The sequence below is a fragment of the Parasphingorhabdus cellanae genome (genome assembly GCF_017498565.1).
GTDB classification, from domain to species: Bacteria; Pseudomonadota; Alphaproteobacteria; order Sphingomonadales; family Sphingomonadaceae; genus Parasphingorhabdus; species Parasphingorhabdus cellanae.
The window spans coordinates 692,059-805,902 of sequence record NZ_CP071794.1 but is presented as its reverse complement, the minus strand read 5'-3'; the positions used below and the strand labels follow the sequence as shown (position 1 = coordinate 805,902).

Here is a 113,844-nt window from a genome sequence, read left to right as displayed (position 1 = left end):
TCACTGAATTAATTGGCCAAGGCGTCAATCCCGTTACCGGTGACTATAGCCGCGGCGCAGGTGGTTTCCTGATCACTGATGGCGAAATCGGACCGCCGGTTTCGGAAATCACCATTGCGGGTAACCTGAAAGATATGTTCTTGAGCCTGATCCCGGCTGATGATCTGGAATATCGCTATGCGGTCAATGCACCGACATTGCGCACCGATAGCATGACAGTGGCCGGCGGTTAAGAAAGCTGGTTAAATCTAAATCGTTAGTGGTGCGCTTGTCGAACCGCGCTTATTAGACAGGAAAGCCCCCGTTCCCATCCGATCGGAACAGGCTGCGGGCTAATGGAGTAAATTGGGGTTGGTTGATTTTAATGACATCGTCGCGATAGCCAGAGAAGCTGGTGATCTGGCCATGCGGCAATGGCAGGCCGGTAAAAACGCAGAAAATACTTGGGAAAAATCGCCCGGACAGATTGTTAGCGAAGCCGACATCGCGGTGGACCGTTTTCTCCGCGAGCGGTTGGAGGTGCAACTGCCAGAAGCGGGTTGGCTGTCAGAGGAAACCGCGGAAGATAAATCTTTGTCCGGCCGCGACATGGCGTGGGTGGTTGATCCGATCGACGGCACCAAGGATTTTGTGAAGGGCAAACCTGGCTGGTGCATATCAGTTGCGCTGGTAAAGAACGGAGCACCGATTTTTGGTGTGCTCAATGCGCCTGCAATGAACGAGATTTGGACCGCAAAAGCCGGTAGTCATACCGAGGTGAACGGCAAAGCGCTAAAAGCCAGTCAATGCACAAACTATAATGGGGCGCGCTTACCGGTCGAGGAGCTCCCCGATCATATAGATCTTACCCCTGTGACCAAACCCAACAGTATCGCGCTGCGGCTGGCAATGGTGGCTGATGATCGTGCAGATCTGGTTGTTTCGACGCGCTGGGGCAGTGAATGGGATATTGCCGCAGCCCACGTGATTGCCGAAGAGGCGGGGGCGATGGTCACGGATGCCCATGGGAAAAAACTCCGCTATAACGGCACGCACGGACAAGCCTTTGGCGTACTTTGTACGTCAGAGGGCATTCATGACGCAGCAGTCGCGCGTGTCGCCAAATTTCTTTCGGAAAATAAAGGGCAGAACTAAGCCAGCTTTGGCGCACGGGTCCAGAGCTGTTCGCGATCCGTCCATTTCGATTTCAAGACCGCCTGACCGAAAGCCTTTGCGACCCATGCGATTTTCGCTGCCTTGCGTGTCATAATCCGCTTATCAAGTGAACCGCCCTCGCTCTTCCTCACTGCGCGGGCAATATCACCATAGATACCGGCTGCTGCCAACACTGCCCAGCGCGAGCGAAAAGGTAATCGCGCTGCACCGACGCGGGCGGAGGCTTCATACCGCTCGGCCAAATCGCATAGCCGAGCGATAAGTTGGACTAGCGCCTCGCGCCGGGCCGGGTTCAGAATATCAGCAGGATCAATCCGCATCTCTGTAAGCCAGTCTTTTGGCAGATAACAGCGCCCGGCTTCTGCATCTTCTGCCACATCACGCGCAATATTCGACAACTGAAAAGCCAGTCCCAGGTCACAGGCTCGGTCGAGTGTTTCGTCGTCGCGTGGGGAGATGCCCATGACCACTGCCATCATACAGCCAACGGCGCCGGCGACATGATAGCAATATTGGTAGAGATCATTCTCGCTTTGTGGCCGCCATTCTTTCGCATCCAGTGCGAAGCCATCAATAACATCATTGGCTAACGCAATAGGCAAGCGGGATTCCTGGGCAACGACACCCATGGCATCGAAGGCAGGCTTACCGGTTTGTTCACCGCCCATTGCGCGGCGAGTCAGCATACGCATCAAGGCAATTGTTTTTTCCGAAGCCGGGGTGGCTGACATTCCATGGCCATGATCCTGACCATCGGCAAGATCATCACACTCGCGGCACCAAGCATAAAGCATCCATGCCCGCTCGCGGGTCTGTTTGGCGAAAAGCTTGGATGCGAGCGCGAATGATTTGGACCCGCGATCGATACTGGCTTTGGCATGGAGGACAAGGTTGGCGCGGTTCATCAGGCGTCTTGCAGCATGTCCTCAAGCATCAGCTCTGCGGTGGCTTTGGCGCTGCCAACAACGCCCGGAATACCGGCCCCCGGATGAGTGCCTGCGCCTACAAAATAGAGATTGTTGATCACATCGTCCCGGTTGTGCACGCGGAACCAAGCGCTTTGTGTCAGCAGCGGCTCTAGGCTGAATGCGCTGCCGAGATGAGCATTCAAATCGGCACCAAAATCCTGAGGTGTATAATGGAAGCTGGTTACGATCCGATCATGGATGTCGGGGATCAGGCGCTGGCCGATTTCATCAAGAATGCGTTTCTCGTAGATCGGCCCCATTTCTTCCCAGTCGATAGGCAGCTTGCCCTGATGAGGAACGGGGGCCAGGACATAAAATGTGCTGTGGCCTTCAGGCGCCATTTTTGGATCAGTAATCGTTGGATGGTGGAGATAAAGCGAGAAATCGCTCGGCAAGACCCCATTGTCGTAAATATCCTCTAACAGCCCCTTGTAGCGAGGACCAAAAAGGATCATGTGATGCGGAATGCCGGGCCAAGTTCCCTTGAGTCCGAAATGCACGACAAATAGCGACGGGGAATATTTCTTTTTGTTGAGCGAGGCTGTGACCTTGTCGCTGCGATGCTTGTGACCCAGCAGATCGCGGTAGCTGTGCATGACATCTGCGTTGGACGCGACCGCATCAAAAGTTTCGTTCCATCCAGATTTACAGGTGATGCCAGAGGCGCGGTCGCCCATGGTATCAATGCTTGTGACCGGATCAGACAAACGGATCGTACCGCCAATCCGCTCAAAATGTTTCACCATGGCAGCGATCAGCATATTTGTACCGCCCTTGGCAAACCAGACACCGCCCAGCCGTTCCAGTTTATGAATCAAGCCATAGATAGCGCTCGTTGCCATCGGATTGCCGCCAACCAACAGGGACTGGAACGACAGAAATTCGCGCAGCTTTTCGTTTTTGACGAAGCTGGATACTTTGGCATAGACCGACCGGTAAGCTTCAAACTTCATCAGCGCGGGCGCGGCTTTGATCATCGATTTGAAATCGAGAAACGCCTTGGTGCCTAGCTTGACATAGCCCTCTTCATAGAGCCCGCCGCTATATTCGAGGAAGCGTTTATAGCCCTCGACATCATCCGGTTCGATCGCAGCGATATTTGCGTAAAGCTCCTCGGGATCATTGACATAATCGAAATTGGTGCCATCGGGCCAGTTGAGCCGGTAAAAGGGTGACACGGGCATCAACTCGATATCCTTAGCCATATCATGACCAGTCAGGTCCCATAGCTGACTAAGGCAGTCGGGATCAGTGATAACGGTTGGTCCGCCATCAAAAATAAAACCATCCTTGTCCCAATAATAGGCGCGGCCACCCGGTTTATCCCGGCTTTCAAGGATCGTTGTTTGAATACCCGCTGACTGCAGTCGAATGGCGAGGGCGAGCCCGCCAAATCCAGAGCCGATTACGGCGGCTGTCTTGAACAATTTGGGCTGGCTTTTGGACATATCATTCATCGTATATGATGCTCATCTGTATTTCAGTAAAAGAGGGATCGCGCGCGAAATGGGAATGGGCGGCTTACCGGTTAGCAAATTAAGCTGATCCCCTTTCGTCGTCCTGCCAGCATAAAAGCGGGCAAGCAATTTTTCGTCTTTCGTATAGGTGTGCTGCAGCGTGCGATAGCGTTTATCCGGGTCCGCCCCTTTGAACATGAAGGCGCATAGCATACGATAGAATTTGCCGTCTTTCCAGTGCTTTGTCGCCAGGTTCTTGAGAAGTTTGTCTAATACCGGTTGATCAATCTCCGGCGTCTGAGCAATCAGCATAGCGGTGCGTACCGCCATCGGCAAAGAATAGCTGGTGATCGGTTGTATCAGGGCGGCTCTTGTTCCAGCACGGGCATCCGGACCTTTGTTGGATCGCCAGAATTTCGCAAAATTTCCACCGTAAAGTACTGGAAGCGTCCCGCGCTCTTCGCGTAATATTTGATCCACTATCCAGCCTTGTTCGGCGGCATATTGCGCGATCCGCTCATGCAAGACATCTATGGCCAAATCCTTGGTGTCGGAATAATAAGTATCCTCGATAAATATTTCAGTCGCGCTGAACGGCAAGCAATAGACAAAGCGATAGCCATCAATCTGTTCTACCGTTGCATCCATAATAATCGGATGCTGTAGGCCATGCGGCTCTTTCAGCCTGAGCATTTGTCCACAAAATTTTTGCCAGCCATATTCCAGGGCTGAAAAGTCGCCGCCGCCGCGTACGTCGAGCACAGCCTTGGCGGCGATCTCATCGCCATTTTCAAGACGCACTAAACCATCATTGATGGATTTGGCTTTAAGCCCTGATTTCAGAGCTTCAGCTGGCAATTTCTTGCGCAGTTCGCGATCGAGATTCTCCGACTCTATCGAATAATAGCCGTTACCAATGGTCCGGTGGTATTGCGGAAACTGGACATCATAATTCTCCCACTGTCGCGAAATGAGCGGGTCCAGCAACCAGCGATCCTCTGGTTCGATATCGCTTTCGAAAAATGACCAGATGTGATTGCCGCCAAAATGCTCGTCCGCCTCGATCAGCGCAATATTGAGTTCCGGGCGCATTTCATGCAGCGCCAGCGCAACTAAACCACCGGCAAGACCGCCACCCGCGATGGCGAGATCATATTGATTTTGCGAAGAGGCTTTCTTTGGCATGCGCCGGGGTTAGCCTATGGGGAAGGCGGGGGAAGCCTGTCCCAAAGCATGTAAGAAAATAATTGTCACCACATTATAGAGCCAGGTCTTTGGGGAGAAGATTTAATAGGCTTCACCTTCGATCAGATATGACCTATTCTACGGCCAATGGAATTATTGCTTGCCATCGTCCTCTCCGCCATCGCCATGACCATCATTGTCGGAGTCCGCTATCTGATAACCAGTGGTTTTTTTGCCTGGCTGACGCAGCGCGCCCGGCCCGGTCAATATGACAGGTTGAAACCACAGATATCGAGAGAAATTCGTTGGTCACTCTATTCGGCCGCTATTTATGGCATTCCAGCCGGGATCATCGCCTGGGGCTGGCAAAATGCCGGTTGGACAAAAATTTACACTGATTTCAGCATGTACCCGCTTTGGTACGTGCCGCTGTCGTTATTGCTTTATCTGTTCCTTCATGACACTTGGTTTTACTGGACCCACAGGCTGCTCCACAGGCGCGGCTGGTTTGAGATTGCACATGCGGTTCATCATGAAAGCCGGCCGCCAACTGCTTGGGCAGCAATGAGTTTTCACCCTTTGGAAGCGATAAGTGGGGCAGTCGTTATTCCTGCTCTGGTCATCGTAATTCCGATTCATGTCGGCGTATTGGGTCTTGTCCTGCTTATCATGACAATTATGGGAGTGACCAATCATATGGGGTGGGAGTTATTTCCGCGTTGGTTGGTTAACGGTCCGTTAGGGAAAGGGCTGATAACCGCTACCCATCATGAAAAACATCACAGTGCGTATAGGGGCAATTATGGATTATATTTTCGGTTCTGGGACCAAGTCTGCGGTACTGACCTTGGGCTTGGCAGTTTCGGGGATCGTGTTGGCAGCACTGCCAATGAGCGGAGCAGGGGCTAATCAAGCGATAATCGCACCAGTTGTAACGGCTTCGGTTGATATTTCGGTCTCTAACCTGCGGTCGAAAAAAGGCGATGTTCTCGTATGTTTGAGCAATAATCCCAAATATTTTCCCGATTGCACCAAAGACAAGACAGCACGTAAAATCAAAGTGGCGGCATCCAGTGCTGGCAATGTGCAAATTGCCAATGTGAAACCCGGCACCTATGCGGTCGCCCTTATCCACGATGAAAATGCCAATGGTAAGATGGACATGCGCCTGTTTCTGCCGCGCGAAGGCTTTGGTTTCTCTCGTAATCCGAAAATTGGCATGGGACCACCCAAATTCAAATCGGCTCAGTTTACAGTTGAGAGTAGCAATCTGAACTATGCTGTGAAAATGAAATATATTTTGTGAATGATTTCGAAAATCACTTGGAACTTTTTAGCGTTCGTACCATTATAGTCAGATGATCAATCATTCCCCCGCAAAATTTAACGCTGCTGCCTACATCACTGGATTGGGTGCTGCGCTTATTCTTTCAACCGCAGCGCACGCACAAGAGCAGGGACCTCCCGCTGGCGAGAGCGTTTTTGATGGTGACTATGTCACTATCGGCGGGGGCGTTGGGGTTGGGCCCAGCTATGACGGATCGGACGATTATGTCATATCACCTCTGCCCGTGATCATCGGCAGTTTCGCTGGCCTCGATTTTCAGCCCCGCGGACCAGGCGTTGCGGTGGATGTCATTCCTGATACCGATGGCGCGAAAATTGATTTCGTGCTCGGGCCGGTCGTCCGCGCGCGTTTTGATCGCAACAATTCGATTGAAGATGATGTTGTACGTAGTCTTGGCAAGCTTGATGTCGCTGTTGAACTGGGCGGTGTCGCCGGTATCCAGGTTAACCGGGTTTTGCACCCGTTTGACTCGCTTACCGCTCAAGTCGATTTACGCTGGGATGTTGCTGGCGCGCATAGCGGTATGGTTGTATTTCCCAGCTTGACCTATTTTACGCCGCTTAGTCGGGGCGTGGCAGTGAGCTTCGCCCTCAATGCTGAATATGTTGATGACGATTATGCGGATTATTATTTCAGTATCGACCAAGCTGGATCCACTGCCAGTGGGCTTCCGACCTTTGGCGCAGAAGGTGGTTGGAAAAATGTTGGTGCCACAATATTCACTGGCATTGATCTGGACGGCGATGTGACCAATGGCGGTTTTGGCCTTTTCGTACTGGGCGGTTATTCGCGGTTGCTTGAAGATGCCAAACGTTCACCGGTCACCTCAATTCGGGGCGATGCGGATCAGTTTTTCGGAGCGGTTGGCGTAGGTTATACGTTCTAATCGTAACGCCCTGATATATTCTGCGCTTTGGCTGATATCAATCGCGCAGCCATAATTCACACGAACAAACAGGCTTTACAGCATCGTATCCGGTTGCTGTTGGCGATGTCATACGCGCTTTTTCAGGGGCCAGATCCATCTTATTGGCTGCGCCAAAAGCCACTTGCGACAAAACGCGCGCATTAAGGGTTGTTAACCACATAAATTTAAAATGGCTTAACATTCTCGGCCCATTTTCAGCGTCGGGCATAGGAACAGGGCAACGCCGCAAGGCAGAATTGAGGTTCCGTATGAAAGACGTATTACTACCAAAAGCAACACGAGTCATTGGTCCGCTTGGGGAAGCGCTAGCCGAACATGATTTGCCGCCAGCAGACACAACCCGTTGGGTTGTTCGGCGCAAAGCAGAGGTTGTCGCCGCCGTAAATGGCGGACTGCTAACGACTGATGAAGCGTGTGAGCGCTATAATTTGTCGCTGGAAGAGCTGATCTCTTGGCAGCAGGCGATTCATCGTTCCGGCATGAATGGTTTAAGCATCACCCATATGCAAGAATATCGCGATCAGAAAATAACTGCGTAGCAGCTATGGGGCCTTGTGACTTAATGTGACAGCGCCCAATCGCCCCCACTACCCATTTGAACAAATTTTCGCCCAGCGCAGCTGGAGCTGAAATCCATCCTATTGAGGTCCTGTCATGTCCACAGCCAAAGTCATTATTGTTGAAGAAGAAAACGCGCTCTCCCGATCCTTGCAGGACGATCTGGAGGCGCATGATATTGCGGTCGCCTGTGTGTTTTCGAAACTGGATGAGGAAGCCAGTCTGGTCTTTGGACCGGATGCGCTGGTCGTCGATCCTAAAAGCATGCGGGAAAACGGCCATGGCCTGCTCGATCGTTTTGCGGGATTGCGCCCATCGATGCCGGTTATATTGACACCGAATCCCAAGGATAGCGGCGATGATGCACTCGCCTTTGATGCGGCCAGCGTCGTGCAGCGCCTGCAAAAGCCATATGCTGTGCCGACATTGTGCAATTTAATCGGACGCATGGCGGATGTTAGTGGTCACACCGTCAACGACTTGGATTATGTCTGCGCGCTGGTTGAAACCGACCGGTTGTTGCCGAACCTGTCGGTTGAGTTTCAATCCAAACAGTCTTTGGATAACGATAAAATTGTCGGTTATGAGGCGCTGACCCGGGTGAAGACACGCCGCGCGCTCAATCCGGCGATCATCTTTTCCGATCTGGTCGACGTGGCTGTGGAGGTTGAGGCGACATTGGTTGTGGTCGATGAATCGATCAAGCTTGCTACAGCTTTGGCCAAGCGCGGTAAGCCGGTGCCGGTATCTTTTAACTGCAGCGCCATCATGATGACATACCGCCGCTTTGTCGACGCGCTGATCAGCCGTTTGAAGCATGCGGATATTAAGCCAGGCCAGCTCATGTTGGAAATTACTGAAGAGGCCCGCGTGGTTGATGTTGATCGGTTAGCTGCGGTCTGTCACGCCCTTCGGGGCCATGGCCTTTCGATATCGATCGATGATTATGGCACCGGTCTCGCCAATCTGGAGCGTATTGCCAAAATCCCGTTTGATGAGCTGAAGATCGACAAGACGATTTTCAATGCCTGCTATGACGGCGATATCCCGATCTCCCTGCTGGCGTCGATGCTGGAATTCTGCCGTGGTCGTAAAGCGCGGTCGGTGATTGAAGGGATTGAAACCAAACATCATTTGGCGCAGGCGCGCTTGCTTGGCGCGGATTTCGGGCAGGGGTTTTACTGGGGCTGTGCGGTCCCGCCAAAATATTTCGTCCCCGGCTGGTAGGAAATTCGCGCTTCGTCACGCAGCTTCTATCGCTACCATAGATAATCTTCGCTGGACCTTCTGCGATAGCCGCACTAACCTGCGACTCATCCCCGGGGAGCCTGTTCGCAAAAGCAGGTTGAGAGCGGAATAAGCCGCGACCCGTTGAACCTGATCCCGTTAACCCGGGCGGAGGGAGGGAGCGGTGTTAGACAAAAATCCCGCCTCTTCACTCCGGCAACTGGAGTAAAGACTATGGCCGACATTCCTGCAAAGACCGAAATTGGCGTAACCACTGGCCCGATAAGTGGCTCGAAAAAAGTGCATGTGGCGGCGCATAGCGGCTCTGGCATTCGCGTGGCGATGCGCGAAATTCATCTCGAAGGTGGCGAACCGCCGGTGCGTGTTTATGACACATCCGGCCCTTATACCGACCCGAATGCGTTAATCGACATCAACGCGGGCCTCCCACAACTGCGCCGCGAATGGATCGAAGCGCGCGGCGATGTCGAAAGTTATGACGGCCGTGAGATCAAGCCCGAAGATAATGGCCAGCTCGGCCCTGACCGCAGCGGCGGTGTCCCGCAATTCCCACATGTCGTGAAACGGCCACTACGTGCCAAGGCAGGGATGAATGTCAGTCAGATGCACTATGCCCGGAAAGGCATCATCACTCCGGAAATGGAGTATGTCGCTGAACGCGAAAATCTCGGGCGGGAGCGGCTGAAAGAATATAAGCGCGACGGCGAAAGCTTTGGCGCGTCCATCCCCGACTATGTCACGCCGGAATTTGTGCGGGACGAAGTGGCGCGTGGTCGGGCGATTATTCCCAACAATATTAACCACCCAGAAACCGAACCAATGGCGATTGGCCGCAACTTCCTCGTGAAGATCAACGCGAATATTGGCAATAGTGCCGTGGCATCCGACGTTGCGACGGAAGTTGACAAGATGGTCTGGTCGATCCGCTGGGGCGGGGATACCGTGATGGACCTCTCCACCGGCCGCAATATCCACGATACGCGCGAGTGGATCATCCGCAACTCCCCCGTGCCCATCGGGACCGTACCCATTTACCAGGCGCTCGAAAAAGTTGGCGGGGTTGCAGAAGACCTGACCTGGGAAATTTTCCGCGATACGCTGATCGAGCAGGCCGAGCAGGGCGTCGATTATTTCACCATCCATGCCGGCGTGCGGCTGCCCTATGTCCCGATGGCGGCCAAACGCGTCACCGGCATTGTCTCGCGCGGCGGATCGATCATGGCCAAATGGTGCCTCGCCCATCACAAGGAAAGCTTCCTCTACGAACATTTTGACGACATTACCGAAATCATGAAAGCCTATGACATCGCCTATAGCCTTGGCGATGGCCTGCGCCCCGGCTCGATTGCCGATGCCAATGACGAAGCCCAGTTTTCCGAGCTTTATACGCTGGGCGAGCTGACCCACCGCGCGTGGAAATCGGACGTACAGGTGATGATCGAAGGCCCCGGCCATGTGCCGATGCACAAGATCAAGGAGAATATGGAAAAGCAGCTCGAAGTCTGCGGCGAGGCACCCTTCTACACATTGGGCCCGCTAACCACCGACATCGCGCCCGGCTATGACCATATCACCAGCGGTATTGGTGCGGCGCAAATCGGCTGGTACGGCACGGCGATGCTTTGCTATGTCACGCCCAAGGAGCATCTCGGTCTGCCGGATCGCGACGATGTGAAAGTTGGCGTTGTCACCTATAAACTTGCCGCCCATGCCGCCGATCTTGCCAAGGGCCACCCGGCCGCACAGGTCCGCGATGATGCGCTATCCAAGGCACGCTTCGAGTTCCGCTGGCGCGACCAGTTTAACCTGTCGCTCGATCCCGACACCGCGATGCAATATCACGACCAGACGCTGCCAGCAGAAGGCGCCAAGACCGCGCATTTCTGCTCCATGTGCGGGCCGAAATTCTGCAGCATGAAAATCAGCCAGGAAGTGCGCGACTTTGCCAGCAAGCAAAACCAGAGCGCCGAAGGCTTTATCGCCTCGGAAAAGCTGGGCGCCGATACCGCCGCAGCAAGCAAGGCCGCAGCGGAAGAAGGCATGCGCGAAATGGCTGAGAAATATAAGGAAAAGGGCGATCGACTCTATTTGCCCGAAGATGAGGTGGAAGAACCGGTGGAGTGATGCGATGCTAAGGCGATTCACAGCTATATTCCTGTTGATCGCCGCAGCTGTGCCCGGCGTCCTTTTCTGGCAGCGTCGAAGCTTGCCCTATAATGAGCAGGGTCGCTATTTCGACGCTGCTCAGGGGGTGGTCTACGAGGCGCAAGCGGTCACGATGTACGGCGGAATTGCGGTCGTTCTGATCATTATAGGCGTGATCATTCTAGCATTTGGTCGGCGGCGTGACGGATGAGGTAGCCGAAGTGAAAGTTGTGCCGGTGGGTAAGAACGAGACATACATCATCACTCGTCATGCTGAACTTGATCCAGCATCCAGAGCGGAATACACCGACCAACATTCTGGATCCCGGATCAAGTCCGGGATGACGGAATATGCTATCACTGGATAAACGCAACAAACCAGCGGAGTAAACCTGTCCCATGGCCCTGTCTGCCGCCGCCTTGCTCACCCGTCTTCAGGTCTATGATGGCCGGGCGGTCAGCATGCTGGGGGAGATTGAAGCCGAATATGGGGGCGAGGCCGCTTATCTCGACGCAGTGATCGCGCTCGCCGCGCATGATCAGGCGGATGTGTCGAGCGGTGCAACCTGGCTGATCAAGGCGGCGCTCGAACGCGGGGAGGTGCTTTCGGCGGCGCAGAGCGAAGCCTTGTGGGATGAAATTCCGGCGATCCGATACTGGCAGGCGCAGCTGCATATCTGTCAGAGCGCGGCCTATCTCAGCTTCTCCGCCGACGGCGCAGCAACCATGGATCGCTGGCTCACGCCGCTGCTTCATCATGACCGGCCGTTCCTGCGCGCCTGGTCGGTGGACGCGCTATGCCGGATCGCTGTCCAGCACCCGGAATATGGCACGGCCGCCCGCGATGCCGCGCGCGCCGCGGCCAAAGACAGCACCGCCTCGGTCCGCGCACGGGTGCGCCAGCTGGGCGATGTGTTGGCGGATATCTGAACCCGGCAAATGCGCATCCCATACAGGATATTGTTGCAGGCCGTGGCGAAGCGATTGCTGTTTCGATTTCAAAGGCTTCTTCTGATTTTTGCATTGATTAAATTGGGAACGCTCTTAACGTTATAGCGATCGTGGGGATCGCTGCCCTATCGAACAACAGCAAAACTCGGGGGAGTGGGCAATGATAAAATCTGTACGCGCAAGTCTGTTTGTCAGTCTTGGGCTTTTGATACATCCAGTGACAGCTAAGGCAGAAGACGAACGGACCTGCATACCGCAAAGCGAATTCGACACGGCATTTCGCGATGCGGTTAGAGGGCCGGGACCTGCCGTCTCAACCGCGCGCTTTGGTCTGCGGTCACTTTGCTCAGGAAAATCTTTTGCCACACGGCTGCAGGAACTTCGCGACCAGGCATTCCCGGAAGAAAAAGCAGACCGGGATCGCAAGCATGAAGCGTTGATGGAAGAGGCGCGAGTTGAGCACGCCAAGGCCGAGAACAGGCGGCGTATTGAGCAGGCGCGGGCGGACGAGCTGGACCGCTTATATTATCTCGCCGAAGTCGCAGAGCAGGAGCGCCGGATAGAGATTGCGCGGGCCGAGAAAGCGGGTGCCAAGCTACGTGCCGCCAGGTTGGAGCGGCTATATGCCAGCAGCGTGCCGGGGGAGGATTTGACCACCGCTGTCGTTGTCAAAGGCAACGCGGCGGACAATCGCGCCGTGGAGCAGGCGATGAATCAGGTAGATGCCATCATCAGAGCGGATGCCAGTTCGTGGGGATGGAATAGCTACCTGCCTGGCAGTGTCTATGACACGCAACTGCTCAGCCGCAACTCGGCTTACGGCAATTATGTCATTTTTTCCCGATTCAAATATCGCGATAACAAGCATGGCTGGGTCAAAATTGAATATGCGGCGCGAAAGTTCAAATGCCTGACCTTCCATGATGATGACTACGAGTGCCGCCAAATCAAAGACTCGAAATCTTCCCGATTAATGGCGAACGTGAGCAGCGAGCTTTTTTGGGCAATTGTGGGCAGAGGATTCAAGCGGCTACGCTGATTTTGACACGTGCCTAAATCCAGCCTAGCGTTGCAAGGGTTCCTTGTGGTGAGCTGCGACACAGCGCCGCAACCGGATAACAGGGAACCAAGTATCATGACCATTGAGAACCCCGCCTCAATCACCCCGCAAAGCGTAGAGCAATGGCGCAAAGACGGACAATTTGTCGACTGGCAGGGCCACCAGATATTCGTCCGCACCGGTGGCGACCCATCCGCGCCGCCGCTTCTCCTGCTCCACGGCTTTCCGACCTCCAGTCTCGACTGGCTGCCGATGTGGGCGGAGCTCACCGCGCGCTATCGGGTGGTGGCGTTTGATTTTCTGGGCTTTGGCTTTTCCGACAAGCCGACGCGGCATCCTTATGATCTGCAGGAACAGAGTGATCTCGCGGCCTATCTGGCCGAGACTTTATTGGGTCAGGGTTTTCATCTGCTCGTCCATGATTATGGCGTCAGCCCGGGGCAGGAATTGCTCGCGCGGCAGGGCGAGGGCAAGATGGCGCACGAATTGCTGAGCTGCGCCTTTCTCAACGGCGGCCTGCTCCCCGCGCAGCATCGCGCGCGGCCTATTCAAAAGCTGCTCACCGGACCCTTTGGTTGGCTGTTCGTGCGCCTGATGAACCGGGAGCGTTTCGGCAAAAGCTTTAGCGAGGTTTTCGGCAAGGATACGCAGCCCGGCGCAGCGGAACTCGACGCCTATTGGGCCGTCATCCGCACAAATGGCGGCCACCGGCTGCAGCATAAGCTGCTCCACTATATCGCCGACCGCCGCACCCACGGCCCCCGCTGGGAAGCCCAGCTGACCCACCCGCCATGCCCGATCGCGCTGATAAACGGCACCCAGGACCCGGTCTCCGGCGGCCATCTGGTCGACGCGGTCGCGGCACTGAACCCGGAGGTGCCTGCATGGCGGCTGGACCATCTGGGCCATTATCCGCAGACCGAAGGGGCTGCGGATGTGATGGCGGCTTATGCGGAGTTTCGGGGTGGGTTGTGATTGGAAGCTTTATAAAAGGCCGGGACGATTTGTCTGCCAGTTCATGAGTTTGTTAGCAGCGACAGTCTCACGAGGTAGCGCTATGATTTTGACTTGAGCGGTAGATACTATCAACGAATATAACGCACTATTGCTGTTGACTGGTTTGAACCTCGGAACTAAACAAACTATACTAATAAAGGGGCGTATTTCGTGAAAGTAAAACTTGTTCCAGCATTGCTGTTATCAACGGCATTGGCTAGTTGTGGAGGAGGCAGTTCTTCGAGTTCGCCTCCGGTTACTCTGCCATCGACACCAAGCCCCACCCCGACGCCAACACCTACACCTGCCCCAACCCCGGCACCGACCCCAACACCGACGACAACGTTGGTTACTGACAATAATACCCGTTTTTCGGCATTAACCGGTGATCGTCGCTATTTCGCAGCTTGTCATGGATATTTTCTGTCTAACTCGGCGCCAGCTGCACTAGCAGAATTTGCCGACAATGGCCTCATCGCTTTTCTGGAATCCAGCGAAACTTATCGCGTCAGGGACCGAACATTGCTATCGGAAACCTTCGCATTGTCTGATCAGATTTCCCAAACGGCGCTTGTCATACAATATGAAAAACCGGCGGCTTTTGACAATCGGACCGACAGCTTTTCATTGATTCAGACTCGACCGGTGAGCACGCTGTTGAACAGTGATGCTCCGGTCGAATATCTTCGAGTTTCAGAAACATTATTAAATGGTGTCAATGCAGATCAGTCAACAAAAACAAGCTGTGTTTTGGGTGCTCCGACACCTATTGCGGACGCGCTCAATCAGTCCAGTCTGACCTATAACCCCTTTGATATTACTGGGGTTGCGCTAGTAAAGGAAAACGGCGTTTTTCAGGAGTATGAACTTGACGCGAGAAGCGTCCAGCTCAAGGTTTCTCCCTTCAATGGTAGCGCAACGATAGAAATCGATTTTATTGGAACGCGGGAGGGAAATACCATTGACCTTGGTGGATTTACCGGGCAATCAACAATGGGTTTGGAGCTTCTTACGCTGTCAGGCACAATCTTACCGAACGGTGGTAGTTTCGGGGGGGTAACAGCACTAAACGGTGCTTTGTTTGGCCCATTCGGCGGCGAATATGGTTTGGCTTTCAGCTATTTTCGGCCAGAACCCAATGCGGTATCGGTAAATGATGTTGATCTTGTCATTCAGGGCACCGTGAGCGGTTGGCTCGAACCTTAGCGGCTAGCACTGAGTTTTTTTGGCCAGCGAGCAGTCTTCGTGTCGCGTTACTCTGGTAACTGTAGCCGGTCGCGCGAACCTGATGTGCGCCATCAAAATTAGCAAAATCAACCTTGATCCGTAACCCTCACCAAATTCCAGTCATAGCCAAGCTCTCTCACCCGCGCCTCAATCCGGGCACGCACTTGCGGCTCGGGCTGCGCCTGACGGGTGAGCATCCACAGGTAGCGCCCGCTGGGTTCGCCGACAATCGCCCAGCTATAATCTTCCGCCCGGTCCAGCACCCAGTAATCGCCGTAAAAGGGGCCGAAAAAAGAGACTTTCAGCTTCGCATTCCGGCTGCCCTCGACGATTTTCGCCTTGCCGTTGGCGGTGGTGGTCTTGCCTTCTTTGGTGCAGCTGTTGATGACCTTGATCTTGCCGTCATCGCGCAGGGAATAGTCGGCGGTCACGCCGTCGCAGCCTTTTTGAAACGGCGCTTCATAGCGCGCCATTTCAAACCATTTGCCGAGATAGCGATCCAGTTCCACCGCCTTGGCGGGCTCTGGCACCGCGCTATTGCCGACGGGTCCGGGCTTGCCACCGCAGGCGCTGATCAGGGCAAAGGATATCAGGCTAAGCGAGAGCTTTAGTTTGGCGGATAGTTTCATGATGGTCTCCATAGCGATGCAGCATAGCTAGGCGCGCGTGAGCCGACTATGAATAGGGGGTTTGGTGCCTATAGGGATCGCGCCGATGCTCTGGCCGATGCTCAAGCTGCGCGGGCGGGTTTTATGACTTTGCCGTTCCGATCATCCGCACAGACAACCCGGTTCCGGCCTTGTTCCTTGGCGTCATACATCGCACTGTCCGCGCTCTTGAACATAGCGGAAAAGGCGCTCGCAGGGCCATATGCTACACCAAGCGAGCCAGTGACCCGCAGCCGCGCGGGCCAGTCCGGATGCGTCAGTTTCGCCACCGCGCTGCGCAGGGTTTCTGCGATTTCGGCGGCATCTGCTTGATGGTCGGGCGCATTGCAGTCGGGCAGGGCGATAATAAATTCCTCACCGCCCCAGCGCGCGGCCAGGGCATCGGGCGCCGTTTTGTCCAGTGTTTCGCGGATACAGGCGCTCACAGCGGCGATCACCTCGTCGCCCTGGCCGTGGCCATAGCTGTCGTTGACCTGTTTGAAATGGTCGATATCGAGCAGGATCAGGGGGGTCGGGATATTTCCGAGTTCCGCAATGCGTTCGTGCAGGGCGGAGCGGTTCAACAGGCCGGTCATTCTGTCATGCTGTGATAGCCACGACGTGCGTCGCAGCTCTTCCGCCAGCCGCTGGCTCAGCCGTTCGACCTCAATCCCGTCATGGCAGCTTTTATGCGCCTGAAGATTGACCGCCTTGGCAATGATGAACAGGGCGATACACATGAAGGCCAGTGCGAGTTCGGCAAAACTGCTGAAATCCTTGCCAAACAGCCATATCCCCGCGACGACCGCCGCCGTAAATCCGCCAAGCAGCGGGAAAGCAATGCCGGCAATCGGCGCGGCGAGCAGGACGGATACGACCATGGTCACCAATATCGTGACCCAGGTGGTCAGCACCGCATCCGATCCGCCAATCAGCGTCCCGACGTCGAGCATCATCGCGGCCCATATGATGCCGCTGGATGCCTCGGCGACCATCCACAGGCTTTTGCGGATCGCAGCGCTTTTGCCCGCCTCAACGGCACGGCGCAGCCATTGCGATGTGCCGGCAATGGCCAGCTGTGCCACTATTTGCAGGCCCAGAAACATCCATAGGGCGCGGTTATCGGTCAGGCTCGCTATCCATCCGATCACGGCGACCGGTATGATAACGCTAAGCTGTCCGGCAATCCGCCGCTCCAGCCCGTCGAGCATCAGTTTGCGCGCGACTTCGTCTTTGCCGATATCGGGAATGTCCGGTGAAACGGTATAGCTGTCCTGATAGGCGGCGTTCGCCATTCCATTCCCCGTATTAGAGTGAGGAACTTTCTTATGCGGTTTTGGATAACAGATTGTTAATGGGCGGAAAAAATGGCCGCTGCGATGGTACGAAAGAGCGAAAACCAAGGCACTTTCCCAATAGGTCCCATCTTTGCTAGGGTTTTAAAATGATCCAGGCTGATACACCGCTCATTATCGAAGTTTCGCTCAACGGCTCGGTCAAGCCGGAGCAGAACCCAAATGTCCCCTATGAAGATGATGATATCGTCGCGCAGGCGGTCGAATGTATGGAAGCGGGGGCGGCGCTGGTGCATAACCACACGCGCGATCCGGTGTTCGGGAAGACGGGGGCGATGGATGCGGAGGATTATGCGCGGCCGTGGCGCAAGCTGCTCGCGCTTCGCCCCGATGCGATATTGACGCCGACCATGCCTGCCGATCCGGGCGGGCCACAATCAGATAATGTGCCTGTGGAGGTGCGCTTTGCCCATATCGAAGCGATGGCGCAGGAAGGCTTGATCGCGCAGGGCCTGTGCGACCCGGGCAGTTTCAGCGTGTCCGTGCCGACGGAAGATGGCGTGTTTGCTCCGACGCAGCTGGTCTATCGCAATGACGCGCATGACAGCCACTATTATGTCGAGGCCTGCCGCCGGTTGAAGCTGGGCATGAGCATCTCGATCTTTGAACCCGGCTTTGTAAAGTTCATCATGGCGCTGCACCGGGCCGGAAAATTGCCGCCGGGCGGGATCATGAAATTCTATTTCGGGGCGGACAGCATGTCGTTCGGGTTGCCGCCCACGGCCAAGGCGCTGGACGCCTATCTGGAGATGATTGAGGGCAGCGATCTGCCGTGGTCCGTGTCCGCTTTTGGCGATGATTGTGTCGGCTGCGGTCTGGCGGAAGAAGCGATTAAACGCGGCGGCCATGTGCAGGTCGGGATAGAGCCCTATGGCGGCCCGCGCACGCCGACCAATGTCGAACTGGTCGAGGAAGTCGTAGCATTGGCCGGGCGTCTGGGGCGCCCGATTGCGACGCCGGAGCAGGCGGCGGCGATGTTGAACCTGCCGACCTATCCCGTGCCCTTTGCCGCATAGACCGCTTTGATCAAGCGATGCGGTTGACGAAGCGGTAGCGCGGTGGAACAACTGCAGTCATGAACAAACGGATTAAAATTCCAACCTTTGGAGCCGCGCTGCTGGCCTTAAGCGCCTGCGCCTCCAGTGTATCGCCAGCCGGCGAGCCAGCATGGAGCACCATGGCACCACCGGAGCAGCGTGAGCATATTGTCATCACCGGCTTTGAATGCGGCGACAATTGCTATCTCAACTATCGACCAAAAGACAGGCCGACAGGCGAGCGGAAAACGGCGCTGTGCAGCACCGGGATCTGTGCGGACTGGTATACCGAACAGGAAATGCCCGCAGCCTATATCGGGCGCGGCGCGACGGTGACGCTTGGCATCGGGCAACAGGTTGACGGCGGCGGCAATGTTATGAGCGATGATTTTCCGGAAATTAAGGGGATTGTGCTTGACCCCGAAGCCCCATGAGCGACCCGCTCCATATCGGCATACTCGCCCATAGCGCGGAAGGCGCGACCCTGTCTTACCGCACGGTCTGGCATGAAGGCGTGCGCAAGATGGGCGCGCATGACCATCCGCGGATCACGATGAGCGGCGGAGCAATGGCGCCAACACTGGAGTTATGGGAACGCGACGATCTGGCGGCACTGCGGCAGATTTTCCGGGAAGATGCCGAGCGGTTGGCAGCCGCAGGCGCGGATTTCTTTATCCTGCCCGACAATACCGCGCATATTGCGCTGGAGCAGCCCGGTCCGGATTTTCCGATCCCTTGCCTGCACATTGCCGAGGTCGTTGCCGCGCAGGCAGAGGCGGACGGGCGGCGGCATATAGCTGTGCTCGGCACCAACTGGACGATGGAAGGCCCGGTGTACAAGGATGCATTGGCCCGCCGGTCACTGGAGCGTTCCATCCCCGCAGCCGATGATCGAGAGATCATTCATACAGCGATTTTCGACGAACTGTGCCTTGGCGATTTCCGCGATGAGACGCGCGCGGAATTTATCCGGATCATCGGCAATCTGCAAAGCAAAGGCTGTGACGCCGTGGCGCTGGTCTGCACGGAAATCCCGTTGCTGATCACCGACGAGACATCACCGCTGCCGATATTGGACAGCACCCGCCTACAAGCAAAAGCCGCCGTTGCCGTGGCGCTAGGTGAGCGGGTAATGCCAATCTGGTCGGGCGGCGTGGTTTGAGATTAAGCGCCAGATGACGGCCGCAGATCACAACGTAGAACGGGAGCCGCGATGTGCAGCTCCCGCTTGTCATTAGATGATAAGGCGCGTCAGGCCTTGAAGCTGGCGAGCGCGTCGCGTTCCACTTTCATCAAAGCGCGCTTGTCTTTGGCAAAGGCATTTAGCGCCTCGGCCACGGGTTTCGCGAAGAGTTTCTCCGGCACTGGCAGCGCTTTCAATCCCTTCATGTCGCCGTTGATCGTGGCTTTGAGCTGCTCGGCTGGCTTCATTGTTGCCTCGACCATCTTGCCGAGGACGAGCGCTTCAAACTCTTCTTCGTCAACATCAATCCGGCCAAATTCGCGGCGCATGTCAAACAGCTTCTTGCGCGGAATTAACTCCAGCTCCCACACGAGATCCCAGATCCGTTCGGTGACCCAGCATGGTCCGTAATAGAGCTTGAGGTGTCGGCGCAGCACATGGCCGAGCTCCAGCGTCGGCGTCTTGGCGTAATATTCCTGAAATCCGGGATATTCGATATGGCTCGCCACCACCGATAGATACAGGCAACGGGTCGAGAATCCTGGCGGATTGAGCCAGGTCGCGAGGTTGATGAAATATCGGCTGATCTTTTTCCAGTCATCATTATCGGCGGCCTTGATCTGGTCGATATTGACATTCATCCAGTGGTGCCAGGTCGCATCCGTCGCTACCCGTCCGACATCGGCGGGGTGCCCGTCATAGACAGAGATCATCGGATTATTGGTCCGGCCGGGTTGCTCACCCTTGCTGAAATTCCAGTCATCGCTGTCCAGATTGCTGCCAAAGGCAATTACCTGCGGTTCTGGTTTCGATCCGCCGCCAACAGCATTGGGATATTCCAGATCACCATTAAACTGTTTGGTCGCGCTGAGGTCAGGGGAATTGACGCACAGGCCTTCATGCGCGTGGTCCGGCATCACATCAATCGGCCCGAGCGTGGGATGGCATAGCACTGGATGCGGCCGCTTGCGCCGAAACGGGAAAGGCCAATAGGCCGAGCGCCATGTGGTCCAGCGGATCGGTTGCACGGTCAGGTCGCCCTGATGCGCGCCGTTGCTCAATGATCCTGGTCCGCCGGCCTGAAAATTCGCCACCGGTTCGGGTGGGCGCAATGTGTCAATCCGGTCCGGGCTGCCGACAGGCGGTACGCCATCGGCATTGGTCCAGCGCCGCATCGTGCCCAGACGGGGGATTTTCCGGCACATGGATGCGCCCAGAACATGATGGTCTCCGGTGCCGAACAGGCCGCCTTTCTTCTCCGACATCCATTGGTCGAGCCGTTCGAGCTCCTGATCATTGGTCGGATTGTTGCTCGCCTGATCAATGATCGCATCATTGGTGCTTGCGGTATTGGGATTGATACCAAAGCACCAGATTTGCTCATATTTATCAATCACATCGGTTCCGCCATCCGTCATGTCAAATTCAAACCCGGTATATTTGAAACCGTTCGGTCCGGGATTGGCAATGACTTGCGGAGTGGACCCATTACGGGTCGCAAGGTCGATGCGAAATCGCATACAACCAACCTCTGCACTGCGGATCAGGTCGATCACCGCACCGACGCCGAAACCGCCATTGGGCGAGATCGAAATGCCGCCATCAACGACGATCAGGATATCGACATAAGTCTTCAATCGCCACGCCTTGAGCCATTCTTTCAACTGCGGCTGAAAAGCCTCGTGGATCATTACATCTTTTAAAAATTCTGCTGGTTTTAACATCGTCAAACTCCGTCGTTCAGGGTTTGACGCAGCACTATTGCTGCGCCGAAGCGCGACCCGTATTTGAGTTTTTTGTGCGACTCGTCGTTGCGACCCAACAGACTCTCGATCAAACTGATCGATGTACATGTAATAGATTGAACGCTATTTGAGAAAATAGGCAAAATTCGACATATTCTGGATTATCACGCATAAAAATCGAATAAGATTCTGATTTTATATGTAAAAAATTACATTGAGGCGTTTGGCGCCCATCAAGTTTGCGAAGTGCGGATATTAAAAAAACCCGCCCAAAGCATAGCGCAGGCGGGTTTGATATATAATGGTTGGAAGTGGCGCTAGATCAGCGTGCCTTTTGAACAGCAGGCAATAACAGACCAATATAATAGCGCACTTGGTCCCAGCTAAAATCATCGCTGGCAGATTTGGCATGGGCCGGAGCCGCAGCCGCAGCAAGGGTCAGGGCAATCATCGGGATCATCAGCTTTTTCATCTATCGTCTCCATCGTTGTTGATGGAGCGGTTATGACGGCATGATAATTTGGACCGGGTGATGGGCGTCACTTGTCGCAGAAAAAATGGTTAACCATCTAATAAAAAAAGAAAGTTTATACCGCTGCTATATTGTCGGTCCGGCGTTCTAGTCCGCTGCCCGTAGCTCACTTCCCAGTTTCAGAACCTCATCGCCATCCTCTTGCTTGATCAGATAAGCGGGGTTGTCTTCGCTGCCGTTGCGGGTCACTTCACTGCCTTTCAGGGTGCGGGTGACGTCGCGTTCGAAGCGGTCGGTGATTTGGCCCTTGGCGGTACCATTGCCCCAGTCCCACTCGACATATTGGTTGGTTTGAAAGCTGTTGCTGTTCGCCATGACGTGCTCCTGTTTGGTTACGTATTACATACGGGTACATGAGGGGAAGGTTCCGTTGACTTGGGTGCCCCCGGGCTATCTTAAAAACACGACTATCGTAAACACGCACTATCATAAACTCGCATTTCCCTTGGCCAAGCCGCATGCCAGTTTGCTGGTCAAAGGAGCCCGCGCCAATGCAAACCGACAGCAAAACTGTCCAGACCGAAAAATATAGCGTTCCCTTTGTCGAGCGCACCGGGATGCGGCCAGCCGAAAAGCGGGCGGGTTATGTGAATATGCTGATGCCGCTTGCCGGGAATGAAAATCATGTCGGCGTGATGTATATGGGCGCTTTTACAGTGCTGGCTGAGGCGGCCGCCGCGACCCCGGCGATTGATTTTCTCGACAAGCAACGCTTTTTTCCGATCATCAAGGATTTATATGTCGATTTCCGCAAACCGGCGTCCAGCGATGTGACGGCGGAATATAGTTTGAGCGCGGATGATATTGCTGCCTTGCAGGCTGATCTGGAGCGCAAGGGCTCTGCTGGATATCTGGCCGAGATGCAGATTAAAGATGTTAGCGGCGAGACGGTGGCCGAAGCGAAGGTGACGGTGAAGCTCTTGAGCCATGGGTTCAAGAAATAGGGATGGCCGGTTTTGCTGCCCAATCTGCTTTCCTACAGGCATGCGCTTCTGTTATGTTCGCCGCATGACTAGCGGAATATATCATCCCCGCCGCATAAGATGGGCAGATTTTTTGACGTCTTGGCGAAACGCTTCATCGCCGTCAGCACTCTGTTCAACCGAATTTCACCACCATTTTGCGTATAATGTGTAGAATTTCTGGTCCTGAAAAATTCGTGATGGAAAACCCATGATCAAACTGACTTTCTGTCTTGCCCGTCGTCCCGAAATGCCTCGTGAGGCCTTTCAGGATTACTGGCGCACACACCATGCGCCCAAGGTCATGGCGGCCAAAGAAGCGCTGGGGATTAAACGCTATGTTCAGTGCCACAGCTATGCGATGCCGATGGCCGAAGCGGCGGCAGAGGCGCGGGGCATAGCAATTGGCGATAATGTCCATGATTTTGATGGCGTTGCAGAGCTTTGGTGGGAAAGTCGGGAAACTTTTGAAGCGGCTTTGGCCACCGAAGAGGGGCAGCGTCATGGCAAAATCCTTGCCGAAGACGAAGCGACCTTTATCGATTTTTCCCGCAGCCGTTTTTTCATGGTGGAGGAAAATGTGGTGATTGGTGACTAAAAGTTGGCAATGCTAGGGACAGCAAAAAGGGAGAGAGAAGATGCGCGCTTTGGGATTGATTTTGGCAGGGGCGATCCTGGCCGTACCGGCATTGGCACAAGACGCCAAAAAGCAGGGGGAGAAGAACTGGTATCCCAGCAAATATGGTGCAGAAGATACCAAGGGTGCGATGAACAACCTGTCGCCCGCTGGCACAATCGAGGCGGCGAAGCTGGTCAAAACCGGCAAGACTTATGCTTTGGGCGTTGTGACGGGGCCGACGACCCCCGCTTATCCGCCGCGATCCTATAGCGCGACGATTCTGCAATCCAATGACGGGCAGGGCGGCGCAATGGGCGCGAATAAAGTCACCGCGCATGATGATATTATTCACAGCTGGGTTGGCATCGGTACCCAGATTGACGGCTTTGCGCATCTTGGCATCGACCATCATTATTATAATGGCGTGAAGGGAAACGAGCTCTATTCCCCCGCGGGCGTAACGCAATACGGAACGGAAACGATCCTGCCGACTGCGACGCGCGGTGTGCTACTCGATATGACGAAATATTATGGCAAGGCGGTGCTTGATCCGGGTACCGCGTTTAACCGTGCAGAGATTGACGCAGCGGCCAAGGCGGCGGGCGTGACGATCAGGAAGGGCGATGTGGTGTTATTCCACACCGGCTGGATGACAAAGAGCGCCAGCGATCCGCAAGGCTACATTGCGCAGCAGCCAGGACTGGGTGTCGAGGGCGCGGAATATCTTGCTTCGCTGGACGTGGTGATGATCGGAGCGGATACCGCAGCGCTAGAGGCGATCCCGTTTGAAGATCCCACCAAGCCGTTTATCGTGCACCAGACTTTATTGACCAAACATGGCGTGCATGTGCTTGAGAGTATCAACACGGCAGAGCTGGCCAAAGATGGAGCGACCGAGTTTATGTTCGTGCTGGGCCAGCCGCGATTTAAAGGCGCGGTGCAGATGGTAATCAATCCGGTGGCGATCCGATAGCCGGCCGGTAGCGGGCCGGTCGCAACCCTATCCGGATTGAGGGGCGTATAGCGCCTCCACCTGAGCGCCGGTCAGATTTTCGGTTTGTTCGGCCAGGCTGTAATAGTCCGGCTTATCGTCAATATAGACTTGTGTCGTGAAGTTCAGACCCTCTTCATTGTCGAATATCGCACTGGCAATCATATATTGGCCGGGTTCTTTCAGGCGGTAGAACAGGTTGGTGCCGCAGGCTTTGCAAAAAGCCCGCTCCGCCCATTCGGAGGAGTTATAAATGGCGATATGGTCTTCGCCCGTTATGGTGACATCGGTGCCGCAATCCAGCTCAAAGGCCGGGCCACCGCCCCAGCGCCGGCACATGCCGCAATGGCAGGCACCGACCTCGCTGCTGGCCTGATGCGCGGTGATCTGGACGGCACCGCACAGGCAATGGCCTTTGTGTTCGCTTGTTTCGGGCGTCTTGGCGGTATTGGTCATCTTCGCTCTCCTGCTGCAAATTCCTTGCGGGATTATATGGGAGATAAGGAGCTGATCAATTGACCGGGATCAACAAGTGACGAGGCTTGGTGCGGTATCAGGACAGGGCAGGTATGATCCAGACCAGCGACATCGCAATCAGCGCGGCGAGCAGGGAAATTCCCAATACCCATCGCACCCCGTGGGGGCTGGTTTTGTTGCTGGCTTCCTTCTCCGTGACTGAGACTTCATCTCCGTGGCGTTCCATTGGGCCTTCCTTCCAAAATTTCGCTTCTGGACGAAGCATAACATAGTTTTGATAAATTGTTCAGGGCCGGGCCAGAGGCTGTGGTTTCTTGCGGTGAAACGGCCAGTTGATGACATTGCCAGCGATAAGGGCCCACCAGATGAAGACAGGCTGAAACAGCAGGCGCGGGCCATGATAGGCCCAGCTGGCGGTCTCTCCGCCAACCGCGATATTGTTGATCGCATGGTTGATATTCGCCGGAAACACGCACAGCGCATAGAGTGCCAGCCCGATCCCTGCGGCATAGCGGATGTGCGGGACCAGTGTCGGCGGGATGAGCAGGCCGATGGCTCCGGCAATTTCTGCCACGCCGGTCAGGAAAACGACTTGCTCAGGGAAGGGTACCCAGTCGGGTGTAATTGCCAGGAACCCTCCGGGGCTTCGAATGTGCGCGATCCCAGCGAGCAGGTAGAAGACTGCTAATAACAGCCGGAAAATTCTACGCAAAATCGAGTCTTTTTGGTGGTTGTTCATCGGCTTCTCCCCATACGCGCGACAACTGTGACAAAAAATGCGGTCGACCAACCGAGCAGGATGATGCCATTGACGCCTTCAATCGCAGCAACCATTCGCCAGGCCTCGGCAAATCCGTCATCATCATATCCCGTGGTCGCATAAGTAATGGTGGAAAAATAGACGGCATCCGAAAGAGTGGGTAACGCATCGAGTACCAAATAAACAAAAGCATAAGCCCATATTTCGATGCCATGAAGGACGAATAGCCCAAGTACGAGCGTCAAGGTTACCCCGACACCGCGCAGCGACATGGGATGTATATGCTCTTCCGCTTCCTCGCGGGCCTCGATCCTTAAAAAGCGGGCCAGCGCAAATATTCCGGTCCCGTGAATGATAACGGTAAGCAGAACCATGCCGGTGCTAACGAGAAGGGCTGGAAGCATGAATAGACTGTGCGCAAAGACCGACGTTCACGTCAAGCGATGATCGCGCTTAGTCCCCCCAGGGCGGCGGCGGTGCATCGACCGGTTGGGCCAGATCAAACGCCACGCGGAAAAAACGGCCACCCGATGTTTCGGGGCGGCGCAATTCATAAGCGAAACGGGCTTCTTGCTCACCCGGTGGGCTGATCTCAACCGCCCAAGTGTTGGTGACCGATTGATCAAGACCTGCCGTTTCGAACAGCGCGATGGATTCATCATCGACCGGAAACTCCTGACGATCTTCGGAGCCATCGTCTGCCGTATCGCCGCCATAGTTGCTGACCGTATCGAGCGACCCGTCTTCATGGCGGTGCCGGTGCTTCAGACGCAGGCCGTCCTCGGTGCGGGTGATAATCCATGTCCGCGACCGGTTCCACGTTCCGTCCGCCTGACTGATATGGAATGGGATTTGAATCTCGTTCTGATCGCAGGTTGCCACGTGCATGATCATTGGTTGATCCATCATATCCGCGTCGGCTTCCTGATCCGAAACAAGCTTTCCGGGATAGGCTTTGCCGCAAAGCATCGACAGCCGCTCAAAATAGACGTCCTGCGGCGATGGATCAGGGGCAATTGGCGGTGGGCCCGGCTCGCAAGCAGAAAGGGCGGTGATCAGGATGGCAGCAGATACTGCTCTGGAGATAGTAAGAGTCTGTTTCATAAGACAAAGCGCTACACTCTATCGTCTGCGAGGGAAAGAGCCGCGATGGTGGCATTGCGCAATAAATTCGGTTAACGGCTTGGCATGTTAAAGAATATTCCCATTGCCCCGCGCGTGCTTGGCCTGGCCGGCTTGTTGCCGCCATTGTTCCTGACTTTGGCCGCTCTATTTGGTCCGCCCGAATGGCAATGGAGCGCGCTGGCTGTGGCCTATGCCTATGCTGCGTTGATATTCAGTTTTCTCGGCGGGATTTGGTGGGGGCTGGCGGCCATGCATGAAGACGCTCCGGATTGGGTATATGTGGCGGCTATTTTGCCGAGCCTGATTGCGCTTGTCACTTACATACCTTGGATATTGGGTCTGTCGTGGCCGGGTCCATCGATGCTGTTGCTTGGCCTGTGCATTATCGCATCGCCGCTGGTGGATCAGCGATTGGTTGCAGCGGGGATCGAAACTGCCTGGCTGTTGACGTTACGCTGGATTTTATCTGTCGGATTGGGAATATTGACTTTGACAATGGCGGCCATCGCACTGATTTCAACGCCGTAATGGCTCGCATCGGCGCATCGCCGCTGCCAAGCGGTTTGCTAACCAGCGAATAGACTGCTATGGGCCGCTGCAGCTAATAATCGCGTACGACGAAATTCTTGTTTAGCGGCCCATAAAACGGCCCGCATGCTCTTTTTTCCTTTTTCTCGACGTTGGCGACCCCGTCTGGTTCCGCCTATAAGCAGGACCAGATATAATTAAGTTATGAATAGGAATAAGAATATGCCTACAGGCACAGTAAAATTTTTCAACGCAGACAAAGGCTATGGCTTTATCGCTCCTGAAGATGGCGGCGATGACAGCTTCGTGCACATCACGGCCGTTCAGGCTGCCGGCATGCAGACGCTCGAAAAAGAGCAGCGCATCACCTATGACGTTGAAACCGGCAACAATGGTAAAAAAGCAGCTGTAAACCTTCAGCAAGCCTAAACTATTCGGTTAAAAATTTGGAAGGGCGGGAGCGCAAGAGCGCTTCCGCCCTTTTTTGTCTGTCCTACAGGTCGGTTGATATGTATTATCTCGATCTGATCTTAGCAGGGGCAATATCTTGAAAATCGCGTTTCGTATTTTAGTGGCATTGGCCGTCATTCTGGTCGCTGCATTTTTCATATTTCGAACGCCCGATACAGATCGGGCAGAAATGATCGCCAAATATAGCAATGAGGCTTCGCAATTTCTCGATGATGGTCTTGGCGGGCAAATCCACTATCGCGACGAAGGCAACAAAGATGGCCCAGCGATCTTGCTTATTCATGGTTCGAACAGCCTGCTCCAAACTTGGGAACCGGTTGTGGCCTTGTTGGGCGAAAAATATCGATTAATCTCGCTCGATCTATATGGCCATGGTCTTACTGGCCCGCAGGCGAATGGCGATTATAGCGCCGATGCGAATATAGCTGCGGCGGTGAAAGTTCTGGATACATTAAATGTTGAACAGGCTTATTGGGTTGGTAACAGCATGGGCGGCTGGCTGTCGTGGCGCGCCGGTCTTGCGGTGCCGGATCGGGTTTCAGGGCTTGTGTTAATCGATGCCTCAGGCGCGCAAACGGAGGAAAAGGTAAAGCCCTATCTTGGCGCGCGATTGGCGCAGTCATCTATCGGGCAATTATTATTACCGGAAATCACACCAAAATTTCTGGTGCGATCTTCGCTGGAAGAAAACTTTGCCCAGCCGGAGCGGCTGACTGATGAACTGGTGACCCGCTATTGGGAATTGCTGCGCTTTCCCGGCAATAGGGAAGCCGCGGTAACGCGCGGAAAAACAGCGCGGGAACCAGAAAAATGGACAGAGGTCGGGACCTTAGAAATGCCCGTGCTGTTGCTGTGGGGAGAACAGGACAAAGTAATTCCGCTGTCTCATGCGAAGGCATTTGAACAGGCGATACCGGGTTCGAAGCTGATTACCTACGCGGATGCAGGCCATTTGCCGATGGAAGAAACACCGGATCAAGTGGCTAGAGATATTGGCACCTGGATCGAAGGAACCGAAGCGATGAAAACGGCGGAAGGGGAGCTGGAAGAGGCTGGTTAGGCCTGATCTACTCCTGCCTTTTGAAGCTCTGGCTTCAAACGCCCGGTTAGCCAAAGACCCCACATTTTAAAATCGGCGAATAGCGACCATAGCGGATAAGTGAATGTTGCGGGACGATTTTGCTCGACCCGCCAATGCGCAATCCAGGCGAAAAAATAGCCCGCCAGCGGCATGGCCAACAATAGTGGCCAGTTGGTTGTGACAATCGAATAGAGGGCGATCAGCACGACCAGACTGGTTCCGACATAATGCAAGTTACGCGTTGCCGGTTTCGCATGCTCTTGCAGATAGAAAGGCCAGAATGTTGCAAAGCTTTGATGTTCTTTTTGCCTATTTGTCTTTGGTCTGTTCGTCTCTGGTCTATTCGTCGTCATCCACGGTCTCCGGCAGGTCGTCATGATCGGTGCTGGCATAATCTTCCAGCTGCGCTTCCGTCATGCTCTCATACATATCTTTCGATGCCCCTTGCAAGTCGCTGACTTTGGTTTCTCCGCGTTTCGCAGACAATGCCGCACCGGCCGCTTTTTGCTGCGCTTTCGATTTTGCTGGCATATCGGTCTTCTCCTTCTTGTGCTTCCTCATAAGAATACGCAGCATAAGGTGAAGGGTTGCTGTTCAAACCGGCGGTAAAGACCAGTCGATTGGCGGCAACTCATTGGCTTCCAGAAAGGCATTGGTCTTGCTGAAATGCTTGCACCCGAAAAAACCATTATGCGCTGATAAAGGGGAAGGGTGCGGTGCCTTCAGCACCAGATGCTTTCCGCCTTGCTCAACGCTTTGCACGAAGCCCGCTTTCTTCTGGGCATAGCTGCCCCATAGCAGAAACACGACCGGCTCGTCCTTCGCCGCAATCAGGCGGATAATCGCGTCGGTAAATTGTTCCCATCCCTTGCCGCGATGCGAAGCTGCCTCGGCTTGTTGAACAGTCAATACGCTGTTGAGCAGTAATACACCTTGTTTGGCCCAGGATTCGAGGAAACCATGAGATGGACGCGGCATCCCAATATCGCTTTCCAGTTCCTTGTAGATATTGACCAGCGAGGGCGGCGGCCTGACGCCCGGTCGCACACTGAAACACAGCCCGTGCGCCTGTCCTGGTCCATGATAAGGATCTTGTCCCAATATGACGACACGCACCTCGTCCAGCGGCGTCAAATCCAGCGCTCGGAAATACTCGCTACCCTTTGGGAAAACTGTTTTGCCTGCGTCTTTCTGCTGAATCAAAAAAGTGCGAAGATCCGCCATATAGTCACTCAAGAACTCGGGAGTGAGCGGTGTCTTCCAGCTTTCATGCAATTTAATGCGATCAGTTTCGGTCATATTCGACAGATAGCAAAATGTCCGCGATTGGCAATCGAGCAGCGACATTGCTTGCTAGTTTCGAAATGGGACTTTACGATATTGGTTAAGAAAACGATCCAATTACCATAGTTTATGAGAATATTCCCTATGACTGACTCTAACATCCCCGTAATCTCTGCCACCGGCCTATTCACGCCAACCGACAGCATCAGTAATGAAGAACTGGTTTCCAGCTTCAATGCCTATGTTGATTTGCACAATAGAGAAAATGCTGAGGCTATCTCTTCCGGCGATATTGCGGAACTGCTACATAGCTCGGTTGAATTTATCGAGAAGGCTTCAGGCATCAAATCACGCTACGTGTTGTCGAAGGATCCGATTTTGGATCCAGAGACCATGTGCCCACGAATACCAGAACGCCCAGATGAGGAAATATCGATCCTCGCCGAAATTGGCGTTAAGGCCGCGAAACAGGCGCTGGAACGGGCAGGGCGCAAAGCGGAAGATGTGGATGCAGTGCTCTGCGCGTGTTCCAATTTACAACGGGCCTATCCTGCAATTGCGGTTGAAATACAGGATGCGTTGGGCATTGGTGAAGGTTTCGGTTTTGACATGAATGTCGCCTGTTCGTCTGCAACATTCGGTATCCAGACGGCAGCGGATTATATCCGTTCGGGCAGCGCGAAGTCGGTGTTGGTAATAAACCCGGAAATTTGTTCAGGGCACCTAAACTGGCGCGACCGGGACAGCCATTTTATCTTCGGAGATGTTGCTACAGCGATATTGGTTGAAGCAAAAGATATCGCTCCGGCGGCGCATTGGGAGATTGTCGGGACGAAGCTCAAGACGCAATTCTCGAATAATATCCGCAACAATTTCGGCTTCCTTAATCGGACAAGCCCGGAAACCCGGGACGAGGCCGACAAGCTTTTTGTTCAGGAGGGGCGCAAGGTTTTTAAGGAAGTGGTGCCGATGGTCGCGCAGATGATTGTTGATCAAGCGGAACGGCTGGGCATAGAGGCTTCGGACCTTCGGCGCCTATGGCTCCACCAGGCCAATGCCGGGATGAACCGGCTTATCGCGCAAAGAGTTCTGGGGCATGAAGCCAATGACGATGAAAGTCCTACGGTTTTGGACACCTACGCGAACACCTCATCGGCGGGATCGATCATTGCGTTCCATAAACATAGCGCTGATCTAGCCAGCGGCGATATTGGACTTATTTGTTCTTTTGGCGCAGGATATTCGGCAGGAACGGTTTTCGTACGAAAAGTCGCATAAAAGGGGAGAATATGATGACGATGACAGGGCAATGTCTTTGCGGATCGGTGAGCTATACCGTTAACGGAGACCCGCAGATGTCGGGTGTTTGTCATTGCAAAAACTGTCAGCGCCAATCAGGCAGTGCTTATTCGGTGTTGTTTGGTATTGCCAATGATCAACTGGGTATCACCGGAGATTTGACGACCTATGAAGATACCAGCGAAACGGGGAATGTTGTCGAGCGGCATTTTTGCCCGAAATGTGGTTCGCCGTTGCTTTCCACGTTACTAACACAGCCTGGTATGACCTTTGTCAAAGCCGGTACGCTGGACGACACCAGTTACATTAAGCCGCAAGTACATTTTTGGACCAAAAGCGCGCAAGATTGGGTTACGATCGATCCCAATGTGCCGCAAATTGAGGGTAATCCGGGTTAGGACCGCCCCATGACCAGTATAAGAGCCCGGCTGCTCGCCAAAGCCCTTCCGCTTACCGGTTTGAAAGCCATATTTTCCGATGAAGCAAAGCTGAAAGCGAATGTTGCGAAGGCGCGCGCCAAGAAAGTTGCTGCGCCGGGCAAGGCTATCCATCGTAAATTCGATGTCACAGAAACTGTCAAAGACGGTCATCCGATATTCACCTTGTCACCGCAATCCGGAAGCGGCCGCCGGATTTTATATATTCATGGCGGTGCCTATGTTCTGGATATGCAGCCGGGATATTGGGGCCTGTTAGGAGAGATGGTGCATCGCACGGATGCCGCTGTGGTCGCGCCTTGTTATCCATTGACGCCAGAGCATGACTGGCAGCAAAGCTATGACTGGATGATGGCGGTCTATGACGAACTTGTCGCCGAAGTTGACGCTGACAATATCATCATCATGGGAGACAGCGCAGGCGCCGGTTTCGCGCTTGGATTGACGCAGATATTGCGGGATCAGGGCAAGGCAATGCCGCATAAAATGGTTCTGTTGTCGCCTTGGCTAGATGTTAGCATGACCGATCCGATGCAGCCAGCTCTGGCTAAGAAGGACCGCATATTGGGCATAGATGGCCTGCGTGCAGCCGGCAGGTGGTGGGCCGGTGAAAGTGGTGAAGTTGGTGCGCCACCGGTGAGTCCATTATTTGGGAGGCTTGACGATTTGCCACCCATCGCCGTTTTTACAGGGACATTCGATTTGCTTTGGCCTGATGCCAGAAAATTCAAAGAAAAGGCGGAGGCTGCTGATCTGTTTTTGAACTATTTCGAGTTTCCCGCAATGCAACATGTCTGGATGCTATTCCCAATTCCCGAAGCAAAAAAAGCGCGTCAGCAGATTGCCGCTTTCATCAACGCTGATCTTGAGGCTAACGCTAAGTGATCAGCAAGCGTGCGCGGTTTATCAATTTCATCCTACGTTTGCTGAAGGTTCAGCAGCGGCTGGCTGACTATGATACCGGGATGAAGTTTCTGGCGCGGGACCGGAAAAACGGTCCGGCACGTCCCGGTCGATGGTTCAAGAAACATACTCAGATCAATGAGCACAGTATTGATGGCCACAAGATATATGAGATTGAACCGAACCAAGGGGCAAGCAGACATCATATTTTCTATCTGCACGGCGGCGGATATGCTTTTCAGATCGTGCTCGTCCATTGGGCGACGATCAAGAAACTCATCAAGGCCGCCGGGGCTAGTGTCACGGTTCCGCTTTATCCGCTCGCGCCAGAGCATGATTGGTCGCAAAGCTATCCGGTCGTCATGCAAGCCTATGAGAAGGCAGCTGCCAAATATGGCGCGCAGAATATAACCGTCATGGGTGACAGCGCGGGCGGCGGCTTCAGTTTGGGTCTGACCCAGATGCTGCGTGATCAGGGTAAACCATTGCCGGGCAAGGTCATTCTGTTGTCCCCGTGGCTCGACGCAACCGCCAGCGATCCGTCTCAACAAGAGCTTGAACAGCATGATGTTTTGCTTTCGGTACAAGGCGCGCGGACCGCAGGGCAGTTCTGGGCCGGGGAGGGCAATGATCCATCGGCTTTTCCGGTCAGTCCTCTCTTCGCTTCGATAGATAATTTGCCACCTATAGCTTTGTTTTGCGGCAGTCATGACTTGCTCTATGCCGATGCTCTGCGTTTGAAAGATAAAGCAAAGAAGCACCGCGCTGATATCGCACTTTATGTCGGTGAAAAGATGCAGCATGTTTGGATGCTGCTGCCGATAAGAGAAGCAAAACTAGCCCGGGAACAGATAATTGCTTTCATTACGCGCTAGATGTCGAGCCAGGACACTTAGTCATTTAACGCGCGACCTCTTTCGACAACGGCTAGCCGCCGCTGTTCAACCTCTTCCGCGCTTACGCTGTCGTTGTAAGTATCCGTAACCTGCTTTTCCAATGCCATAGCATCTTTGAAATTGCGGTCATATCCATCGAGGATGAGCCTTTTGTAAGTCTTGAGAAATTCAGGATCGATCGTTGCCATATCGGCCGCCAGCACTTGGGCTGCCGGCATCAACTCTGCCGGTGTATAGACATGATTGATCAGACCCCAGGCACAAGCCGTCTCGGCATCCAGAAACTGCCCGGTAAAGCTGAGTTCGCAAGCGCGAGACAAGCCGATATAGCGCGAAAGTTTCTGCGACAGACCCCAGCCGGGAATGATACCGACACGGGCATGGGTGTCTGCAAAGCGCGCGTTAATGGAAGCGATCAGCACATCGCAGGACAGCGCCAATTCGAACCCGCCAGTTATGGCTACTCCGTTTATCGCGCCAATGACGGGGACGCTTAGTTTCTCAAGCGCTCGGCAAGGATTACTCGTTGGTTTCTGGTCTGTCGCAGCTCCTAGTCCAGATGACCCCAGTTCCTTGAGATCTAGTCCGGCGGTAAAGGCACGTTCTCCCGCCCCTGTAACAATCACGGCTCGTATATCGTGATCTGCCGCGATATTTTCGCAGGCGTCAAAAAACTCTCTGCGCAGAGCGTGCGACAGGGCGTTCATGGCTGCTGGCCGGTTAAGCGTAATGGTCGCGACGCCGTCGGCCTTGTTTAGCAGGACCAACGCCATTAGTCATCGTCCCCCGCTTCATATTTCTCAGCAATTTGTGCCCCGAGACCAGCAGTCATTTCAAATAATTTTTCAGGGTCGCTTTGACGTAATTGGGCGAGCATTAATTCCGGGCCTTCGGCAATGATGAGTTCTGGCGCTTTATTGGCAACGGCTTCGATTATTTGACGTGCACATTCGGAAGGTTCCATACCATTGTCGATCACCGCATCCGATTTATCACGCCTGGATCCATCTTTCGTCAGTGCATTGCGGGATACATCGGTACGGATAGAGCCGGGCAATATGTTGGTGACATAGATGTTGTGACGGAGCTCGGTTTCGGCTCGCAGTGCATCCATATAGCCAATCAGACCATGCTTGGCTGCGCAGTAAGCAGTCCGCAATGGCACGCCAATGCGTCCGGCCACTGAACTAATCCCGACGATATGGCCTCCGCCCGCATTGATCATATGCGGCAACAGCAGCTGGGTCAGCCAGATTGGCGCAAGCAGGTCAACATTCACGATCTGATGATACACATTGGGGTCGGTGTCCAGCGCCAGGCTTCTTTGGCTAATCCCGGCATTATTAATCAGGACATCAACACGGCCTTTCCACTGCTGCGCCTCAGCAACTTTGGCGGGGAGCACATCATAATCGGTTGTTTCGAAAGGGAGCAGTAATGCGTCGGTTGTAATGTCAGCTGCAACCGCCTCCAAGGCGGCTACCCGGCGACCGGATAAAATGATATGTGCGCCTTGCGCTGCAAAGGCCTTCGCGAGCGCTTCTCCGATTCCGGATGAAGCGCCTGTGATCCAGACTATTTTATCAGTGAAGTCCATCGCTTATTTCCTTTTATCCGTCATTTCGGACGCCTTCAGCTTTCGCCAGCCAATATAACAGAGCATGAGCATTACGATATTACCTAAAGCGTCAATCAAACCCATTTGCGTGAACACAGGATCATGAAAGGTGAAATAATAGTTGAAACCAAAAAAGGGCAACAAGGCAATGCCGTACACTAAGAATGTCGTCGCGGTGAACCGAGCGAAAGCCGCAAATAGACCTGCCAACAAAGCTTGAGCGCCAAAGCAGGCCATCATAAACGGCAAAATGCGCCCTCCGACACGATATTCGGGCAGTAAGACGGTGTCGATTACATGCTGTGGGAAAAGGGTGGCCCATCCACCCAATATGAAGAATACCAGCGCGATAAGATATTGAATACGCTGAGGTGTCATCCGGGGCCTATCTGCTTTTAAGCGTCTTTCTTGATAGTTGGTGCACCCTCGCCCAAATCTTCAAACCAGGCTTCCACCTCGCCATTTAACTTTATGAGCAAAGGATTGCCTTTGCGGTCCAAGGTCTTGCCAGCCTGTACCTTGACCCAGCCTTCAGATACGCAATATTCCTCGATATTATGCTTGCGCTCCCCGCGGAAATTGATGCCAATCCCACGTTCCAGCAATTCACCACCATAATATTTGCTCCGCGGATTAATGGCGAGATGGTCAGGTGGGGTGTCTGCGCCAGACGGGCTTGTCTTTGCCGGTTCTTCGGGAGTGTCGGTCATAATATCATAATCTCCAAAAAAGGGTTGCGGCGCTTTGCCACAACCCTATGGAAAATCAAGTTCTACCACTAGCTGTGATAGCTTGGCACATTTGTTCAGCTAAACACATCACCTACATTTTCATTCATTTTCGGATCTTCGCCATAGCTATTTTTACCTCTGGTTCCATCCAAACACATGAATACAAAAACGATTAACCCGCCGAGATATGGTATGAAATTCAAAAGAACGAACCAACCGGATTTGTCTTGATCATGGAAACGCCGCACTTGTACCGCTATTGATGGTACAATGACTGCCAGGAAATAAAGCCCGATCAGTCCAAACATCAAGCTTCCGCCGAAAGACATTTCGCCGGCCGCGTCCGGGGAAAAGGCACCTAAAATTCCGCCCAATATCGTGATCCCAATAACAACAATTACCTGAAAAAGCGCGAACATCCAATATTCCTTGCGTCGCGACCGCCCGCTAAAATCCGCATAGCGCTTTAACGGCATCAACATCCATTCCATTGCTCTTCCTCTCTTTACATCTGTGTAAAGAGCCTAAGCCATTGAAATTGAAAATCAAGTTCTAAGTATTCTATCGGGATAGCGGATTAAATCTATACGTATCTCTTAACTGAACACTTGTTCGACCTCTTGAACGGGATTAGTAAGAGCGATGTAGATGCCCGCAGGAAAAAGCAGGTAGAGGGTTGCCAAAGCCATGAACAACGATCCGCCCACGATCATTGCAAGGGTAATCGAGGCCATGGCAGCCAAACTGGTGAGATATCCGACGACACCAAATAGCAGGGTAAATGCTACCGAAACTAAAAACAGATACAGCATGATTATCATGCTATTATTTTTGGTCAGCTTCCAAGATGTTGCGAGGGCACTGAACGGATTAAAACCGCGCTCTGCCGCCATAACTGGGCCAGTGACAATCAGCCGTGCACATAGAAAAAGGAACATAATGACGTAGATTGCGTAAAAGATAAAAACGGCAACGCCAGGTGCCGTTGTTGCAGTTTCGATTGTCAATGTGTAACCCGCAATTGCACCTAAAACTAAACCAATAAGGACGAGCAAGACCGCAAATGCCACAGCCAAAATGATGAGGGAAAATATCGAGGGGAAAGCGGCTATAATGCCATAGAGAAAGGAGCTAATGAAGCTCTCCCGTTCGCGCACTAAAGCGATACGCCAACCGATGAAATATCCGGCCATCGACAAGGCGGATATCATCATCGTACCAAAGATGAAATTGCCCATCGTACTGCCTACTTCTTCGAGCATCATTTCTGGTTTTGTCAGAATATCTTCTGCAAATAGCTTAACGAAATCGAAAAATAGGAACAGCAAAAGGCCCGCCATCGCCATGGATAGAATGACCTGCACCAAAGCGATTTTTGCTCCATGTTGCTTAAACATAGCGAAGCAGCTTTTCAACGCTGTCGAAATCTCAAATTTACTCAAGTTAGTCTCCGGATATTTGGGTATTTGCCTAGATGTGATTTTGCGAGAGCTGTTGTTTCTGAGAGTAATTATGTTTGATTTTATCTTCGAAACAGCACTCATGGTATTGACGTAGGCAAGCCACCAGACCCGCAAAGGTCTGAATATGAGACAGCTAAATGATGTTCAAAAAGAGTGAAATGCTGAGCGTATATGCTCTATTGTCATTAAATTGGATGGCAGGACAGATCATCTGCCAACAGAACGGGTCCGCCATAATTTTTTGCAATTGCGGCATTGACCTGATCTTGAACGTTTACGGCGCGCTGCATGTGATGGGTTAGCAGCAATGTCTTGGCATCGAGCGCCCCAGCGGTTTCACCAATTGATTTTGGATCGCGATGGAGTCCGCGGGGCTGTCCGTCTGCCATGGTGATAGCATTATGCATCACAAGCAGATCCGGTTTAGTTCCAGCAAGCGTTTGGACAAAGTCCTCGCTGAGAAAACTTTGATCGCCGGCCATCACAATGGTCTTGCCTTTGGCGCGGATGATGTAAGCAAGGGCAGGAACATCGAGGTGATGGACGGCGATCGCATCAACTTGCAAATCATCCTGATCCCAGACTCGCTGCAATCCTGTCTTGCTGCTATCAATATTCTGGATCGTAAGGCGGGGCAGGGCATCATTATCTTCGAGATAGGGATGGAGATAGCGTAGAGCACCGCGATCTTTGCCGATCAGCGCATCAAGATAACCGACTGTTGACGGAAATTGATCATTTCCGGATGGACCAGCTATGGTGAGGGCTTCAGTCCGGGCGGCGAAAGCACCGTTGTTCAATAGTGCCGGAAGGCCGCTGGCATGATCTCCATGTAAATGGGTAAAAAGGATGGCGTCATGGTCATTGAAATCAATACCAGCCTCACCGTAGCGAACAAAAGCGCCGCTACCGGCATCAACGAGCAGCCGCGCTTTGCCATCAATCCATAAAATATTGCTGGCACCTGCGCGGTGATCATCAGCAATCGGACCGCCGGAGCCTAGAACTTGTAGGGCAAAAGGGTTGTCGCGGCATGTGTCCGCGATGTTAAAATTTCCCGCATCATTAGCAGTGTCAGGGACGCAGGCGGTCAGCAATGCAAACGTGGCTGCTGCAGACCAATAAGGTATCTTTTTAACAATTGCTGTCATGCACATTCAATGATCTATCTTAGCGCATGAGGCAACAAAATGCTTTTTAAGCCGCTTCAGCCTTGCGCGCTGCTTTCTTGCGATCATTGGGATCGAGATGTCGTTTGCGTAAACGAATGTTGTTTGGAGTAACCTCGACCAGCTCGTCATTGTCGATATAGGCAATGGCCTGTTCCAGCGTCATGATTTTTGGCGGAGTAAGGCGCACGGCGTCATCCTTGCCTGTTGAGCGGAAGTTGGTCAGCTGTTTCGATTTCATCGGATTGACGTCGAGATCGCCCGGCTTTGCATTTTCGCCGATAACCATGCCTTCATAGACCGGGGTCTGGCCGCCGATGAACAAGATACCGCGTTCTTCCAAGGCGTTAAGCGCATAGGACATCGCTGTACCAGTGCCGTTGGAAACCAATACACCAACGGGACGACCTTCGATAACGCCTTTATAAGGGCCATATTTTTCGAACAGACGGTTCATCAGGCCGGTGCCGCGCGTATCGGATAGAAATTCGCCATGATAGCCGATCAATCCGCGTGATGGAGCAGAGAATGTCAGGCGGGTCTTGCCGCCGCCCGATGGACGCTGTTCCGTCAGCTCAGCTTTACGGCGCTGCATTTTGGAAACCACGGTGCTGCTATGTTCATTATCCACATCGATAACCACGGTTTCATAAGGTTCCTGACGCTTACCATCTTCCTCACGATAGAGAACTCGTGGGCGGGAAATCGAAAGTTCAAAACCTTCGCGTCGCATTGTTTCGATGAGGACTCCAAGCTGCAATTCGCCGCGACCGGCAACTTCGAAACTATCTTTTTCGTCGCTCTCGGTGATTTTGATCGCCACGTTGGATTCTGCTTCGCGTAATAGGCGGTCGCGGATGATACGGCTGGTAACCTTGTCGCCTTCGCGGCCAGCCATCGGGCTGTCGTTGACGGCAAAGTTCATCGACAGCGTGGGCGGATCAATCGGCTGAGCAGCAATCGGTTCTGTGACCGAGGGATCGCAGATGGTGTTAGCAACCGTGGCGTCTGTCAGACCGGCGAGTGAGATAATATCGCCCGCTTTGGCACTGTCCACGGGCACACGCTCGAGCCCGCGAAAGGCCATGATTTTCGTCGCTCGACCAGTTTCAACAACCTTGCCATCCATATCGATTGCGTGGATCGGTGCGTTGAGGTCAATTTTACCACTCTCTACCTTACCGGTCAGGATACGACCAACAAAATTGTCGCGGTCGAGCAATGTCACCAGGAATTTGAAATCGGCATCCGGGTTTACATCCGGCTCAGGCACATGCTCCACAATTTTATCGAATAAAGGAGACAAGTCACCTTCGCGTACTTCCGGTGTATCACCGGCATAGCCATTGCGGCCGCTGGCAAAGAGCGATGGGAAATCAAGCTGTTCGTCATTGGCATCGAGATTGACGAAGAGATCAAACACTTCGTCGAGCACCTCTTCCGCACGACCATCGGGGCGGTCAATTTTGTTGACGACCACGATGGGTTTCAAGCCGAGTGCCAGTGCCTTGCCCGTCACAAATTTCGTCTGCGGCATCGCGCCTTCGGCACTGTCAACGAGCAGGATAACGCCATCAACCATTGAAAGGATGCGTTCCACTTCGCCGCCAAAGTCGGCATGGCCAGGGGTGTCGACAATATTGATCCGTGTCCCTTTCCATTCGACGCTGGTGCATTTCGCGAGAATCGTGATGCCGCGTTCTTTTTCCAGATCATTGCTGTCCATCGCGCGTTCTTCGACACGCTCATTGTCGCGGAATGTACCGGACTGGCGGAAAAGCTGGTCCACAAGAGTGGTTTTGCCGTGATCAACGTGCGCGATAATAGCTATATTGCGAAGAGACATATCAAATTCTGCCGTAAGAGAGGAAAGGGGGCTTATCTGCCGCGCCTTGTGTTGGATGCGCCCTTAACCTGTTTCGTGCTGCGCCGCAACATCAGAAACCAGCTTTGATATTGTCTATCGTTACACCACAAAAATCACATGTGGAATTTTCACATAGATAAGATAATAGTAAGTTCCCCAGGTCTTAACTGCACTATAGATAGAAATGAAAATCCAGCCTGTATCATCATTTAGTGTAAGTGATCCGTCCATTACTATCGTGATGCCGGTATATAATGGCGCACGCTATCTGGATAGTGCGATCCGTTCGGTTTTGCAGCAGCGATATTCCGATTGGGAACTCATCTGTATCGATGATGGATCTACCGACGGTTCGGACGCGATAATTATGGGCCATGCGATGGCTGACCAGCGCATACGTCATCTGAGCAATGGTCAAAATTTGGGACTACCCGCTACGCTTAATCGGGGTTTCACCGAAGCGCGGGGGATGTTCCACAGTTGGACGAGCGACGACAATATCTTGCGCGCCGATATGTTAGTGAAACTGGTCGAGGAACTGGAGAACAGACCCGATGTGGATATGGTCTATGCGGGTTACAGCGTTATTGATGATGCGGACAATATCATGCGCTATGTGGCACCGCCATCAATGGATAAACGTTGGTATGGGAATCCGGTTGGTGCAGCATTTCTCTATCGCCGCGAAGTCACTGAAAAGCTTGGAGGATATGACGAGCAGCTTTTTGGCGCTGAAGACTATGATTATTGGATGCGCGCGGCGCATTACTTTGAAATGATGCCACTTGACGTTGACCTCTATCTCTATCGCCGTCACGATCGGAGCCTGACCGATCAACGGAGCAAAGACATTCGTCAATTGGTATCCAAAGTGCTGTTGCGGGAACTGGAGCAGGTTGATGACAAAGCCTTGCGAGCCAATGCACTGGTCCATCGAATTTTATCCAGCTGGTATCATTTTGATGTGAAATTATTTGGCAAGGCTTTGGCAAGCCATCCCCCGACCGTGTTGAAAGCATCGCCGCGGCTGGCGATAGATCTGGCCCGTGCAATCTGGCATCGCGTTCGGCCTTAACTCCTATCAATAGTTTTTTGGTTTGATGTCTTCTTGAACCGGCGGGATTCATAGGGCGATGCAGCGGGAGATGTCCGGGCCTTCGTGTGACCACAGTCTGAATATCCGCTTGTTATACTTGCTTCAGAAACCGCGTTGAAGCATTGGCAAAACGCGATGCAAACTATAAGACTGATTTTGATAGATAAATTTATCTGGTTGTTAGGGGGCTCTGTTCTTTTGGCAACCTTGTTTCCGGTAAGAGGAACAGCTGAGCCCATTGCTGCATTTGCGGTTTCGGCAGGAATTTTCTGGATATTTCTACTTCACGGCATCCGGTTGGATCGACAAGAAGTGGTTGCGGGTTTTCGCAATTGGCGTCTGCAGTCGGCCGTTTTCGGATATGTTTTCGGCGCAATGGTGGTCGCTGGATTTATCCTTTCACGCATTGTTGACGGGCATATTGCTCCCATGATTGCGGTCGGTTTTCTATATCTCGGCTGTCTGCCTTCCACGATCCAATCAGCGGCGAGTTATACTGCCATCGCAAAAGGGAATATGGGAGCATCGGTCGTGGCTGCGGCGACAGTGAACCTATCTTCCATCATTATCACGCCTGTAGTTTTTGCTTTGCTGGCTAGCTCTGTCGGTATTGTTATTACGGGCGGTTCTTTTGTGAAAATCATAACCATGCTGTTGCTGCCATTTGTAATCGGGCAACTGATCCAGGGTTGGGCGCGTCCATGGGTGGCGCAATATGGGAATATAGTGGGATGGTCTGACAAGATTGCTATCAGCTTGGCCGTTTATGTCGCCTTCTCCGGCGCTGTGGTCGCAGGCATCTGGCAGCAGGTACCTGGTGATCAGTTCCTGATCGTTGCTATCGCGATCACCGCGCTGTTGATGTTTGCATTTGGCGGCGCTTGGCTGCTCGGTGGTATCGCGGGCTTCGCTTTGAATGACCGTAAGGCGTTACTATTTGGCGGGGCTCAAAAAAGTATTGCGGTTGGAGCACCTCTGGCCGCCATATTATTTCCGCCAGAAAACGCCGGATTGTTGCTGATACCGCTACTATTCTATCATCTATCTAGTCTAGTGCTGTCGGCACCATTAGCGGTGCGCCTGTCAAAGTCCTAAAGGTCGAAACCTTTAAAGCTCTCGCAGTGCGCGCGCTGGTTTTGCGGATAGCACTGGTATTGATCCCAATAACCCAATCCCTAGCGTAACAATTGCTCCGATAGCTAGCGTGACCATCACAACCATCCAGTCTGGCTGCCACGTAAACTCGAAAATCTGGGTTATTACAAACCAACCTGCGAGAAGGCCTAGACCCAAAGCAACAGCAGATAGCAGCAAAGCCAGAACTGCGTATTCTATCGCTTGCGCCGACAAGATTTGCGACCGGGTTGCACCGAGCAGTTTCAGAATGACGCTATCATAAACGCGCGACTGGCGAGAGGCTGCAATCGCCCCAATCAGCACGGCTATCCCGGAAAAAATGGCTATGGATGCAGCGGAGGCAATCGCAGTGGCCATCTGATCCAATATTGTGCCGATTTGTGATGCTATTTCTTTAACTTTAACCATTGAAATAGAGGGAAATTCACGCGGTAAGGAACCCAGTAATCCATCCTCTTTGGCTTCGTCCAACTGAACCGTTGCCGCTACATTGTGCGGCGTATTAGCCAGCACATTTGGCGGGAACACTAGCACATAGTTAAAGCCAAAATTGCGCCAGTTGATCTTACGGAGCGAAGCAACGGTAGTTTTAATCTCAACGCCGAGAAGGCTAACCGTCAAGCTGTCTCCAACATTTAACCCTAGCGCTGCCGCCTGTTCTGAATCGACCGATACCAGCGGCGGACCGTCATAGTCGGCAGGCCACCATTCACCGGCCGTAATTTCACTGCCTTCGGGCAATTCGGCGCTGTATGTTAGCCCTCGATCACCACGCAACACCCAAGCCCCCTCTGGTATTTGGTCGAGTTCAGAGACGATTTGTCCGCCATATTCGGTAATGATACCGCGCAGGGTGGGTACGATATTTATGTCTGCTTCAGGGGCACTGGCGTTGACCTGCGTTTTGAACTCGTCGGCGCGTTCTGCGGGAATATCGAGAACAAAGAAATTCGGTGCTCTTTGAGGAACGCTGAGCCTGATTTCATTGGTCAAGCTGGTTTCGATCGCGGCCAGCGTGGCGAACAAAGTCAGACCAAGGCCCAAGGCCACAACCAGTTGACCGGTCTGAGCGCCGGGGCGGTGAAGATTGGTAAGAGCCAGTCGTAGCAGTGGTTGTTTTGGCCGCGGCGCCTTGCTAGCCAGCCAACGGATCAGCACGCCGAGCAAGCTAAGCAGCAACAAAATTCCAAGGGCGGCGCCAATAAAGGCGAGTGAAAATATCGGTTCTCGTCCGCTGCCTACAGCTAATGCCACGATCGCAGCAATGGCGAGGGAGACGGCAATCCATGTCGGCTTGTCAATCTCGCGCCATGACCGGCTTTCGCCGCGAAATAGTCCGGCGGCAGGAATTAGTTTCGCCCGAGACAGCGGCGGCAGAGCGAATATAACCGCAATGAGCAAGCCATAAGCGGCGCTGACAAGCAACGGTAGTGGATAAAGTGCAAATTCGGGCTTGATCGGCAAAACTTCGCCAGCAACCTCAATAATGATTAGCGGCGCAAGCGCACCGATAACCAATCCAGCAGTTATCGCAACCAGAGCAACCGCTAAAATCTGAAACATATAGATGCGAAAGACCATTGCGCTGTCCGCGCCCAAAATCTTCAGCGTCGCTATCGCACCCTGTTTACCGCGCAGGTATGAGGCAACACCATTACCGACGCCAATTCCGGCAATGACCAGCGATGCGAGGCCGACGAGCGTCAAAAATTGACCCATGCGTTCTATAAAACGCCTAGTGCTCGGCGCGCCATTGTCGCGGGTTTTGACTTCCCAAGCGGCGTTTTTATATTGTTTTTCCAGTTGATCACCGAGCTCAGCGGGATCGGCTGTTGCAGGTAATTTTAGGCGGTATTTGCTTTGGAACAGGCTCCCGGGTTGGATCAAGTTTGTCGCGCGCAGGCCTTGCAAAGAAGTAATAGCAACCGGCCCCAAGGATAATCCCTCGCTTAGTCGATCGGGTTCATCGCCAATAACCCCCCTTACAGTGAAAGTTGCTTCGCCAAATTCAATGGAGTCACCGATCTTTAGAGATAAGCGCTGGATCAGAGCAGGTGTGACATAGATATCGTCGACGCCAAGCGGGGGTGCATTCGCTCCGTCTGCTAGGGTAAAATCGCCATAGAGCGGGTAGAGTGCATCGACACCTTTTAGCTCGACCAACTGGGTGTCGCTGCCATCGGGCAACCGCGCCATGGCTTGCATGCGCAAGGTTTCGGACAGCTCGCCCGCCGCATTTAGTGTTTCAAGTTCCGTCGGCGTTGCTTCGCGCTGGGCCACGGAAATTTCCAAATCGCCGCCCAATATCGACTGGCCACGATTGGCGAGTTCATCGGTGATCGCGCTTGTCAAGCTGCCGATAGCAGCAAGGGTTGCAACACCCAAAAACAGGCAGACGATTAAGAGACGCAGACCAACAAACCGGCCGCGCAAATCGCGCCGGGCGATCGTCCAAGCTTTAGAGAGATCGGCACTCACGCCGCGCTATCTTTCTCTATCATTCCATCACGCAGTTCGATGATCCGGTCACAGCGTTTGGCTAACTCCGGGTCATGCGTAATGATCAGCAAGGTTGCTTCGCTGGCCCTCTGACGTTCAAAGAGTAACTCGATAATGATCTCACCGGTCGCCCCATCCAGATTGCCGGTGGGTTCATCGGCGAAAATGATCGAGGGGCGCGAGGCCATGGCGCGGGCAATGGCAACTCTTTGTTGTTCACCGCCCGATAATTGCGTTGGGTAATGACCAAGTCGGTCGCCAAGGCCAACAGCCTCCAATTCTTTCGCCGCAATCCCGAATGGATCGGCTTGACCATCCAATTCCAACGGCACTGCGACATTTTCGAGTGCGCTCATGGTCGGTAACAGGTGAAAGGCTTGTAAAACAATCCCGACTCGACCGCGTCGGGCGATGGCGAGTTCATCCTCATTCATCGCACCAAAATCCGCACCGGCAATATTCACGGTTCCACCAGTTGCTCGTTCCAAACCTGACAATATAGCCATTAATGACGATTTTCCTGACCCAGAGGGGCCAAGCAAAGCAACCGTAGTGCCGGACTTAATCGAAAGATCTATCCCGCCCAAAATATCCACCCGTGCATCGCCTTCTCCCAAAGAGAGGGTGACATTCTGTGCATCAATGGCAATATGAGACTTAGATTTAGCGGCGTCGCTGGTTGCGGCGGTTTTTTGTAACATGGTGGGAAGGTGTATCCGATGTTGAACAGGTTTACGACATATGGGTTTTGCTTTGCAATTCTTCAACTTCTGATTGCTTGCGCTCCGGCAGTTGAAGAAGATTCTGCCATCGTCGAGCAGCAGCAAGCGGCAAGCGACACGCCTGATGAACCGGTCGCAGAGGCAAAAACGCTCATACTGGCCTTTGGCGATAGTCTCTATGCAGGCTATGGATTATCACCGAATGAAGGCTTTGCGCCGGAACTACAGAAAGCGCTCAACGATGCTGGTCAGGATGTCAGGGTGCACAATGCCGGAGTATCGGGTGATACGACAGCGGCGGGTCTGCGCCGCATGGACTTTGTCTTGGATAGTCTCCCCCGCAAACCCGATCTGGTATTGTTGGGACTGGGCGGAAATGATTTGCTGCGCGGTCTTAAACCATCGGAAACGAGAGCAAATATGGAGGCCATGGTGAAGAAACTGTCCGACCAGAGTATCCCGGTGATGCTGACGGGGATGCTGGCTCCGCCTAATTTGGGCCAGGAATTCAGCGATCAATTCAATGTAATTTATCCAGCGCTAGCCAAAAAATATGATGCCGACCTTTATCCGTTTTTCATGGATGGTGTAGTGGGCCGGTCCAACTTGATTTTGCCAGACGGGATTCACCCCAATGCAGAGGGAGTGGATGTGATTGTCGATAGAATTACGCCAAGTGTCGAAATGGCGCTGCAGGGATAGTTGCACAAGCCCAGTTAAATCATTGGTCAAACTACTATAAGCACTGAATGGACAATCCCCAATCTTGCATTAACTGTGTTATTTTTATAATACAGTAGGGAAACGCTTGAAAAGCGCAGCATTTGCATCCATTTATGAACGGAGTGCTGCAGGATAAGCAGCGAGATGGAGATTGAGCCAATGGCGACCGAGACGATTACCGCAACCGAAGAATTGACCCTGACACCACCTGATCCGGTGGTAGCCGTGGCGCCTACAAAGGCCGCTGGGCTTGTGCCAGTTGGCGACGAAGTAAAGTCAAAGCTGGAAGAGAAGGTCGATAGCTTTATTGATGATCTGATTGCGCAGGATGAAAATAGCCCGGAATTTGGTAAGAAAGTTGACCAGATTACGAATATGGGCCGTAAGGAAATTGTTGATGCGGCGGGCCAATCCAACCGCTTTTTGGATCGCCCCGTCCGGTCGATGGATGAGGAGTCAGGTATTGGTGCGGATTTATCCGAACTTCGCCGTACGGTAGAGGATCTCGATCCCGGCAAGCGCGGCAATTTGCTCGCACCGCGCAAATTATTCGGCATCATTCCCTTCGGCTCCAAGCTGCGCAACTATTTTGACGGTTATAAGAGTGCACAAGGTCATATTGCTTCTATTCTCAACCGCTTACAAGGCGGCAAAGATGAGTTGCTAATGGACAATGCCGCGATTGACGTGGAGCGTAAAAACCTCTGGGCGGCAATGGGTCGGCTGGAGCAGATGATCCACGTATCCAAGGTTATGGATCAACGGCTGGAGGAAAAGGCAGCAGACCTCGATGCAACTGATCCTGCCAAAGCAAAGGCCATACGAGAAAGCGCGCTTTTTTATGTACGTCAGCGGACGCAGGACTTGTTGACTCAAATGGCAGTGACGGTGCAGGGCTATCTGGCACTTGATCTAGTCAAGAAAAACAATGTCGAACTGGTGAAAGGTGTCGATCGCGCCAGCACGACCACAGTCAGCGCCTTGCGTACTGGTGTAACCGTAGCGCAGGCGCTCACCAATCAGAAGCTGGTGCTTGATCAGGTTACGGCTTTGAACACCACTACGGCGGGCATTATCGATAGCACAGGAGATATGCTGAAAAACCAGACCGCACAAATTCATGAGCAAGCGGCGTCGGCGACAATCCCGCTCGAGACATTGCAGCGTGCGTTCCAAAATATTTATGACACGATGGACAATATCGACACGTTCAAGATCAAGGCGTTGGAAAATATGAAAACCACCGTCAATAGCTTGTCCGGCGAAATTGAGAAATCCAAAGGCTATATCGCAAGGGCTGAAGGGCAGGATAAGGCAGCGCTTGAAGCGCCTTCAGAAAACCCGTTGAGCGCGCTTGAGGGATAAACGGATGAGCGAAAGTAATCAGCAAGTTTATGATAACGCAGCGAACTATTATCGCAGCTATAAATTTGCCGAATCTATTGGCGAGCGATCCAAAGGCTTGAAACGTGGGTATTTTCGTAAAAAGTTGGGGCGAGCCGCATTGATAACCGTCGGTGTGCTAGTCGGCGCCGGTGTCGTCGGCGGCATTATGAATGGTATCGGTTTCTGGGGTGTGATGATTTCTGCCGGCCTGATCGCTGGTGGCGTATGGGCGGCAATGAAATTTCCCAAAATGAAGATTCCGACGCCTGAAACGTTGGTGCAATCAGACTTGAAAACACTGGCCGGAAAGACTGAAATCTGGCTGGAAACACAACGCCTTGCGTTACCGAAGCCTGCGGTGAAGATCATCAATGACATCGGCACACAGCTTGATATGTTATCTCCGCAATTACAAAAACTCGATGAAGCAGAGCCCGCAGCTTATGAAGTACGGAAGCTAATGGGTGAACATCTACCGGAGCTTATTTCCGGCTATCGCGCCATTCCCGAACCGATGCGCAGAAAGAGTAACGATACTGGTAAATCACCGGATGAACAGCTCATCAGCGGTTTGTCGTTAATTGAAAAAGAGATTTCCGGCGTTACGCAACAGATAGCCAAAGGCGATATCGACAATCTTTCGATCCGCGGCCGTTATCTTGAGCTCAAATATGATAAGACAGGCGAGGCGGAATAGCTCTTTCAATCTGCTGAAATCCTCGTAACCGCGTTATCAGATGCTCCAGCACCGCCGGGTGAAGCTCGTCTGAAAATTCGCATCCATAATCTTCATAATCAGCCCATTTGATTGACGCACTGAGGGTCTGGATTCCAGGTAATCGAATATGGACCGGCTTCTCGTGATCAAGGTCGGTATAGCTCGTCATCTTGAAACCAGAAACGGACAAATCCGAAAGCGTTGCCCGAAAAAGTTGAGAGTTCGACTGTTTGACAAATATCTCTGCTTCGACGATTTGCAGAGAGCCCCGTCTATTATTCGGCGGCGGCGTTTGATATTCATCTGTGCTGTGCGATTGTGGCATTTTTCCGTCCAGATTGTTGATCCTGGTGATCAGAACGGATATTTGGTCGGTATTTGTAGGCTGGAGCGACAAAGACGATTTCTGGTAATTGAGACGAAAATCGGGATACTGTTAGCGCCTTTGGTCATACCGCGTCAAAAGACCCGTTTAAAACTTGCGATTGACAAGGTCTTCAAACTCTTCGCGGCTGATCTTCATCTTGGCGCACATATTCTCAATTTCTTCGGGCGTTGCGTTTTTAGTTCGATATTTCAAACTGTTGATCAAACCATTTTCGCGGGACCAAGTCATGGTCTTTGGCTTGCGCCAACGCAAGATTGTCACAATTATCACAGGAATACCGACGGCAATAATCGCCCAGAAATCAACGAGTTGAACGCCTGAAAGGGAAGCAATAATCTGGTCTAATGGCGCTGCCATAGGATCAAAAGACCACAGATTGTTGAAAAAGACGTAAATAGCAGAGAAAACAGATTACCAGTTCGGCTGTTCTATCGTAATAAAATCTCTGATTTCGTTGGATTGCGGCCCCAACGTAATCGGGTTTCTAACGCCGGGCAGGACGCAAATATCGAACAATTCCGTAATCGGGCCATCAAAGCGCAACCATTGAGCGACTTCACCGGTAGAGAGTGACAATATCTGGATGCCGCACCAGGCTGCTGTGTCCGCTTGTTCGAGTTTTTTGTCCAGTGCCAGGCCTTCGAAATGACCATGACGCGGTTTTGAGAGAGTGACAAAGGCGTGATCGTTATGAAATTCCAGACCCCGCAAAAATCCAGGACAAAAAGCAACCGGCGTGAACGCATGGTCGGTGGGGTGTAGCCACCCCAGTTCTCCGGTGCCGGAGTTCAAAAGCCAAACGCGTCCGACATGAAAGCGCGGGCTGTGCGGCATTGACAATCCGTCCGCTAGTATTGTGTTGGTTTCGATGTCAATAATGACACCGCCATCATGCCGTCTGTCGCGCCAACCGTCTTTCTGGTCTGATTGAGAAACCGCACTGGCATATTTTGCCTGCCCGTCCACCATTGCAAAGCCGTTGAGATGACAACGATCCTCGGTTGCCAGAGCGGAAATAAACTCAGGTTTCCAGATTGGCTTAAAACTGTGCGTTACGCTTGGTATACTGAGGCAATTGTGAAGTGTATTGGTGAATATGATCTGGCCATCTTCGCGAATGCCCAGTTCATGAATATCGACATTGCCCGTCGTTTGCATATTGCGCGGAACATAGACTTTATCATGCACATCATTGGCCAGCTGTTCGGGAGCCAGAACATTTTCCAGCCGCACAATTTGGGTCAAAGTGCCGAGATATATGCGGTTTTCATTGGCGGTGACGCCCATTGCCTGTGGATATAATGCTTCATGGACCGCTAGTTTGCCATCAGGTCCGCGGCCAACCAGATAAAGCCGTCCCGTTTGGTATGAAGTAAAGCCAATCGAAATGTCATTGGCCGCTAGAAAATCAGCAAGGCCCAGCGAGAAACTGATGGTTGTCTCTTCAGCATTGGTTCCCGTCCCGCCATTCGGAGCGTTCTGATCATCTGGCTTGTGCATCTGTGTCACTTGGCCAGAACCGGTCTGTTTTTGTTCACAATGAACCCCCGCCTTTGGATCCCCCGTGAGGATTCGAACCTCAATTAACGGAGTCAGAGTCCGTGGTATTACCATTATACGACAGGGGAGTGCCGGGGCGCGCAATAGGCTGAGGACAGGGGCTGGTCAAGAGTTTTTCAAGGGTGTTTTCCAATGATGGTTTGTCGCTAAACCCTTGCACATCGGCCGGGCTACGGTTATCTCTATGCCCAAGTACCGGCGGTATTATCCGATCCGGAGAATATAAGAGTAACGGTCATGGCGGATGAAGCATCCCCATCGCCGCAACGACAGGACGGCGGAAAATCCGCAAGGACAGCCCGCCCGAAACATGCGGCGACATATAAGAACGGGGGGCGAAATGCGTCTCCTTCCCATAAAAATGGCTCTCGTTGGCCAAAGCTACGGTCCTATGCGGCAATTGATCTAGGCACCAATAACTGCCGATTGTTAGTCGCAAAGCCCTCATCTGACGGGTTCATTGTAACCGACGCTTTCTCGCGCGTGGTGCGATTGGGTGAAGGCTTAGTCGAAACCGGCCGGATCAGTAATCGCGCGATGGACCGGGCCGTTGCCGCCTTGTCGATTTGCGCTGACAAGTTAAGACGACGCAATGTGACATTGGCACGCTCGGTTGCGACGGAAGCTTGTCGCCGAGCCAGCAATGGCGAAAAATTCATCGATCGGGTCCGGCAAGAAACCGGCATTGCCCTTGATATCATTACCGCAGAGGAAGAAGCGCGGCTGGCTGTATTGGGCTGTCAGATCCTATTAGAACCGGGCGAAGGACCAGCGTTAATATTCGATATTGGCGGCGGATCGACCGAGCTTGTGCTGGTCGATACTTCTGGCAGCGCCCCTGAGATAATTGACTGGTTAAGTGCACCTTGGGGCGTAGTGTCTTTGACAGAAAGTGAAAAGTTCAACGCTGATGATCCGTCGGCACGCGAGCAAGCGTTTGAAAATATGCGGGACCGGGTGGCGGAGAGCTTTGCGGAATTTGCCAGCCGCTTGCCGATATCTGACACTTCCGATTTCCGACTATTGGGCACGAGCGGCACCGTAACGACGCTTGCCAGCCTGCATCTTAAATTGCCGCATTATGACCGCAAAGTCATTGATGGTCTGATTGTGCCAGCCGAGTCTATGCGCGATATCAGCGCGATGCTGGCGGCCTGTTCTCCGCAAGAGCGGGCGGATATTCCATGTATCGGAAAAGAGCGTGCGGATCTCGTGGTTGGCGGCTGCGCTATATTGGATTCTATCCTTGATATTTGGCCGGCAAGCCGCGTGGGCGTAGCTGATCGCGGTATAAGAGAAGGCATATTGCGCTCGCTCATGTCTTCAAACGAACAAAGGCGGCGATCGTGAGCAGGGGGCGCTCCGGCAATAAACAACGCGTAAAAACGGCTAAAGGCCGCAAGATCGGGTCTACACGATGGTTGGAACGGCAGCTTAACGATCCTTATGTCAAAAAAGCCAAGGCAGACGGCTATCGCTCTCGGGCCGCTTATAAAATATTGGAACTGGACGAGCGGTTCAAATTTGTCCGTAAAGCCAAGGCGGTGGTCGATTTGGGCATTGCACCCGGCGGTTGGGCGCAGGTCATCAGAAAATTTGTTCCGCAAGCGAAGATTGTCGGTATCGATTTGCTGCCTGTGGATGCCATTGAAGGTGTTACAATCTTCGAAATGGATTTCATGGACGATAGCGCACCGGACAAGCTGATCGATGCGCTGGGCAGCGCGCCTGACCTGGTATTGTCGGATATGGCAGCCAATACCGTTGGTCACCAGCAAACCGATCATCTGCGGACTATGGGTCTGGTTGAAGCAGGTGCCCATTTCGCCGTAGAAAACTTGCAAGACGGCGGAGCATTTGTTGCGAAAGTTTTGGCCGGCGGCACCGACAACGAATTGCTGGTTCTGCTCAAGAAGCATTTCAAGACGGTAAAACATGCAAAACCGCCTGCGAGCCGCAAAGGATCATCCGAGTGGTATGTGGTCGCACAGGGCTTTAAAGGGCGAGCGGAAAGCACCTAAATTCAGCTTAAGTTTACAAAGTGTACAAGGTGCTTGAGGGCGCCGTTCTGCTGACCGATATTTTCCAAAGTTCACACAAGTCACAGTGATCTCGATTTTCATTTTTGGACGAACTTTACAAACTGCGTGCAGTCCATACAGCGACTTTCTGTTGTGCAAATCTCTTTCAAAGTTCACACAAATCACACAGCATTTGCGTTGGTAATCAAGATTTAGAACTGAGAAAGAGCCATATGAATTCTACTATCAATCCGGGCCTGTAGGAAAGGCTTTTCCTTCATTATCGGGCCGCTCACGGCTCTCACCCGGCGCCTGTTGAAGGGTGAACGCAAAATGCAGCGGCGAGCCAGTCTTGAGTACGAGATTATTTCGAGCCGCGCGCCTTGGCGATCATTTCTTTCAGGCCATCATAACCAACGGCTCCGACCTCGGTCTGGTTGCCAACAACAAAAGCGGGTGTGCCGGTAAATTGCAGCTTGCGGGCGACTTCGATATTGCTTTGCACTTCCTGCTGCGCTTCGGGCGTGGCAATGAATTTGCGCGCAGCGGCCATGTCCAGACCAACTTCTTTGGCCGCACTTTCAATCGTCGACGGGGTAGGGCGTCCGGTTGCAAACATTGTTTTGTGAAAGGCGTAGTATTTGCCTTGCTTCGCCGCCGCTAAAGCCATCAAGGCAGCATCGTTACTGGCTTCGCTCAGGATAGGAAGTTCGCGGAATACGACTTTGATATTCTTGTCTTCTTTCAGCATCCGATCAATATCGGCCGTAGTCTGTTTGCAATAGGGGCAGGCAAAATCGGAATATTCAACTATAATAACATCACCATTGGGATTGCCTGCAAAAGCGGCACCGGCAAATGGTGTCTCTATGTCCTTGCGGATTTCATTAATTGCTGCGGCTTTTTGCCGAGTTTGCAATATCTCAACCGCTTCGGGGATGATTTCCGGGTTTTTCAGAATATAATCGCGGACAATAGCTTCGATCGCTGCCTGTTCCTTGCTATCGATTCCAGCTGCCAAAGCGGCCTGTGTGGCCTCTTCGCCTGCCGATGGGCCACTGGACTGCATAAACCACACGGTCGCGGCCGCTGCTATGGCCAAAACGCCACCTGCCATAATCATCCACTTTCTATTATTTTCCACGTTTTACCATTCCCTGAGGATAAAGCCTCCATGTCGAAGCTTCGTTCGCTTGTCCACAATTGTTACAGACGGGGTGAGAATTTAATGAAGCGGGGCTTTAGCGGCGACGTTGGTCCGATCGCTCAAACTCATTTTTCGCTATTAGAGAAATATCCTGCGCCCGAATCCATTCCGGCGTATTTTCCTTGATGCCGGCCATCGCAATTTGCGAGCTGCGAATGGCGCTACCATAGTTGCGTTGCAACAAGGCGCTTTCCGCCGTTGCCAACTGTGCCCGGGCTGTGTCACCTTGCTGTGAATAAACCACGCCGAGCTGATACCAGGCAAATGGATTGCGGTTATCTTTAACGACGGCCGCTTTCAACACACGCTGCGCTTCTGCAAAATGGGTTTCATCTTCGGTCGCGATAAGCGCATGACCAAAGAGGCTGGCAATGAGAGGCTGATTGTTGGTCAGCCGTACCGCTTTACGCAGCGATTCAAGGGCTTCATCCGGTCTGCCGGATTCGAGCAAAATCTGCCCATGCAATTCCAGAAAATACGGGTCATTTGGTGCGTCTTTCAGAAGGTTATTCACCTCCATCAGGGCGCGGTCGGGATAAGCACTTTTGTGCCAGGCATAAGCACGCGCATAGCGCGCCGGGACACTTTGATCGCTTTCAGGAAATTCACGCAGTGTCGTGTTCGGTTCATTAGTAAAGCCGAGCAGCTTTGCTTTCACGCGTTGAAAACGGGCCTCAATCTTGGGATCAGGGGGCGTGTCCCATGCGGGATCGGCCTGATAAACATCGCGGAGCAAGCTGACACGTTCGCCAGAGAGCGGGTGGGTGCGGCCATAGCTATCCTCTTGCGGGATACCCAAACGAAATTCGTAATTTTGCAGCTTTTTGAAAAAATCAATCGAGCCGCGTCCCGTAATACCCGCGGCTGAAAGGTAACGAGCGCCAGCGCTATCAGCGGCACGCTCCTGCACCCGACTGAAGGCGAGGAATTTACCGGTTGCAGCCTGTTGACCAGCAGCCAAGATGCCGGCGCCAGCATCACCAGCGCCGGCCGCGATGGCCGCCGCGCCCAAGATCAGGCTGAGAATGGTAATGCCTGTCGCAGTTTTGATGCCTTCATCGAACCGGATGATATGACCGCCCGTAATATGGCCAAGTTCGTGCGCCATAATGCCCTGAATTTCGACAGCGGTATCGGCTGCGGCAATTGTGCCCGAATAGAAAAACATGCGCTGGCCACCCGCAACAAAAGCGTTGATCTGGTTGCTGTTGATCAGGATGACTTCAACATCTTTGGCGTCCAGTTCCGAAACCGCAACCAGAGGCGCAACCATATCGCTGAACAGAGCTTCGGTCTCCGCATCGCGGAGTATGGATTGGGCCGCAACCGGTTGAACAGTAATCGCGATCATAGCAAACAGGGCGGTGATCACCTGCCCGATACGAGGCAGTGAAAAGCGGGCAAAAGCTTTGCGTTTATTATCATTCGGCAATGACATGAATTTCCTCTGGATAAAGCTCGGGCGAATATACCTTTCTATTGGCATGAGCAGGCTTAACCTTCGATGAAATTACAACCGGCTTCTACTCATAATAGTGCAAAAGCCGGTTGGGTAATATCAACCGAATGTTCGTTGCCACCAGCCGCCTCGGGGCGTACCGGTTTTTTCAGTCGCGGTTTCCTTTGCAGCTTCGTCATCTGCTTTTTTGGCGGCTGGCTTTTTAGCCGCCGCTTTTTTTGCAGCTGGCTTAGCCGCAGATTTTGTTGCCGGCTTCTCGGCTGCATCAGTGCCGTCGGTATCAGCTTTCTTCGCTCTCGACCGTGGCGCTTTTTTGGCCGCCGGTTTTGCGGGTTTTGCTTCACCTGACGTTTCAGTCGATGCTTCAGAGGCCGCTTTCGCCTTGCGCGGGGCGCGGCGGCGCTTCGGTTTTTCTTCAGCATCTTTCGCTGCACCATCATCTACTGCTGGCGCGTCGCCTGATCCATCAGCCGGAGCATCGGTCTTCTTGCGCGAGCGGCTAGCTCTTTTTGGCTTTTCCGCGGGTTTTGCAGTATCATCGGAACTGGCTTCTGCCGCCGGTGCATCCGCGCCTTCTTTAACAGCGACTGCATCGCCTGCTGGCTTACGGGTGCGGCCACCACGAGACCGGCGCGGTTTTGGTTTATCGCCATCATCACTGCCATCTTCTGAGGTCTTCGCTTTGCCTTCGCCATCGCTCTTTGATTGATTTTGGTCGTTGCGGTTGTCGCCTTCGCCAGATTCGTTGCTGGCTTCGTTATTGCGATCGGAACCGCGTCCGCGCCGTCCGCGCCGACGCCGCCGTTTACGGGGACGGTCTTCGGCTTCCCCTGCCTGTTCGGCCGCATCGACAATGTCGTCATCATCATCTTCTTCGTCGACAATTGGTTCAAATTTCGGCGCATTTTTGGGAGGACCGCCGGAGCCCTTGACTTCCATGCGGGCGCCTTCTGTTTCACCATCCGGTGTGATTTCGATCGAAACACCATAGCGTTTTTCGATGTCATCAATTTCATGACGCTTGCTGTTCAGCACATAAATAGTCGCTTCCTGGCTGGCAGTAAGCGTAATCTGGCTGGCTTTGCCCTTAGCCGCTTCTTCTTCAAGCAGTCGCAGCGCTGAGAGAGCAGAGGAGGATGCTGTACGCACCAACCCTGTGCCTTCGCAATGCGGGCAGACTTTGGTTGATGCCTCCAAGACACCCGTACGCAAACGTTGGCGGCTCATCTCAAGCAAGCCAAAGCTTGAAATCCGGCCAACCTGAATGCGTGCACGGTCGTTTTTCAAAGCATCGCGCATGGCCCGTTCGACTTTGCGGATATTCCCGTTACGGTCCATGTCGATGAAATCGATGACCACCAGCCCGGCCATATCGCGCAGCCGCAGTTGACGGGCAATTTCCGCCGCTGCTTCAAGGTTGGTTTTCACTGCGGTCGCTTCAATCCCGTGTTCGCGGGTGGAACGGCCTGAGTTGATATCGATGGATACCAAAGCTTCTGTCGGATTGATGACCAGATAACCGCCAGACTTTAGCTGGACTTCCGGCTGATACATCGCGGACAATTGATCTTCCGCGCCATAGCGCTGGAACAATGATACCGGATCGGCATAGCTTTTGACCCGCCGGCTATGGCTGGGCATGAGCAATTTCATGAAGTTTTTCGCGGCAGCATATCCTTCAGCGCCTTCGACAAGAACTTCCTCAATCTCGCGGTTATATATGTCGCGGATCGCGCGTTTGATCAGATCGCTATCGCTGTGGATTAATTTGGGTGCCACTGCTCCCAGCGTATTTTCCCGAATTTCGTCCCAAAGCCGTGCGAGATAATCAAAATCCCGTTTAATTTCAGGTTTGGTGCGCGACAGACCGGCCGTCCGCACGATGCAGCCCATGGTGCTGGGCAATTTGAGATCGGCGATGATCGTTTTTAACCGCTTCCGGTCGCCGGCATTATTGATTTTCCGGCTGATGCCTCCGCCATGGGATGTGTTGGGCATCAAAACGCAGTAGCGTCCGGCCAAGCTCAAATAAGTGGTGAGGGCTGCGCCTTTGTTGCCACGCTCTTCTTTGACGACTTGAACCAATACAACTTGACGGCGCTGAATAACATCCTGAATTTTGTAACGCTTGCGCAACGCCATGCGTTTTTGACGCGCTTGGTCACTGGCTTTGGCTACATTGCCTTTGCCGCCACGGCCGCCGCGTCCCCGATTGCGGCCTTTGCCGCGCCCGCCACGGCCCTTGGGCTTGGTATTTTCATCGGAAACATCCTCGTCAGCAGAATCGCTATCGCTAGCGTCTTCGTCGTCTCCGTCATCATCTTCGTTAGCGTCTTCGGTAGGAACTTCGCCTTCGCTGACATCGATCGTATCAACGCTTTCGTCTTTTTCGACATCCTCGACTGCGTCATCCAGTTCTTCGGTCGCTTCTGATGCGATGACGTCGGCCGGACCTTCACCTTCTTCTTCTTCACGCTCCCGCAGCTGCGCTTCTTCCGCTGCATGTTCGGCTTCTTCGGCAAGCAAGCGTTCGCGGTCTTCTTTTGGTATCTGATAATAGTCGGGATGGATTTCGCTAAATGCCAGGAAACCGTGACGGTTCCCGCCATAGTCAACAAAAGCCGCCTGTAGGGAGGGTTCTACTCGCGTTACTTTTGCTAGATAAATATTGCCTTTTAGCTGTTTATGGTCCGAAGATTCAAAATCGAACTCTTCAATTTTGTTCCCTTTTACGACCGCCACCCGGGTTTCTTCCTGGTGGCGCGCGTCGATTAGCATGCGCGTTGTCATTCAATATACTCCTGGCATAGCGCGCCGGATCGGAACCCGGCGGGGCCATGCAATATAAAAGGGATGACGTCTTCTTGCGCGCTGCCAAAATAGGGGGAGCGGGCGGCGTCATCCGGTTAAATTCAATTGTTTCTGAAAAAAATGTGTCTGCGACAAATGCATGGCCCGGGCCGTTAGCCAGGGTCTTTCCGTCCATAGAAACGCTTCCCTGTGGAAGAGTTCCGGAGCCGGAGATGTCATGCCTCATGTCGCTTCAACCTGTATATACCGGATAAATATCCAGTTTAATTTGTGCCGTTTTATAACGTTTTATAACAACACAAATGGGGTGCTAGCACCGCAATAGCAAATCGGCAACACAAACTATCTCCAGACCGGATCACAATTATTGCGAAGTTATAAATTGAGTTAAGTTCATCGCAAACATGGTAAATTTGTTGTTAACCATGTCATTTCACGAGAGCTTATAAATTCATCCTTAACCGAGTTTTTACTGCGTTGTATGGCAAGAAACCAAGGACGATGCTGCCGATATGAATTTTAACTGGACCGATATGGCTGGCGCATTGCATAAGGCGGCTATGCCTTTCGCAGCAATTTTAGCTACCTCACTATTGATTGGAAACCCTGCAAATGCGGGTTCAGTGAGCCGTATTGATGCGAATGGTGGCCAAATCACTGTTTCTTTTGATGGCTTTGTTGAGAGTGCATCGACTTTTTCGCTGCTTGGCCCGGACCGGATTGCTGTAGATATAAAGGGTGGTAAAGCGGGGCGCGGGGGTCGTGCCACAGGGATGGTTAAATCGGTGCGTCAGGGGCAATATAATCCCAACACAGCGCGGATCGTTTTTGACTTGGATCGTCCGGCTGTCATCACCGGTGGGAGTTTTTCTGCTGATGGAAAAAGTCTCAAACTGAATATGCAGTCCGTTGGGGGGATGCGATCGGGACCGGTCGTAAGTCCTTCCTTCCACCGGCTCATTTGCGTGCAGAACCACCGAAGAAGTCCTATAGTGTGAAAATGCCGCTCGGGAAACCACAGGACAAGGTGGCTCTGCCGAAAATTGAAGGCCCCGAAGATGAGAGCAGGCCTTTGGTCGTCATTGATGCCGGCCATGGCGGTCATGACCCCGGAGCGGTTTCGCCACATAGCGGAAAATATGAAAAAAGTGTGGTGCTGGCCATAGCGAAGGCCGTGCGCGACCAGCTGGTTTCGAGCGGACGGGTCCGGGTAGCGATGACGCGAGACACCGACAAATATCTGGTTCTCGAAGAGCGATACGGCATTGCGCGGCGCCTCAATGCGGATTTGTTCATATCCATTCACGCTGATGCCGCTGGCAATCAGTCCGCCAACGGTGCGACGGTTTACACCCTGTCGGAGGTCGCTTCTGACCGGGAAGCTGCCAAATTGGCGGCACGGGAAAATCGTTCAAATATCATCAACGGTGTAAATTTGGGCGGTGCCAATCAGGATGTCTCGTCCATTCTTATCGATTTGACTCAGCGAGAGACAATGAATGTCTCTGCCGATTTTGCAAAATTGCTGATCCGAGAAGGCAAGCGTATGATAAAATTTCGCGGTAATCCCCATCGGTTTGCTTCATTGGTTGTCCTGAAAGCGCCGGATATACCGTCGGTTTTGTTTGAGACGGGCTATCTAACCAACAAGGAAGATGTTGCGCTGCTCAGCTCAAGCTCTGGTCAATCGAAAGTGGCTATTGGCATTGCCAACGCGATTGAAGCACATTTCGCGAGAAAACTGGCGCAGCGCTAGACGTTAACTGCTGAACCGTTTTTTCTCGAATAAGCGATACTTGGTGGTACTTCCTCTGTCTTGCGCTGGGCCAATAAAATTTTTCGTCGATATTCGCTGGAAAATGGTTCTGATAATGCTAGATAGCCCGGTATATGGTCGAAAATACACCCGATAAAGATGGCGCCAGCACAGCGGAAAGTCTCGCTTACAAGCTGGAGCGTAATACTGGCGGTTTTATAAGCCGGATAGAAAAGCTGTGGCAAAAACGCCTGTTTCGTCTGTTTCTGGCCTTTGTGGCGCTATGTTTGCTGGGCTGGTTACTTATCTGGGTGCTTTTTGCACGCGATTTGCCTGACGCGACAATGCTTCAGCAATATGAACCACCGCTTCCGACCATGGTGCGGGCTTATGATGGCGAGCCGGTGCACAGCTATGCGCGGGAACGTCGGGTGCAGCTGGAATATGCCGAATATCCCGCGTTGTTGGTGCGCGCCTATCTGGCGGCGGAAGATCGGACCTTTTTTGAACATGGCGGGCTTGATTATCCGGGTATTGCGACCGCGATCGTCAGCAATATTTCCAGCAGCGGCAGGCCCATCGGTGCGTCCACCATCACGCAACAGGTCGCCAAAAACCTGCTGCTGACCAACGAAGTTTCCTACCGCCGGAAAGTGCGCGAGGCGTTGCTTGCTTATCGCATCGAAGAAGTCCTGACGAAGCAGGAAATTCTTGAACTTTATCTCAACCAGATTTTCCTCGGCCGAAATGCTTACGGTGTACAAGCTGCGGCACAGGCTTATTTCGGCAAGGATGTCGATGAGCTGGCCCTGCATGAAATGGCTTATCTCGCAATCCTTCCAAAAGGACCATCCAACTATAGGCCGGAAAATAACGAACAGCGCGCAATTAATCGCCGCGACTGGGCTTTGGGCCGGATGCTGGACAATGACTGGATCACGCAGGTACAGCATGATCAAGCCGTTGCTCAACCGCTAGGAGCTATTCGCTCTCGCGGCGCTCGATTTGAGCGTGTGGGTGGTTATTTTATCGAAGAAGTGCGCCGTCAGTTGATCGAACAATTTGGCGAGACCGAAGACGCAGGACCGTATAGCGTCTATTCCGGCGGGCTTTGGGTCAGGACGTCACTAAATCCCGAATTGCAAGAATATACCAAAGACGCTCTACGCACCGGTTTGCTACGGTATAGCCGCGGCAAGGCTTGGAGCGGGCCGATCAATAAAATCGAAATGGATGATAAATGGGCCCGGCGCTTGGCATCCACGTTCATCAATACCGACTATGCCGACTGGCGGATTGCCGTCGCTTTGAGCCGCCAAGGCAATAGCGCTGAAATTGGCTTTACAGATGGCACCACCGGTCGTTTGGGTAATGCACCCAGCAAGTTGGCGGCTGGTGATATCATCGCCGTCAGTCCGGCAGGCGGGAGCAACTATATTCTGCGCAACGTACCGAAAGTATCTGGTGGTATGGTCGTGCAAAACCCACGAAATGGTCGAATTTGGGCGATGCAGGGCGGATTTGATGACCGGATGAGTTCATTCAACCGCGCGACACAGGCCGAACGACAGCCAGGTTCGACGATCAAGCCATTTGTTTACGCGACTGCGCTCGATCAGGGGATGACGCCGGCAACGATCATTGTTGACAGCCCCTTCTGTGTTTACCAATCCGCTGCATTGGGGCGCAAATGCTTCCGTAATTTCGGTGGTGCGCGGGGTGCCGGGGCGCAGACTCTGCGCTGGGGCGTCGAACAGTCTCGTAACTTGATGACGGTTCGCGCTGCGAACGATTCAGGTATGGACAACGTCGTTAAAACCATCAAGACAATGGGAATTGGCGACTATAAGCCCTATCTATCCTTTGCACTGGGTGCAGGTGATACCACGGTGGCGAAGCTGACCAACGCCTATTCCATGCTCGTCAACCATGGCCGGGAGCTAAAGCCGACGGTCATCGATTTTGTTCAGGATCGACAAGGAAAGGTCATCTTTCGCGCCGACAAACGGATTTGCGAAGATTGCAATCAATCTGATTGGGACGGCGAGCCGATGCCGCGGCCAAGACCCGCAGGAAAGCAGCTCATGAATCCGATGACGGCCTATCAGATGGTCAACATTTTGGAAGGCGTTATCACACGCGGAACCGCACAAAATCTTAAAAGCCTCAATCGGCCGCTATTTGGTAAAACCGGAACAGCGAGCGGACCGACCAACGTATGGTTCGTGGGCGGCTCGCCTGATATGGTGGCTGGAGTATATATGGGTTTTGATACGCCTGCCAATATGGGCGGCTATGCACAGGGTGGTACATTAGCAGCACCGATATTCAAGCAATTTGCAGAAAAGGCGATGGCTGGGATGCCAAAAACGCCCTTTGTCGCGCCGCGCGGTATTCGCATGGTAAGAGTTGATCGGAAAAGTGGTAAGCGGGTCTTTGGTGGCTGGCCTTCTGACGATCCAAGATCAGCGGTGATCTGGGATGTATTCAAACCGGAAACCGAGCCCAGACGATCAATCCGCAAGGAAGAATTACTGGCGCGTCTGGAAGCGAAAAAAGCGCAGATCAGGGCCGCGAAACTCGCGGCGCGTAACCAGGCAGCAGCCGATGCTAATAGGAATAGACCGGCTCAGAATGATAATGACTTCCTGCAGGATGAAGGCGGGATTTACTAGGGCATTTCACGCGGTTTTTGATCAATAGCGGAGCTATCAAATCGCGCCGCTATTGCGCTTTTGCGCCTTCTTCTATTGATGCAAGTAGGTCACATTTGCCGGTTTTTGATCACAAAACCATGGAAAAGCAGGTCTTTTTACGACGAACTGAGTGTCGTTGATATTGAAAACGATATTGGCATCCCCAACTGAACCGACAGCGGGGCAACACCGAACAGGGGTTTGGAGTTGAATATGCGTAGTTCGATAAAACTATTTGCAGTCCTTGCCGCAGGAACGTCGCTTGCGTTTAGCGGTGCCGCTCATGCCGGAGAGCCTTATGTGGGCGCATCGGCGGGACTTAATTTACCGAGTGATTCGAAAAATCGTGGAGAATTTGAAGCCGATGTGGCGGCGACAGCAGACTTTGACGCGATCCCGTCAGGCACAGATCTCGATTGGACGACAGAGCTTAATAATGGCCTCGACCTCAATCTGTTGGCTGGTTACCGTTTTGACAACGGCTTCCGCGTTGAATTGCAAGGCTTTTACAACGAGTCCAGTGTGGATCTGCACCGCGATCTAGCGGTCGGCGGAACTGTGATCGACGCTGTTGATTCTGCCGTGTTGACGCGCGGCGCGGCTGATCCGGCCAATCCGACGGTAGGTGCAGTATTAAGTACCGATGATGGACAGATCAAAAACTATGGTCTGTTCGCCAATGCTTTCTATGATTTCCAGATCAGCGAAAGTCTGGTGCCCTATGTCGGTGCTGGCGTCGGCTTTGCGCGGCAGGATGTCGAATATGCACCATCCGGAATCGATGTGGTGGATGATAAGAAAACACGGTTCGCCTATCAAGGCATGGCCGGTGTAAGTTATCGATTGAGCCCGTCTTTCGAGCTTTTCGGTCAATATACATACCGTGCCACGGATCGCGGTGACTATGATGTCAATCTGTTGCCCGCGACTTTAGGCGTAAAGAGTGAGCAATCCATATTCAATGTCGGTTTCCGTATCCCATTGGGTGGCGGCAGTTGATTTTGCTTTGGTAGCAAAGCTTTACACTAAATAGATGCGCGCCGCCTGTCACAGTTCGACCGGCGGCGCGCATTTGCATTTTATTTTACGCGTTTCCCTGCTGACAGCGGCGAAAACCTCTGTTATCGGCGCGGACATGACTGAACGTTCCCATATTCGTAATTTTTCCATCATCGCGCATATTGATCACGGTAAATCCACGTTAGCGGATCGGCTGATCCAATATACCGGCGGGTTGAGCGAGCGCGAGATGAGCAAGCAAGTGCTCGACAATATGGATATCGAGCGCGAGCGGGGGATTACGATCAAGGCACAGACAGTCCGGCTGAAATATACCGCCAAAAATGGCGATTCCTATGAACTCAGCCTGATGGATACGCCGGGTCATGTAGACTTTGCCTATGAAGTTTCGCGCAGTCTTGCAGCTTGTGAAGGCGCATTGTTGGTCGTTGATGCGGCGCAGGGCGTGGAAGCGCAAACACTCGCGAATGTCTATCAGTCCATCGAACATGATCACGAGATTATTCCGGTACTGAACAAGGTCGATCTGCCCGCCGCTGAACCCGAGCGGGTACGTACCGAAATTGAAGAAATCATCGGTCTCGATGCCTCTGAAGCGGTCTTGGCTTCAGCCAAATCCGGCATTGGTATTGAAGATATTTTGGAACAGATAGTCGAGAAAATTCCGCCCCCCGGCGGCGACCGTGATGCACCACTAAAGGCCATGTTGGTAGACAGCTGGTATGATCCTTATCTGGGCGTTGTCATTCTTGTTCGCGTCATTGACGGCGTACTGACCAAAGGGCAGCGGATCAAATTCATGGCGCAGGGCACAGAGCATCTGGTCGACCGCGTTGGCTGCATGAGCCCCAAGATCGAACAGTTGCCGGAATTGGCTGCGGGTGAAATTGGTTTCATTACGGCTCAGATCAAGGAAGTGTCGCAGACCGCCGTTGGTGATACGATCACGACGGTTAAAGGCGGCGCGGCCGAGGCTCTGCCCGGCTTTAAAGAAGTGCAATCTGTTGTGTTTTGCGGCCTCTTCCCTGTGGATGCAGCGGATTTTGAAAAGCTGCGCGAAAGCATTAGCAAGTTGCGGTTGAACGATGCCAGCTTCACCTTTGAAATGGAAACAAGCGCGGCCTTGGGGCAGGGGTTTCGCTGCGGATTTCTGGGTCTGCTACATCTGGAGATTATCCAGGAACGCCTGACCCGCGAATATGATCTCGACCTGATTACCACCGCGCCGTCTGTCGTTTACCGGATGGTGATGAACGACGGGACCGAACAGTTTCTCCACAATCCCGCTGATATGCCGGATGTCGTGAAGATATCCCATATCGATGAGCCGTGGATCGAAGCGACAATTTACTGCCCGGATGAATATCTCGGCGGCATCCTGAAGCTCTGTCAGGACCGGCGCGGCGTGCAGAAGAACCTTACCTATGTCGGCGACCGCGCGCAGGTCGTGTATGAGTTACCGCTCAACGAGGTTGTGTTCGACTTCTATGACCGGTTAAAGAGTATCTCCCGCGGTTATGCCAGTTTTGATTATCATCAGGTTGGCTTGCAGACCGGCGATCTCGTCAAGATGAACATTCTGGTCAACGGCGATCCGGTAGACGCGCTCAGCATGATTGTTCACCGCGACGCTGCAGAAGCACGCGGCCGGCATATGTGCGAGCGGCTTAAAGACCTGATCCCGCGCCATCTGTTCAAGATCCCTGTGCAGGCGGCGATTGGCGGCAAGGTCATCGCGCGCGAGACAATTGCCGCGATGCGCAAGGACGTGACGGCCAAATGCTATGGCGGTGATATCAGCCGAAAGAAGAAGCTGCTCGACAAGCAGAAAAAGGGCAAGGCCAAGATGCGCGAATATGGCAATGTCTCCATCCCGCAGGAAGCCTTTATTGCGGCGCTGAAAATGGGAGACGAGAGTTAAGGGCAGTCGCTAAAAAATCGAAATATTTTTCAGGTTACTGCTGCAACTCACAGGGTTTAATCTTTCCTGGCAGCGGAGATTTACCAACAGGACGGAAGCGCGCGAAATAACCGCCCAATTCCGGCCGCTCCATATAGCCTATCAACTGATAGCCCACTGCTTCAAATTCGCAAAAAAGTTGTTTGGGCGGGATGCCGTGCTGGACAAAGGGACGATCAACATCGACCACGATAACCTCGCCTCCATCGTAAGTGCCGCCGTCTTGATCCCGCCGGATGGAGGGGCGCAGCCGCGAAAGAAAAGCATAAGGCTCTCGCACTTCATGATACATATGGACCAGAAAAATGCGGTCAAAACTATCCTCTGGCAGACGCGGATCATCGGGGGCGCCCAGTTTGATCGAAACATTGTCCAGTTCATCACGGGAAACACGATCAGCAAGCCGCTTGATCACTTCCTCGTCAATATCCTGCGCAAGCACACGGCCCTCTTCGCCGACTTTGTCAGCCAACCGCACGGTATAATAACCTTCGCCGGCGCCGATGTCAGCGACAGTCATACCCGGCGCTAGCCCAGCGGCCTTCATAATCTCTTCCGCTTCCCCCCGCTTGTCCCGCGCGGTCTCTGTCGACCACTGGTTGCCGGCAAGATCAGATACCGGCCGAGAGGCGGGCGGATAGGCCCGTGCAGTTTCGGGCCGGTTTTCATCCGCATCAGGGATGCGCTTACATCCCGCCACCGGAACGGTGATCGCCAATGCAGCGAATGTCATGACGGGCAGGGTGAAATACTGGTGCTTGAACATACTCATGCAAAGAGATTTAGGCGAGGGCGACGATCGGGGCAATGGATTTCAGAACAAAGTGCGCTTTGATCCAGTCGGAGCCTATTTTTGCTCTGCATTTCAGATTGCGAACAACCTAGCTGATTTTCTTTTTGCCGTCGACTGTGATTGAGTCGACGAGGTTTTTATAAAGCCCGAACAGATTTTCAACTCCGTGACGGTCGTCACCGCTCCAGTGTCTACTTGTAATCACCGCAATATTTCTTCCGGATCGGAATGAAGCTGGCGGATAGTGGACGTCCACACTATACTTTCGGATTGTGGCGCATCTCCTGAGAGTGAGATACTAAACTAACCAATATGGTATTATAGGAATGTGATTTTCGAAATAAGTCTAATAGTTTATCGCTTAATCGATAGCCTGTAATAATGAGGTTGCCGTTTAAGAATGATCTTGGCATTGCTCTCATGATCCATAGGTTATCAGAAAGAAAAACCAAGTCCGATCCATAATTCTTGAACGATTATCTGCCTGTTTCCTGACTATGCACGGCCGATAATGAGTATTTGGTGATGAAAGATAATCTAATTAAATAAGCTAGTCATATTGCAACGATGGAAAAGCGAATTCCGAATATATAACAATATCATGATGTTAAAGGCATCAATCATCGTGCAGCAAAAATAAATAACCAAATAGGTAAAAATAGCTTTCCTACAGCACGGTGAAGATAGTAAAACTTTCAATATTCCCGGTTCGAAATGTGAAGATTCGATGACGCTCGCGCTGTGGGCGATGGGATGTTGAAAGGAATATTATATGCTTAAACTGACTTTATTAGCGACTGCTTCTCTGCTGGCAGTCCATACGCAAGCTATCGGTGCAGAGACTGTACCATCTCCGGACGCAATAATAGACACTGACGCCGCAAAGTCTGGGCTGACAGAGCACAAAACCGAGTCCACGGAAAATTATGATCATTTTTTCCCTGGACCGGTTAGCGATGCTCGGAAACAGGAACTCGATGATCGGGTTGTGACCGCAGCAGAAAATCTGCCTCAATCGCATCCCCGCCTCTTCGGAAATCATGCGCAATTTGCTGAAGATATAAAACGGTTTGATGACCTGGACCCAACTTGTTCTTTTGGTGGGAAGAATGGCATTGGCACCATTAAAAATACAAAAGCTCTATGGGACAGGTTTAATTTTGGTCGACGGATATGCAACGGCAATATCCCAACCAGTTTTGCGGATAATCCAGATCTGCAATATTATACGACGAACACGAGTGCGAAATGGAATCAAGACCGGGCGCTGCGCGTTCTTCACCTCATGCGCCGGATAGAGGCTTGTTTGCAGGAAGACCCGGATTGTCAATATAGCGAGCTGGAATTTGACTACATAAAAAAGGCGTTTATCGACAAGGAAGTGGGGCGTTTTCACGAAACGGGACGCACTAACCGCAACGACGATGGAAACCGGAAAGACTGGCACTATGGCGGCGGCGGATCTTTTTTTGATCTCGGCGCAATTAACCCCTTCCAAGTCTGGTCGCTTACTCTCGATTTTTACTGGGATCAGCCAGAATACCTGTCTGCGGCGGACCAGAAAGCCGTTGCTGACGAGTTGCGCCGATATATTCAAATGTACTTGAACCAATCCAAAAATATCGATGGTCTTGGCTGGACGCTTTATAACGGGAACAACTGGACGGTTATTCTCAACAGTGCCGCCATGCATTGGGCACTGGCACTCTATCATGAGGAGCCGCTTGCCGAAGAAGTCCTGCGCACGGCGCTAAAAACCAACTGGCTTCACCGCGATATCTACCTCGACCAAGGGCAATATAAAGAAGGGGCCGGGTATATTGCCACCGATTTCGTCGCCGTCATGCAGATGAACAATATGCTGAAACGGACCATCGGTGAGCCTGTTCACGCGATGAAATGGGGCGTTATGAACGATACGGCGAAATGGTATCTGGATTCAATGTCTACGGACGGTCATATCCTGAGCTTTGGCGACACCTGGGCGCGGCGGAGTTTCACCAACACTTTTCCGCTCAATATGGCTTTGTGGAAAGAAGTTACCGGCATAGTTCCATATAATACAGAAACCATCGAACCATGCGATGCGGGGAAATTCTTTGCCAATCATTATCATGAAGCCGGCTACCAAAACCCCTGGGAAATAGATGTCAGTATGGCGCGGGACTGGTATAGCATTGCCAGTCAATGTGACAGCATTACGGATACAACCTATAATCTCTACGAACCCTATGGTGAAGCCGTTTTCCGGGTTAATACGGATCGTAAAACAGATGTCTCTCAGGCGCCGAATGCACCAGTCGGTTTTCAGCAATCCAATCAGACGTTGATGGCGATAACAGGCGTCGATAATCAATTCCCACATCGCGAGGTTGATTTTGGCAGCGTGATTTGGTCGGCTCATGGAAGCCGGCTGATCCAGGATTGGGACTATGGGCGTTTCACCAAGAGTATGAACTATTATGACACGCAGCGTTCCAGAGGTTTTTTCCAGAAGACCGGCGCCGACGATAAGTTGGAATTTTTTATCAAAGAGCTGCAGCCCGATATGAACATGTCGCAAGCCTTTGTTGCGTTGAAGGTCAGTTACAGCGAGCAGCGGGTGCCGATCGGTCCCTACATGGGGCCGGCGGACGAAGATGGATGGGCCAAAGTTTCTATTCCGATTGGGGATTTTGAGTTTGAGCCTCGTTTCTGGGATCATGTCATTGTTGACCAAGATTCTGAAAGCAAGGGGGTCGGTCTGGTTACTTTTAGAATTGCCAACGGCGTTGCTGCCCGTGATGTCGAATTTGGCGTCGATGAGATAAAGCTGGTTTCGCCATCGAAAGCACTGACATGGTTTGGCGACGACTATGAAGGATCTGTTGAAGGTGACGCGCTATTCTACAATTATTTGAAGGATATTTCGGCTGCACCGCAGGTATCTGGTGGAGCCAATGGTACCAATAATTGGTTGAAGATCAGCGCTTTGAACAAAGCCACCGGACGTCTGGGGCTCTATTATAGGGATGAGCCCGCGGACCGCGACATTGTCAATAATATAGACAGCTTTGCGATCGGTGCGAATACTCTTATCATTCCCGATGCGCGATTTACCGATCCCAACAACCCGTCACCAGAGCGCACAAACATAAGCCAATTACGAGGTAAGGTAGGTTCCCGGTCGCAATTCACGCTTCAGGGTTTTGAAGGGGTCAAGTTTGATGGAGCGAAAGTCTACGGCAAAGATGAGGAGGATGGATGGCTGAATAAATTCGACCGCTACATGATTGCGCTCGACAACGGCAATTTCCTGATCGTCGATGATTTCGAAACCAAAGACGGAAAGGCATCGGAGATACAGGAGTTCTGGTTCTCAAAAGCGGACGATATATTGACATGCGCCAGAGGCGGGCAATTGAGCTATCATGTTGATGTCATTCATCAAGAAGGAAATACAGTGGATTATATCCCGCGCTGTATGGTCCTGGGCGTTCAGGAGACTGCAGAATCTGCGGGCCGGATGACGGCCGCGTCCTTGACCGGAGAAGCAAAACTGAAAATGGGTGCGCCGCAATATATGAAGAACGATCGGTATTTCGGACGTTTTATCGAGGGTGACCGCATGACGATGAAAAATATCAGGGGTGCGCAAGAGGAAAGAACTTTGGTGCGTTTTGCCCCTGACGGCAAAGTCAGTAAAGACGTGCGGGCATTTCTTTTCCAAGCACAGACTGGCGCCGATGCATTGGAACCGCAACAGGTATCGATTTGCAAATGCGGTGATAGTTTCCGCGTTCAGGCGACGATCGGTTCGAAAAGCTACGATCTCGATTTCGCGGACATTGTAGCAAAATAGTAGTGCAAACTAACGGTGAGCGGTTGAGACGCGCTCACGCACTTCGATAAATTCTCCATCACACGTATACCGCTTCAAAACCTGGCAAATAAAATTGCTACGGATTTGGAGCGGTGTTCGTTTAATCCACATCCTCGACATCAACCGTTTCGCCAGTCACGCGCTGGGACAGGGCGGCGGCGATGAACGGATCAAGCGCGCCATCCAGAACATCTGATGGTGCGCTGCTCGTGACGCCAGTGCGCAAATCTTTGACCATTTGATAGGGCTGCAGGACATAAGACCGGATCTGGTGACCCCACCCGATGTCGGTCTTGGCCTGATATTCCCCACTCGCTTCGGCTTCGCGGCGTTGCAGTTCGGCTTCATAGAGCCGTGCTTTCAGCATGCCCATCGCGGTGGCGCGGTTTTTATGCTGGCTGCGGTCATTTTGTGAGGCGACGACAATACCAGTGGGTTGATGGGTAATGCGTACGGCGCTGTCGGTCGTGTTGACATGCTGACCACCGGAACCGGATGCACGATAAGTATCGATTTTCAGATCGCCTTCGTTAATCTCGACCTCGAAACTGTCGTCGATGACGGGATAAACCCAGACGCTGGAAAAACTGGTATGGCGTTTGGCCGCGCTGTCAAAGGGAGAGATGCGCACGAGGCGGTGGACGCCGCTTTCCGTCTTTGAGAAACCATAGGCGTTTTCGCCCTTGATTTCGAGCGTTGCGGATTTGATCCCCGCCTGATCCCCGGCCTGATAATCGACCATGGAGACTTTATAGCCACGTGCTTCGGCCCAGCGCTGATACATGCGCAGCAGCATCTCGGCCCAGTCCTGACTCTCGGTTCCACCAGCACCGGCATGTATTTCGAGATAGGTGTCGAAATTGTCCGCCTCGCCAGATAACAAAGCCTGCACCTTGTCGCGATCGGCGCGATCGGCAAGCGCGGCGAGGGTTGCGACGCCCTCGTCGGCCAGTCCATTATCGCCTTCTTCCTCCGCCATTTCGATAAATTCGAGCGCGTCGGTCATTTCTTGCTGGATTTCTTTGGCTGCTGTAATGGATTCATCCAGCCGGCGTCGTTCGGTCATTACCGCTTGTGCGGCGCTTTGGTCGTCCCACAGGGTTGGATCTTCAACCCGCGCATTGAGCTCGTCAAGCCGGCGCAGGGCGACATCCCAGTTAAGCGAGGTTTTCAACAGGTCGATCGCTGCGCTAATCCGGTCCACATGCGCCTGAGCTTCCGCACGCATTACAAAGTCTCCAAATATCTCTTGGCGCTTCGATTAGACGATATGGCGGTGAAGTAAAGTATCGATCGGTTCCAGCGGTCTAACCGTCTCAAAACATATCGATTTGATCGAAGCTTTCCATCGATGCGGAAGCTTCAGATCATTGATGAATTCTATTGAAAATGCCAAATGTTTTATACTTGCTCTTTTGGCCTATCGCGTCGATATGCGGCGTGCATGATATAAGATTATGCCATGCAAATTTGGAGTGAAACATAAACCCTGAATAGTCTGCTTTTTTTGCACAAGGCACAGGGGATATATTTTTTGCCGGATCAGTGAACACGGTCTTGTCCCTACATGACGCCGTAACTTTTGATCAGGCGCGTATTTGATAAGGATATTATTATGAAGAAAATTGCTATCTTGCTTGCGGCCGCACCACTGGCTCTCACAGCTTGCACATCGGAAGCGACAGCTGACGCCGCAGCTGATGCCACTCAAGGTGCAGAAGCTGGAGCACCAATCACCGCTGAAGAAGTAACTGCTGCGCAAACAGCATGGGGCGAAGGCATTGTTGCAATCGGAAAAGCGTTTACTGAAGAAGGTGATTTCCGGGCCGCCGCTGACGAGCATATCAAGAAATTCTATGCATATGGCGATGGAGCAACGATTCTTTTCAAGCCAACTCTTGCAGCCGAAGACCAGTTCCGCGGTACTTTTGAAGAGGCCATGAGCTATTTTGTCGGCACCGAAGGTTCGGAAGACAAAGGCTTCGCCATCAAGCCATGGACCGCCGTTCGTTGGGAAAATGAAGGCACAGTTGTTGACAGCGACAGCGCGATGGCCATGGGCAATTATTACTTCACCGACACCGATGGTAACGATACCAAAGTGGAATATAGCTTTGGATATGTGCGCGGTGCGGACGGTGAGTTGAAAATCAACCTACATCACAGTTCGGTTCCCTTTGGAGGCTAACCGATAGGGGCGAGGCGCCGATTAACCTCGGCGTCTCGTTTCATTTGCAGATCAATGGTTATTTTGAGCTAAGAAATTCTTGATCTTAGCGCGCCATCACCCAAAGCGCTTTTTTCCCGCCATCGCTCTATGGGACATCGCCATGGTAGTAAGCTGTGCGTTCACACGAATGCAACTGGGCATTACGCTGGCATCGGTTACATAGACATTGGCCGTGCCATGCACGCGCTGATCGAGGTCAACGACCCCTTTTGCCGGATCAGCGTTGATCGCATTACCGCCATGAGGGTGGGAGCTGGACAAGACCACATCATCCGGCTCGACAATTGCTTCCTCGTAGAAGGCGTCGATTTCCGCATCGCTCATGCTGTTGCGCAGCGTCTGACCTTTGAGCAAGGCAGGGTACACTTCGATCGCACCGTTGAGGAAATGAACTTTGGTCATCGCTGCGAGCGCACGCCGGAGCAGGGCAAGTTCCGGTTCTCCTATCTTCAGCTTCAGTTTGCCATCCTCCATTTTTCCCAGGCGGTCAGCCGGGAACAGTACGCCTGCAGAAACCAGGCGATTAAAGTTAAGCATTCGCCGGAAATGTTCATCAAACCAGCCAGGAACAAGCGTGGCCATGCTCATTGGCGGCTGAAAATGGCTCTCGATCAAATAGTCTCCGCGATCTACATATGTCGCCATCTGGTCTTCGTTCCAGACGTTCATTTCCTGTCCTTCAGGCATCAGCGCGACCACCGGACAAGCAATATTTAGTGATATGTCGCTGCCGCTATTTTTGATGCCGCTGTTGATCAGCAAATTACTGGATGCCAGCGCTCCGGCCGCCACCACAACGCCCTTTCGCGCTGTTACTTTGCGTTTGCGGCCATCACGCAATGTAATCTCTACCGCCTCCGCTACGCGGTCCCCATTGCTACCATCTTTCCAGATAATTTCGGTCGCCTCTGCACCGTCCAATATCCGCGCCGGCGTGTCCCGATCAGCACTTGTGGCGTGGGTCAAAAAACTCTCCGGCATCGCTTTCTTGCGTCCGTAGGGACAGCCGGTGTTGCAATATCCGCAATAGACACATTCGCTGTCAGGTGTCTTTGGACCGTAGTTTTTCTGGAACCAGGCAGTGATGGCTTGTTTGTCCATCGGGTCACTGGATTGGGCGGCATATTTATTCCATCCGTCGACCAGATGCGGCCCGTTGTTGCGACCGGATATTGCTGATATCTCGGATACCTCTAGTGCACTTTCTACCGCCTCATAGCTGGTGGTCAGCTCTGCCTCGGTTATGGGCGCACCAAGGCTGGCCCAAGTTTCGTAAACATCCTCCGCCTGGGGGTGCACGAGGCCGGCATGCTTCATCCGCAGACAGATACCGTTATTGATCACTGTCGAACCACCAACAACGCGGCCTTGAAATACGATGACATCACGATCTTTGGTGGTTTGTAAGGCGCCATCTTTGAATAATCGCGCCGTCATTCGTGCTTCTTCATGGGTGATGCGCGAGGAGGGGTAGTTGTGACCCGCCTCGATGATCAGTACCTCATGGCCTTCATCCGCTACGGAGGCTGCTGCGACTGCTCCACCTGCGCCGGAACCGACAATGATCACGTCAACTATTTCCGGAATCGCGTCATGACCAACAAAGACTTCGGCTTTCAGATCGCGCCGGTTCTCCCGCTTCACCGGCAGTTCGCCGGGCGCAGAGCGATCACGCTGGCCGGGCAATAGATATTTCAGCCGTTGGTAAATCGGATTGTCGAAATTCATCTCCTCATCACCGCGCTCCCAATGGCCATAATAGCCGGCCAGAATGACGCCTTTGGTCCTTGCGATATCCTGGAAAAGATCAACGCGTGAGTTTTGCAGGCGGCGGCGGATCAGGCTCTGCCGGAGTTTCGGCGTCGCAAGAAAGAAAAATGGACCGCCAAGGATAAAGAACAAGGCATAGAGCGCGAGACCAATTTCTTTTGGTTTGTCACCATCGATGTTGGAGAAATGTTCTTGCAAATTCTCCACAACCTGAGACGACGATATAGCCATTGGTGTATTGTGAAAAAGCGCCTGTGTTAGTGCTTTCAACATACGCGCTTGAAGGGGATTAAACGGTTTTTGCATGTCTATCTTCCTAAGTGCGACCCCAGAAAAATAATTTCATCAAAATATGAGTGGGCTATTACCCTAATCGGCTTCGGGTGCTCCTACGAATCCGGTGATACCAAGGCCATCGCCGTTCGCTCCCCCGGCCAGTCGGCCGATCAACTCGCCCTCGACCATGTCAATCTCAGCAATCCGGTTCAAACCGGTTTCGGCCGCGTAAAGTCGCTTGCCGTCGGGTGAGAAGAGAATGGTAACTTGTCCAGCTTTGACAGTGCCGCTAATCGTTATTCCGCCTTTCGATTTACGCGTTTCTACATCAAAGAGGCCAAGCGCACCGTCGGCATAGTTGGACGTCACCGCCGTTCTTCCATCGGGGCTGATTGCCACGCGGATCGGGAACTTGCCGGTTTTGAGAATAGCCAGTTCCTCAAAAGTTCGGGTATCGAATATACGCAAGCTGTCTCCGCGGCGATCAGCGACCCAGATGGTTTTGCCATCCGGTGTGATCGCGAGGCCTTCTGGTTCGGTGCCAGCGGGCAGGTCGGTGATCTTGCGATTATTGTTCAAGTCTAGCACGCTCACTGTGCCGGACTGCATATTGCTAACAAAGGCGCGGCTTTTATCGGGTGTCACCACAACCATATGGCTGCCTTTTTGACCGGTCGATATTTGACTGATTTCGCGGGTTTGGCTCTCGCCCTTTGGTGGAGAGACAATGGCAATGCTGTCACTGCCTTCGGTGGAGGCAATGATCCGGCCATCGTCAAGCCAGACAATGCCATGAGGGCTCTTGTTAGGGGTGAGCGCAATGGTTTCGATTTTTTCGCGTGCGGCTATGTCGAAAATATCAATATGTTCAGCACCATAAGACACAATGGCAGCCAAGCGACCATTTGGCGATATGGCGACTTCATGAGGGTTCTTGCCAGTATCGCGCCGAGCGACTTCGCGGCCCGTCTTCAAGTCGATGAAGCTGAGACTATCCTCGCCCTTATTCCCCACCAGCAAGATTTCAGCGGGATGATGTTTATAAGGCGGCGATTGTTCTGCAGAGGCATTGCCATAAGCTAATAGACATGCCGATATCAGAGCGATTGCAAATCTTTTCATTCCAGCGGCCTCCTTAAAAAATCCCCGACAAAGCGATAAACCGTGCCGGGGATGATTTTATCACAAATTGGTCAAGCAGTGCCTATTCTGCTTCTGGTGCAGCAGCGCTGGCATCTTCGGGAAGACCGCCAAGCTGAGACACCATTTTTGTATAAGCGTCGAGATACGCCAGCGCCATGACCCGGCCGATTTGCGTATCGGTATACCCGCCGCCAGCTGCTCCAGCCAATGCGCCGCCAAAGAAGCCTCCGCCGCCGCCTCCGAACTTAAGGTCAGATTTGCGGGAATATCCCTCGGTAATACGTTCCATTTCAGTGGTGCGGACATTCACCAGTGAAAGCGTGACATTAGCTTCCTTTTTGTTGATCTTCACACCGCCGAATATGCCGCCAAAGGCCCGGCGTCCCAGGCCGCCCAGAAGAGCGCCGCCAACACCGCCGCCGCCTGAATTGGCATTAGCAGAAATAATATCGGGCACGATGACATAGTCAGCTGCCTTCACTTGACGTTTACCGATGTTGGACCCACGCTGCAATTCGCCGGAGTCAGCCAGCGCGCGCTCAACCGCTCTGCTCGCCAGGCCACGACCACGGTCTACCAGACCGAAACAGCCTGAACGCGCGACAAATGTTTTGATCAGTGCTTCAGGGGAACCCAGTTTATAGCTGACCCACCAGCGTTGTTCGGGTTCAACAATAGCGATTGTGCCCAGCTTTTTATAGCAGACAGGGATTTCAGCGACGCCGCGTTCTTGTGCTTTCTGGCCCTTTGATTTCCCAGCCGCCAATGCGGTCCCGCCTGAAAGTGCGACAGATGATACAGCGATAACAGTGATGAGTTTCTTAATCATAAATTCCCCTGTGTTTCAAAATACCCTATTAATACAACCAATTGAGTCGGACGGACACTGTCACGTGAGGAAATATTTTACCACCCCAGAATTACTAGCGACAGATAGTTTGATCTATTGTCATCGAGCGACTTCAAAAAATATGATAGTCCAATAGGCCGCCTTGAATGTGATCTATAGCACGTTTTCGACATTTTAATGTGATCTGCCTGCCAACCAAAGCAATAGGGTTGGCCCGTAACTCTTTCCTTTTATAATTATGCCGTTAGCATGTGTGGAAAGACAAAAGACCATGAGTCTGGGAGGAACATGCATGCGGCATATCGCGATCATCGGGTCGGGGCCTGCGGGCTATTATTCGGCCGAAGCGGCGCAAAAAAAATATGGTGATGATGTTCGTGTCGACATTATTGACCGTCTGCCCGTTCCTTTTGGTTTAATCCGCACTGGCGTGGCTCCCGACCATCAATCGATCAAGGCTGTTTCGCGGCGTTACGAAAAAACTGCGCTCGGCGATAATGTGCATTTTGCCGGTAACGTGACTGTAGGACAAGATGTCAGCATCGAGGAGCTTCAAGGCTTTTACGATGCAGTGATATTGGCAACCGGCGCCCCAAATGATCGCCCGTTAGAGATTGAAGGTAGTGATTTGCCAGGCGTCATTGGAAGCGCGGCCTTTGTTGGTTGGTATAATGGGCACCCTGATTTCAATGACCTGAACCCGCCGCTGGACGGAAAGTCCGTAGCGATAATTGGCAACGGTAACGTTGCATTGGATGTTGCTCGTATATTGGCGAAGACGGCCAATGAGTTTATCGGGAGTGATATCGTCGCACATGCATTGGATCAGCTGAAGCAGAGCAATGTTGAAAAAATTACCCTGCTTGGGCGCCGCGGTCCGCATCAAATCGCAATGACCCCCAAAGAGCTGGGTGAACTGGGTCATCTCGAACGGGCCCGACCAGTCATCGACACGCTCGATTTTCCCGATGAGGGCGCGGATGCAATGCTGGAGCCGGGAATGCGAAAGTCCGTCACGCATTTGCGAAGCTTTTTTACCCGTGCTGGCGAACTGCGCGAAAAGCCGGTCAAGATTGATTTTGACTTTTTCGCCATGCCCATCGCAATTGAGGGTAATGGAAAAGTTGAAAAACTGATCGTTGAGAAAACCGAACTCGATGCTGGCCTTCGCTCTAAAGGAACTGGTGAGCGCTATGAGTTGGATTGTTCCATGGTGATCAGTTGCATTGGCTACCGCACACCGCCGATTGAAGGCGTGCCCTATGAACATGGCCGTGGGCGCTTTGCCAATGTTGATGGCCGGATATTGCCGGGCCTCTATTGCGTAGGTTGGGCAAGGCGGGGCCAAGCGGAACCATCGGTACGAATAAACCCGATGGCTTTGCTATTATCGAAGCGGTTGCCGAAGACATTGGGTCAGGGAACAATAAAGAAGGTCGCAAAGGTCTGGACCGCCTGTTCGAACGCCGCGGTGTAGAGGCGGTAACATTTCGCGACTGGAAGAAGATTGAAGAAGCCGAGGTGGCCAATGCCCGCGAAGGCGCCCCACGAGAAAAATTTACCGAAATTGCAGATATGATTGCGGCCCGAGAAAACTGAACCAAGAAAGCTAGACCAACCAGTCTTGTAAAATGGCGTTGACCGTTCGTGGTGCCTCCTGCTGCACCCAATGGGAAACGTCCGGCAAGCGATGGAGCTCGAAGTTTGGAACCCATTTTTCGGTACCTTCTGTACAACGAATATTAAGAGCGCTGTCCTCTTCGCCCCAGATCATAAGGGTTGGCGTGTCGAGAATTTTATTATCAACATCAACCGTCTCTCGATGGCGTAACAGCGCGCGATAATAGTTAATCATAGCCGTTATGGATCCAGGCCGCATTGCAGCTTTTGCAAAAACCTCCAATGCTTCATCCGGAAAATTGCTTTGGTCATGAGCCATGTTGGAGAATGCATCCTTGATGGCTTTACCATTGCCGCGAGAGATCAGAAATTCGGGCAACCAAGGCAATTGGAAAAAGAAGATATACCAGCTGCGACGAAGCTGCCGCCAATGGCGTATCTCGCGCCGCCCGACCATGGGGTGCGGCACATTCATGATCACCAGGTGTTTCAACGGACGAATTTTCTGGATGGCAAATGCCCATGCGACGATGGCTCCCCAGTCATGTGCTATAAGTGTAAATTCTTTTGCGCCACTGGCATCAATCAGGGCTGCGACATCAGCGCAAAGATGGTCCAGTGCATAATCCCGCACCGTTGCAGGTTTGCTTGACCCACCATAACCGCGCATATTCGGTGCCCAAACGCGATATCCTTTTTCTACCAACATTGGGATTTGGAAGCGCCAGCTATAATGGAGTTCTGGGAATCCGTGCAGGCATAGGGCAAGTTTATTACCGTCTCCGGCTTGTGCGACTTCAAATGTTTGCCCATTGGCTTCGACCCAGTGGATTGCGACTCCGCTGTCAGGGTCAGGATTCCAGGATGGCGTTTGTGTCATCGGTACAGACTAGCAGGTGGCGGCTTTAATCATCCAGTTAAATCTGCTACTCCTTTGGAAAATATACAGGAGAGACTCGATGCATGATCTGGTAATTCGCGGCGGTACGGTGGTTGATGGTACAGGTGGCGCGCCCTTTACAGCGGATGTTGCCATTGATGGTGACCGCGTTTCTCTGGTCGGAACAGTGATAGAAAAAGGCCGAGAAGAAATTGATGCGACTGGCAAGATTGTTTCTCCTGGTTTTGTGGATGTGCATACTCATTATGACGGGCAAGCAACCTGGGATGATGAAATGGCTCCCTCCAGTTGGCACGGTGTTACGACGGTTGTGATGGGCAATTGCGGTGTCGGTTTTGCGCCCGCCAAGCCGGATAAGCATGAATGGTTGATCGGCTTGATGGAGGGCGTGGAAGATATTCCCGGAACCGCTCTGGCAGAGGGGATGAAGTGGAATTGGGAAACATTCCCCGAATATATGGATGCGCTTGAGGAGCTGCCGCGCACAATTGATGTCGCGACCCATGTTCCGCACGGCGCCATTCGCGCGTATGTGCTGGGTGATCGGGAAAAGCCCGGTGCGGTGCCAACGGACGAAGATGTCGAGCAAATGTCGAAGATCGTCGAAGATGGATTAAAGGCCGGCGCTTTGGGGTTTTCAACTTCTCGCACGGTGCTGCATCGCTCGGTTGACGGCGAATTGGTTCCCGGCACAACGGCGACCAAAGAGGAATTGATCGGTATTGGCCGCGCTATGGGTCGGGTTGGTTATGGTGTGTTTGAAATGGCTTCTGACCTCAACCGCGAATGGGATGAATTTGGCTGGATGGGTGACCTGAGCCGAGAAACCGGCCTGCCGGTGACATTCGCTGCCTTGCAATCCATTGCCAAGGATCAACCGCTTGAAGAGCAGATTTCCAACATGCGTGCGGAAAACGACAATGGCGCAAATATCGTTGCTCAGATTGCCTTGCGAGGAAATGGTATCATCATGGCTTGGCAGGGTACGGTTCATCCGTTTGTTCGTAAGCCAAGCTGGGAGACCATTGCGGACCTGTCGTGGGACGAAAAATATGCGCGCCTCAGCGATCCCGAATTTAGGGTGAAGTTGCTTTCCGAAGCCAGCCTTCCTGCAGAAAATGTCGATATGGCCCCGGTGCAGTTTATCGTCACTGATGGCTGGGCAATGCATTATCAGATGGATGATGGCTTTAATTATGAGCCGACTGCCGAAGAAAGCATCAACGCTCGCGCCAATGCAGCGGGCATAACGCCGGCAGAATATGCTTATGACCTGTTGATGTCTGATGATGGTAAGGGCCTGATTTATCTTCCCATTCTTAATTATATCGATGGAAATCTGGACTTTCTCCATCCGCTGCAACATGCGGACGATACAGTGAATAGCCTGTCGGATGGCGGGGCGCATTGCGGCACGATCTGTGACGCGGCCAGTCCGACATTTATGCTCGAACATTGGGTAAAAAATCGCCAGCGTGGAACGATCACGATCGAAAATGCAATCAAGCGACAGTGTTTGGATACAGCGCGCCTTTATGGTTTGAATGATCGCGGTCTATTGAAACCCGGCTATCTGGCGGATGTAAATGTCATTGATATGGACCGGATTAAGCTAGGCAAACCATGGCTCGCCTTTGATCTGCCTGCGGGCGGGAAGCGTTTGCTGCAAAAGGCGGATGGTTATGATTATACCATCAAGTCGGGGCATGTAACGTTCAAAGGGGGTATTGTGACCGATAAACGCCCTGGCGGTCTCATCCGTGGTCCGCAACATGTTGAGATGCTGGAGGCAGCGGAATAGAAAATGTTGACCGGCGCTGGCCTGCTGCGGCTGGCTTATGCCGCCAATATCCTGATCCTTGTACCGATCTGCTGGAATATGTTTCTCGGCAGCGGTGTCGCTAGCGTTTTTGAAGGCAAGGTTGAAGAATCAGCTGGCTTGCGGTTGCTGGTCGGCAGCTTGTGGTTAGCGATATTGGTCGGTTCGGCCGCAGGCCTTTATGCGCCGCGTTTCTTTGCGCCGATTATTCTCATTCAGATATTCTACAAGACCTTATGGTTGCTGGTATTTGCGTTGCCATTGATCGCGGCTGGCAAATCTGATCAAGTCCCTTGGGGCATTGCGGCAACATTTATTGCAATTGTGCTGAGTTATCCGTTTCTCTTCTGGTTTTCGGGCGTTTGGCGACAAGCTTTGTAATTTATACTCCGCACCTGACGAAGAGCCTAGAACAGAAGTGTATGACAACCATTCTAGGCTCGGTATCAAGTGCGGAGCATAATGTCGTGTGGGCTAAAAAGCTTTCTGCCAACCGATGGTAAACATCCAGTCACCTGTCATCTGAGGACCATTAAGATCCTGGTATACGGGCGCGCCCAGTTCGATGCCCAGACGGTGACCTGCCAAGGGACCATGGGTGCCGACCAGATTGATGCCGCCGATCAGGTCGACGCGCTCGCCGCCTTGAAAATCCGGGTTTGCGGTCTGCACCGGTCCCATGATCATCGGATCAATCCCTTTAACCCGGCTGGTGCTGCGACCCTTTACGCGGCCAGACAGGCTTATCCATTGTGCTGGCCGGTAACTGATCCAGGTGGTCAGCTCATGGACATCGCCAAATCGGTAACCTTGGTCGTTGGTTCCTGTCCGGATCGTTCCGGCATATTGCGAGCCCAACCCGATCGACCCGCGCCAGCTTTTATAGGTTACGGATGGTTTAAGATCCCATGTCCCCGAACCGATTTGCATCATATAAGGTACACGCACGGTCGGCTCACCGCCCATTGGCGTGAGGATTTGGGCTGTTTCGGTAGTCGAACCGGTGGGGATCGACACGGCGGCGCGGACATTCAACTCGCGTTGCTCATCGCCTTTGCGGTCAGCCACGCCGAGTATTGGAAAAATACCGCCAAGGGTAATATCACCAAAGCCTTCGGGACTGGTGGTAAATTCGCCTTGTACGTTGGTTCCGGCTCCACCTGCAAAAGTCGTATGCTCCATCTCCTTTTGGACATAACTGCCCATGGCGATCAGCGTGACCCAGTCTGTAGGCGCATACATCGCCCCCACCATGGTCATGTCGGTGCGCATCGATGTTGGCACGATGCGCAAGGTAGGAGGCTGTCCCGGAGCGCCAAAAAAGCGATTGGGAATGGTGGTCACGATTTCTTCGGGAGAGACGTTGTCGGTTCCGATTTGATTGCCGCTCATCCCCATATGCATGTGGCGAACGGAGAACATGACTTCACCCTTTTTATGGGCATGGTCGGCCATAACACCAATGGGAGCATGGTCATCGGCCATGACATCATGGGCGAGAGTGGGGGTAGAAAAACAGGCGGCGATAAGCGCCCCTGCGCGCAGTGAGTTTTTCATGGACATTTCCTGTAATTGTCTGATTTTTTGATCATTGGCACTTTCCCCGAAGGACCAATAAATGGAGTTCAGACGATGACAGGCGGACCAGTGGCTGGCGGAATATTGATGCGGTTGCGGACCGCAAAATGGCTACGCGTTTCGGGTTGGTGAGAGGCAGAAATCCGGTCGACTAGTGCAATTGCCGGAGCGGATGCCAAGAGACTAGCGCTAGAAGCAGCCGCATAAGTACAGATGGGGCTTTCGGATTCGGGGGCAGGGCTTTCCGGTTGTTCGGGGCCGCCATACACCATCGCGAGCATGGCATAGTCCGGATGCTCAGATGTTATGGCTAGTTTGCTATTCTCATGGCCCGAGCAGAGTTGGATTGAGAAACCATTTGCGGTTTGCGCAGGCATGAAGCCCTGAGGGACTAATGCGGTTAGGAGGATAGCCAGCATCGCCAGCGAGTATAGTATCGATAATGGGCGTGAACCGCTATTGATCCACACGGTTAATCTCAAACCCATCAGAATCCCGTCAAACCCGCATCGGCATCAATACATAGAGTGCGGGTGACTTATCATTCTCGCGAATGAGCGTTGGCGCACTCGCGTCGGCGAGATGAAGTTCGACATTATCGCCCTCAATTTCGCTCAATATGTCGAGCAGGTAGCGCGAGTTAAAGCCTATTTCAAAGCCATCTTCCTTATAGGCACCCGGCACTTCTTCTGCCGCAGTACCATTTTCAGGAGAGGTGACGGAAAGCGTGATTTTGTCATCGCCCAGCGCCATTTTGACCGCACGGGTCTTTTCTGTGGCAATGGTAGATACACGGTCCACGCCTTGCGCAAAACTTTTGGGATCGATTTTGAGGATCTTGTCATTCCCGGTTGGAATAACACGGGTGTAGTCCGGGAAAGTTCCATCGATCAGCTTGCTGGTCAAGATTGCTGTTCCAAGCGTGAAACGGATTTTACTCGCTGACAAGTCAATCTGGACCGACGCGTCGCTATTCTCATCCAGCAACTTGCGCAGCTCATTCACGCATTTGCGCGGAACAATCACGTCTGGCATGCCTTCTGCTCCGGCAGGGCGAGGCAAAGTGACACGGGCCAACCGATGGCCATCGGTTGCGGCTGCTTTAAGAACCGGTGTTTCCTCATCCTGCACGTGCAGGAAAATACCGTTCAAATAATAACGCGTTTCTTCGGTCGAGATTGCAAATTTGGTTTTGTCGATAATTTGAACCAATGACGCCGCTGGAAGTTCAAAGCTGGTCGGCAGGTCTCCTTCCGCAATGATCGGAAAATCATCGCGAGGCAGTGTTTGAAGGTTGAACCGCGCCCGGCCCGCATTGACTTTCATTTTGCCGTCGGCGGCATCCAACTGGACCTGAGATCCATCGGGTAATTTGCGAGCGATGTCGAACAAAGTATGGGCGGAAACGGTAATAGAGCCTGTTGTTTCAACTTGAGCTTCGACGGTCTCAACCACCTGCAAATCGAGGTCGGTTGCCATCAATTTAATGCCGCCGCCTTCGCTGGCTTCGATCAAGACGTTCGACAAGATAGGGATGGTATTGCGCCGCTCGACCACCGACTGGACATGGCCCAGACTTTTTAGCAGTGCTGCGCGTTCAATTGTCGCTTTCATAAACCGTCCTTTATTTCCTGTCCTTGGGCGGTCTTTTCCACCCTAGTGGCTGTGTCCGGACACGGCAAAAGACTCCGTCCAATTCACAGATAGTCATCGCTTCATTAACAATATCAACCAATAGGGCAAGCCCGATACCGAGGCTAAGAAACATATTGCGGTGAAAATCTGTGGAAAAAACCGACAATGCCGTTAAACCCGCTAACGATATTCGCCGGACGCGCCGCATAGGGACAAGTTTGATCATAGATATGAATGGTTTAAGCAGCAACTTGAATACAAGAGGAAAACGGCTGTTCATTGCCCGCCATGGAGAGACGATTTTTAATCTGGCAGGGCGGATTCAAGGAAATGATGCCCATACGCCATTAACGCAACGCGGCTTTGCACAGGCAGATGAAATGGGCCGGGCGCTGGCGCGCTATCTAAATGGATTTTCTGAGTTAAATCTCGTCGCTTCCGACACCGGACGGGCGCTGCAAACCCTATCTGTCGTGTGTGAGCATATCGAGACCGACTGGCATCAAGTCAAAGCGGATCCGCGTCTCAGAGAAATCGACATGGGTGACTGGGAGGGCATTTATTACAGCGATCTCGATGGACAGTTGCAGATTGACCATGACCGGGGTTTGTTTCTTACTCAAGCGCCGCGCGGGGAAACCTATGGTGATATTGTGAACAGGTTAAAGGCATGGATCTCCGACCAGTCCTTTCAACAGGACATTCTACTGATCAGCCATGGCATGACCAGTCGCGTTTTGCGCGGACTATTGACTGGACTGCCTCCGTTAGCATCAATTGATGCGCCGATGGCTGATAGTCTGCCGCAGGGATCAATGGTGCAGATCGTCGATGGTGTCGAAACAATCATTCATATGGGTGCAGGAGAGGGCGAAAAAGCGTGAGGACTTTAAGCGTTTTTTTGGCACTATGCGTTGCAGCGTTGCCGGGGCCTGTTGCGGCGAAAGACTCGCTCGGAATTTTCAATAGCTGGGGCGCATTTCGCGATGCTGATGTCCCGCGCTGCTATGCCCTTGCGGAGTCGGAGGAAATCAGGGGCAAGGCGGAGCGCAAGTCCTATGCGTCAGTCGGTTTTTGGCCCAAACGAAATATCCGCGCACAATTTCATGTGCGGCTGAGCCGTGATCGATCCACCAATAGCCGTGTGATGTTAGGAATTGGGGGTAGACGTTTCCAGTTAACCGCCAATCGATCAGATGGTTGGTCTCAGGACAGACGGATGGATGCAGCGATTGTTGCCGCACTGCGCTCTTCTAACAGCATGACAATTGAAAGCACCGGTCGCGATGGCAAGCCAATTGTCGATGCTTATCTGTTGCGTGGCGCGGCTACTGCCATTGATGCGGCATCATTAGGCTGTTCGCGATTGCAATGACCTGTGTCTAAAGGCGAGGACGTCGCGGCGGTAGTAGCAACGTTTTTCGATCATAGCTAAAAATGCCATTGGCCGCTGCATCATCGATGTTTGCCAAAGATTTTGCGCTGCATTTCATCATTTCGAGCTTTGCCGCGATTTTCGGATTGTTGTGGAGCGGTGCCAGGACATAGGGGAAATATCGCTCGCCATTGGGGCATAGCGAATAATTACGGGCGTTTTCGGTGTTCCGCTCATCAATCAAAGCGATTACGTCTTCTACTTGACCACGTCCCGCCAGAATATAGATTTTCAGGTCGATGTGGTCAATTAGACCAAATTGCATGCCTTCGCCCATATTCCGTGCAGCTGCCAGATACCTGTTAACGCTCCCCAATGCGAAATCATCATCCCCGTTAAGCAACGCGTCGGTTATGATGGTTTCGCTATGATTGGATATCGGCAAGCCGTTCTTATAGCCGCTGTGCGTAAATAGCAGCGGAAAGCTTGCGTCAAATTTTTTTCGCGCCTCTTCGGGGCGGTTGAGTTTTAAAAGATATTTGGTGCGATCATGCTGGGCGAAGGCGAGATGAAATTCCATATCATAGACCGGCATGTTGATGAGCAAGTTGACGCGCTTGTTTGCGGCTTGAAGCGCTTGTTCATGTTCGCCAAATGCAGCGTATAATTGCCCCTTTGCCCGATAGCTTTTCTCCAGATAATAGTGCTCAAGCGGAAATTTCGGGTCTCCGATCAATTCTTGGAGTTGTTCAGCAAATTTCAAAGCTTTTGCTTTGTTTGATGCGATATTATCTTTGTTTTTTTCGGAGACTCTCTCGTGCTTCGTAAACCGCGAATTCAAGCTGGACGAAAAGTTGGGCAGCTTGCAATATTGGCCAGCATGTTTTGATGACATCTTCCAGTTCATAGGTGGCATCGGCTTGGCAGGACGATGTATCACTGCGCAGATTGACGGGGATATTATAATCCAGAATCTCAGGTCGCTGTTGCTCTATCAACGGAAGGTCGGGATTTACTGGCTTCGGCTCCTCATACGCTGCTGCTGGCGGAATAGACGGAGTGCTCTGGGTCTGCGCATGGATTGGTTGCGACACCGATAAAATCGCTGCAGCCGCAATCCATTCCTGAAAACCAAAACGCATCGCGATGCCATATGGCTGCCACCATCTGCTGTCTAGAATATTTCGCTAGCTTCATGGGCGTTGGTAGGCGCCGATCTAAAGTGACCTAGCTTTTCGCCGCATCTCTCCTTATATGCGCCCTCATGCAGATTCCCGGCCACATAGATCCTGTTCCACTTCCCGCGAAAGTTACGCCTCGTGAAGATGGGCGCGTGGACCTTATTGGCTTAAGCGTCGCTGAAATTCGAGATGTATTAATCGAAGCTGGTCTGGAAGAGAAACAAGGTAAGCTGCGGTCGAAACAGCTATTCCATTGGATGTACCATCGCGGCATCAGTGATTTCGCGGTGATGACCGACATGAGCAAAACCCTGCGTCCGTGGCTGGCTGAACGGTTTGTGATCGGCCGGCCGGAAATTGTCGAGGCCCATCTGTCCGAGGACGGCACACGCAAATGGTTGCTGCGATCTGCCGACAAACAGGATTATGAAATGGTTTTCATCCCTGATGAAGACCGCGGGACGCTCTGCATTTCTTCGCAGGTCGGATGTACGCTGAATTGCCGCTTTTGCCATACCGGGACAATGCGGCTGGTACGCAACCTGACGCCCGGCGAAATTGTTGGACAGGTCATGCTGGCCCGCGATGCCCTGGGCGAGTGGCCAAAAGGTGTCATGGATTTCGCTGATGAAGAAGAAGCAGAAAATACCAAGGAGTATAATCAGGCGTATAAATCAGACGGCCGCTTGCTGACCAATATCGTGCTGATGGGCATGGGGGAGCCACTCTATAATTTTGACAATGTCCGGGATGCGATGAAGGTTGTGATGGATGGCGCCGGTCTGGCTCTGTCACGCCGCCGGATTACTTTGTCGACCAGCGGGGTGGTGCCGATGATCGCTCGCGCTGGCGAAGAGATAAGTGTGAATCTGGCCATATCGCTCCACGCGGTAAATAAAGAAACGCGCGATGAGATTGTCCCACTCAACCGCAAATATTCGATTGAAGAATTGCTGCAAGCCTGTGCCGATTATCCCGGTTCCAGCAATTCGCGGCGGATCACTTTCGAATATGTCATGCTAAAGGACAAAAATGACAGCGACGAAGATGCGCGCGAGCTGGTCAATCTCTTGCGGCAATATGACTTGCCGGCCAAGGTAAATCTGATCCCGTTCAACCCGTGGCCTGGTTCCCAATATGAATGTTCTTCGCCAGAACGTATTAAAGCCTTTTCGAAGATTGTTTTCGACGCCGGGATTAGCGCTCCTGTGCGTACCCCTCGTGGCCGTGATATCATGGCCGCTTGTGGCCAGTTAAAATCTGCCAGCGAAAAGAAAAGCCGTGCCGAACTTGATCGTTTGGCCGAAGAAAAACAGGCGGCTTTAGGGTAAGGTTTCGGCTTTAAACCGTTGCGATCACGTCAATTTCGACCATCAGATCAGGCAACGCTAGAGCTTTAACTTCAACAATCGTGTCAGCAGGGTAGGGCGCAGAAAAATACTGTTTCCTAGCTTCGACAATCTGCGAGAAATAAGCCATGTCCGTTAGGTAGATCGTGACTTTGACGACTTTGTCTCGGCTACTGCCGCCGCCGGCGAGCACGCGGTCGATATTGACAAACGTCTGAGCGACTTGCTGATCAAAGTCCGCTGCACCGACAATATTGCCTGTCTCGTCAATCGCTGCCTGACCGGAGAGGAACAGGAAATCGCCGACCCGCCAGCCTGGCGCAATTGCGTAAGGGGCGAGTGGATCTGGGTCGAGTTGGATGACTTGGCGGTTTTTGGTCATGGATACCTCGAAATTGAGAAAATTAATTGTGTCTCGGAACAGGTTTCTTTTGTTGCAGTGTAACGACTAACTTTCTTTTGTCGAACAACTGATTAGAATGAAGATCGAAATGACAAGAGCGGCAAAAAACAAGCTTACGCGCCATCGGCTGACAACCCGGCTCTGGCATTGGATCAATGCGCTGTGCCTCCTTGTCCTTGTGATGAGCGGGCTGACCATTTTCAATGCGCATCCCCGGTTATATTGGGGCGAATATGGCGCCAATGATGACTATGCTTGGGCCGCTGTCGGGTCGTCTGAAACACTCGGCTATGTTCGTTTAGGTGAAACGAAGATCGAGACCACCGGCTTCATCGGTAATTGGCGCGACAGCAACGGAAATATTCAGACCTGGGCCTTCCCCGGATGGGCGACCATTCCTTCCTATTACAGCTTGGCAGAAGGGCGGCGCTGGCATTTCTTTTTTGCCTGGATATTCAGTGTTGGACTCGGTTTTTTCATGATCCGATCATTGTTTGACCGGCATGTGCAAAAAGATTTACACTTAACCCGTTCAGATTGGCGACCCTCCCATATTTGGAGAGATATAAAAAATCATACGCGGTTACGGTTTCATGAAGCCGATGCCGTCAATATCTATAATATTCTGCAAAAATTCAGTTATATCGGGGTGATTTTCATCATACTACCTCTCATGATTTTTACAGGGCTGGCGATGTCACCTGCAATGGATGCCAATTGGCCTTGGCTCACTGATATTTTTGGTGGTCGGCAGTCTGCCCGGTCTATTCATTTTCTAGGCATGTTTCTTCTGATACTGTTTTTCATTGTCCACATGGTGACATTGCTCTTGGCTGGCCCGTTTAGACAAACCTGGGCAATGATCACCGGCGGTAAACGGAAAGGAAGCGGCGATGCATAAATTTCTGACGCGCCGGTCACTTATTACCAGCGCTGCCCTTGGTGCCGGTGGGCTGTTAAGCGGCTGTGATGCATTGAGCCGTAGTTCGGGCTTTCAAAACATTCTTGCCAGTGCTGAGGATGCGAATTTCCTCGTGCAACGGGCACTTGGTGATCGGATGGAATTGGCTAGCGAATATAGTGTTGCTGACTTGTCACCCAAGTTCCGCGCCAATGGGACGCGCGACCCTGGTACCCCTGTCTATGCTGAGAGTGCGGCTCAGGGCTTCGCTGACTGGCAATTGCGATTGACAGGTTTATTCGCCAAGCCGCAAAGCTTCTCAATGTCTGCTTTGCTATCCATGCCACAGCGCACGCAAATTACCCGGCATGATTGTGTTGAGGGCTGGAGCGCAATTGGCCAGTGGACCGGCGTGCCACTGAAATTATTGCTCGATTTGGCGCAATTGCAGGACAAAGCCAAATTTCTGGTGTTCCACTGTGCGGACTTGCTTGGCGGGCGGCCCTATTATGAAAGCATCGACCTGCTTGACGCCTTTCATCCACAAACGATCATGGCGCACAGGCTAAATGATGAGGCTGTCCCGATTGAAAATGGCGCACCCTTGCGCCTTCGGGTTGAGCGGCAGCTTGGTTATAAACATGCCAAATATGTGACCGAGATTGAGGCTGTTTCTACCCTGGACAATATTGGTTCAGGTAAAGGCGGCTATTGGGAAGATGTCGCCAATTATGAATGGTATGCCGGAATTTGACGCGGGTCTGTTCTTGTGCGGAGATATAGTGAATGTCCATATTGGGTCGCTTTTTGGGAAGCGTCGTAAAAAAGGGAACGATCGCCGTTATCCACGCCGATGGATCCACAGAAAAATTTGGAAGTCCGGAAACTGGCTTTCCGGACGTAACTGTGCGCCTTGCCGACAAAGCTGTTATGCGTCAGATATTGCTCGACCCGCGCTTAGGAGCGGCTGAGACCTTTATGGATGGCCGCCTGATTATGGAGCAAGGCGATATCATGGAGCTGGTTCAGTTGTTGCGCGCCAACAGACGATGGGATCGCGGCGGTCGTCTAAATAACCCCAGTGCTTTCAAGAGAGCCAAAAGCTTGATTGCAGGTCGTTTGGATCGGATCAACGGACAAGTTCGATCGAAAGCGAATGTGGCGCATCACTATGATTTGAGCCGCGATCTCTATGAGTTGTTTCTCGATGAAGACATGCAGTATAGCTGTGCCTACTGGACAGATCCGGACAACACACTGGAACAAGCGCAACGGGATAAGAAAGCACATATTGCGGCGAAGTTGGACCTGAGAACTGGCCAGCGCTTGCTGGATATCGGCTGCGGTTGGGGCGGAATGGCGCTATATCTCAACCGGAAATTCGGTGTAGAGATGCTCGGTATTACGCTGAGTGAAGAACAGTTGAAGGTCGCACAGGAGCGTGCCGAAAAAGATGGCGTCGCGGACAAGGTCAAATTTGAATTGATCGACTATCGTGATTTGGCAGAACGCGAGGCGGGTCAGTTTGACAGGATCGTTTCGGTTGGTATGTTTGAACATGTCGGGACGCCCAATTTTAAGACCTTTTTCCGCTGTGCAGCAAATTTGATGACTGACGATGGGGTAATGCTGCTCCATACGATCGGAAGGATGGGAAAGCCAGGAACGACTGATGCTTTCACTCGCAAATATATTTTTCCCGGCGGCTATATTCCTGCTCTAAGCGAGACGGTTGAAGCAAGTGAGCATTTTCGCTTGATGGCAACTGATATCGAAACACTCCGGCTGCATTATGCGCTGACGTTGCGCGAATGGTACAAACGGACAGTGGCGAATAAAGACAAGATTGTTGCACTTTACGATGAACGATTTTTCCGCTTGTGGACATTCTATCTGGCGGGTGCGACGGCGGCCTTTGAGAGCGGCAGCATGTGCAATTACCAAATTCAGTTTAGTCGCAACCGGCACACGCTGCCTTTAATACGTGACTATATCGGCGAAACGGAAAAACAGCTGAAAGGCTGATTATCCGGGATATTTCTTTGCCATATATTCTAGATCCTTGGCGATAATTTCCTCAAGTATGTTGATATCTATATCGGATAGGCGTTTTACGTAGAGGCAGCTTTTGCCAAGGCTATGCTTGCCGAGTTTGGCAAGCAGTTTTTCCTTATTCTTGAAGCCGCCGATACAATAAAGTGTTAGCGCAGTCTTGCGCGGGCTGAACCCTGTCCGCATCATGTCTCCTTCGCGGCCACTGTCATAAACGTAGTGATATTGACCAAAGCCAATCATAGAGGGCCCCCACATTTTAGGTTTGTGTCCTGACAAGCGCTCCATCATTGTGGCAACTATTTTTGCGTCATCTCGTTTCCACTCTGGTTCGACTGCATTAATAAAAGCCTGCACATCCGCCGTTGTTGCGACAGTTTTATTCTCGGTCTGTGTTTTTGCCATATTTCCTCCTCCAATCTCTCCCATATCATATTGCACCGCTTGTTTCAGCCTGTTAGGCGCGCCTCTGTTCCTTTTTCGAAAGTACTAAAATGAGCGATTCCGTAAAGCGTGTGGTTCTGGCCTTTTCTGGCGGTCTGGACACGAGTGTTATATTGAAGTGGTTGCAGCAGGAATATAGCTGCGAAGTCGTAACATTTACTGCCGATTTGGGGCAGGGCGAAGAATTAGGCCCGGCACGTAAGACGGCTGAGATGCTAGGCGTGAAACCCGAGCATATTTTCATTGATGATCTACGCGAAGAATTTGTGAAAGATTATGTCTTTCCGATGATGCGGGCCAACGCTCTTTATGAAGGGCTATATTTGCTCGGCACATCGATTGCACGGCCGCTGATTTCCAAGCGCCAGATTGAGATTGCCAAGCTGACCGGTGCTGATGCTGTATCCCATGGTGCAACCGGAAAGGGTAATGACCAGATTCGCTTTGAACTTGGCTATTATGGCTTGAACCCCGATGTGAAGGTAATCGCGCCATGGCGCGAATGGGATTTGACCAGTCGGACGCGTCTGATTGAATTTGCTGAAAAACACCAAATCCCTGTGCCGAAGGACAAGCGCGGTGAAGCGCCTTTCTCAACCGACGCGAATATGCTTCACACATCGTCCGAAGGCAAAGTGCTGGAAGACCCTTGGGAAGAAGTGCCGGATTATGTCTATTCGCGGACTAATAATCCCGAAGACGCGCCGGACAAGCCGGAATATATCACCATCGACTTTGAACGCGGTGATGGTGTTGCGATTAATGGCGAAGGCATGAGCCCTGCGACCTTGTTGGAAAAACTCAATGATTATGGTCGTGAGCATGGCATTGGCCGGCTCGACCTAGTCGAAAACCGCTTTGTCGGTATGAAATCACGCGGTATGTACGAAACGCCGGGGGGAACCATTTATCACGCGGCCCATCGCGGGATTGAACAATTGACCCTCGACAGCGGCGCTGCGCATATGAAAGACGAACTGGCCCCGCGCTATGCAGAGCTTGTCTATAACGGCTTTTGGTTCGCGCCAGAGCGGGAGATGTTGCAGGCTGCAATTGACAAGAGTCAGGAACGTGTGACCGGAACGGTTCGGTTAAAGCTTTACAAAGGTTCAGTGAACGTAGTCGGTCGTAAGGCGGACGTGAATTTCAATCTCTATAGTGAAGATGTGGTGACCTTTGAAGATGACGCTGGCGCTTATGATCAGAAGGATGCTGAAGGTTTTATCAAACTTAACGCCCTGCGGTTGCGGCTGCTGGGCAAAAGAGACGGTTGAGCTGATCTGACATGCTAATCGCGCTTTTCTTATTGTTGGTCGGTTTCGTTGTCCTCATCGTCGGTGGTGAACTGCTGGTACGTGGTGCGGTTCGGGTCGCCGAGCGGGCAGGCATGTCGGAATTGCTTATTGGTCTCACGATTGTGGGCTTCGGGACGTCGGCTCCTGAACTGGTGGCGAGTGTCGAGGCGGCACGGGCAGGATCGCCCGGTATCGCCTGGGGTAACGTTGTGGGATCGAACTTGGCTAATAGCCTGCTGATCTTGGGCACGGCATCTTTGATTTTACCCATGGCTGTACCGCGCGGGCCGTTATGGCGGGATGGTGGTCTGGCGTTGGTTGCGACTGTTGTCCTTTGGTTTGTGGCCAAAACAAGTGGGATCACTGTCGCCATTGGTGCCGGTTTTCTTATCCTTCTTTGCGCGTATCTCAGCTATGCCTATTGGGCCGAACGAACCCAACCCGTCGGCGCAAGTGCTCTGCACGAGAAGGCAGAGTCGCTGGAAGTTACCGACACCCATCTGCACGACGAGGAGCCGCTCTGGCGCTCCATTCTTATCCTTATCGGCGGGATTATACTAATCGTCGCGGGTGGCCGCTGGCTTGTGGAAGGGGCGGTTGACCTGGCGCGGCTGGTGGGGCTGAGCGAGGCTGTCATTGGTCTGACGGTCATCGCTATCGGAACCTCACTGCCGGAACTGGTGACCTCGGTCATCGCGGCTTACAAGGGGGCGAGTGCGGTTGCGCTGGGCAATGTGCTGGGCTCGAATATCTTCAACCTGCTGCTGATTGGCGGCGTTACGGCGGTGATTGCACCGGGGACGATCCCGGCAGAGATTACCAATTATGGGTTGCCCTTGCTGATTGCGACATCGGTGCTGCTGATGATCTTCGCTGCTACCGGGCGGAGAATATCGCGGTGGGAGGGGGCGGTCCTCCTGATCATTTATATTGTACAGCTCGTTTACAATGTGGTGGCTGTTTAAGCCCTTTTACGGCTGTTAAAGGTTACGAAAGGGCCGCGGAGATTGACTCTGCGTTTATATTTCGATATTACTGGAAATATGGAAACGATTCGAAACCATACCGCCGTCCATGCCCTCTCTGCATTGGCGCAGGAGCATCGCCTGGCGATATTTCGCTTGCTGGTGCAGGCGGGGCGCGGCGGATTGCCGGCGGGGCAGATCGCCAAACAACTCGATATGCCAGCCAGTTCGCTATCTTTTCACCTGTCGCACCTTAAAAATGGCGGTGTAGTGAGTGACGAAAGGGATGGGCGATCGATCATCTATCGCGCCGATTTTCAGGCGATGAACCAGCTGATGGCGTTTCTCTTGGAAAATTGCTGCGAAGGTGACGGCTGTGAGTCGGCCGATGCAGCTGATGCATGTATGGAAGGACAAGACGCATGAAAAGATTTCACTTGAACCTGAAAGTCTCGGATCTCGAAAAATCCCGTGCCTACTATGCGAACCTGTTCGGTCAACAACCGGCCGTGGTGAAACCCGATTATATCAAGTGGATGCTGGACGATCCGTTTATCAATTTCTCGATCGAGCCCGCCAACGATGAAATCGGCATCGCCCATGTCGGCCTGCAGGCGGAAAGCCCGGAGGAATTGCAAGGGGTCTATGAGCGCATACAGGACGCCGCCGGTCCACGGTTTGAGGAAGGCGCGACCACCTGCTGCTATGCCTCATCAGAGAAAAACTGGACACAGGACCCTGACGGCCTGATCTGGGAAGCCTTTTACACCGACGGACAGGTCACCCATTATGGGAAGTTACCAGACCTTGGCAGCGGTCAATCCGACGCTGCGTGCTGCTTGAACTAAGGCGCGGAAAATGGGGGATTTTTCAAGGGCGCAGGAGCTCGGCGCCGAAGCGCTGGGTTCATTTTTCCTGTTTGTCACCGTGGTTGGCTCCGGGATCATGGCCGAAAATCTGGCGGACGGGAATGTCGCTATCGCTCTGCTCGGCAATACGCTGGCAACCGGCGCGATATTATTTGTGCTGATCGCGATATTGGCGCCGATATCCGGAGCGCATTTCAATCCGGCAGTCACTTTCGTTATGGTCTTGCGTAAAGAACTGACACTGAAAGGTGGCGTTTTGTTTGTCATTGCGCAACTAATCGGTGGTCTGATTGGCGTCTGGGCGGCGCATGTCATGTTCGAAATGCCGGTATTCCAGCTGAGCGAGAAAACCCGAACCGGTGGCGGCCAATGGCTCGGCGAGCTGATCGCGACTTTCGGATTGCTGTTCACGATATTGGGTACAGTGCGCTTTCGCCCCGATTGGGTGGCACCAGCGGTAGGGCTCTATATCTCGGCGGGATACTGGTTCACCAGTTCGACCAGTTTTGCCAATCCGGCAATCACAGTGGGCCGCGCTTTTTCCAACAGCTTCGCCGGAATCGCGCCCATGGATGTGGCGGGATTTGTCGCTGCCCAATTTGTCGGCGCGGCATTGGCCTGGCTATTGGCGCGCTGGTTGCTTGATCCTGCGCCCGGAGCCCAGACGCAGCATCAAAATTAAGGCGTTGCAAATTTGGGAATCAGTCCCTAAATAGCAGTCATCCCGACATTGTGAGATTTTGAAGGGGCTGGCGCCAGACGGGGCCGGCAGCGCAGACTTATTCGTCATTCCAGCGGAAGCTGGAATCTTTTTTAAGAGAGGCGCACTGCCAAGGGAGATCCCAGCTTTCGCTGGGATGACGATGAAAGAAAGAACCAAATTTGACTGATATGACTGCCATTATGAACCTGATCACACCGGAAGCGGAAGCTTTGGGTTTTGAGCTGGTGCGTGTGCAGTTTGTCTCCGGCTCGGATGAGCCCACATTGCAAATCATGGCAGAGCGTCCGGAAACTGGACAGCTGGGCATTGACGATTGCGCAGCCTTGTCGCGCCGTATTTCGGCGAAATTTGATGAGCTGGAAGAAGAGGGCCTTGACCCGATTGAACATGCTTATCGGCTGGAAGTCAGCTCGCCCGGTATCGACCGCCCGCTAACCCGCGCAAAAGACTACGCGAATTGGGCCGGGCATGAAGCGCGGATCAATCTGATCGAGGCGGTTTCGGGCAAGAAACAATTGCGCGGCTTGCTAGACGGCATCGAAGGTGAGATAATAGCGATTGACGACAAGAAGGCGGGGCGTCAAACGACCACTCTCGACAACGTGCATAGCGCGAAGCTGATTCTGACCGACGCCCTGATTGCTGCGACCATCCCGGTTTCTGCCGATGGCGCGGACGAAATTGAAGAAGACACTCTAAACGAAGAACAGGAAGACTAATCATGGCCAGTGCCATTTCTGCAAATAAGGCTGAATTGCTAGCTATCGCCAATGCCGTTGCATCGGAGAAGATGATCGACAAGGCTATTGTGGTCGAAGCGATGGAAGAGGCGATCCAGAAAGCTGCGCGGGCCCGTTACGGCGCCGAGAATGATATTCGCGCCAAGCTCGACCTGCAAACCGGCGATCTGCGTTTGTGGCGTGTGGTTGAAGTGGTTGAGGAAGTCGAAGACTATTTCAAGCAGGTTGACCTGAAACAGGCTGAAAAGCTCGAAAAGGGTTCGAAACTGGGTGACTTTATCGTTGACCCACTGCCTGCTGTTGATCTTGGCCGGATTGATGCGCAGTCCGCGAAACAGGTTATCTTCCAGAAAGTCCGCGACGCAGAGCGTGAGCGGCAGTTTGAAGAGTTTAAAGACCGCGCTGGTGAAATCATCACTGGTGTCGTGAAGTCGGTAGAATTCGGCCATGTCGTCGTTGACTTGGGCCGCGCCGAAGGCGTCATCCGCCGCGACCAGCAAATTCCACGCGAAGCCGCCCGTGTTGGCGACCGCGTCCGTTCGCTGATCATGAATGTCCGCCGCGAAAACCGCGGGCCACAGATTTTCCTGTCCCGCGCGCATCCTGATTTCATGAAGCTCTTGTTTGCGCAGGAAGTTCCTGAAATTTATGACGGCATTATCGAAATTAAAGCCGCCGCCCGTGACCCTGGCAGCCGCGCCAAAATCGGTGTGATCAGCCAGGACAGCTCAATCGATCCGGTCGGCGCCTGTGTGGGTATGAAGGGTAGCCGTGTGCAAGCCGTCGTGCAGGAAATGCAGGGCGAGAAAATCGACATCATTCCTTGGTCCGACGATATCGCGACCTTTGTAGTGAACGCATTGCAGCCCGCAACGGTAAGCCGCGTGCTGATCGACGAAGAGGAAGGCCGCATTGAAGTGGTTGTTCCTGATGATCAGCTGAGCCTCGCCATTGGTCGCCGCGGACAGAATGTCCGTCTCGCGTCCCAGCTGACCGGTTTGGCTATCGACATCATGACCGAAGCCGACAGCAGCGAGAAGCGTCAGGCCGAATTTGCCGTACGCACCGCGATGTTCCAGGAAGATCTCGACGTGGATGAAACCTTGTCGCAGCTTCTGGTTGCTGAAGGCTTTAGCGAGATGGAAGAAGTCGCTTATGTCGCGCCCGAAGAGCTTTCGAATATCGAAGGCTTTGACGATGAACTGGCTGCCGAGCTGCAAAGCCGTGCGCTGGAAGCATTGGAGCGTCGTGAGGCGGCTGCCAAGGCAGAGCGTACCGAGCTTGGTGTTGAAGATGCCATTGCCGAACTGCCTTACATGACCGAAGCGATGCTGGTGACCTTGGGTAAAGCAGGCCTTAAGACCCTCGACGATGTTGCCGATCTGGCAACCGACGAGCTGGTTCTGAAGCGCAAAGCCGAACCACGCCGCCGCAATGACAATCGCAAGCCAGAGCCCGATGGCGTGCTGGCGCAATATGGTCTGACCGAAGAGCAGGGCAATGAGATTATCATGGCCGCTCGTGCGCACTGGTTTGACGACGAGGAAGAGGTGGCTCCGGCTGCTGACGCCGAGGCAGAAACAGGGGAGGACGCTAATGCGGAAGCTCCCCAATGAGACGCCTTCTAAACCTTTAGATCGCGCACCACACCGTAAATGCATATTGACTGGGGAAAGCCTTCCTCAGGAAGCGTTGGTGCGTCTGGCGCTCAGCCCTGACAATGCCATTGCACCGGACGTCCGGGCCAAAGCGCCCGGTCGGGGTGCATGGATCAGTGTGGATCGCAGTGCGTTGGAAACGGCGCAAGCCAAAGGCATTTTGAAAGGCGCATTGGCCCGTGCTTTCAAAACCGGTACGCTCACTATACCCGATGATCTGGCGGGGCAGGTTGAAAAAGCGCTCGAACGCGCCACATTAGACAGGTTAGGGCTGGAATCGCGCGGCGGGATGCTCCTAACCGGTTCTGAAAAGATTGAAACGGCGGCACGGCAGGGCGATTTAAATATGCTCTTGCACGCCGCTGATGCCGGCCGTGACGGGTCAGCGAAACTGGATCAGGCCTGGCGCGTCGGCAGCGACCGTGAAGGACAGGATGTCCGGGGTCAGATATTGCCGGTGGACCGACAGGGCCTTTCTGTGGCATTGGGCCGTCAAAATGTCGTGCATATCGGAATAACCGACAAGCGCGCAGCGGGGCGAATATCGCACATGCTGGATAGATGGCGTCACTTTATCGGGTCTGATAAGGTAGGTGGTGCCAGTGATGACGGTGGTGAGGCGGAGAAGAAAGTTGCGTGAACTGATTGTAAGTTGATCAGTTAAGATATTGAAGTAATGAATTTTTTAAGGATTAAGTCTGTTCGATGAGTGATGATAACAAAGATACCGCAAAGCCTGCACGCAAGCCTCTGGGACTAAAGCGTTCGGTAGAGCCTGGTGAAGTCAAACAGACGTTTAGCCATGGACGGACCAACAAGGTCGTCGTCGAGGTCAAGCGCCGCAAGCTGGTGGGTAAGCCTGGTGCTCAGGAGGCCGCCAAGGAAGTCGTTCCGGAAATCCCGGCACCGGCTCCCGCGCCTGTTGAAGCGAAGAAGCCGGCACCGGCTCCTAAGCCGAAGCAGGAAGACGTGCTGACCCGTCAGGAAAAGCAGGCGAAATTGCTACGCGAGGCCGAAGAAGCCCGTCTGGCCGCCATGGAAGAAGCGCGCAAACGCGATACCAAGGCCAAGAAAGACCAGACCGCCGACGAGAAAAAGCGCGCCGAAGACAAGCGTAAGGCGGAAGAAGAAGCCGCTAAAAAGGCTCAGGAAGAAATTAAGGCGGCGGAAGAAGCCGCTGTTGCTGCGGCTGCCGAAGCGGCAGAGGAACCAAAAGCTGCCGAAGCCAAGCCAGCAACCAGCGGCACGTCACATCCGCCTGCACGCAAATTTACACCGGTTGAGGCTCCGAAACGGCCTGAACCGAAGCAGAAACCGAAAACCGGACGCAGTGATCGTGGTGATCGCCGTCAGTCTGGCAAGCTGACCGTTAACCGCGCGCTACGCGGGGAAGACGGCGCAGCACGTGCACGTTCGCTTGCGGCGCTGAAACGCGCGCGTGAAAAAGAAAAGCGGGCGCAAATGTCCGGTCAACCGCGTGAACCGCGTGAGAAGCAGATTCGCGATGTGATCGTGCCGGAAGCGATCACCGTGCAGGAACTCTCCAAGCGTATGGGCGAAAAGGGTGCTGATCTCGTCAAATCCCTGTTCAACATGGGCTCGATGGTGACCGTCAACCAGACAATTGACCAGGATACAGCCGAGCTGCTGGTCGAGGAATTTGGCCACAATATCCAGCGTGTGTCCGAGGCCGACGTTGAAATTGATACGGAATCGGATGTCGATCCGGAAGAAACGCTGAAGCCGCGTCCTCCGGTGGTGACAATCATGGGCCATGTTGATCATGGTAAGACATCGCTGCTCGACGCTTTGCGCGGAACCGATGTGGTTGCTGGCGAAGCGGGCGGCATTACCCAGCATATTGGTGCGTATCAGGTCAAAATGAAGTCAGGCGACAAGGTTACGTTCCTTGATACACCGGGCCATGAGGCCTTTACCAGCATGCGTCTTCGTGGCGCCAATGCGACCGATATCGTGATCCTGGTGGTGGCTGCCGATGACGGGTTGATGCCGCAAACGATCGAGGCGATCAACCACACCAAGGCGGCCGATGTGCCGATGATTGTGGCGATAAACAAGATCGACAAGGAAGGCGCTGACCCGATGCAGGTGCGCACGCGTCTGCTGGAGCATGAAGTGATCGTCGAGGAAATGTCCGGTGACGTGCAGGATGTCGAGGTTTCTGCGCTCAAAAAGACCAATCTCGAAGAGCTGATCGAGAAAATCCACTTGCAGGCAGAATTGCTTGAACTCAAAGCCCGTCCGGATCGTCCGGCTGAAGGCATTGTGATCGAGGCAAAGCTGGACAAGGGCCGCGGTCCTGTGGCCACCGTTTTGGTCCAGCGCGGCACGCTGAAACGCGGTGATATCTTTGTTGTGGGCTCGCAAACCGGTAAAGTCCGGGCGATGATCGACGACAAGGGCGCACAGCCCAAGGAAGCCGGTCCATCGGTTCCGGTCGAAGTACTGGGTCTGTCCGGCGTACCGTCTGCCGGCGACAAGCTGACCGTGGTCGAGAATGAATCGCGCGCTCGTGAAGTCGCGACCTACCGTGCAGAGCAAGAAAAACTGCAACGCACGACGCAGGCGCCGACGAGTCTGGAGAACATGTTCTCTGCGGCTGCGGACAGTGCAGTGGAATTCCCGCTGCTCGTCAAAGCCGATGTGCAGGGCAGTACCGAAGCGATTGTCCAGGCGCTGAACAAGATATCCAATGACGATATCAAGGTCCGCATCCTGCACAGCGGTGTCGGCGCGATCACCGAATCCGACGTGACCTTGGCGAGTGCCAGCAAGGCCCCGATTATCGGCTTTAACGTGCGCCCCAATGCCAAGGCCCGCGAAATTGCCAAGCGCGATGGCGTCAGGCTGAAATATTTCGACATCATCTATGATCTGACCGATGAAATCCGCGCCGAAATGGCCGGTGAACTTGGTCCTGAGAAGATCGAGAATGTCATGGGCCGCGCCGAGGTCAAAGAGGTGTTCAAGTCCGGCAAGCGCGACAAGGCCGCTGGACTGCTGGTCACCGAAGGCTCTCTGCGCAAAGGCCTGTTCGCGCGGCTTACCCGCGAGGATGTTATCGTCAGCGCGACAACCATCGCTTCGCTGCGCCGCTTCAAGGACGATGTCGAGGAAGTTCGCGCTGGCATGGAATGTGGTGCGGTGCTCGAGGACACTAACGACATCAAACCGGGCGATATGCTGGAAGTCTTTGAGGTTGAAGAGAAAGAACGCGTTCTTTGATCTAGATACTGATTGGAAAGGGATGCCATGAGTGACAGCTTTTTTGACAGGCATCCCATTCCACCGGCACCGAAGACTCTAGGGTGGGAGCTGTTAGCCGAATATCCGTCAGAGGGCCGCATCGAGATAGCGTTCCGTCCCAATGGCACGATGCTCAATCCGCGTGGAACAGTGCAAGGTGGATTCGTGGCGGCGATGCTGGATGACACAATGGGCCCCGCCCTGGTGTCGATGACGGACGGAAAAGAGGCGCCGATCACGATCGATATGAACGTGACTTTCATCCATCCTGTGTCGTTGGAGCGGGTTATAGGAAAAGGGCGCGTTATATCGCGAACAAAAACGACTGCTTTTCTGGAGGCAGAATTGTTTGATGAAACCGACAAGCTATTGGCTCGCGCTACGTCAACAGCGCGCATAATAGGTATAAAATAATGGCAAAATATAACGACACATCTCCTGAAGGCCGCTCGGTAAGGCTTCTGCGTGTGGGCGAACAGGTCCGGCATATCTTGTCGGAGCTGCTGATGCGTGGGGAAGTGCATGATGATGTGCTCACTTCTCACTCGGTCAGCGTGACTGAGGTGCGCATGTCCCCGGATTTGCGCCATGCGACGGTATTTGTGAAACCTTTGCTGGGCGCGAATGAAGCGGATGTGCTCAAGGCTCTGAAAACGAATACTGCTTATTTTCAAAAGCAAGTCGCCAGCCGGGTGAAGATAAAATATGCCGCAAAGCTCAAATTTCTCGCTGACGAGAGCTTTGATACAGCCGAGCATATCGAGAATTTACTGAACAATCCAAAGGTTGCTCAGGATTTGAGCAAGGAAGATTGAACCGGAAAATCCCAATTAATGGTTGATCGTCACCGCGAAATTGTTTCAGGGTCTCGCGAGATGTTGAAACACATTCAGCATGACGAAAGACTGAGGCGATCCGATGGCCAAGCTGTATTTCTACTATAGCTCGATGAATGCGGGCAAATCGACCACCCTGCTACAGGCGGATTTCAATTATCGCGAACGCGGCATGCAGACGATGCTGTGGACGGCAGCATTGGATGATCGCGAGGAAGAAGGCTGGATCCATTCGCGCATCGGTCTGAAAAAGAAAGCGCATCTGTTTGAGAAAGAGACAGATATGCTGGTAGCGATCAGTATGCAGCATGAAGATACAACGTTGGATTGCGTGCTCATTGATGAAGCGCAATTCTTGACCAAGGATCAGGTTTTTCAAGTTGCATTGGTCGCCGATCAGCTCCGCATACCGGTCCTCGCCTATGGTCTGCGCACCGATTTCCAGGCGGCGTTATTTCCCGGTAGTGCACAGTTATTGGCGATTGCCGACGAACTTGTTGAACTCAAAGCAGTCTGTGAATGCGGCAGTAAATCGACGATGAATATGCGCGTCGATGAAGAAGGCAATCCTGTGCTGGCCGGCCAACAGACGGCAATTGGCGGCAACGAGCTCTATGTCGCGCTCTGCCGCAAGCACTTCATGGAAAAACTTAATGGTTAGCCTTCGTCATCCCAGCGGAAGCTGGGTTCTCCTTAAGGTTGCGCACCATTTCGACGAGATCCCAGCGTGCGCTGGGATGACGGTGTAGAGAGAATGGCAAAGCTCGCTCAAGTACTGGAAGAATTTCCGGTACGTCTGGAACCCTTGGCCGGACATCATATCGAACCGCTGCGCGCTGCCTGTGCAGAGGATCAGGAGATTTGGGATATTTACCCGGTTTCGATGCTGGATGACCATTTCGATGAGGCGATGAAGACATTCCACAGCACCGACAATTGGGTGCAGCTCGCTGTGATAAACACAGAGACCGAAAAGCTGGTCGGTATGAGCAACTATATTAATCCCGACTTCAACAGCAAAGTCATCGAGATAGGCGGCACCTATATCGCGCCATCAGTCCGCGGTAGCGGTTTCAACGATGTCATGAAAAAGCTCATGATCGACCATGCCTTTGCCTGCGGCTTCACTCGCATCGAATTTCGCGTGGATACACGGAACACACGCTCCATGGCGGCGGTGCTCAAATTGGGTGCCAAGCATGAAGGAACGCTGCGGAAGAACCGGATCACCTGGACTGGCTTTATTCGCGACACGGCTGTATTTGGCTTGCTCCAAGAGGAGTGGGCGAACCGGTAATGACAGATGATGTGAATGGCTGGGTACAGTCGGCCGACGCGTGGATTGCTTCCATCGGCGAGCAAGGCGACTGGACGCGGCGTACCTTTTTGGATGCTGTCATGCTTGATCGTGCAACTGCAATTGGTGGCAGGTTTCTCGACGTGGGGTGCGGGGAAGGGCGGTTTGTCCGCATGCTGCAAGAACGTGGTATGTCCGGATCGGGCATTGATCCGGTATCAAGTCTTATCGAAACAGCGCAAAAACGCGATCCAGAGGGTGACTATGCTATCGGCATTGGCGAGAAGCTGGCCTTTGAAGATGCCAGTTTCGATCTGACCATTGGCTATTTATCGCTGATTGATATTGAAGATTTTCGTGCAGCCATTGCAGAAATGACCCGCGTAACAAAACCTGGCGGATCTTTGCTTATCGCCAATCTGACCAGCTTTTTTACCGCCGGAAAGTGGAATCGCGGCCTGACTGGCTCCGCGAAAAGCTTTCAGATGGATAATTATTCCGAAGAGCGTGCAACACGCGAAAAATGGGCAGGCATTGATATCCTCAATTGGCATCGTCCCCTAAGCGCCTATTTTGAGGCTTTTCTGGGTAACGGATTGCAGCTCACCTATTTTTCAGAACCAACACCGCCCGACCAGAATGACTCGAAAAGTGACCGTTACACGCGGGTTCCTGGTTTTCTGGTCATGGAGTGGAAGAAGCCGATTTAGGCGGCGCGAGTAAATATTTTACCCGGGTATATTGACTCGAATATTATCGGGGTATAAATGCACGTCCGAAAGGATTGGTCATGACCACTTACACAGCATTTTCAGAAGCAAATTGGTTAGCAACGGGGACTCGCTCAGAAATTATTGACACCTTGCGGGCTCTGCCCGAGGTCAAACGCAGCTCGGACATATTGGTTTTCGATGACGAGACCGGCAATCAAATTGACTTTGATTTGCGAGCTACCAGTGAAACAGAAGCACCGGCAAAGCGGGGCCGTCCCAAGCTTGGCGTGGTTTCCAAAGAAGTCACCTTGCTTCCGCGGCATTGGGACTGGCTTGCTAAACAATCCGGCGGGGCATCGGCAACATTACGCCGACTGGTTGAACAGGCGCGGAAAACCGGTACAGACAAACGAACCGGGCAGGATGCAGCTTACCATTTTCTGACCGTCATTGCGGGCGATTGGCCGCAATTTGAGGAAGCGATACGGGCCCTATATGCAGATGACCGGGAACGTTTTGAATTGCTTTCCAAGCAATGGTCGGCTTCTGTCCGCGATCACGCTATTGGTTTGGCATGGCCGAAATCGTGAGACTATTTTCTAGGAAATATATTTGAAACCGCATGGCTGGATCATACTCGACAAACCATTGGAGCTAGGCTCGACACAGGCTGTTGGCGCGGTGAAGCGCAACTTGCGTGAGGCCGGATTGCTCGGGAAGGGCAAGGATAAGACCAAGGTCGGTCATGGCGGGACGCTGGACCCGTTGGCCACCGGGGTTTTACCGATAGCGCTGGGTGAGGCGACAAAGCTGTGCGGGCGGATGCTGGATGCGTCGAAAGTCTACGAGTTTACGGTGGCTTTTGGGAGCGAGACCGAGACGCTGGACGCGGAAGGGGAGGTGACCGAGGCTTCCGATCATTTGCCGACACTGGCGGAGGTCGAGGCCATATTGCCGCAATTTACCGGGCCGATTGATCAGATACCGCCACAATATTCCGCTCTGAAAATTGATGGCAAGCGCGCTTATGATCTGGCGCGGGCCGGTGAAGCGGTTGAGATGAAGATGCGGAGTGTGACGATATATGCTCTCTCCGTTTCCTCTCCCCTTGAGGGAGAGGACGGCGATGCTTGTGAGCGGAGCGAACTAGCTAAGCTTGGTGAGGGGTTGAGAGAGAGCGCCCAGCCAGACCCCTCTCCAACTCGACTAGGGCAGCAAGCTGCCAAGTCTCCGTTTCCTCTCCCTCAAGGGGAGAGGATAGATTCTGTTACCCTCATCGCCAATGTGTCCAAAGGCACCTATATCCGCTCTCTGGCCCGGGATATCGCGCGCGCACTCGGTACCGTCGGCCATGTCACGATGCTGCGCCGCACCAAGGCGGGGCCGTTTACGCTGAAACATGCGATTTCGCTGGACAAACTCAATGAAATTGGTAAGGGCGCGGACATTAAAGATTATCTCTTGCCACTTGAGGCAGGGCTGGACGACATCCCGGCTGTTGACCTCACTCCTGATCAGGCAAGACTGCTTCGGCAAGGCCAAGTGCTGGACGAACAGGAATTGATCGGGAACCCGCCAAATGACGGGCTTTTTCTAGCGACCGAAGATGGTTCTCCGGTTGCCTTGGCAGAGCTTGTTGTTGGAACCGTAAAGGTTGTTCGCGGATTTAATATGTAAAGATGTTCGAAGGAAAAATAAGATTATGACGATTACCGCAGAAAAAAAACAGGAACTGATTGAAAAATTCGCCCAGACAAAAGGCGATACCGGTTCCCCGGAAGTACAGGTTGCAGTCCTCACCGAGCGTATTGTGAACCTCACCGAGCATTTTAAAGGCCATCACAAGGACAACCACTCCCGTCGTGGTTTGCTGATGATGGTCAACAAACGCCGCAGCTTGCTGGACTATCTCCGCAAGAAAGATGCGGCCCGCTATTCCAAGTTGATTAAAGACCTTGGTCTCCGGAAATGACGCAATCGTTCGGCCCGCTTTCGCGGGCCGATTACGTATTGGGTCATCCCCGCGCAGGCGGGATCCATCTCTAGCTGGTGCCTATAGCCGCTGGCTCAGGAGATAGGCCCCCGCCTTCGCGGGGGCACAAGTAAGGCATATCTTCACAATAAGGTGGGGATTGCCAAGATTCGGAAGCGCTAATAGCTTCTAACCGCTGTTCAGCCGGATTGCTGGACAAATGAAAGCCCCCGCACTGCATAGGGCAGGCGGGACAAAGGAAAATACGAATGTTTGATGTAAAGAAAGTTGAAATGGAGTGGGGCGGACAGACCCTCACCCTCGAAACGGGCCGTATTGCCCGTCAGGCTGATGGCGCGGTTCTCGCGACCCTCGGCGAAACGGTTGTACTCTGTGCAGTGACAGCCGCCAAATCGGTACGCGAAGGACAGGATTTCTTCCCGCTGACCGTCCACTATCAGGAAAAATTCTCAGCCGCTGGTCGTATTCCAGGCGGTTTCTTCAAGCGCGAAGGCCGTGCGACGGAAAAAGAAACGCTGACATCGCGTTTGATTGACCGTCCTTGCCGCCCGCTGTTCCCCGAAGGTTTCTACAACGAAATCAACGTGATCTGTCAGGTGATGAGCTATGACGGTCAGAACGAACCCGATATTCTGGCGATGGTTGCGGCTTCTGCTGCGCTGACCATTTCCGGCGTTCCATTCATGGGCCCCATTGGTGCGGCTCGTGTCGGTTACAAAGAAGGCGAATATCAGCTGAACCCATCCATGGAAGAAGTTGCCGAAGGCGAACTCGACCTGGTTGTAGCGGCCACACCTGGCGCTGTGATGATGGTGGAATCGGAAGCTAAAGAGCTTTCCGAAGACGTCATGCTCGGTGCTGTTCAGTTCGCGCATGAAGCATCCAAGGATGTTGCTGGCCTCATCATCGATCTGGCTGAACAGGCTGCGAAAGAGCCTTGGGAACTGGCTTCTGCCGAAGATAATAGCGATATCAAGGAAGACCTGCGCAAGCTGGTTGGTGACGATATTGCTGCGGCTTACAAGAAAACCGACAAATCAGAGCGTTCAGACGCGCTGAATGCGGTTCGTGAAAAAGCCAAAGAGAAATATGCCGAAGAAGAAGGCCAGGTTCAAATGACCGCTGGCAAGATGGTCAAGAAGCTGGAAGCGGAAATCGTTCGCGGAGCGATCATCAAAGATGGCACCCGTATTGATGGCCGTAAGCTGGATCAGGTTCGCCCGATCGAAGCCATGGTTGGCTTGCTGCCACGGACCCACGGTTCGTCCTTGTTCACCCGTGGTGAAACACAGGCAATCGTGACCACGACGCTTGGCACCAAAGATGCCGAGCAGATGATCGATGGTCTGGACGGATTGAGCTACACCAACTTCATGCTGCACTATAACTTCCCGCCTTATTCGGTTGGTGAAGTAGGGCGTTTTGGTTTCACCAGCCGCCGCGAAACCGGTCATGGTAAGCTCGCTTTCCGCGCGCTGCGTCCGGTATTGCCGACAGTTGAAGACTTCCCGTACACGATCCGGGTTCTCTCCGACATTACCGAGTCCAACGGTTCATCTTCGATGGCGACCGTTTGTGGCGGTTCATTGGCGATGATGGATGCAGGGGTGCCCTTGGCGCGTCCGGTTTCCGGTATTGCGATGGGTCTGATCCTTGAAGGCGAAGATTTCGCTGTTCTCTCCGACATTCTCGGCGACGAAGATCATCTCGGCGACATGGACTTCAAGGTGGCCGGTACCGAAAAAGGTATCACCTCCTTGCAGATGGACATCAAGGTAGCCGGCATTACGCAGGAAATCATGAAGTCTGCTCTGGAACAAGCCAGTGGCGGCCGTGCGCACATCCTTGGCGAAATGAGCAAAGCTCTGTCATCGGTTCGTACTGAAATGTCCGAACATGCTCCGCGTATCGAAACGCTGCAGATCAACAAAGAGAAGATCCGCGACGTTATCGGAACCGGCGGTAAAGTGATCCGCGAAATCGTTGCGGAAACCGGCGCGAAGGTTGATATTGATGACGAAGGCCTGATCAAGGTTTCTTCTTCTGACAAATCCCAGATCGACGCGGCTCTGGCATGGATTGCTGGCATTGTGGAAGAAGCCGAAGTTGGCAAAATCTATGATGGTAAAGTCGTGAACCTCGTCGACTTTGGCGCATTTGTGAACTTCATGGGCGGCAAAGACGGCCTCGTCCACGTCTCTGAAATCAAGAATGAGCGTGTCGAGAAGGTGGCTGACGAACTGTCCGAAGGGCAGGAAGTCAAGGTCAAGGTTCTCGAAATCGATCAGCGCGGCAAGGTTCGCCTGTCGATGCGGGTTGTTGATCAGGAAACCGGTGAAGAGCTGGAAGACACACGTCCTCCACGCGAAAGCAAACCACGCGGCCCGCGCCGTGACGGCGGCGGTGGCCGTGGTCGCGGTCGTGATGGCGGCGGTGGACGCGGTCGTGGTCGTAACAACGACAATGACGGCGGCAAAAAAGATGGCGGCGGCGATATTCCATTGCCAAGCTCGATTACCGAAGACTAGGTCTGCTTACAGATATAATGAAAAGGGCTCCGTGAAAGCGGGGCCCTTTTTTATGTGGCGGGTGTTAGGCGGATTAACAACCAAGCCGCAACGGCACTGACCAGCGCTAATAGTGCACCCACCCAAGCCGCATTGGCAAACCCGGCGACCAGCGCGCCATTCCCACTATCGCTGCCGACCAATACGAAACCAAGCAATGCCGTCGCGATTAATCCAGCGGACCGGGATATCGCGTTATTGATGCCAGAAGCGATTCCGCCATGTTCATCGCTGACACTCGCCATGACCGCCGTGGTCAACGGAGCGACGCTGGCGGTCATCCCGAGAGCGATGATCATCAGTGCCGGGAAAATGTCCCGCCAGTAATTGATCTCGGCGCTGTCCAGACGGCTGAAATAGAAAAATCCCGCCGCGACAATTGCGGGGCCGACCGTCAAGATCATCCGCACCCCAAAACGATCACTCAGCCCGCCCGCATAGCGCGACAATAAAGCCATGGTGAGCGGGAAAGGCAGGATCGCAAAACCTGTTTCGGTCGCCGAATAGCCTCCTGCGTTGATCAGCAGAAAGGGCAGCAAAACCAGCAATCCACCCAGCGCGGCATAGAGGAAAAGCGTCAACAGCGAGATACCGGCAAAACTAATGGTATTGAAGAGATTGAGCGGCACCATCGCCTGATCCTGTTTGCGTTTTTCAACGATCAGAAAAAGGCCAGTGACTGCGACAGCGGCGCTGCCGACCAGCCATTTCGCCCCGCTGGCAATATCCGTTTGGGGCAGGGCGGTCAGCGTCCACACCAGAGCGGCCAACCCGATGGTGATCAGAAACGCGCCCGCCCAATCAAGCGGAGCGCTGTCAGCATCACCATTGTCATCTGCAGCGATGGCCCGCTGACCAATGACCAGCGCCAATAAGCCCAGCGGGATGATAAGCGCAAAGGCCCAACGCCAGCTTGCCAGATCCACAGCCCAGCCGCCTAGTACTGGCGCAATTGCTCCGGCAAAAGCTCCCATGCCGGCCCATGTCCCGATGGCCTTCCCGCGCTCGGCTTCGGTAAAGCTAGTCGAGATAATAGCGAGACTATTGGGGGCAAGCAGAGCCGCGCCCAGTCCCTGTAAAGCGCGCATCGCCAATAGGGAGCCAAGGTTAGGCGCAAGAGCGCAGGCGATGGTGCCGAGGGTGAAGATGATCAATCCAGCCTGAAAAACCCGCTTGCGGCCATAATGATCACCAAGCGCGCCGCCCAACAAAATCAGTGCCCCAACGGGCAGCAAATAGCTGTTGATGATCCACTGCGCGCCCTGCGCATCGGTTGCGAAATCCGCCTGCATCGATGGCAGAGCAACATTGACGATCGACCCCATGACGAAGGCCAGACTGGAGCCCAATATGGTAGCGGTCAAAACGCCAGTTTTGTTCGTAGAATCCTTCTCCGCCGGCGGAAAGCCTAGGCTTTCATCGCAAGGGGCGGGAAGGGCGGTTGTCACGCCATTTCAGTTTGGGTTTCAGCTTGCAGCGCTTCGGCTTCTTTTTGGTCAGAGAGATATTTATGTACTGCCTGAATGACCACGGAGCCCTCACCGACGCCGGAGGCTACACGTTTGACCGACCCCGATCGCACGTCACCAACGGCTACAATTCCGGCGCGGCTGGTCATATAGGGACTATCTGTTGGTTCACCTTGGCAGTCGCTGCCGGTACGGACGAAGCCGCCATCATCAAGTTGCAGGCAATCGCCAATCCATTCGGTATTGGGCACCGCGCCGATCATGACAAAGACATTACGGATATCTCTCTTTTCAAGACCATCCGGTCCTTCCCAGCGAACGGATTCCATATAGTCTTCACCGACCAGTTCGGTGATCGCTGTGCCGAATCTTATCGTGACCTTAGGTGAGGCTTCCAAGCGGTCGATTAAATAGCTGGACATGCTGGCCGCCAGGCTGTTGCTGCGGATTAGCAGATGAACATGCTTTGCCGTTTGGGCTAGGAACATCGCGGCCTGTCCCGCGCTATTGCCGCCACCGACGACGGCGACTTCCTCATTTTGACATAGCTTTGCTTCCATAGGAGTAGCGGCATAGTGAATGCCCTGGCCTTCAAACTTCTCATCATTTTCCAGATTGAGTTTGCGGTAACTCGCACCTGTGGCGATGACCAAGGCGCGCGTACAGATAGCTTCATCGCCTTCCAGGTTGATTTTGTTATAATCGCCGCCGCAATCCAGCCCGATGGCATTACGTGAAATAGCCAGCCTCGCGCCGAATTTCTGCGCTTGTATCTGAGCACGTCCAGCGAGCGCCTGGCCTGATATTCCGGTCGGAAATCCGAGATAGTTTTCGATCTTCGAGCTGGTGCCAGCTTGGCCGCCGGGCGCTAGCTTTTCAATGATAATTGTTTCCAGGCCTTCCGAAGCACCATATACGGCCGCAGCCAAACCGGATGGTCCGGCGCCTATGACAGCTAGGTCGTAAAGATGGTCAGGGTGCAGTTCTTCGGTCAAACCTAGCGCATCGGCCAATTGCTTGTCTGAAGGTGCTTTTAGCAGCCGCCCATCGGGTAAAATAACAACCGGCAGATCGCTGCGGTCGATGCTGAAACCCTCCATTGCACTCGCGCTGTCTTTGTCTTCGTCAATGTCGAGCATGCGGTGGGGATAGCCATTGCGCGTCAGGAAGCGATCAATTTGCAGAGTTATACCGTCTTGTTTCCTTCCAATAACGGTCACGCCGCCTTGCATATGCTGGATCAGTCCAACGCGGCGGAGGATGAACGCCCGCATGATGATTTCGCCAATATCAGGTTCCGTCACAACCATTCTTTGAAAATCAGACCGCTTGAAACGCAAAACTTCGGTAACACCGGATGCGCGGCCGCTGACCAGAATTTCGCGGTCATTGAACAAATCAAGCTCACCGGTAAACTGATTTTCGCGGTGGACGGTAAAGACGTTGGCATTGCCGTCTTCGTCCGTATCGAAAATCTCTACTGCACCGGAAACAACGATGAAAAAATCTACACTGCGTTGCCCACGCTCAAACAATAATGCGCCATCTTTCAGCGTTTCTTTTTCGCAGAAGGAACTGATGCGGTTGAGATGACTTTCTTTCAGGGTCGGAAAGGTCTGTTCCTCACGTTGATACGGATCGGCACCATCAACAGACGGGACGCCGCTATTATTTTGGGGGAAGGGGTTTGCGGGTTTTTTTCGGGCTGGGTCATGTCTTTATATCTGACCGTTCATCTTCCAGATATCAAGAGGCGGTTATGTCGCCAACAGATAGACCGAACCAATAATTAGGCTATTGGCGGGCAGCGGATTAGTGGTTAAGGGAAGTGTTATGAAAAACATGATCATCAAAGCAGCTCTTCTGGGGCTTTCGGTTACCACTCTTTCAGGCTGTGCTTTGCTCGGTGGCGGCGGTGGCGGCGGTGCAGACACGCGCTATGTTGCCCGTGATGTAAACACACTTTACAATGCTGCAAAAGATCGTCTTGATCGAGGCCAGTATAAAATCGCTGCGGCTCTGTTTGATGAGGTAGAACGTCAGCATCCCTATTCGCCTTGGGCGCGCCGCGCACAGCAGATGAGTGCTTTCAGCTATTATGTCGCTGGAGATTACAACAAGGCTATCGAAACCTCACGGCGCTTTCTGTCAATCCATCCCGGTAACAAAGATGCCCCTTATGCATTTTACCTGATTGCGTTGAGCTATTATGAGCAGATTAGCGATGTAACCCGGGATCAGAAGATTACCGAGCAAGCGCTAGCAACATTGGGAGAAGTGGCGCGCCGTTATCCCAATACCCGCTACGCCGCTGATGCTACGTTGAAGATGGATCTGGTGAATGACCATCTTGCCGGTAAAGAAATGGAAATCGGCCGCTTTTATCAGCGACGCGGCAAATGGCTTGCGGCGACCATTCGTTTTCAAACGGTCATCGAAAAATATGAAACGACGACGCATGCGGCAGAGGCCTTGATGCGGTTGACGGAATCCTATTTGGCATTGGGTATCCCGACTGAAGCCAAGAAGACTGCTGCGGTATTGGGCGCTAACTATCCCGGTTCGAAATGGTATGAGCGCGCTTATGATCTGGTCAATAAGCACGGTAACAAGCAGGGTTCGACCTGATTTCGTGTAAATTGCCGCGATCCATGACTATGGAGCGTTGCAGCTAAGATAAACGTGATTTAAGAGAGGGCTGTGCTGCAGTCCTTATCCATTCGTGACATTGTTCTTATTGAGGCGCTTGACCTGGAATTTGGGTCTGGTCTGTCTGTGCTGACGGGCGAAACCGGAGCGGGTAAGTCGATCCTGTTGGATTCTCTTGGCCTTGCGCTTGGTAATCGCGCGGATAGCGGATTAGTTCGGCAAGGAACCAAGAAAGCCCAGGTCACGGCGAGTTTTGATACACCAATCGTGGGCAGCAAATTGGCGCTATATCTGCATGATAATGACATCGATGTGGAACCTGGTGAGCCGCTGATCATCAAACGCTCGGTCAAAGCCGATGGCGGTAGCAAGGCGTTTGTAAATGATCAGCCCTGCTCTGCGACTTTACTGCGGGAACTGGGTAGCAAGCTGATCGAAATTCACGGGCAGCATGATGATCGCGGTCTGATCAACCCCAAGGGGCATCGGACTTTACTCGACACTTATGCCGGCGCTGATGGTGCGAAGGTCAGGCAAGCGTTTGAAGGCTGGCAATCCGCCAAGTCGGTCTTGAAAAAAGCGCTCGACGATCAGGAAGCGGCAGAACAAGACCGCGAGTATCTCGAACATAGCGTAGCGGAACTCTCCAAATTCGCGCCACAGCCAGGGGAAGAACAGGAATTGGCGTTGGAGCGCGCGACCATGATGAAGGGCGAAAAGCTGACGGGCGATCTTGAAGCGATCAGGGCAGCTTTTGATGGTTCCAATGGCGGCTTGGCATCCCTGCGGGCGGCGGCACGGCGGCTCGACCGCATCTCAGAAGACCATCCGTTGTTGGCAGAGGCTTTGCAGGCAATTGACCGCGCCGTGATTGAGGCTAGCGAAGCGGAAGAAAAACTGAATGACGCTGCCCACGCGTTGACCTTTGATCCGCAGCGGCTCGACGATATGGAAACGCGGCTATTTGATCTGCGCGCTTTGGCCCGCAAGCATCGGGTGGAAGGTGATGCCTTGCCGCAATTGCTGATTGACCTTGAAACCCGGCTGGCGGCGAT

Annotated in this window: 115 protein-coding genes, 1 tRNA gene, 1 pseudogene and 1 riboswitch (2 of these 118 cut by a window edge); of the genes and pseudogenes, 69 read left to right on the top strand and 48 right to left on the bottom strand. The window is 52.9% G+C overall.

The features are described 5' to 3' along the window. Window positions 1-233 carry the 3' end of a TldD/PmbA family protein gene (locus tag J4G78_RS04030; RefSeq protein WP_207988694.1) on the top strand. 1,114 nt of this gene lie to the left of the window's left edge, so the window shows 233 of its 1,347 coding nt (coding positions 1,115-1,347); the start codon falls outside the window, past its left edge; the stop codon is at window positions 231-233. A gap of 118 nt (window positions 234-351) precedes the next feature. After that, the gene (locus J4G78_RS04025) at window positions 352-1,134 is read left to right on the top strand and encodes an inositol monophosphatase family protein (protein ID WP_207988692.1); all 783 of its coding nucleotides are present in this window, start codon (window positions 352-354) and stop codon (window positions 1,132-1,134) included. On the opposite strand, the gene J4G78_RS04020 is transcribed toward J4G78_RS04025, so the two are convergent. Genes J4G78_RS04020 through crtY form a run of 3 tightly spaced genes read right to left on the bottom strand, consistent with a single transcriptional unit; the run spans window position 1,131 to window position 4,765 of the window. Further along, window positions 1,131-2,060, bottom strand: a complete 930-nt coding sequence (locus J4G78_RS04020; protein WP_207988690.1) for a phytoene/squalene synthase family protein — start codon at window positions 2,058-2,060, stop codon at window positions 1,131-1,133. The genes J4G78_RS04025 and J4G78_RS04020 overlap by 4 nt on opposite strands. Beyond that, complete coding sequence (locus J4G78_RS04015; RefSeq protein ID WP_243457215.1) at window positions 2,060-3,580, bottom strand: phytoene desaturase; 1,521 nt, start codon at window positions 3,578-3,580, stop codon at window positions 2,060-2,062. The genes J4G78_RS04020 and J4G78_RS04015 overlap by 1 nt, the downstream gene beginning before the upstream one ends. Before the next feature lie 12 nt (window positions 3,581-3,592). Beyond that, a complete protein-coding gene (gene crtY, locus J4G78_RS04010) occupies window positions 3,593-4,765 on the bottom strand; it encodes a lycopene beta-cyclase CrtY (protein WP_207988689.1) in 1,173 nt (390 codons plus the stop codon). Between the two features lie 147 nt (window positions 4,766-4,912). Between crtY and J4G78_RS04005 the strand changes: the two genes are divergently transcribed. The 11 genes from J4G78_RS04005 to J4G78_RS03955 all read left to right on the top strand — a co-directional run bounded on the left by J4G78_RS04005 (window position 4,913) and on the right by J4G78_RS03955 (window position 15,205). Then, a complete protein-coding gene (locus J4G78_RS04005) occupies window positions 4,913-5,674 on the top strand; it encodes a sterol desaturase family protein (protein WP_207988687.1) in 762 nt (253 codons plus the stop codon). Beyond that, a complete protein-coding gene (locus J4G78_RS04000) occupies window positions 5,655-6,071 on the top strand; it encodes a DUF2141 domain-containing protein (protein ID WP_207988685.1) in 417 nt (138 codons plus the stop codon). Before J4G78_RS04005 ends, J4G78_RS04000 begins: the two co-directional genes overlap by 20 nt. A 52-nt stretch (window positions 6,072-6,123) precedes the next feature. Beyond that, the gene (locus J4G78_RS03995) at window positions 6,124-6,999 is read left to right on the top strand and encodes a MipA/OmpV family protein (protein ID WP_207988683.1); all 876 of its coding nucleotides are present in this window, start codon (window positions 6,124-6,126) and stop codon (window positions 6,997-6,999) included. Between the two features lie 290 nt (window positions 7,000-7,289). Then, on the top strand, window positions 7,290-7,580 hold the full coding sequence (sciP, locus tag J4G78_RS03990; protein WP_207988681.1) for a CtrA inhibitor SciP: 291 nt from the start codon (window positions 7,290-7,292) through the stop codon (window positions 7,578-7,580). 115 nt (window positions 7,581-7,695) lie between these two features. Then, a complete protein-coding gene (locus J4G78_RS03985; protein ID WP_207988679.1) occupies window positions 7,696-8,826 on the top strand; it encodes an EAL domain-containing protein in 1,131 nt (376 codons plus the stop codon). Between the two features lie 83 nt (window positions 8,827-8,909). Further along, window positions 8,910-9,020, top strand: a riboswitch (TPP riboswitch). A 40-nt stretch (window positions 9,021-9,060) separates the two neighbouring features. Then, window positions 9,061-10,971 carry a phosphomethylpyrimidine synthase ThiC gene (thiC, locus tag J4G78_RS03980; RefSeq protein WP_207988677.1) on the top strand — a complete coding sequence of 637 codons (1,911 nt, stop codon included), beginning with the start codon at window positions 9,061-9,063 and terminating at the stop codon, window positions 10,969-10,971. 4 nt (window positions 10,972-10,975) lie between these two features. Beyond that, window positions 10,976-11,203, top strand: coding sequence for a hypothetical protein (locus J4G78_RS03975; protein WP_207988675.1), 228 nt, complete (start codon window positions 10,976-10,978; stop codon window positions 11,201-11,203). A 188-nt stretch (window positions 11,204-11,391) separates the two neighbouring features. Then, entirely contained in the window at window positions 11,392-11,922 is a 531-nt protein-coding gene (locus tag J4G78_RS03970) for a hypothetical protein (RefSeq protein ID WP_207988674.1), read from the top strand. Window positions 11,923-12,103: 181 nt separating this feature from the next. Continuing rightward, the gene (locus J4G78_RS03965) at window positions 12,104-12,982 is read left to right on the top strand and encodes an efflux RND transporter periplasmic adaptor subunit (RefSeq protein ID WP_207988672.1); all 879 of its coding nucleotides are present in this window, start codon (window positions 12,104-12,106) and stop codon (window positions 12,980-12,982) included. Between the two features lie 48 nt (window positions 12,983-13,030). Further along, window positions 13,031-13,978, top strand: coding sequence for an alpha/beta fold hydrolase (locus J4G78_RS03960; protein WP_243457214.1), 948 nt, complete (start codon window positions 13,031-13,033; stop codon window positions 13,976-13,978). Window positions 13,979-14,170: 192 nt separating this feature from the next. Next, on the top strand, window positions 14,171-15,205 hold the full coding sequence (locus tag J4G78_RS03955; protein ID WP_207988670.1) for a hypothetical protein: 1,035 nt from the start codon (window positions 14,171-14,173) through the stop codon (window positions 15,203-15,205). A 107-nt stretch (window positions 15,206-15,312) separates the two neighbouring features. Here the strand turns inward: J4G78_RS03955 and J4G78_RS03950 are convergent, their stop codons facing one another. Beyond that, window positions 15,313-15,855: a lipocalin family protein gene (locus tag J4G78_RS03950; protein WP_207988668.1), complete on the bottom strand. Its 543-nt coding sequence runs from the start codon at window positions 15,853-15,855 to the stop codon at window positions 15,313-15,315. A gap of 101 nt (window positions 15,856-15,956) precedes the next feature. Next, window positions 15,957-17,168 carry a GGDEF domain-containing protein gene (locus J4G78_RS03945; protein ID WP_207988666.1) on the bottom strand — a complete coding sequence of 404 codons (1,212 nt, stop codon included), beginning with the start codon at window positions 17,166-17,168 and terminating at the stop codon, window positions 15,957-15,959. A 149-nt stretch (window positions 17,169-17,317) separates the two neighbouring features. Between J4G78_RS03945 and J4G78_RS03940 the strand changes: the two genes are divergently transcribed. From J4G78_RS03940 to J4G78_RS03930, 3 genes are read left to right on the top strand one after another with little or no spacing between them, the layout of a single operon-like run. Further along, window positions 17,318-18,244, top strand: a complete 927-nt coding sequence (locus J4G78_RS03940) for a beta-keto acid cleavage family enzyme (RefSeq protein WP_207988664.1) — start codon at window positions 17,318-17,320, stop codon at window positions 18,242-18,244. Window positions 18,245-18,303: 59 nt separating this feature from the next. Then, window positions 18,304-18,699, top strand: coding sequence for a hypothetical protein (locus tag J4G78_RS03935; protein ID WP_207988662.1), 396 nt, complete (start codon window positions 18,304-18,306; stop codon window positions 18,697-18,699). Beyond that, complete coding sequence (locus tag J4G78_RS03930; protein ID WP_207988660.1) at window positions 18,696-19,427, top strand: aspartate/glutamate racemase family protein; 732 nt, start codon at window positions 18,696-18,698, stop codon at window positions 19,425-19,427. Before J4G78_RS03935 ends, J4G78_RS03930 begins: the two co-directional genes overlap by 4 nt. Before the next feature lie 89 nt (window positions 19,428-19,516). On the opposite strand, the gene J4G78_RS03925 is transcribed toward J4G78_RS03930, so the two are convergent. The 3 genes from J4G78_RS03925 to J4G78_RS03915 form a co-directional block, all read right to left on the bottom strand. Continuing rightward, entirely contained in the window at window positions 19,517-21,172 is a 1,656-nt protein-coding gene (locus J4G78_RS03925; protein WP_207988658.1) for a hypothetical protein, read from the bottom strand. A gap of 343 nt (window positions 21,173-21,515) precedes the next feature. Beyond that, on the bottom strand, window positions 21,516-21,665 hold the full coding sequence (locus tag J4G78_RS03920; protein ID WP_207988656.1) for a hypothetical protein: 150 nt from the start codon (window positions 21,663-21,665) through the stop codon (window positions 21,516-21,518). A gap of 147 nt (window positions 21,666-21,812) precedes the next feature. Next, window positions 21,813-22,040 carry a hypervirulence associated TUDOR domain-containing protein gene (locus J4G78_RS03915; RefSeq protein ID WP_207988654.1) on the bottom strand — a complete coding sequence of 76 codons (228 nt, stop codon included), beginning with the start codon at window positions 22,038-22,040 and terminating at the stop codon, window positions 21,813-21,815. Window positions 22,041-22,216: 176 nt separating this feature from the next. On the opposite strand from J4G78_RS03915, the gene J4G78_RS03910 reads away from it, so the two are divergent. The 3 genes from J4G78_RS03910 (at window position 22,217) to J4G78_RS03900 (ending at window position 24,279) form a co-directional block, all read left to right on the top strand. Then, window positions 22,217-22,669, top strand: a complete 453-nt coding sequence (locus J4G78_RS03910) for a PaaI family thioesterase (protein WP_207988652.1) — start codon at window positions 22,217-22,219, stop codon at window positions 22,667-22,669. Between the two features lie 229 nt (window positions 22,670-22,898). After that, the gene (locus tag J4G78_RS03905) at window positions 22,899-23,285 is read left to right on the top strand and encodes an EthD domain-containing protein (RefSeq protein WP_207988650.1); all 387 of its coding nucleotides are present in this window, start codon (window positions 22,899-22,901) and stop codon (window positions 23,283-23,285) included. 40 nt (window positions 23,286-23,325) lie between these two features. After that, window positions 23,326-24,279, top strand: coding sequence for a cyclase family protein (locus J4G78_RS03900; RefSeq protein WP_207988648.1), 954 nt, complete (start codon window positions 23,326-23,328; stop codon window positions 24,277-24,279). Window positions 24,280-24,306: 27 nt separating this feature from the next. On the opposite strand, the gene J4G78_RS03895 is transcribed toward J4G78_RS03900, so the two are convergent. From J4G78_RS03895 to J4G78_RS03875, 5 genes are all read right to left on the bottom strand, one after another. Next, window positions 24,307-24,753 carry a GFA family protein gene (locus J4G78_RS03895; RefSeq protein ID WP_207988646.1) on the bottom strand — a complete coding sequence of 149 codons (447 nt, stop codon included), beginning with the start codon at window positions 24,751-24,753 and terminating at the stop codon, window positions 24,307-24,309. A 97-nt stretch (window positions 24,754-24,850) separates the two neighbouring features. Further along, window positions 24,851-25,000, bottom strand: coding sequence for a hypothetical protein (locus tag J4G78_RS03890; RefSeq protein ID WP_207988644.1), 150 nt, complete (start codon window positions 24,998-25,000; stop codon window positions 24,851-24,853). Between the two features lie 60 nt (window positions 25,001-25,060). Further along, window positions 25,061-25,513: a DoxX family protein gene (locus J4G78_RS03885; protein ID WP_207988642.1), complete on the bottom strand. Its 453-nt coding sequence runs from the start codon at window positions 25,511-25,513 to the stop codon at window positions 25,061-25,063. Beyond that, the gene (locus J4G78_RS03880) at window positions 25,510-25,938 is read right to left on the bottom strand and encodes an ion channel (RefSeq protein ID WP_243457213.1); all 429 of its coding nucleotides are present in this window, start codon (window positions 25,936-25,938) and stop codon (window positions 25,510-25,512) included. The genes J4G78_RS03885 and J4G78_RS03880 overlap by 4 nt, the downstream gene beginning before the upstream one ends. Before the next feature lie 49 nt (window positions 25,939-25,987). Next, the gene (locus J4G78_RS03875; RefSeq protein ID WP_207988640.1) at window positions 25,988-26,638 is read right to left on the bottom strand and encodes a hypothetical protein; all 651 of its coding nucleotides are present in this window, start codon (window positions 26,636-26,638) and stop codon (window positions 25,988-25,990) included. Window positions 26,639-26,722: 84 nt separating this feature from the next. Here J4G78_RS03875 and J4G78_RS03870 point away from each other — a divergent pair, with 84 nt between their 5' ends. The 3 genes from J4G78_RS03870 (at window position 26,723) to J4G78_RS03860 (ending at window position 28,718) form a co-directional block, all read left to right on the top strand. Continuing rightward, window positions 26,723-27,187: a DUF3429 domain-containing protein gene (locus J4G78_RS03870; RefSeq protein WP_207988638.1), complete on the top strand. Its 465-nt coding sequence runs from the start codon at window positions 26,723-26,725 to the stop codon at window positions 27,185-27,187. 222 nt (window positions 27,188-27,409) lie between these two features. Further along, window positions 27,410-27,616 (top strand): cold-shock protein, encoded by a 207-nt coding sequence (locus J4G78_RS03865; RefSeq protein ID WP_207988636.1) that lies wholly within the window; start codon window positions 27,410-27,412, stop codon window positions 27,614-27,616. A 118-nt stretch (window positions 27,617-27,734) separates the two neighbouring features. Continuing rightward, window positions 27,735-28,718 (top strand): alpha/beta fold hydrolase, encoded by a 984-nt coding sequence (locus J4G78_RS03860; protein WP_207988634.1) that lies wholly within the window; start codon window positions 27,735-27,737, stop codon window positions 28,716-28,718. Here the strand turns inward: J4G78_RS03860 and J4G78_RS03855 are convergent. The 3 genes from J4G78_RS03855 to ung all read right to left on the bottom strand — a co-directional run bounded on the left by J4G78_RS03855 (window position 28,715) and on the right by ung (window position 30,038). Further along, window positions 28,715-29,092, bottom strand: coding sequence for an Mpo1-like protein (locus J4G78_RS03855; protein WP_207988632.1), 378 nt, complete (start codon window positions 29,090-29,092; stop codon window positions 28,715-28,717). The genes J4G78_RS03860 and J4G78_RS03855 overlap by 4 nt on opposite strands. Further along, the gene (locus J4G78_RS03850; protein ID WP_207988630.1) at window positions 29,079-29,270 is read right to left on the bottom strand and encodes a DUF3008 family protein; all 192 of its coding nucleotides are present in this window, start codon (window positions 29,268-29,270) and stop codon (window positions 29,079-29,081) included. Before J4G78_RS03850 ends, J4G78_RS03855 begins: the two co-directional genes overlap by 14 nt. A 63-nt stretch (window positions 29,271-29,333) precedes the next feature. After that, window positions 29,334-30,038 (bottom strand): uracil-DNA glycosylase, encoded by a 705-nt coding sequence (ung, locus tag J4G78_RS03845; protein ID WP_207988628.1) that lies wholly within the window; start codon window positions 30,036-30,038, stop codon window positions 29,334-29,336. A 129-nt stretch (window positions 30,039-30,167) separates the two neighbouring features. Here ung and J4G78_RS03840 point away from each other — a divergent pair, with 129 nt between their 5' ends. Genes J4G78_RS03840 through J4G78_RS03825 form a run of 4 tightly spaced genes read left to right on the top strand, consistent with a single transcriptional unit; the run spans window position 30,168 to window position 33,537 of the window. Further along, window positions 30,168-31,301: a beta-ketoacyl-ACP synthase III gene (locus J4G78_RS03840; protein WP_207988626.1), complete on the top strand. Its 1,134-nt coding sequence runs from the start codon at window positions 30,168-30,170 to the stop codon at window positions 31,299-31,301. An 11-nt stretch (window positions 31,302-31,312) separates the two neighbouring features. Beyond that, window positions 31,313-31,720, top strand: coding sequence for a GFA family protein (locus tag J4G78_RS03835; RefSeq protein ID WP_243457212.1), 408 nt, complete (start codon window positions 31,313-31,315; stop codon window positions 31,718-31,720). A 9-nt stretch (window positions 31,721-31,729) separates the two neighbouring features. Further along, window positions 31,730-32,644, top strand: a complete 915-nt coding sequence (locus J4G78_RS03830) for an alpha/beta hydrolase fold domain-containing protein (protein WP_207988624.1) — start codon at window positions 31,730-31,732, stop codon at window positions 32,642-32,644. Further along, window positions 32,641-33,537 carry an alpha/beta hydrolase gene (locus J4G78_RS03825; protein ID WP_207988622.1) on the top strand — a complete coding sequence of 299 codons (897 nt, stop codon included), beginning with the start codon at window positions 32,641-32,643 and terminating at the stop codon, window positions 33,535-33,537. Before J4G78_RS03830 ends, J4G78_RS03825 begins: the two co-directional genes overlap by 4 nt. A gap of 17 nt (window positions 33,538-33,554) precedes the next feature. Here the strand turns inward: J4G78_RS03825 and J4G78_RS03820 are convergent, their stop codons facing one another. The 8 genes from J4G78_RS03820 to typA all read right to left on the bottom strand — a co-directional run bounded on the left by J4G78_RS03820 (window position 33,555) and on the right by typA (window position 40,385). Further along, entirely contained in the window at window positions 33,555-34,331 is a 777-nt protein-coding gene (locus J4G78_RS03820) for an enoyl-CoA hydratase (protein ID WP_207988621.1), read from the bottom strand. Continuing rightward, a complete protein-coding gene (locus J4G78_RS03815; protein ID WP_207988619.1) occupies window positions 34,331-35,155 on the bottom strand; it encodes an SDR family NAD(P)-dependent oxidoreductase in 825 nt (274 codons plus the stop codon). The genes J4G78_RS03820 and J4G78_RS03815 overlap by 1 nt, the downstream gene beginning before the upstream one ends. 3 nt (window positions 35,156-35,158) lie before the next feature. Continuing rightward, entirely contained in the window at window positions 35,159-35,554 is a 396-nt protein-coding gene (locus J4G78_RS03810) for a hypothetical protein (RefSeq protein WP_207988617.1), read from the bottom strand. 17 nt (window positions 35,555-35,571) lie between these two features. After that, window positions 35,572-35,886, bottom strand: coding sequence for a DUF3297 family protein (locus J4G78_RS03805; RefSeq protein WP_207988615.1), 315 nt, complete (start codon window positions 35,884-35,886; stop codon window positions 35,572-35,574). Between the two features lie 95 nt (window positions 35,887-35,981). After that, complete coding sequence (locus J4G78_RS03800; protein WP_207988613.1) at window positions 35,982-36,398, bottom strand: DUF805 domain-containing protein; 417 nt, start codon at window positions 36,396-36,398, stop codon at window positions 35,982-35,984. 105 nt (window positions 36,399-36,503) lie between these two features. Next, complete coding sequence (locus tag J4G78_RS03795; protein WP_207988611.1) at window positions 36,504-37,304, bottom strand: glycerophosphoryl diester phosphodiesterase membrane domain-containing protein; 801 nt, start codon at window positions 37,302-37,304, stop codon at window positions 36,504-36,506. Between the two features lie 251 nt (window positions 37,305-37,555). Continuing rightward, window positions 37,556-38,521 carry an MBL fold metallo-hydrolase gene (locus J4G78_RS03790; RefSeq protein WP_207988609.1) on the bottom strand — a complete coding sequence of 322 codons (966 nt, stop codon included), beginning with the start codon at window positions 38,519-38,521 and terminating at the stop codon, window positions 37,556-37,558. Window positions 38,522-38,567: 46 nt separating this feature from the next. Further along, entirely contained in the window at window positions 38,568-40,385 is a 1,818-nt protein-coding gene (gene typA, locus J4G78_RS03785) for a translational GTPase TypA (protein ID WP_207988607.1), read from the bottom strand. Window positions 40,386-40,590: 205 nt separating this feature from the next. On the opposite strand from typA, the gene J4G78_RS03780 reads away from it, so the two are divergent. Both J4G78_RS03780 and J4G78_RS03775 read left to right on the top strand, forming a co-directional pair. Then, window positions 40,591-41,481 (top strand): glycosyltransferase family 2 protein, encoded by an 891-nt coding sequence (locus J4G78_RS03780; protein WP_207988605.1) that lies wholly within the window; start codon window positions 40,591-40,593, stop codon window positions 41,479-41,481. A gap of 156 nt (window positions 41,482-41,637) precedes the next feature. Further along, window positions 41,638-42,597, top strand: coding sequence for a bile acid:sodium symporter family protein (locus J4G78_RS03775; RefSeq protein ID WP_259371349.1), 960 nt, complete (start codon window positions 41,638-41,640; stop codon window positions 42,595-42,597). Between the two features lie 12 nt (window positions 42,598-42,609). Here J4G78_RS03775 and J4G78_RS03770 read toward each other — a convergent pair whose 3' ends face one another. Both J4G78_RS03770 and J4G78_RS03765 read right to left on the bottom strand, forming a co-directional pair. After that, window positions 42,610-45,117, bottom strand: coding sequence for an ABC transporter permease (locus J4G78_RS03770; protein WP_207988602.1), 2,508 nt, complete (start codon window positions 45,115-45,117; stop codon window positions 42,610-42,612). Continuing rightward, window positions 45,114-45,839: an ABC transporter ATP-binding protein gene (locus tag J4G78_RS03765; RefSeq protein WP_207988600.1), complete on the bottom strand. Its 726-nt coding sequence runs from the start codon at window positions 45,837-45,839 to the stop codon at window positions 45,114-45,116. The genes J4G78_RS03770 and J4G78_RS03765 overlap by 4 nt, the downstream gene beginning before the upstream one ends. 18 nt (window positions 45,840-45,857) lie before the next feature. Here J4G78_RS03765 and J4G78_RS03760 point away from each other — a divergent pair, with 18 nt between their 5' ends. The 3 genes from J4G78_RS03760 to J4G78_RS03750 all read left to right on the top strand — a co-directional run bounded on the left by J4G78_RS03760 (window position 45,858) and on the right by J4G78_RS03750 (window position 48,666). Then, window positions 45,858-46,562 carry an arylesterase gene (locus J4G78_RS03760; RefSeq protein WP_207988598.1) on the top strand — a complete coding sequence of 235 codons (705 nt, stop codon included), beginning with the start codon at window positions 45,858-45,860 and terminating at the stop codon, window positions 46,560-46,562. Between the two features lie 180 nt (window positions 46,563-46,742). After that, window positions 46,743-47,948: a toxic anion resistance protein gene (locus J4G78_RS03755; protein WP_207988595.1), complete on the top strand. Its 1,206-nt coding sequence runs from the start codon at window positions 46,743-46,745 to the stop codon at window positions 47,946-47,948. Window positions 47,949-47,952: 4 nt separating this feature from the next. After that, complete coding sequence (locus J4G78_RS03750) at window positions 47,953-48,666, top strand: hypothetical protein (protein WP_207988593.1); 714 nt, start codon at window positions 47,953-47,955, stop codon at window positions 48,664-48,666. Here J4G78_RS03750 and J4G78_RS03745 read toward each other — a convergent pair. The 4 genes from J4G78_RS03745 to J4G78_RS03730 all read right to left on the bottom strand — a co-directional run bounded on the left by J4G78_RS03745 (window position 48,635) and on the right by J4G78_RS03730 (window position 50,703). After that, window positions 48,635-49,012, bottom strand: coding sequence for a PilZ domain-containing protein (locus J4G78_RS03745; RefSeq protein WP_207988591.1), 378 nt, complete (start codon window positions 49,010-49,012; stop codon window positions 48,635-48,637). The two genes, J4G78_RS03750 and J4G78_RS03745, sit on opposite strands and share 32 nt — an antisense overlap. A 147-nt stretch (window positions 49,013-49,159) precedes the next feature. After that, on the bottom strand, window positions 49,160-49,432 hold the full coding sequence (locus J4G78_RS03740; RefSeq protein WP_207988589.1) for a hypothetical protein: 273 nt from the start codon (window positions 49,430-49,432) through the stop codon (window positions 49,160-49,162). 54 nt (window positions 49,433-49,486) lie between these two features. Further along, a complete protein-coding gene (locus J4G78_RS03735; protein WP_207988588.1) occupies window positions 49,487-50,575 on the bottom strand; it encodes a TIGR03032 family protein in 1,089 nt (362 codons plus the stop codon). Window positions 50,576-50,629: 54 nt separating this feature from the next. Continuing rightward, window positions 50,630-50,703 (bottom strand) — tRNA-Gln (locus J4G78_RS03730). A 169-nt stretch (window positions 50,704-50,872) separates the two neighbouring features. Between J4G78_RS03730 and J4G78_RS03725 the strand changes: the two genes are divergently transcribed. Next, window positions 50,873-51,985 (top strand): Ppx/GppA phosphatase family protein, encoded by a 1,113-nt coding sequence (locus J4G78_RS03725; protein WP_207988586.1) that lies wholly within the window; start codon window positions 50,873-50,875, stop codon window positions 51,983-51,985. Beyond that, complete coding sequence (locus J4G78_RS03720; RefSeq protein WP_207988584.1) at window positions 51,982-52,656, top strand: RlmE family RNA methyltransferase; 675 nt, start codon at window positions 51,982-51,984, stop codon at window positions 52,654-52,656. Before J4G78_RS03725 ends, J4G78_RS03720 begins: the two co-directional genes overlap by 4 nt. Window positions 52,657-53,020: 364 nt before the next feature. On the opposite strand, the gene J4G78_RS03715 is transcribed toward J4G78_RS03720, so the two are convergent. From J4G78_RS03715 to J4G78_RS03705, 3 genes are all read right to left on the bottom strand, one after another. Next, window positions 53,021-53,800, bottom strand: a complete 780-nt coding sequence (locus J4G78_RS03715) for a DsbA family protein (protein ID WP_243457211.1) — start codon at window positions 53,798-53,800, stop codon at window positions 53,021-53,023. A 97-nt stretch (window positions 53,801-53,897) separates the two neighbouring features. Continuing rightward, window positions 53,898-55,301 carry a M48 family metalloprotease gene (locus tag J4G78_RS03710; RefSeq protein WP_207988582.1) on the bottom strand — a complete coding sequence of 468 codons (1,404 nt, stop codon included), beginning with the start codon at window positions 55,299-55,301 and terminating at the stop codon, window positions 53,898-53,900. A 120-nt stretch (window positions 55,302-55,421) separates the two neighbouring features. Continuing rightward, window positions 55,422-58,112, bottom strand: a complete 2,691-nt coding sequence (locus tag J4G78_RS03705; protein ID WP_207988580.1) for a ribonuclease E/G — start codon at window positions 58,110-58,112, stop codon at window positions 55,422-55,424. 554 nt (window positions 58,113-58,666) lie between these two features. Here J4G78_RS03705 and J4G78_RS18070 point away from each other — a divergent pair. The 5 genes from J4G78_RS18070 to lepA all read left to right on the top strand — a co-directional run bounded on the left by J4G78_RS18070 (window position 58,667) and on the right by lepA (window position 65,526). Continuing rightward, the gene (locus J4G78_RS18070) at window positions 58,667-59,131 is read left to right on the top strand and encodes an AMIN domain-containing protein (RefSeq protein ID WP_243457210.1); all 465 of its coding nucleotides are present in this window, start codon (window positions 58,667-58,669) and stop codon (window positions 59,129-59,131) included. Window positions 59,132-59,133: 2 nt separating this feature from the next. After that, window positions 59,134-59,889, top strand: a complete 756-nt coding sequence (locus J4G78_RS18065; protein WP_243457290.1) for an N-acetylmuramoyl-L-alanine amidase family protein — start codon at window positions 59,134-59,136, stop codon at window positions 59,887-59,889. A 134-nt stretch (window positions 59,890-60,023) separates the two neighbouring features. After that, window positions 60,024-62,564, top strand: coding sequence for a penicillin-binding protein 1A (locus J4G78_RS03695; protein ID WP_207988578.1), 2,541 nt, complete (start codon window positions 60,024-60,026; stop codon window positions 62,562-62,564). A 234-nt stretch (window positions 62,565-62,798) separates the two neighbouring features. Continuing rightward, entirely contained in the window at window positions 62,799-63,584 is a 786-nt protein-coding gene (locus J4G78_RS03690) for an outer membrane beta-barrel protein (RefSeq protein ID WP_207988576.1), read from the top strand. A 136-nt stretch (window positions 63,585-63,720) separates the two neighbouring features. Further along, entirely contained in the window at window positions 63,721-65,526 is a 1,806-nt protein-coding gene (gene lepA / locus J4G78_RS03685; protein ID WP_207988574.1) for a translation elongation factor 4, read from the top strand. Window positions 65,527-65,560: 34 nt separating this feature from the next. Here the strand turns inward: lepA and J4G78_RS03680 are convergent, their stop codons facing one another. Further along, window positions 65,561-66,331: a class I SAM-dependent methyltransferase gene (locus tag J4G78_RS03680; protein WP_243457209.1), complete on the bottom strand. Its 771-nt coding sequence runs from the start codon at window positions 66,329-66,331 to the stop codon at window positions 65,561-65,563. 799 nt (window positions 66,332-67,130) lie between these two features. Here J4G78_RS03680 and J4G78_RS03675 point away from each other — a divergent pair. Next, window positions 67,131-70,199 (top strand): hypothetical protein, encoded by a 3,069-nt coding sequence (locus tag J4G78_RS03675; protein ID WP_207988572.1) that lies wholly within the window; start codon window positions 67,131-67,133, stop codon window positions 70,197-70,199. A 121-nt stretch (window positions 70,200-70,320) separates the two neighbouring features. On the opposite strand, the gene prfB is transcribed toward J4G78_RS03675, so the two are convergent. Then, on the bottom strand, window positions 70,321-71,448 hold the full coding sequence (prfB, locus tag J4G78_RS03670; RefSeq protein ID WP_207988571.1) for a peptide chain release factor 2: 1,128 nt from the start codon (window positions 71,446-71,448) through the stop codon (window positions 70,321-70,323). A 387-nt stretch (window positions 71,449-71,835) separates the two neighbouring features. Between prfB and J4G78_RS03665 the strand changes: the two genes are divergently transcribed. Then, window positions 71,836-72,408: a metal-independent carbonic anhydrase family protein gene (locus tag J4G78_RS03665; protein WP_207988569.1), complete on the top strand. Its 573-nt coding sequence runs from the start codon at window positions 71,836-71,838 to the stop codon at window positions 72,406-72,408. A gap of 96 nt (window positions 72,409-72,504) precedes the next feature. On the opposite strand, the gene J4G78_RS03660 is transcribed toward J4G78_RS03665, so the two are convergent. From J4G78_RS03660 to J4G78_RS03650, 3 genes are all read right to left on the bottom strand, one after another. Further along, window positions 72,505-74,526 carry a GMC family oxidoreductase N-terminal domain-containing protein gene (locus J4G78_RS03660; protein WP_207988567.1) on the bottom strand — a complete coding sequence of 674 codons (2,022 nt, stop codon included), beginning with the start codon at window positions 74,524-74,526 and terminating at the stop codon, window positions 72,505-72,507. Window positions 74,527-74,589: 63 nt separating this feature from the next. Then, the gene (locus J4G78_RS03655) at window positions 74,590-75,618 is read right to left on the bottom strand and encodes a YncE family protein (protein ID WP_207988565.1); all 1,029 of its coding nucleotides are present in this window, start codon (window positions 75,616-75,618) and stop codon (window positions 74,590-74,592) included. 82 nt (window positions 75,619-75,700) lie between these two features. After that, the gene (locus J4G78_RS03650; RefSeq protein ID WP_207988563.1) at window positions 75,701-76,468 is read right to left on the bottom strand and encodes a CsgG/HfaB family protein; all 768 of its coding nucleotides are present in this window, start codon (window positions 76,466-76,468) and stop codon (window positions 75,701-75,703) included. 313 nt (window positions 76,469-76,781) lie between these two features. Here J4G78_RS03650 and J4G78_RS03645 point away from each other — a divergent pair. Then, window positions 76,782-78,088 (top strand): annotated as a pseudogene (locus tag J4G78_RS03645) (FAD-dependent oxidoreductase). A 10-nt stretch (window positions 78,089-78,098) separates the two neighbouring features. Here J4G78_RS03645 and J4G78_RS03640 read toward each other — a convergent pair. After that, on the bottom strand, window positions 78,099-78,989 hold the full coding sequence (locus J4G78_RS03640; RefSeq protein ID WP_207988561.1) for an alpha/beta fold hydrolase: 891 nt from the start codon (window positions 78,987-78,989) through the stop codon (window positions 78,099-78,101). A 79-nt stretch (window positions 78,990-79,068) separates the two neighbouring features. On the opposite strand from J4G78_RS03640, the gene J4G78_RS03635 reads away from it, so the two are divergent. After that, entirely contained in the window at window positions 79,069-80,811 is a 1,743-nt protein-coding gene (locus J4G78_RS03635) for an N-acyl-D-amino-acid deacylase family protein (protein ID WP_207988559.1), read from the top strand. Between the two features lie 3 nt (window positions 80,812-80,814). Then, window positions 80,815-81,210 carry a hypothetical protein gene (locus J4G78_RS03630; protein WP_207988557.1) on the top strand — a complete coding sequence of 132 codons (396 nt, stop codon included), beginning with the start codon at window positions 80,815-80,817 and terminating at the stop codon, window positions 81,208-81,210. Between the two features lie 93 nt (window positions 81,211-81,303). On the opposite strand, the gene J4G78_RS03625 is transcribed toward J4G78_RS03630, so the two are convergent. The 3 genes from J4G78_RS03625 to dnaN form a co-directional block, all read right to left on the bottom strand. Then, window positions 81,304-82,386, bottom strand: a complete 1,083-nt coding sequence (locus J4G78_RS03625) for a transporter (protein WP_243457208.1) — start codon at window positions 82,384-82,386, stop codon at window positions 81,304-81,306. A 68-nt stretch (window positions 82,387-82,454) separates the two neighbouring features. Beyond that, complete coding sequence (locus tag J4G78_RS03620; protein WP_207988553.1) at window positions 82,455-82,895, bottom strand: DUF2946 family protein; 441 nt, start codon at window positions 82,893-82,895, stop codon at window positions 82,455-82,457. Window positions 82,896-82,905: 10 nt separating this feature from the next. Continuing rightward, window positions 82,906-84,021 (bottom strand): DNA polymerase III subunit beta, encoded by a 1,116-nt coding sequence (dnaN, locus tag J4G78_RS03615; protein WP_207988552.1) that lies wholly within the window; start codon window positions 84,019-84,021, stop codon window positions 82,906-82,908. Window positions 84,022-84,191: 170 nt separating this feature from the next. Between dnaN and J4G78_RS03610 the strand changes: the two genes are divergently transcribed. After that, window positions 84,192-84,926 carry a histidine phosphatase family protein gene (locus J4G78_RS03610; protein WP_243457207.1) on the top strand — a complete coding sequence of 245 codons (735 nt, stop codon included), beginning with the start codon at window positions 84,192-84,194 and terminating at the stop codon, window positions 84,924-84,926. Further along, window positions 84,923-85,417 carry a hypothetical protein gene (locus tag J4G78_RS03605; protein WP_207988550.1) on the top strand — a complete coding sequence of 165 codons (495 nt, stop codon included), beginning with the start codon at window positions 84,923-84,925 and terminating at the stop codon, window positions 85,415-85,417. The genes J4G78_RS03610 and J4G78_RS03605 overlap by 4 nt, the downstream gene beginning before the upstream one ends. Before the next feature lie 7 nt (window positions 85,418-85,424). On the opposite strand, the gene J4G78_RS03600 is transcribed toward J4G78_RS03605, so the two are convergent. Beyond that, window positions 85,425-86,180 (bottom strand): hypothetical protein, encoded by a 756-nt coding sequence (locus tag J4G78_RS03600; protein WP_207988548.1) that lies wholly within the window; start codon window positions 86,178-86,180, stop codon window positions 85,425-85,427. A gap of 25 nt (window positions 86,181-86,205) precedes the next feature. Next, window positions 86,206-86,559: a hypothetical protein gene (locus J4G78_RS03595; protein ID WP_207988546.1), complete on the bottom strand. Its 354-nt coding sequence runs from the start codon at window positions 86,557-86,559 to the stop codon at window positions 86,206-86,208. A gap of 122 nt (window positions 86,560-86,681) precedes the next feature. Between J4G78_RS03595 and rlmN the strand changes: the two genes are divergently transcribed. Beyond that, a complete protein-coding gene (gene rlmN, locus J4G78_RS03590; protein WP_207988544.1) occupies window positions 86,682-87,929 on the top strand; it encodes a dual-specificity RNA methyltransferase RlmN in 1,248 nt (415 codons plus the stop codon). Window positions 87,930-87,939: 10 nt separating this feature from the next. On the opposite strand, the gene J4G78_RS03585 is transcribed toward rlmN, so the two are convergent. Continuing rightward, on the bottom strand, window positions 87,940-88,329 hold the full coding sequence (locus J4G78_RS03585; protein WP_207988542.1) for a RidA family protein: 390 nt from the start codon (window positions 88,327-88,329) through the stop codon (window positions 87,940-87,942). A 109-nt stretch (window positions 88,330-88,438) separates the two neighbouring features. Here J4G78_RS03585 and J4G78_RS03580 point away from each other — a divergent pair, with 109 nt between their 5' ends. From J4G78_RS03580 to J4G78_RS03570, 3 genes are read left to right on the top strand one after another with little or no spacing between them, the layout of a single operon-like run. Beyond that, window positions 88,439-89,251: a cytochrome b/b6 domain-containing protein gene (locus tag J4G78_RS03580; RefSeq protein WP_243457206.1), complete on the top strand. Its 813-nt coding sequence runs from the start codon at window positions 88,439-88,441 to the stop codon at window positions 89,249-89,251. Continuing rightward, window positions 89,244-90,005: a molybdopterin-dependent oxidoreductase gene (locus J4G78_RS03575; RefSeq protein WP_207988538.1), complete on the top strand. Its 762-nt coding sequence runs from the start codon at window positions 89,244-89,246 to the stop codon at window positions 90,003-90,005. The genes J4G78_RS03580 and J4G78_RS03575 overlap by 8 nt, the downstream gene beginning before the upstream one ends. Before the next feature lie 32 nt (window positions 90,006-90,037). Then, entirely contained in the window at window positions 90,038-91,276 is a 1,239-nt protein-coding gene (locus J4G78_RS03570) for an SAM-dependent methyltransferase (protein WP_207988536.1), read from the top strand. Here the strand turns inward: J4G78_RS03570 and J4G78_RS03565 are convergent, their stop codons facing one another. Then, on the bottom strand, window positions 91,277-91,744 hold the full coding sequence (locus tag J4G78_RS03565; RefSeq protein WP_310737248.1) for a DUF1801 domain-containing protein: 468 nt from the start codon (window positions 91,742-91,744) through the stop codon (window positions 91,277-91,279). A 53-nt stretch (window positions 91,745-91,797) separates the two neighbouring features. Here J4G78_RS03565 and J4G78_RS03560 point away from each other — a divergent pair, with 53 nt between their 5' ends. The 18 genes from J4G78_RS03560 to pnp all read left to right on the top strand — a co-directional run bounded on the left by J4G78_RS03560 (window position 91,798) and on the right by pnp (window position 108,632). Beyond that, window positions 91,798-93,021, top strand: a complete 1,224-nt coding sequence (locus J4G78_RS03560; RefSeq protein ID WP_207988534.1) for an argininosuccinate synthase — start codon at window positions 91,798-91,800, stop codon at window positions 93,019-93,021. Between the two features lie 11 nt (window positions 93,022-93,032). Further along, window positions 93,033-94,007 carry a calcium/sodium antiporter gene (locus J4G78_RS03555; RefSeq protein ID WP_243457205.1) on the top strand — a complete coding sequence of 325 codons (975 nt, stop codon included), beginning with the start codon at window positions 93,033-93,035 and terminating at the stop codon, window positions 94,005-94,007. Between the two features lie 42 nt (window positions 94,008-94,049). Next, complete coding sequence (locus tag J4G78_RS03550) at window positions 94,050-94,433, top strand: ArsR/SmtB family transcription factor (RefSeq protein WP_445669904.1); 384 nt, start codon at window positions 94,050-94,052, stop codon at window positions 94,431-94,433. Continuing rightward, complete coding sequence (locus J4G78_RS03545) at window positions 94,430-94,855, top strand: VOC family protein (RefSeq protein ID WP_207988532.1); 426 nt, start codon at window positions 94,430-94,432, stop codon at window positions 94,853-94,855. The genes J4G78_RS03550 and J4G78_RS03545 overlap by 4 nt, the downstream gene beginning before the upstream one ends. A 10-nt stretch (window positions 94,856-94,865) precedes the next feature. Beyond that, window positions 94,866-95,558, top strand: a complete 693-nt coding sequence (locus J4G78_RS03540) for an aquaporin (RefSeq protein ID WP_207988530.1) — start codon at window positions 94,866-94,868, stop codon at window positions 95,556-95,558. A 200-nt stretch (window positions 95,559-95,758) separates the two neighbouring features. Beyond that, on the top strand, window positions 95,759-96,319 hold the full coding sequence (gene rimP / locus J4G78_RS03535; protein ID WP_375140351.1) for a ribosome maturation protein RimP: 561 nt from the start codon (window positions 95,759-95,761) through the stop codon (window positions 96,317-96,319). Between the two features lie 2 nt (window positions 96,320-96,321). Continuing rightward, window positions 96,322-97,956: a transcription termination factor NusA gene (nusA, locus tag J4G78_RS03530; protein ID WP_207988528.1), complete on the top strand. Its 1,635-nt coding sequence runs from the start codon at window positions 96,322-96,324 to the stop codon at window positions 97,954-97,956. Continuing rightward, window positions 97,937-98,638, top strand: coding sequence for a DUF448 domain-containing protein (locus J4G78_RS03525; RefSeq protein ID WP_207988526.1), 702 nt, complete (start codon window positions 97,937-97,939; stop codon window positions 98,636-98,638). Before nusA ends, J4G78_RS03525 begins: the two co-directional genes overlap by 20 nt. Before the next feature lie 65 nt (window positions 98,639-98,703). Further along, window positions 98,704-101,244 carry a translation initiation factor IF-2 gene (gene infB / locus J4G78_RS03520; protein ID WP_207988524.1) on the top strand — a complete coding sequence of 847 codons (2,541 nt, stop codon included), beginning with the start codon at window positions 98,704-98,706 and terminating at the stop codon, window positions 101,242-101,244. A gap of 27 nt (window positions 101,245-101,271) precedes the next feature. Then, window positions 101,272-101,679 carry a PaaI family thioesterase gene (locus J4G78_RS03515; RefSeq protein ID WP_207988522.1) on the top strand — a complete coding sequence of 136 codons (408 nt, stop codon included), beginning with the start codon at window positions 101,272-101,274 and terminating at the stop codon, window positions 101,677-101,679. After that, window positions 101,679-102,080, top strand: coding sequence for a 30S ribosome-binding factor RbfA (gene rbfA / locus J4G78_RS03510; RefSeq protein ID WP_207988520.1), 402 nt, complete (start codon window positions 101,679-101,681; stop codon window positions 102,078-102,080). The genes J4G78_RS03515 and rbfA overlap by 1 nt, the downstream gene beginning before the upstream one ends. 103 nt (window positions 102,081-102,183) lie before the next feature. Further along, window positions 102,184-102,762, top strand: a complete 579-nt coding sequence (locus J4G78_RS03505) for a thymidine kinase (protein ID WP_207988518.1) — start codon at window positions 102,184-102,186, stop codon at window positions 102,760-102,762. A gap of 93 nt (window positions 102,763-102,855) precedes the next feature. Then, on the top strand, window positions 102,856-103,398 hold the full coding sequence (locus J4G78_RS03500) for a GNAT family N-acetyltransferase (RefSeq protein ID WP_207988516.1): 543 nt from the start codon (window positions 102,856-102,858) through the stop codon (window positions 103,396-103,398). Further along, window positions 103,398-104,108 carry a class I SAM-dependent methyltransferase gene (locus J4G78_RS03495; RefSeq protein ID WP_243457204.1) on the top strand — a complete coding sequence of 237 codons (711 nt, stop codon included), beginning with the start codon at window positions 103,398-103,400 and terminating at the stop codon, window positions 104,106-104,108. Before J4G78_RS03500 ends, J4G78_RS03495 begins: the two co-directional genes overlap by 1 nt. Window positions 104,109-104,188: 80 nt before the next feature. Next, window positions 104,189-104,701 carry a DUF2239 family protein gene (locus tag J4G78_RS03490; RefSeq protein WP_207988515.1) on the top strand — a complete coding sequence of 171 codons (513 nt, stop codon included), beginning with the start codon at window positions 104,189-104,191 and terminating at the stop codon, window positions 104,699-104,701. A gap of 22 nt (window positions 104,702-104,723) precedes the next feature. Beyond that, window positions 104,724-105,788, top strand: coding sequence for a tRNA pseudouridine(55) synthase TruB (gene truB / locus J4G78_RS03485; RefSeq protein ID WP_207988513.1), 1,065 nt, complete (start codon window positions 104,724-104,726; stop codon window positions 105,786-105,788). A 25-nt stretch (window positions 105,789-105,813) separates the two neighbouring features. Then, window positions 105,814-106,083 (top strand): 30S ribosomal protein S15, encoded by a 270-nt coding sequence (gene rpsO / locus J4G78_RS03480; RefSeq protein WP_108812664.1) that lies wholly within the window; start codon window positions 105,814-105,816, stop codon window positions 106,081-106,083. Window positions 106,084-106,352: 269 nt separating this feature from the next. Then, on the top strand, window positions 106,353-108,632 hold the full coding sequence (gene pnp / locus J4G78_RS03475; RefSeq protein WP_207988511.1) for a polyribonucleotide nucleotidyltransferase: 2,280 nt from the start codon (window positions 106,353-106,355) through the stop codon (window positions 108,630-108,632). 50 nt (window positions 108,633-108,682) lie between these two features. Here the strand turns inward: pnp and J4G78_RS03470 are convergent, their stop codons facing one another. Then, window positions 108,683-110,119: an MFS transporter gene (locus J4G78_RS03470; RefSeq protein ID WP_207988509.1), complete on the bottom strand. Its 1,437-nt coding sequence runs from the start codon at window positions 110,117-110,119 to the stop codon at window positions 108,683-108,685. Next, window positions 110,116-111,693 carry an FAD-dependent oxidoreductase gene (locus J4G78_RS03465; protein ID WP_259371357.1) on the bottom strand — a complete coding sequence of 526 codons (1,578 nt, stop codon included), beginning with the start codon at window positions 111,691-111,693 and terminating at the stop codon, window positions 110,116-110,118. The genes J4G78_RS03470 and J4G78_RS03465 overlap by 4 nt, the downstream gene beginning before the upstream one ends. 289 nt (window positions 111,694-111,982) lie before the next feature. On the opposite strand from J4G78_RS03465, the gene J4G78_RS03460 reads away from it, so the two are divergent. Next, entirely contained in the window at window positions 111,983-112,768 is a 786-nt protein-coding gene (locus tag J4G78_RS03460) for an outer membrane protein assembly factor BamD (protein ID WP_207990373.1), read from the top strand. 72 nt (window positions 112,769-112,840) lie between these two features. Then, window positions 112,841-113,844: the 5' portion of a DNA repair protein RecN gene (gene recN, locus J4G78_RS03455; RefSeq protein WP_207988507.1), read on the top strand. The gene runs 661 nt beyond the window's last position; only the first 1,004 of its 1,665 coding nucleotides appear in the window; its start codon is at window positions 112,841-112,843; its stop codon lies off the right edge, out of view.

Excerpts from the sequence above, each read along its gene's own strand:
- J4G78_RS04020 (WP_207988690.1), bottom strand. The coding sequence starts at position 2,060 with ATGAACCGCGCCAACCTTGTCCTCCATGCCAAAGCCAGTATCGATCGC.
- J4G78_RS04015 (WP_243457215.1), bottom strand. The coding sequence starts at position 3,580 with ATGAATGATATGTCCAAAAGCCAGCCCAAATTGTTCAAGACAGCCGCC.
- crtY (WP_207988689.1), bottom strand. The coding sequence starts at position 4,765 with ATGCCAAAGAAAGCCTCTTCGCAAAATCAATATGATCTCGCCATCGCG.
- J4G78_RS04005 (WP_207988687.1), top strand. The coding sequence starts at position 4,913 with ATGGAATTATTGCTTGCCATCGTCCTCTCCGCCATCGCCATGACCATC.
- J4G78_RS04000 (WP_207988685.1), top strand. The coding sequence starts at position 5,655 with ATGAGCGGAGCAGGGGCTAATCAAGCGATAATCGCACCAGTTGTAACG.
- J4G78_RS03995 (WP_207988683.1), top strand. The coding sequence starts at position 6,124 with ATGATCAATCATTCCCCCGCAAAATTTAACGCTGCTGCCTACATCACT.
- sciP (WP_207988681.1), top strand. The coding sequence starts at position 7,290 with ATGAAAGACGTATTACTACCAAAAGCAACACGAGTCATTGGTCCGCTT.
- J4G78_RS03985 (WP_207988679.1), top strand. The coding sequence starts at position 7,696 with ATGTCCACAGCCAAAGTCATTATTGTTGAAGAAGAAAACGCGCTCTCC.
- thiC (WP_207988677.1), top strand. The coding sequence starts at position 9,061 with ATGGCCGACATTCCTGCAAAGACCGAAATTGGCGTAACCACTGGCCCG.
- J4G78_RS03975 (WP_207988675.1), top strand. The coding sequence starts at position 10,976 with ATGCTAAGGCGATTCACAGCTATATTCCTGTTGATCGCCGCAGCTGTG.
- J4G78_RS03970 (WP_207988674.1), top strand. The coding sequence starts at position 11,392 with ATGGCCCTGTCTGCCGCCGCCTTGCTCACCCGTCTTCAGGTCTATGAT.
- J4G78_RS03965 (WP_207988672.1), top strand. The coding sequence starts at position 12,104 with ATGATAAAATCTGTACGCGCAAGTCTGTTTGTCAGTCTTGGGCTTTTG.
- J4G78_RS03950 (WP_207988668.1), bottom strand. The coding sequence starts at position 15,855 with ATGAAACTATCCGCCAAACTAAAGCTCTCGCTTAGCCTGATATCCTTT.
- J4G78_RS03945 (WP_207988666.1), bottom strand. The coding sequence starts at position 17,168 with ATGGCGAACGCCGCCTATCAGGACAGCTATACCGTTTCACCGGACATT.
- J4G78_RS03940 (WP_207988664.1), top strand. The coding sequence starts at position 17,318 with ATGATCCAGGCTGATACACCGCTCATTATCGAAGTTTCGCTCAACGGC.
- J4G78_RS03935 (WP_207988662.1), top strand. The coding sequence starts at position 18,304 with ATGAACAAACGGATTAAAATTCCAACCTTTGGAGCCGCGCTGCTGGCC.
- J4G78_RS03930 (WP_207988660.1), top strand. The coding sequence starts at position 18,696 with ATGAGCGACCCGCTCCATATCGGCATACTCGCCCATAGCGCGGAAGGC.
- J4G78_RS03925 (WP_207988658.1), bottom strand. The coding sequence starts at position 21,172 with ATGTTAAAACCAGCAGAATTTTTAAAAGATGTAATGATCCACGAGGCT.
- J4G78_RS03920 (WP_207988656.1), bottom strand. The coding sequence starts at position 21,665 with ATGAAAAAGCTGATGATCCCGATGATTGCCCTGACCCTTGCTGCGGCT.
- J4G78_RS03915 (WP_207988654.1), bottom strand. The coding sequence starts at position 22,040 with ATGGCGAACAGCAACAGCTTTCAAACCAACCAATATGTCGAGTGGGAC.
- J4G78_RS03910 (WP_207988652.1), top strand. The coding sequence starts at position 22,217 with ATGCAAACCGACAGCAAAACTGTCCAGACCGAAAAATATAGCGTTCCC.
- J4G78_RS03905 (WP_207988650.1), top strand. The coding sequence starts at position 22,899 with ATGATCAAACTGACTTTCTGTCTTGCCCGTCGTCCCGAAATGCCTCGT.
- J4G78_RS03900 (WP_207988648.1), top strand. The coding sequence starts at position 23,326 with ATGCGCGCTTTGGGATTGATTTTGGCAGGGGCGATCCTGGCCGTACCG.
- J4G78_RS03895 (WP_207988646.1), bottom strand. The coding sequence starts at position 24,753 with ATGACCAATACCGCCAAGACGCCCGAAACAAGCGAACACAAAGGCCAT.
- J4G78_RS03890 (WP_207988644.1), bottom strand. The coding sequence starts at position 25,000 with ATGGAACGCCACGGAGATGAAGTCTCAGTCACGGAGAAGGAAGCCAGC.
- J4G78_RS03885 (WP_207988642.1), bottom strand. The coding sequence starts at position 25,513 with ATGAACAACCACCAAAAAGACTCGATTTTGCGTAGAATTTTCCGGCTG.
- J4G78_RS03880 (WP_243457213.1), bottom strand. The coding sequence starts at position 25,938 with ATGCTTCCAGCCCTTCTCGTTAGCACCGGCATGGTTCTGCTTACCGTT.
- J4G78_RS03875 (WP_207988640.1), bottom strand. The coding sequence starts at position 26,638 with ATGAAACAGACTCTTACTATCTCCAGAGCAGTATCTGCTGCCATCCTG.
- J4G78_RS03870 (WP_207988638.1), top strand. The coding sequence starts at position 26,723 with ATGTTAAAGAATATTCCCATTGCCCCGCGCGTGCTTGGCCTGGCCGGC.
- J4G78_RS03865 (WP_207988636.1), top strand. The coding sequence starts at position 27,410 with ATGCCTACAGGCACAGTAAAATTTTTCAACGCAGACAAAGGCTATGGC.
- J4G78_RS03855 (WP_207988632.1), bottom strand. The coding sequence starts at position 29,092 with ATGACGACGAATAGACCAGAGACGAACAGACCAAAGACAAATAGGCAA.
- J4G78_RS03850 (WP_207988630.1), bottom strand. The coding sequence starts at position 29,270 with ATGCCAGCAAAATCGAAAGCGCAGCAAAAAGCGGCCGGTGCGGCATTG.
- ung (WP_207988628.1), bottom strand. The coding sequence starts at position 30,038 with ATGACCGAAACTGATCGCATTAAATTGCATGAAAGCTGGAAGACACCG.
- J4G78_RS03840 (WP_207988626.1), top strand. The coding sequence starts at position 30,168 with ATGACTGACTCTAACATCCCCGTAATCTCTGCCACCGGCCTATTCACG.
- J4G78_RS03835 (WP_243457212.1), top strand. The coding sequence starts at position 31,313 with ATGATGACGATGACAGGGCAATGTCTTTGCGGATCGGTGAGCTATACC.
- J4G78_RS03830 (WP_207988624.1), top strand. The coding sequence starts at position 31,730 with ATGACCAGTATAAGAGCCCGGCTGCTCGCCAAAGCCCTTCCGCTTACC.
- J4G78_RS03820 (WP_207988621.1), bottom strand. The coding sequence starts at position 34,331 with ATGGCGTTGGTCCTGCTAAACAAGGCCGACGGCGTCGCGACCATTACG.
- J4G78_RS03815 (WP_207988619.1), bottom strand. The coding sequence starts at position 35,155 with ATGGACTTCACTGATAAAATAGTCTGGATCACAGGCGCTTCATCCGGA.
- J4G78_RS03810 (WP_207988617.1), bottom strand. The coding sequence starts at position 35,554 with ATGACACCTCAGCGTATTCAATATCTTATCGCGCTGGTATTCTTCATA.
- J4G78_RS03805 (WP_207988615.1), bottom strand. The coding sequence starts at position 35,886 with ATGACCGACACTCCCGAAGAACCGGCAAAGACAAGCCCGTCTGGCGCA.
- J4G78_RS03800 (WP_207988613.1), bottom strand. The coding sequence starts at position 36,398 with ATGGAATGGATGTTGATGCCGTTAAAGCGCTATGCGGATTTTAGCGGG.
- J4G78_RS03795 (WP_207988611.1), bottom strand. The coding sequence starts at position 37,304 with ATGTTTAAGCAACATGGAGCAAAAATCGCTTTGGTGCAGGTCATTCTA.
- J4G78_RS03790 (WP_207988609.1), bottom strand. The coding sequence starts at position 38,521 with ATGACAGCAATTGTTAAAAAGATACCTTATTGGTCTGCAGCAGCCACG.
- typA (WP_207988607.1), bottom strand. The coding sequence starts at position 40,385 with ATGTCTCTTCGCAATATAGCTATTATCGCGCACGTTGATCACGGCAAA.
- J4G78_RS03780 (WP_207988605.1), top strand. The coding sequence starts at position 40,591 with ATGAAAATCCAGCCTGTATCATCATTTAGTGTAAGTGATCCGTCCATT.
- J4G78_RS03775 (WP_259371349.1), top strand. The coding sequence starts at position 41,638 with ATGCAAACTATAAGACTGATTTTGATAGATAAATTTATCTGGTTGTTA.
- J4G78_RS03765 (WP_207988600.1), bottom strand. The coding sequence starts at position 45,839 with ATGTTACAAAAAACCGCCGCAACCAGCGACGCCGCTAAATCTAAGTCT.
- J4G78_RS03760 (WP_207988598.1), top strand. The coding sequence starts at position 45,858 with ATGTTGAACAGGTTTACGACATATGGGTTTTGCTTTGCAATTCTTCAA.
- J4G78_RS03755 (WP_207988595.1), top strand. The coding sequence starts at position 46,743 with ATGGCGACCGAGACGATTACCGCAACCGAAGAATTGACCCTGACACCA.
- J4G78_RS03750 (WP_207988593.1), top strand. The coding sequence starts at position 47,953 with ATGAGCGAAAGTAATCAGCAAGTTTATGATAACGCAGCGAACTATTAT.
- J4G78_RS03745 (WP_207988591.1), bottom strand. The coding sequence starts at position 49,012 with ATGCCACAATCGCACAGCACAGATGAATATCAAACGCCGCCGCCGAAT.
- J4G78_RS03740 (WP_207988589.1), bottom strand. The coding sequence starts at position 49,432 with ATGGCAGCGCCATTAGACCAGATTATTGCTTCCCTTTCAGGCGTTCAA.
- J4G78_RS03735 (WP_207988588.1), bottom strand. The coding sequence starts at position 50,575 with ATGCACAAGCCAGATGATCAGAACGCTCCGAATGGCGGGACGGGAACC.
- J4G78_RS03725 (WP_207988586.1), top strand. The coding sequence starts at position 50,873 with ATGGCGGATGAAGCATCCCCATCGCCGCAACGACAGGACGGCGGAAAA.
- J4G78_RS03710 (WP_207988582.1), bottom strand. The coding sequence starts at position 55,301 with ATGTCATTGCCGAATGATAATAAACGCAAAGCTTTTGCCCGCTTTTCA.
- J4G78_RS03705 (WP_207988580.1), bottom strand. The coding sequence starts at position 58,112 with ATGACAACGCGCATGCTAATCGACGCGCGCCACCAGGAAGAAACCCGG.
- J4G78_RS18070 (WP_243457210.1), top strand. The coding sequence starts at position 58,667 with ATGGCTGGCGCATTGCATAAGGCGGCTATGCCTTTCGCAGCAATTTTA.
- J4G78_RS18065 (WP_243457290.1), top strand. The coding sequence starts at position 59,134 with ATGCCGCTCGGGAAACCACAGGACAAGGTGGCTCTGCCGAAAATTGAA.
- J4G78_RS03695 (WP_207988578.1), top strand. The coding sequence starts at position 60,024 with ATGGTCGAAAATACACCCGATAAAGATGGCGCCAGCACAGCGGAAAGT.
- J4G78_RS03690 (WP_207988576.1), top strand. The coding sequence starts at position 62,799 with ATGCGTAGTTCGATAAAACTATTTGCAGTCCTTGCCGCAGGAACGTCG.
- lepA (WP_207988574.1), top strand. The coding sequence starts at position 63,721 with ATGACTGAACGTTCCCATATTCGTAATTTTTCCATCATCGCGCATATT.
- J4G78_RS03680 (WP_243457209.1), bottom strand. The coding sequence starts at position 66,331 with ATGTTCAAGCACCAGTATTTCACCCTGCCCGTCATGACATTCGCTGCA.
- J4G78_RS03675 (WP_207988572.1), top strand. The coding sequence starts at position 67,131 with ATGCTTAAACTGACTTTATTAGCGACTGCTTCTCTGCTGGCAGTCCAT.
- prfB (WP_207988571.1), bottom strand. The coding sequence starts at position 71,448 with ATGCGTGCGGAAGCTCAGGCGCATGTGGACCGGATTAGCGCAGCGATC.
- J4G78_RS03665 (WP_207988569.1), top strand. The coding sequence starts at position 71,836 with ATGAAGAAAATTGCTATCTTGCTTGCGGCCGCACCACTGGCTCTCACA.
- J4G78_RS03660 (WP_207988567.1), bottom strand. The coding sequence starts at position 74,526 with ATGCAAAAACCGTTTAATCCCCTTCAAGCGCGTATGTTGAAAGCACTA.
- J4G78_RS03655 (WP_207988565.1), bottom strand. The coding sequence starts at position 75,618 with ATGAAAAGATTTGCAATCGCTCTGATATCGGCATGTCTATTAGCTTAT.
- J4G78_RS03650 (WP_207988563.1), bottom strand. The coding sequence starts at position 76,468 with ATGATTAAGAAACTCATCACTGTTATCGCTGTATCATCTGTCGCACTT.
- J4G78_RS03640 (WP_207988561.1), bottom strand. The coding sequence starts at position 78,989 with ATGACACAAACGCCATCCTGGAATCCTGACCCTGACAGCGGAGTCGCA.
- J4G78_RS03635 (WP_207988559.1), top strand. The coding sequence starts at position 79,069 with ATGCATGATCTGGTAATTCGCGGCGGTACGGTGGTTGATGGTACAGGT.
- J4G78_RS03630 (WP_207988557.1), top strand. The coding sequence starts at position 80,815 with ATGTTGACCGGCGCTGGCCTGCTGCGGCTGGCTTATGCCGCCAATATC.
- J4G78_RS03625 (WP_243457208.1), bottom strand. The coding sequence starts at position 82,386 with ATGAAAAACTCACTGCGCGCAGGGGCGCTTATCGCCGCCTGTTTTTCT.
- J4G78_RS03620 (WP_207988553.1), bottom strand. The coding sequence starts at position 82,895 with ATGGGTTTGAGATTAACCGTGTGGATCAATAGCGGTTCACGCCCATTA.
- dnaN (WP_207988552.1), bottom strand. The coding sequence starts at position 84,021 with ATGAAAGCGACAATTGAACGCGCAGCACTGCTAAAAAGTCTGGGCCAT.
- J4G78_RS03595 (WP_207988546.1), bottom strand. The coding sequence starts at position 86,559 with ATGCGTTTTGGTTTTCAGGAATGGATTGCGGCTGCAGCGATTTTATCG.
- rlmN (WP_207988544.1), top strand. The coding sequence starts at position 86,682 with ATGCAGATTCCCGGCCACATAGATCCTGTTCCACTTCCCGCGAAAGTT.
- J4G78_RS03585 (WP_207988542.1), bottom strand. The coding sequence starts at position 88,329 with ATGACCAAAAACCGCCAAGTCATCCAACTCGACCCAGATCCACTCGCC.
- J4G78_RS03580 (WP_243457206.1), top strand. The coding sequence starts at position 88,439 with ATGACAAGAGCGGCAAAAAACAAGCTTACGCGCCATCGGCTGACAACC.
- J4G78_RS03575 (WP_207988538.1), top strand. The coding sequence starts at position 89,244 with ATGCATAAATTTCTGACGCGCCGGTCACTTATTACCAGCGCTGCCCTT.
- J4G78_RS03570 (WP_207988536.1), top strand. The coding sequence starts at position 90,038 with ATGTCCATATTGGGTCGCTTTTTGGGAAGCGTCGTAAAAAAGGGAACG.
- J4G78_RS03560 (WP_207988534.1), top strand. The coding sequence starts at position 91,798 with ATGAGCGATTCCGTAAAGCGTGTGGTTCTGGCCTTTTCTGGCGGTCTG.
- J4G78_RS03555 (WP_243457205.1), top strand. The coding sequence starts at position 93,033 with ATGCTAATCGCGCTTTTCTTATTGTTGGTCGGTTTCGTTGTCCTCATC.
- J4G78_RS03545 (WP_207988532.1), top strand. The coding sequence starts at position 94,430 with ATGAAAAGATTTCACTTGAACCTGAAAGTCTCGGATCTCGAAAAATCC.
- J4G78_RS03540 (WP_207988530.1), top strand. The coding sequence starts at position 94,866 with ATGGGGGATTTTTCAAGGGCGCAGGAGCTCGGCGCCGAAGCGCTGGGT.
- nusA (WP_207988528.1), top strand. The coding sequence starts at position 96,322 with ATGGCCAGTGCCATTTCTGCAAATAAGGCTGAATTGCTAGCTATCGCC.
- J4G78_RS03525 (WP_207988526.1), top strand. The coding sequence starts at position 97,937 with ATGCGGAAGCTCCCCAATGAGACGCCTTCTAAACCTTTAGATCGCGCA.
- infB (WP_207988524.1), top strand. The coding sequence starts at position 98,704 with ATGAGTGATGATAACAAAGATACCGCAAAGCCTGCACGCAAGCCTCTG.
- J4G78_RS03515 (WP_207988522.1), top strand. The coding sequence starts at position 101,272 with ATGAGTGACAGCTTTTTTGACAGGCATCCCATTCCACCGGCACCGAAG.
- rbfA (WP_207988520.1), top strand. The coding sequence starts at position 101,679 with ATGGCAAAATATAACGACACATCTCCTGAAGGCCGCTCGGTAAGGCTT.
- J4G78_RS03505 (WP_207988518.1), top strand. The coding sequence starts at position 102,184 with ATGGCCAAGCTGTATTTCTACTATAGCTCGATGAATGCGGGCAAATCG.
- J4G78_RS03500 (WP_207988516.1), top strand. The coding sequence starts at position 102,856 with ATGGCAAAGCTCGCTCAAGTACTGGAAGAATTTCCGGTACGTCTGGAA.
- J4G78_RS03495 (WP_243457204.1), top strand. The coding sequence starts at position 103,398 with ATGACAGATGATGTGAATGGCTGGGTACAGTCGGCCGACGCGTGGATT.
- J4G78_RS03490 (WP_207988515.1), top strand. The coding sequence starts at position 104,189 with ATGACCACTTACACAGCATTTTCAGAAGCAAATTGGTTAGCAACGGGG.
- rpsO (WP_108812664.1), top strand. The coding sequence starts at position 105,814 with ATGACGATTACCGCAGAAAAAAAACAGGAACTGATTGAAAAATTCGCC.
- pnp (WP_207988511.1), top strand. The coding sequence starts at position 106,353 with ATGTTTGATGTAAAGAAAGTTGAAATGGAGTGGGGCGGACAGACCCTC.
- J4G78_RS03460 (WP_207990373.1), top strand. The coding sequence starts at position 111,983 with ATGATCATCAAAGCAGCTCTTCTGGGGCTTTCGGTTACCACTCTTTCA.